Annotated in this window: 79 protein-coding genes and 5 pseudogenes (1 of these 84 running past the window's edge); 39 read left to right on the top strand and 45 right to left on the bottom strand. The window is 73.2% G+C overall.

The features are described 5' to 3' along the window. Positions 1-2051, top strand: partial view of a non-ribosomal peptide synthetase gene (locus GPA10_RS41870; protein WP_343041427.1) — the 3' end only. 14905 nt of this gene lie to the left of the window's left edge; only the last 2051 of its 16956 coding nucleotides appear in the window; its start codon lies off the left edge, out of view; it ends in the stop codon at positions 2049-2051. Next, complete coding sequence (locus GPA10_RS28790) at positions 2048-17755, top strand: amino acid adenylation domain-containing protein (RefSeq protein WP_343041426.1); 15708 nt, start codon at positions 2048-2050, stop codon at positions 17753-17755. Before GPA10_RS41870 ends, GPA10_RS28790 begins: the two co-directional genes overlap by 4 nt. A gap of 92 nt (positions 17756-17847) precedes the next feature. Here the strand turns inward: GPA10_RS28790 and GPA10_RS28785 are convergent, their stop codons facing one another. Next, on the bottom strand, positions 17848-18750 hold the full coding sequence (locus tag GPA10_RS28785; RefSeq protein ID WP_343041425.1) for an ABC transporter substrate-binding protein: 903 nt from the start codon (positions 18748-18750) through the stop codon (positions 17848-17850). Between the two features lie 243 nt (positions 18751-18993). On the opposite strand from GPA10_RS28785, the gene GPA10_RS28780 reads away from it, so the two are divergent. From GPA10_RS28780 to GPA10_RS28770, 3 genes are all read left to right on the top strand, one after another. Then, positions 18994-19797, top strand: a complete 804-nt coding sequence (locus GPA10_RS28780; RefSeq protein WP_157168040.1) for a siderophore-interacting protein — start codon at positions 18994-18996, stop codon at positions 19795-19797. Positions 19798-19929: 132 nt separating this feature from the next. Then, positions 19930-21681, top strand: coding sequence for an ABC transporter ATP-binding protein (locus tag GPA10_RS28775; protein ID WP_157168039.1), 1752 nt, complete (start codon positions 19930-19932; stop codon positions 21679-21681). Next, on the top strand, positions 21674-23449 hold the full coding sequence (locus GPA10_RS28770; RefSeq protein WP_343041424.1) for an ABC transporter ATP-binding protein: 1776 nt from the start codon (positions 21674-21676) through the stop codon (positions 23447-23449). The genes GPA10_RS28775 and GPA10_RS28770 overlap by 8 nt, the downstream gene beginning before the upstream one ends. Before the next feature lie 3 nt (positions 23450-23452). Here the strand turns inward: GPA10_RS28770 and GPA10_RS28765 are convergent, their stop codons facing one another. Beyond that, positions 23453-24892: a purine-cytosine permease family protein gene (locus GPA10_RS28765; protein WP_157168038.1), complete on the bottom strand. Its 1440-nt coding sequence runs from the start codon at positions 24890-24892 to the stop codon at positions 23453-23455. A gap of 67 nt (positions 24893-24959) precedes the next feature. Here GPA10_RS28765 and GPA10_RS28760 point away from each other — a divergent pair, with 67 nt between their 5' ends. The 5 genes and pseudogenes from GPA10_RS28760 to GPA10_RS28740 all read left to right on the top strand — a co-directional run. After that, positions 24960-25655, top strand: coding sequence for a TetR/AcrR family transcriptional regulator (locus GPA10_RS28760; RefSeq protein ID WP_157168037.1), 696 nt, complete (start codon positions 24960-24962; stop codon positions 25653-25655). 427 nt (positions 25656-26082) lie between these two features. Continuing rightward, a complete protein-coding gene (locus GPA10_RS28755; RefSeq protein ID WP_157168036.1) occupies positions 26083-27708 on the top strand; it encodes an amidohydrolase in 1626 nt (541 codons plus the stop codon). Between the two features lie 56 nt (positions 27709-27764). Continuing rightward, entirely contained in the window at positions 27765-28523 is a 759-nt protein-coding gene (locus GPA10_RS28750; protein ID WP_058850933.1) for a class I SAM-dependent methyltransferase, read from the top strand. Positions 28524-28631: 108 nt separating this feature from the next. Continuing rightward, a complete protein-coding gene (locus GPA10_RS28745) occupies positions 28632-28784 on the top strand; it encodes a hypothetical protein (protein WP_157168035.1) in 153 nt (50 codons plus the stop codon). A gap of 386 nt (positions 28785-29170) precedes the next feature. Beyond that, positions 29171-29482: pseudogene (locus tag GPA10_RS28740) on the top strand (response regulator); the annotation flags it as partial. A 369-nt stretch (positions 29483-29851) separates the two neighbouring features. On the opposite strand, the gene GPA10_RS28730 reads toward GPA10_RS28740, so the two are convergent. Continuing rightward, positions 29852-30487 (bottom strand): hypothetical protein, encoded by a 636-nt coding sequence (locus GPA10_RS28730; protein WP_343041422.1) that lies wholly within the window; start codon positions 30485-30487, stop codon positions 29852-29854. A 302-nt stretch (positions 30488-30789) separates the two neighbouring features. On the opposite strand from GPA10_RS28730, the gene GPA10_RS28725 reads away from it, so the two are divergent. From GPA10_RS28725 to GPA10_RS28685, 8 genes are all read left to right on the top strand, one after another. Then, complete coding sequence (locus tag GPA10_RS28725) at positions 30790-31194, top strand: BlaI/MecI/CopY family transcriptional regulator (RefSeq protein ID WP_157168034.1); 405 nt, start codon at positions 30790-30792, stop codon at positions 31192-31194. A 7-nt stretch (positions 31195-31201) separates the two neighbouring features. After that, complete coding sequence (locus GPA10_RS28720) at positions 31202-32407, top strand: M56 family metallopeptidase (protein ID WP_157168033.1); 1206 nt, start codon at positions 31202-31204, stop codon at positions 32405-32407. 397 nt (positions 32408-32804) lie between these two features. Further along, positions 32805-34610, top strand: coding sequence for a serine hydrolase domain-containing protein (locus GPA10_RS28710; protein WP_157168032.1), 1806 nt, complete (start codon positions 32805-32807; stop codon positions 34608-34610). A gap of 8 nt (positions 34611-34618) precedes the next feature. Further along, a complete protein-coding gene (locus GPA10_RS28705) occupies positions 34619-35290 on the top strand; it encodes a response regulator transcription factor (RefSeq protein ID WP_157168031.1) in 672 nt (223 codons plus the stop codon). Next, the gene (locus GPA10_RS28700; RefSeq protein WP_157168030.1) at positions 35287-36456 is read left to right on the top strand and encodes a HAMP domain-containing sensor histidine kinase; all 1170 of its coding nucleotides are present in this window, start codon (positions 35287-35289) and stop codon (positions 36454-36456) included. The genes GPA10_RS28705 and GPA10_RS28700 overlap by 4 nt, the downstream gene beginning before the upstream one ends. A gap of 161 nt (positions 36457-36617) precedes the next feature. After that, complete coding sequence (locus GPA10_RS28695; RefSeq protein ID WP_343041421.1) at positions 36618-37856, top strand: serine/threonine-protein kinase; 1239 nt, start codon at positions 36618-36620, stop codon at positions 37854-37856. A gap of 224 nt (positions 37857-38080) precedes the next feature. Continuing rightward, entirely contained in the window at positions 38081-38332 is a 252-nt protein-coding gene (locus GPA10_RS28690; RefSeq protein ID WP_157168029.1) for a chaplin, read from the top strand. Positions 38333-38512: 180 nt separating this feature from the next. Continuing rightward, on the top strand, positions 38513-38752 hold the full coding sequence (locus GPA10_RS28685; protein WP_058850942.1) for a chaplin: 240 nt from the start codon (positions 38513-38515) through the stop codon (positions 38750-38752). Positions 38753-38861: 109 nt separating this feature from the next. Here the strand turns inward: GPA10_RS28685 and GPA10_RS28680 are convergent, their stop codons facing one another. Further along, the gene (locus tag GPA10_RS28680; protein WP_157168084.1) at positions 38862-39716 is read right to left on the bottom strand and encodes an RNA polymerase sigma-70 factor; all 855 of its coding nucleotides are present in this window, start codon (positions 39714-39716) and stop codon (positions 38862-38864) included. Further along, positions 39713-40291, bottom strand: a complete 579-nt coding sequence (locus tag GPA10_RS28675; RefSeq protein WP_157168028.1) for a carboxymuconolactone decarboxylase family protein — start codon at positions 40289-40291, stop codon at positions 39713-39715. The genes GPA10_RS28680 and GPA10_RS28675 overlap by 4 nt, the downstream gene beginning before the upstream one ends. A gap of 179 nt (positions 40292-40470) precedes the next feature. On the opposite strand from GPA10_RS28675, the gene GPA10_RS28670 reads away from it, so the two are divergent. Together GPA10_RS28670 and GPA10_RS28665 are read left to right on the top strand one after the other, a co-directional pair. Continuing rightward, entirely contained in the window at positions 40471-41028 is a 558-nt protein-coding gene (locus GPA10_RS28670; RefSeq protein WP_058850945.1) for a PadR family transcriptional regulator, read from the top strand. Positions 41029-41089: 61 nt separating this feature from the next. Beyond that, positions 41090-42823, top strand: a complete 1734-nt coding sequence (locus GPA10_RS28665; protein WP_157168027.1) for an acyl-CoA dehydrogenase family protein — start codon at positions 41090-41092, stop codon at positions 42821-42823. A gap of 68 nt (positions 42824-42891) precedes the next feature. Here the strand turns inward: GPA10_RS28665 and GPA10_RS28660 are convergent, their stop codons facing one another. After that, complete coding sequence (locus tag GPA10_RS28660) at positions 42892-43962, bottom strand: S1 family peptidase (protein ID WP_157168026.1); 1071 nt, start codon at positions 43960-43962, stop codon at positions 42892-42894. A 91-nt stretch (positions 43963-44053) separates the two neighbouring features. After that, complete coding sequence (locus GPA10_RS28655; RefSeq protein WP_157168025.1) at positions 44054-44869, bottom strand: dienelactone hydrolase family protein; 816 nt, start codon at positions 44867-44869, stop codon at positions 44054-44056. A 120-nt stretch (positions 44870-44989) separates the two neighbouring features. On the opposite strand from GPA10_RS28655, the gene GPA10_RS28650 reads away from it, so the two are divergent. Beyond that, a complete protein-coding gene (locus tag GPA10_RS28650; protein WP_157168024.1) occupies positions 44990-45979 on the top strand; it encodes a GlxA family transcriptional regulator in 990 nt (329 codons plus the stop codon). 19 nt (positions 45980-45998) lie between these two features. Here the strand turns inward: GPA10_RS28650 and GPA10_RS28645 are convergent, their stop codons facing one another. The 3 genes from GPA10_RS28645 to GPA10_RS28635 form a co-directional block, all read right to left on the bottom strand. After that, positions 45999-46964 carry a GDSL-type esterase/lipase family protein gene (locus tag GPA10_RS28645; protein WP_343041420.1) on the bottom strand — a complete coding sequence of 322 codons (966 nt, stop codon included), beginning with the start codon at positions 46962-46964 and terminating at the stop codon, positions 45999-46001. A 170-nt stretch (positions 46965-47134) separates the two neighbouring features. Further along, a complete protein-coding gene (locus tag GPA10_RS28640; RefSeq protein WP_425505825.1) occupies positions 47135-47830 on the bottom strand; it encodes a ribonuclease H family protein in 696 nt (231 codons plus the stop codon). A 122-nt stretch (positions 47831-47952) separates the two neighbouring features. Continuing rightward, positions 47953-48444 carry a hypothetical protein gene (locus tag GPA10_RS28635; RefSeq protein WP_157168022.1) on the bottom strand — a complete coding sequence of 164 codons (492 nt, stop codon included), beginning with the start codon at positions 48442-48444 and terminating at the stop codon, positions 47953-47955. A gap of 367 nt (positions 48445-48811) precedes the next feature. On the opposite strand from GPA10_RS28635, the gene GPA10_RS28630 reads away from it, so the two are divergent. The 5 genes from GPA10_RS28630 to GPA10_RS28610 all read left to right on the top strand — a co-directional run bounded on the left by GPA10_RS28630 (position 48812) and on the right by GPA10_RS28610 (position 54371). Then, positions 48812-49729 carry a glycoside hydrolase family 19 protein gene (locus GPA10_RS28630; RefSeq protein WP_425505827.1) on the top strand — a complete coding sequence of 306 codons (918 nt, stop codon included), beginning with the start codon at positions 48812-48814 and terminating at the stop codon, positions 49727-49729. Positions 49730-50026: 297 nt separating this feature from the next. Further along, complete coding sequence (locus GPA10_RS28625; protein WP_058845545.1) at positions 50027-50827, top strand: SAM-dependent methyltransferase; 801 nt, start codon at positions 50027-50029, stop codon at positions 50825-50827. Between the two features lie 87 nt (positions 50828-50914). Beyond that, on the top strand, positions 50915-51496 hold the full coding sequence (locus GPA10_RS28620) for a snapalysin family zinc-dependent metalloprotease (protein WP_058845546.1): 582 nt from the start codon (positions 50915-50917) through the stop codon (positions 51494-51496). A 375-nt stretch (positions 51497-51871) separates the two neighbouring features. Continuing rightward, complete coding sequence (locus GPA10_RS28615) at positions 51872-52402, top strand: DoxX family protein (protein WP_058845547.1); 531 nt, start codon at positions 51872-51874, stop codon at positions 52400-52402. A 529-nt stretch (positions 52403-52931) separates the two neighbouring features. Continuing rightward, positions 52932-54371 (top strand): condensation domain-containing protein, encoded by a 1440-nt coding sequence (locus GPA10_RS28610; RefSeq protein ID WP_157168021.1) that lies wholly within the window; start codon positions 52932-52934, stop codon positions 54369-54371. 46 nt (positions 54372-54417) lie between these two features. Here the strand turns inward: GPA10_RS28610 and GPA10_RS28605 are convergent, their stop codons facing one another. The 3 genes from GPA10_RS28605 to GPA10_RS28595 all read right to left on the bottom strand — a co-directional run bounded on the left by GPA10_RS28605 (position 54418) and on the right by GPA10_RS28595 (position 56620). Beyond that, positions 54418-55014 (bottom strand): GNAT family N-acetyltransferase, encoded by a 597-nt coding sequence (locus tag GPA10_RS28605; protein ID WP_157168020.1) that lies wholly within the window; start codon positions 55012-55014, stop codon positions 54418-54420. A 101-nt stretch (positions 55015-55115) separates the two neighbouring features. Next, on the bottom strand, positions 55116-56264 hold the full coding sequence (locus GPA10_RS28600; protein WP_343041419.1) for a baeRF2 domain-containing protein: 1149 nt from the start codon (positions 56262-56264) through the stop codon (positions 55116-55118). A gap of 173 nt (positions 56265-56437) precedes the next feature. After that, positions 56438-56620, bottom strand: a complete 183-nt coding sequence (locus tag GPA10_RS28595; protein WP_198351738.1) for a hypothetical protein — start codon at positions 56618-56620, stop codon at positions 56438-56440. A gap of 328 nt (positions 56621-56948) precedes the next feature. Here GPA10_RS28595 and GPA10_RS28590 point away from each other — a divergent pair, with 328 nt between their 5' ends. Next, positions 56949-57533: a 2'-5' RNA ligase family protein gene (locus GPA10_RS28590; RefSeq protein ID WP_157168019.1), complete on the top strand. Its 585-nt coding sequence runs from the start codon at positions 56949-56951 to the stop codon at positions 57531-57533. A 31-nt stretch (positions 57534-57564) separates the two neighbouring features. Here GPA10_RS28590 and htpG read toward each other — a convergent pair whose 3' ends face one another. Further along, a complete protein-coding gene (gene htpG / locus GPA10_RS28585) occupies positions 57565-59529 on the bottom strand; it encodes a molecular chaperone HtpG (protein WP_157168018.1) in 1965 nt (654 codons plus the stop codon). Between the two features lie 145 nt (positions 59530-59674). After that, complete coding sequence (locus GPA10_RS28580; protein ID WP_198351731.1) at positions 59675-60541, bottom strand: MerR family transcriptional regulator; 867 nt, start codon at positions 60539-60541, stop codon at positions 59675-59677. Positions 60542-60669: 128 nt separating this feature from the next. Between GPA10_RS28580 and GPA10_RS28575 the strand changes: the two genes are divergently transcribed. Then, the gene (locus GPA10_RS28575; RefSeq protein ID WP_157168016.1) at positions 60670-61986 is read left to right on the top strand and encodes a flavin-containing monooxygenase; all 1317 of its coding nucleotides are present in this window, start codon (positions 60670-60672) and stop codon (positions 61984-61986) included. A 69-nt stretch (positions 61987-62055) separates the two neighbouring features. Here GPA10_RS28575 and GPA10_RS28570 read toward each other — a convergent pair whose 3' ends face one another. From GPA10_RS28570 to GPA10_RS28545, 7 genes and pseudogenes are all read right to left on the bottom strand, one after another. After that, on the bottom strand, positions 62056-62409 hold the full coding sequence (locus GPA10_RS28570) for a hypothetical protein (RefSeq protein ID WP_058845554.1): 354 nt from the start codon (positions 62407-62409) through the stop codon (positions 62056-62058). A gap of 35 nt (positions 62410-62444) precedes the next feature. Continuing rightward, a complete protein-coding gene (locus GPA10_RS28565; protein ID WP_058845555.1) occupies positions 62445-62981 on the bottom strand; it encodes a hypothetical protein in 537 nt (178 codons plus the stop codon). A 207-nt stretch (positions 62982-63188) separates the two neighbouring features. Then, complete coding sequence (locus GPA10_RS28560; protein WP_157168015.1) at positions 63189-64289, bottom strand: sensor histidine kinase; 1101 nt, start codon at positions 64287-64289, stop codon at positions 63189-63191. Next, on the bottom strand, positions 64286-65011 hold the full coding sequence (locus GPA10_RS28555; RefSeq protein WP_484600351.1) for a response regulator: 726 nt from the start codon (positions 65009-65011) through the stop codon (positions 64286-64288). The genes GPA10_RS28560 and GPA10_RS28555 overlap by 4 nt, the downstream gene beginning before the upstream one ends. Positions 65012-65070: 59 nt before the next feature. Further along, positions 65071-66603, bottom strand: a pseudogene (locus GPA10_RS42835) (ATP-binding response regulator); the annotation flags it as partial. A 126-nt stretch (positions 66604-66729) separates the two neighbouring features. Beyond that, a pseudogene (locus GPA10_RS43810) lies at positions 66730-68508 on the bottom strand (nSTAND1 domain-containing NTPase); the annotation flags it as partial. A gap of 4 nt (positions 68509-68512) precedes the next feature. Continuing rightward, the gene (locus tag GPA10_RS28545; RefSeq protein ID WP_107450086.1) at positions 68513-68839 is read right to left on the bottom strand and encodes a CU044_2847 family protein; all 327 of its coding nucleotides are present in this window, start codon (positions 68837-68839) and stop codon (positions 68513-68515) included. Between the two features lie 424 nt (positions 68840-69263). Here GPA10_RS28545 and GPA10_RS28540 point away from each other — a divergent pair, with 424 nt between their 5' ends. Continuing rightward, entirely contained in the window at positions 69264-70238 is a 975-nt protein-coding gene (locus tag GPA10_RS28540) for an ABC-2 transporter permease (protein ID WP_343041418.1), read from the top strand. Between the two features lie 124 nt (positions 70239-70362). Continuing rightward, complete coding sequence (locus tag GPA10_RS28535) at positions 70363-71583, top strand: alpha/beta hydrolase (protein WP_157168013.1); 1221 nt, start codon at positions 70363-70365, stop codon at positions 71581-71583. Between the two features lie 22 nt (positions 71584-71605). Here GPA10_RS28535 and GPA10_RS28530 read toward each other — a convergent pair whose 3' ends face one another. The 3 genes from GPA10_RS28530 to GPA10_RS28520 all read right to left on the bottom strand — a co-directional run bounded on the left by GPA10_RS28530 (position 71606) and on the right by GPA10_RS28520 (position 74267). After that, positions 71606-72037, bottom strand: a complete 432-nt coding sequence (locus GPA10_RS28530) for a PPOX class F420-dependent oxidoreductase (RefSeq protein ID WP_157168012.1) — start codon at positions 72035-72037, stop codon at positions 71606-71608. A gap of 60 nt (positions 72038-72097) precedes the next feature. Then, positions 72098-72910: a hypothetical protein gene (locus GPA10_RS28525; RefSeq protein ID WP_157168011.1), complete on the bottom strand. Its 813-nt coding sequence runs from the start codon at positions 72908-72910 to the stop codon at positions 72098-72100. A gap of 823 nt (positions 72911-73733) precedes the next feature. Next, positions 73734-74267, bottom strand: coding sequence for a response regulator (locus tag GPA10_RS28520; protein WP_157168010.1), 534 nt, complete (start codon positions 74265-74267; stop codon positions 73734-73736). A 331-nt stretch (positions 74268-74598) separates the two neighbouring features. Here GPA10_RS28520 and GPA10_RS28515 point away from each other — a divergent pair, with 331 nt between their 5' ends. Further along, positions 74599-75735, top strand: coding sequence for a PQQ-dependent sugar dehydrogenase (locus GPA10_RS28515; RefSeq protein ID WP_343041417.1), 1137 nt, complete (start codon positions 74599-74601; stop codon positions 75733-75735). Between the two features lie 44 nt (positions 75736-75779). On the opposite strand, the gene GPA10_RS28510 is transcribed toward GPA10_RS28515, so the two are convergent. Both GPA10_RS28510 and GPA10_RS28505 read right to left on the bottom strand, forming a co-directional pair. Continuing rightward, positions 75780-76022: a helix-turn-helix domain-containing protein gene (locus GPA10_RS28510; protein ID WP_157168008.1), complete on the bottom strand. Its 243-nt coding sequence runs from the start codon at positions 76020-76022 to the stop codon at positions 75780-75782. After that, positions 76022-76609 carry a DUF2975 domain-containing protein gene (locus GPA10_RS28505; protein WP_343041416.1) on the bottom strand — a complete coding sequence of 196 codons (588 nt, stop codon included), beginning with the start codon at positions 76607-76609 and terminating at the stop codon, positions 76022-76024. Before GPA10_RS28505 ends, GPA10_RS28510 begins: the two co-directional genes overlap by 1 nt. Positions 76610-77013: 404 nt before the next feature. On the opposite strand from GPA10_RS28505, the gene GPA10_RS28500 reads away from it, so the two are divergent. Both GPA10_RS28500 and GPA10_RS28495 read left to right on the top strand, forming a co-directional pair. After that, positions 77014-77757 (top strand): FG-GAP repeat domain-containing protein, encoded by a 744-nt coding sequence (locus GPA10_RS28500; RefSeq protein ID WP_157168007.1) that lies wholly within the window; start codon positions 77014-77016, stop codon positions 77755-77757. An 82-nt stretch (positions 77758-77839) separates the two neighbouring features. Then, entirely contained in the window at positions 77840-78556 is a 717-nt protein-coding gene (locus tag GPA10_RS28495) for a DUF6292 family protein (protein WP_246259953.1), read from the top strand. Between the two features lie 34 nt (positions 78557-78590). Here the strand turns inward: GPA10_RS28495 and GPA10_RS28490 are convergent, their stop codons facing one another. Then, on the bottom strand, positions 78591-79286 hold the full coding sequence (locus GPA10_RS28490) for an SDR family NAD(P)-dependent oxidoreductase (protein WP_157168006.1): 696 nt from the start codon (positions 79284-79286) through the stop codon (positions 78591-78593). A 162-nt stretch (positions 79287-79448) separates the two neighbouring features. Between GPA10_RS28490 and GPA10_RS28485 the strand changes: the two genes are divergently transcribed. Next, positions 79449-80285: a LysR family transcriptional regulator gene (locus tag GPA10_RS28485; RefSeq protein WP_157168078.1), complete on the top strand. Its 837-nt coding sequence runs from the start codon at positions 79449-79451 to the stop codon at positions 80283-80285. On the opposite strand, the gene GPA10_RS28480 is transcribed toward GPA10_RS28485, so the two are convergent. The 8 genes from GPA10_RS28480 to GPA10_RS28445 form a co-directional block, all read right to left on the bottom strand. Beyond that, positions 80265-80954, bottom strand: a complete 690-nt coding sequence (locus GPA10_RS28480; protein WP_157168005.1) for a dihydrofolate reductase family protein — start codon at positions 80952-80954, stop codon at positions 80265-80267. The genes GPA10_RS28485 and GPA10_RS28480 overlap by 21 nt on opposite strands. 216 nt (positions 80955-81170) lie before the next feature. Continuing rightward, positions 81171-82484 (bottom strand): FG-GAP-like repeat-containing protein, encoded by a 1314-nt coding sequence (locus GPA10_RS28475; RefSeq protein WP_157168004.1) that lies wholly within the window; start codon positions 82482-82484, stop codon positions 81171-81173. Positions 82485-82702: 218 nt separating this feature from the next. Further along, positions 82703-82945 (bottom strand): DUF6228 family protein, encoded by a 243-nt coding sequence (locus GPA10_RS28470; RefSeq protein WP_157168003.1) that lies wholly within the window; start codon positions 82943-82945, stop codon positions 82703-82705. Next, a complete protein-coding gene (locus GPA10_RS28465; RefSeq protein WP_343041415.1) occupies positions 82942-84186 on the bottom strand; it encodes an FAD-dependent monooxygenase in 1245 nt (414 codons plus the stop codon). Before GPA10_RS28465 ends, GPA10_RS28470 begins: the two co-directional genes overlap by 4 nt. Continuing rightward, positions 84183-91526 (bottom strand): amino acid adenylation domain-containing protein, encoded by a 7344-nt coding sequence (locus GPA10_RS28460; RefSeq protein WP_157168002.1) that lies wholly within the window; start codon positions 91524-91526, stop codon positions 84183-84185. Before GPA10_RS28460 ends, GPA10_RS28465 begins: the two co-directional genes overlap by 4 nt. Positions 91527-91655: 129 nt before the next feature. Then, complete coding sequence (locus tag GPA10_RS28455) at positions 91656-98207, bottom strand: type I polyketide synthase (RefSeq protein WP_157168076.1); 6552 nt, start codon at positions 98205-98207, stop codon at positions 91656-91658. Positions 98208-98900: 693 nt separating this feature from the next. After that, the gene (locus GPA10_RS28450; protein WP_343041414.1) at positions 98901-99755 is read right to left on the bottom strand and encodes an alpha/beta fold hydrolase; all 855 of its coding nucleotides are present in this window, start codon (positions 99753-99755) and stop codon (positions 98901-98903) included. A gap of 37 nt (positions 99756-99792) precedes the next feature. After that, positions 99793-100959, bottom strand: coding sequence for an MFS transporter (locus tag GPA10_RS28445; RefSeq protein WP_343041413.1), 1167 nt, complete (start codon positions 100957-100959; stop codon positions 99793-99795). Between the two features lie 182 nt (positions 100960-101141). Between GPA10_RS28445 and GPA10_RS28440 the strand changes: the two genes are divergently transcribed. Further along, positions 101142-101714: a TetR-like C-terminal domain-containing protein gene (locus tag GPA10_RS28440; protein ID WP_058846463.1), complete on the top strand. Its 573-nt coding sequence runs from the start codon at positions 101142-101144 to the stop codon at positions 101712-101714. An 81-nt stretch (positions 101715-101795) separates the two neighbouring features. Further along, complete coding sequence (locus tag GPA10_RS28435) at positions 101796-103490, top strand: FG-GAP-like repeat-containing protein (RefSeq protein ID WP_157168000.1); 1695 nt, start codon at positions 101796-101798, stop codon at positions 103488-103490. Positions 103491-103563: 73 nt separating this feature from the next. Here the strand turns inward: GPA10_RS28435 and GPA10_RS28430 are convergent, their stop codons facing one another. The 9 genes from GPA10_RS28430 to GPA10_RS28390 all read right to left on the bottom strand — a co-directional run bounded on the left by GPA10_RS28430 (position 103564) and on the right by GPA10_RS28390 (position 111985). Further along, positions 103564-103830 carry a hypothetical protein gene (locus tag GPA10_RS28430; protein WP_058846465.1) on the bottom strand — a complete coding sequence of 89 codons (267 nt, stop codon included), beginning with the start codon at positions 103828-103830 and terminating at the stop codon, positions 103564-103566. A 109-nt stretch (positions 103831-103939) separates the two neighbouring features. Beyond that, positions 103940-105004 (bottom strand): alpha/beta fold hydrolase, encoded by a 1065-nt coding sequence (locus GPA10_RS28425; protein ID WP_246259951.1) that lies wholly within the window; start codon positions 105002-105004, stop codon positions 103940-103942. A 62-nt stretch (positions 105005-105066) separates the two neighbouring features. After that, on the bottom strand, positions 105067-106512 hold the full coding sequence (locus GPA10_RS28420) for an APC family permease (RefSeq protein ID WP_343041412.1): 1446 nt from the start codon (positions 106510-106512) through the stop codon (positions 105067-105069). Then, positions 106509-108077 carry a GMC family oxidoreductase gene (locus GPA10_RS28415; RefSeq protein WP_058846467.1) on the bottom strand — a complete coding sequence of 523 codons (1569 nt, stop codon included), beginning with the start codon at positions 108075-108077 and terminating at the stop codon, positions 106509-106511. Before GPA10_RS28415 ends, GPA10_RS28420 begins: the two co-directional genes overlap by 4 nt. Before the next feature lie 60 nt (positions 108078-108137). Continuing rightward, the gene (locus GPA10_RS28410) at positions 108138-109604 is read right to left on the bottom strand and encodes an aldehyde dehydrogenase family protein (protein WP_157167999.1); all 1467 of its coding nucleotides are present in this window, start codon (positions 109602-109604) and stop codon (positions 108138-108140) included. Positions 109605-109762: 158 nt separating this feature from the next. Next, positions 109763-109996, bottom strand: coding sequence for a hypothetical protein (locus GPA10_RS28405; protein WP_058846469.1), 234 nt, complete (start codon positions 109994-109996; stop codon positions 109763-109765). A gap of 244 nt (positions 109997-110240) precedes the next feature. After that, positions 110241-110438 (bottom strand): hypothetical protein, encoded by a 198-nt coding sequence (locus tag GPA10_RS28400; RefSeq protein WP_157167998.1) that lies wholly within the window; start codon positions 110436-110438, stop codon positions 110241-110243. Between the two features lie 206 nt (positions 110439-110644). Continuing rightward, a complete protein-coding gene (locus GPA10_RS28395) occupies positions 110645-111028 on the bottom strand; it encodes a darcynin family protein (protein WP_157168073.1) in 384 nt (127 codons plus the stop codon). A gap of 63 nt (positions 111029-111091) precedes the next feature. Further along, complete coding sequence (locus tag GPA10_RS28390) at positions 111092-111985, bottom strand: NAD(P)H-binding protein (protein WP_157167997.1); 894 nt, start codon at positions 111983-111985, stop codon at positions 111092-111094. Positions 111986-112097: 112 nt separating this feature from the next. Here GPA10_RS28390 and GPA10_RS28385 point away from each other — a divergent pair, with 112 nt between their 5' ends. The 3 genes and pseudogenes from GPA10_RS28385 to GPA10_RS42080 form a co-directional block, all read left to right on the top strand. Beyond that, positions 112098-113081 (top strand): LysR family transcriptional regulator, encoded by a 984-nt coding sequence (locus tag GPA10_RS28385; RefSeq protein WP_425505824.1) that lies wholly within the window; start codon positions 112098-112100, stop codon positions 113079-113081. 328 nt (positions 113082-113409) lie between these two features. After that, positions 113410-115022, top strand: a pseudogene (locus GPA10_RS28380) (PP2C family protein-serine/threonine phosphatase). Next, positions 115019-115343: pseudogene (locus tag GPA10_RS42080) on the top strand (hypothetical protein); the annotation flags it as partial. The pseudogenes GPA10_RS28380 and GPA10_RS42080, both read left to right, overlap by 4 nt.

The following is a 115343-nucleotide window of genomic DNA, read 5'->3' as shown; positions in this document are numbered from 1 at the left end:
ACCCGGAGGACGTGGTCCGGTACGCCGCCGGGCTGCTGCCCGCCGCACTCGTACCGGCCGCCGTGGTCGTCCTCGACGCGTTCCCGCTGACGGTCGGCGGCAAGCTGGACCGCTCCGCGCTGCCCGCGCCCCGGCCCGCGGGGGACCCCGCGGGCGCGGACGGCACCCAAGGCGCGGAGCACGCGCCCAGGGACGCGACCGAGCGGATCGTCGCCGACCGGATGGCCGAGCTGCTGCGGGTGCCCGCCGTCGGCCCGCACGACAGCTTCTTCGCCTTGGGCGGGGACAGCATCACGTCGATCCAGCTCGTCGGATCGGTCCGGCGGCACGGCCTGGTGATCACGCCCCGCGAGATCTTCGAGCAGCGCACCCCGGCGGCGCTCGCCGCGGTGGCCCGCAGGGAGGAAGCGGTACCGGCCGTCCACGACGCGGGCCACGGCGAACTGCCGCCGACGCCCGTGATGCGCGCCCTGCGCGAACGCGGCGGCGATCCGCGCGCCTTCCACCAGTCGATCCTGGTGGCCGTCGCACCGGACCTCACCCTGGAGCGGCTGCGGACCGCCGTGGGCCTGCTGGTCGCCCGGCACGCCGTGCTCGCCGCCCGCCTGGAGTCCGGCACGGACGGCGTCATCGGCACGGACGGCGTCACCGGCACGGACCGCATGGACCGCATGGACCGCACGCACCGCACGGACGGCGCGTGGACGGTGCGGGTGCCTCGGACGCCGGCGGAGCGCCCGGCCGACGTGGTCCGCAGGATGCCGGTGTCCGGCGGCGGCACCACCGACCTGGAACGCGCCGTCCGCGCGGCGTCGGAGGCCGCGGTCGTCGAGCTGGACCCCTGGCGGGGCGCCGTGCTGCGCGTGGTCTGGTTCGACCGCGGCCCCGGCAGGCCCGGCAGGCTGCTGATCGTCGCCCACCACCTCGTCGTCGACGCCGTGTCCTGGCGGATCCTGCTGCCCGACCTGGCCGCGCTGTGTGCCGACCCCGACGGCGTCCTGCCGCCGGTGGAGGTGTCGTTCCGTACCTGGGCGCGGGCGCTGAGCGCCGCGGCCGGGGACCGGCGGCACGAACTGCCGTACTGGCGCGAGATCCTCGGCTCCGCAGCGGAAGCGGACACCTCGCCCGCCCCGAAGACGCCCACGCCGGAGACACGAGCCGCGGAGCCGCGAGCCGCGGAGCCGCGAGCCGCGCAGCCGCGAGCCGCCGAGAAGGGGACCCCGAAGACGTCAGGCGTCCCGGGCGGTCCCGTCCGCGACATCGCCTCCACGGTGCCCGCCGCCCTCACGGAGGCCGTCCTGACCGAGGTGCCCGCCGCCTTCCACTGCACGGAGCAGGACGTCCTGCTCGCCGCCCTGACTCTCGCCGTGACCCGGCAGCGGCCCGACCGCACGTCGGCGGTCGTGCTCCTGGAGGGCCACGGCCGCGCCGACGACGTACTGGAGCACGGCGACCTGTCCCGCACCGTCGGCTGGTTCACCAGCCTCCACCCGGTCAGGACGGACCTCGACGGCGCCGACCCGCGGACCGCGGCCGAGGACCCGCAGCAGGCGGGCCGGGTGCTCAAGGCCGTCAAGGAACGCCTGCGGTCCGTACCGGACCAGGGCATCGGCTACGGACAACTCCGCTATCTGGACCCGGTGTCCGGCGCGGAACTCGCGGCGCTGCCCGCACCCCGCGTCGGCTTCAACTACCTGGGCCGCTTCGACGTCGACGACACACCGGAACCCGAGCCGTGGACGCCCGCGCCGGAGTCCGCCGCCGTCTGGCGCGAACCGGCGGCCGTCGGCGCCCAGTGCCCCCTCGACCTGACCGTCACCGCGCTGCGCCGCCCCTCGGGAACGGAGCTCTCGGTGATCTGGCAGCACGCCACGGCGCACCTGGGCGCCGACGAGGTCGCCGACCTCGACCGGTGGTGGCACACCGCCCTGCACACCCTGGTGGCCGCCGCCCGCTCGGACGCCGCCGGGCACACCCCGTCCGACCTCGGCCTGCTGTCCCTGAGCCAGGACGAAATCGATGAGTTCGAAAACGAGTGGAGGACTTCGTGACCGGCGCACCCTCAGGACTGCAGGACATTCTCCCGCTGTCCCCGCTCCAGCAAGGGCTGTACTTCCTGTCGTCGTACGACGAGAGCGCGCTGGACGTGTACACCGTGCAGATCGCCTTCGACCTGGAAGGGCCCCTGGACGCGCCCCGGCTGCGCCGCGCGGCCCGCGCGCTCCTGCGGCGCCACCCCAACCTGATGGCCGCCTTCCGGCAGCGCAAGAACGGCGACCCCGTCACACTGATCCCGCACGACGTGGAACTGCCCTGGCGCGACAGCGACGTGAGCGCGCTGCCCACCGCTGAGGGGGAGCGGCGGGCGCTCCGGATCGCCGACGACGACCGCGCCGAGCGCTTCGACCTGGCGACGCCGCCGCTGATCCGGTTCACCGCGATCCGCCTCGCCGAGCACCGCCACCGGCTCCTGTTCACGCACCACCACCTGCTGCTCGACGGCTGGTCGACCGCGCGCGTCATCCAGGAGCTGTTCACCCTGTACGCGGCGGACGGCGGCCCGCACGACCTGCCGCAGGTCCGCCCGTACCGCGACTACCTCGCCTGGGCCGCCGCCCGCGACACCGCCGCCGACGAGCGCGCCTGGCAGCGGGCCCTGGCCGGACTCGAAGGGCCCACCGTGGTGGCGCCCGCCGGGCTGACCGCGAAGGAACCCGCCACCTTCGACGTGCCCCTGCCCGCGGACCTCGGGGCCGCCCTCACCGCCACCGCACGCCGCCTCGACGTCACCGTCCCGACCGCCGTGCAGACCCTGTGGTCCCTGGTGCTCGCCGAGCTGACGGGGCGGCAGGACATCGTGTCGGGCACCACCGTGTCGGGGCGGCCCGCCGAACTCGGCGGCGTCGAGTCGATGGTCGGCCTGTTCATCAACACCCTGCCCGTACGGGTCGCCCTGCGGCCCGACGAGACCCTGGCCGCGCTCCTGGCCCGGGTGAGCCGCGAGCAGTCGGCGCTGCTCGCCCACCACCACCTGGGACTCGCCCGCGTCCAGCAGCTCGCGGACCTCGGCGGCCCGCTCTTCGACACCCTGTGCGTCTTCGAGAACTACCTCGTCGAGACGGGGGCGGCACAGGCGGACGGCGCCCAGGACGGCCCCGCGGAGTTCGCCGGGCTCAGAGTCACCGCCGTACAGGGCAAGGACGCCACGCACTACCCGCTGACCCTGGTGGCCGCGCCCGCCGCGGACGGCGGTCTCGCCCTGCGGCTCCGCCACCACCCCGACGCCTTCGACACGGCCCGTGTGCGGCGGCTCGCGGACCGCCTCGTGCGGGCCGTCGAGGAGTTCACCGCCGACCCGCACCGCCCGCTCGCCGGAATCGACCTGCTGACCGCCCCGGAGCGCGAACGGGTCCTTGAGACCTTCAACTCCGACGTCACCGACGTCACCGCGCGGACCCTGCCCGAGCTGTTCGAGGAGCGCGCCGCCGCCCACGCGGACCTGACCGCCGTGGCCGACGGCGCCCGCACCCTCACGTACGCGGAGCTGAACGAACGGGCCAACGCCGTCGCCCACCACCTCATCGCCCACGGCGTCGGCCCCGAGGACGTCGTCGGCGTCGCCCTGCCGCGCGGCGCCGACGTGTACGTGGCCCAGCTCGCCGTCGGCAAGGCGGGCGGCGTCTTCGCGCCCCTCGACCCCGCCTACCCCGCCGACCGCCTGACCGCCCTGGTCGCGGACGCCGGTATCCGTACCGTGCTGACCCGCTCCGGCGTCGACACGGCCCCCTGGGCGGGCACCGCGACCGTGCTGCACGTCGACGCGCCGCCCGCCGTGGGGCCCCGGCACAACCCCACCGACACCGACCGCAGGGCACCCCTGCGCCTGGACCACGGCGCCCACCTCATCTACACCTCGGGCTCCACCGGTACCCCCAAGGGCGTCCTGGTGGCGCACCGGCCCCTGGCCGACCTCATCGCCTGGGCGCACGCCTGCTTCGGCACCGGGCCCGGCGACCGCGTCACCCAGTTCGCCTCGCCGAGCTTCGACGTGACCTTCTGCGAACTGGCCAACTCGCTGTTCTCCGGGGCCACCCTCGTCGTGGTGGACGAGGAGCGCAGGGCGGGGGAGCCGCTCGCGGAGTTCCTCGCCGAGGCCGCCCTCACCCTGGCGGTCATCCCGCCGTCCGTCGTCGCCTCGCTGCCGCGCGCCGCCGAACTGCCCGCCGACCTGACGCTGATCGTCGGCACCGAGGCCCTGCCCGGCGAGGTGATCCGCACCTGGGCCGCACGCCACCGCCTCTTCAACGCCTACGGACCCACCGAGGCCGTCGTGAACTCCGCGACCTGGCGGGTCCCGCACGACTGGACCGGCGGACCGGTCCCGATCGGACCGCCGGACGTCAACAAGCGCGCCTACGTCCTGGACGAGGCCCTGCGCCCGGTGGCGCCCGGCACCCTCGGCGAGCTGTACATCGCGGGCACCGGCCTCGCCCGCGGCTACCTCGGCCGCCCCGGGATCACCGCCGACCGGTTCGTCGCCGACCCGTTCGGGCCCGCGGGCACCCGTATGTACCGCACCGGGGACCTGGCGCGCTGGAACGAGACGGGCGAACTGGAGTACGCGGGCCGCACCGACCACCAGCTGAAGATCCGCGGCTTCCGGGTGGAGCCCGGCGAGGTCGAGGCACGCCTCACGGCCCACCCGCGCATCGCGCAGGCCGTGGTCACCGACCTCGCCGACGAACGGGGCGTACGCCGCCTCGTCGCCCACGTCGTGCCCGTGCCCGGCGACACCGGCCCCGGTCACGACGCCCTGCGGGAGTGGACGGGCCGCACCCTGCCCGACCACATGGTGCCCACCGCCCTGATCACCCTGGACGCGCTGCCGCTGACCCGCGCCAACAAGATCGACCGGACCGCCCTGCCCGCCCCCGACCTCGCCCCCGCCGCCGACCGCGTCGCGCCGCGCGACGAGACGGAGAAGGAACTCGCGGCCCTCTTCACCGAGATCCTCGGCGTGCCCGACGCGGGCGCGCACGACAGCTTCTTCGCGCTCGGCGGCGACAGCATCTCCTCCATCCAGCTCGTCGGCGCAGCCAAGCGGCGCGGGATGCTCCTCAGGCCCCGGGACGTCTTCGAGGCACGCACCGTCGAAGCCCTCGCCGTGCGCGTCCGCACCGCCGACCAGCGGGCGTCCGACGCCGTGCGTGCCACCGCCACCGCCACCGGCAGCGCTCCGCTCACCCCGATCCTGCGCTGGCTGGTGGAGCGCGGCGGCCCCCTTGCCGACTACCACCAGTCGACCGTGCTCCACACCCCGCCGGGCACCCGCCTCGCACACCTGGTCGCCGGCCTCGGGCAACTCCTCGACCACCACGACGTGCTGCGCGCCCGGCTCACCGGCGACACCCTGGAGATACCCGACGCCGGCGGCACGGACCCGGCCGCGCTCATCACCCGGGTCGAGGCCGCGGGCGTCACCGACGGCGACCTCACCGGAGTCCTGCGGCCCCTCGCCGAGCGGGTCGCGCAGGAACTCGACGCCTTCGCGGGCGTCATGGTGCGGGCGGTCTGGCTGGACCCCGGGGCCGACCGGGGCGGACTGCTCGCACTGCTCATCCACCACGCCGTCGTCGACGGTGTCTCCTGGCGCATCCTCACCGAGGACCTGGCGGCCGCCTGCGACGCCGCCGTGCGGGGCGGACGCGCCGAACTGCCCGCCGTGGGCACGCCCTGGGCGGCCTGGGCGGCCGGTCTGCGCGACGCGGCGGGCACAGCGGAGCGCACGGCCGGGGCCGAGGACTGGCAGGCGCTGCTCGACGCCCCGAGGACGTCCCTGGCCGCGCCGCTCGACCCGGCCCTCGACACCCTCGGCACCGTGCGCACCGTGGCCGTGCGCCTCGACCCCGACATCACCGGGCCCCTGCTCACCGAGGTGCCCGAGCGCTACCACGCGGGACCCGACGAGGTCCTCCTGACCGCCCTCGCGAGCGCCCTCACGACCTGGCGCGGACGCTCCGGCCCCGTCCTCGTCGACGTCGAGGGCCACGGGCGCGTGGAGGACGCCGTACCGGGCGCCGAACTCTCCCGCACGGTCGGCTGGTTCACCAGCGTCCACCCCGTACGACTCGACCTCACCGGACAGGACGCCCCCGGCACGGGACGCACCGGTACCGCCCTCAAGCGGATCAAGGAGCAGCTCCGCGCGGCGGGCCAGGACGGCATCGGCTACGGCATGCTCCGCCACCTCAACCCGGAAACGGCCCCCCGGCTCGCCGGGGCCGCGGGCGCCGGAGCGGAGATCGGCTACAACTACCTGGGCCGCTTCGCCGCCGCGGGTACCGGCGCCTCCGCCGGGGACGGGCCCGCCCCCTGGAGCCCCGCCCTCGCGGGCTCGCTCGGCGGCGGCGCCGACCCCGCGCTGCCCGCCTCGCACACCCTGATGCTCAACGCCTCCACGGTGGACGGACCCGAAGGGCCCGTCCTCCAGGCCTCGTTCAGCTTCCCCGAGCGGCTGCTCGACGAGAGCGCGGTGCGCACCCTCGCCGACCTGTGGCTCGCGGCGCTGCGCACCCTCACCGCGGACTGCGCCACCACCGGCGGCGGCCACACCCCCTCCGACTTCCCGCTGGTACGCGTCGACCAGCAGGAGATCGAGGCCCTGGAGGCCCGGCACCCGCTGTCCGACCTGCTGCCGCTCTCCCCGCTCCAGGAAGGCCTGTACTTCCTGTCCGGAATCGGAGCGGAAGGCGAGGGGCCCGACGTCTACACCACCCAGACCGTCCTGGAGATCGAGGGCCGCCTCGACGCGGAACGACTGCGCCGGGCCGGGCGGCGGCTCCTCGACCGGCACCCCAACCTGCGGGCGGGCTTCCACGACCGGCCCGACGCGGCCCCCCTGCAAGCGGTACCGGCCGCGGTGGACATCCCGTTCGCGGAGTTCGACCTGCGCGCCGGGGACCCGGAGGCGGCGGGGACGACGCCCGGCCTCCCGGAGCGGGACCGCGCCCGGCAGCTCCTCGCCGAGGAGCGCGGCCGCGGCTTCGACCTCGCGGACCCGCCGCTGATCAGGTTCACCCTCGTACGCCTCGGCGAGGACCGGCAGCTGTTCGCCCTCACCTCGCACCACATCCTGCTCGACGGCTGGTCGGGCCCGCTGCTCGTCCAGGACCTGCTCGCCCTCTACCGCGGCGACCCGGGCCCCGCGCCCCGGCCCTACCGCGACCACCTGCTGTGGCTCGCGGGCCGCGACCGGGCCCGCACCCAGGAGCTGTGGCGCGAGAACCTGGCCGGTCTCGAAGGCCCCACCCTGCTGGTGCCGCACGCCGCCGGGATGCCCGCGGGCGTGCCGGAGCGCGTCGAACTGCCCCTCGACGACGACCTCGTGGCCCAGCTGTACGCCTTCGCGCGCGGCCGGGACGTCACGGTCAACACCGTCCTCCAGGCGGCCTGGGGGCTGCTGCTCGGCTGGCTCACCGGGCGCGACGACGTCGTCTTCGGCATCACCGTGTCCGGCAGGCCCGCCGACCTCGACGGCGCCCAGCGCATGATCGGCCTGTTCATCAACACCGTGCCGACCCGGGTCCGGATGCGCCCCGACCAGCCGCTCGCCGACCTCGTACAGGACCTGGCGGCACAGCAGACCCGCCTCCTGGACCACCAGTACGAGCCCCTCGCCGAACTACAGCGCCTCGCCGGACACCGTGAACTCTTCGACACCCTCGTGCTGTTCGAGAACTTCCCCGTCGACGCGGCTCAGCTGCGCCGCAGCGAGGAGCGGGCCGGACTCGTCGTCACCGGCGCCGAGGGCCACGACGCCACCCACTACCCGCTGGTGCTCGTCGCCCTGCCCGGCTCCGGTGACCGGCTCGCGCTCGCCCTCGACCACCGCCCCGAACTGCTCCCCACCGAGCGGGCCGAGACCATCGGCGGCCATCTGCGGGACGTCCTCGCCCAGCTCGTCACCGCGCCGCACCGGACCACGCGCGCCCTGCACCCCGCCACCGGCGACCCGCGCCGCCTGGACGGACCCACCCGGCAGACCACGGCGCACGGGCTCGCGGGCCGCTTCCTCGACCGGGCCGCGGCCACCCCGGACGCGACCGCCCTCGTCGCCGACGGCGCCGCGTGGAGCTACGCCCGCCTCGCCGCACGCGTCACCACCCTCGCGGCCCGGCTCGCCGTACGCGGAGCGGGCCCCGGCACCCTCGTCGCCGTCGCCCTGCCGCGCCGCGCCGACCTCGTCGCCACCCTCCTCGCGGTCGCCGCGACGGGTGCCGCGTACGTGCCCGTGGACCCCGAGCACCCGGCCGAGCGCATCGCCCACGTCCTCGGCGACGCCCGGCCCCTGCTGTCGGTCGACGAGGACTCCCCGGTCCTCGCGCCCGGCCACGAGCCCTACCCCGACCCGCCGGGCCGCCGCCCGCGACCCGACGACGCCGCCTACGTCATCCACACCTCCGGATCGACCGGCACCCCCAAGGGCGTCGTCATCAGCCACCGCAACCTCGCCAACCTGCTCGACACGATGGCCGACACGCTCGGCAGCGGCCCCGGGGACCGGCTGCTCGCGGTCACCACCGTCAGCTTCGACATCGCCGCCCTGGAGCTGTTCGTCCCCCTGGTCACCGGCGGCACCGTGATCCTCGCCGACCGCGCGCAGGTCCTCGACCCACAGCTGCTCGCCGCCCTCGCCGAGGACACCGGCGCCACCCACCTCCAGGCCACCCCGTCGCTGTGGCGGGGCCTGGTGGAGGCCGCGCCAGGCCTCCTTGACGGCCTCACCGTGCTCAGCGGCGGCGAACCGCTCGCCGCCGACCTCGCCGAGCGGCTCGCCACGGACGGCGCCCGACTCTTCAACCTCTACGGCCCGACGGAGACCACCGTCTGGTCCACGGCCGGCGAACTCCACGCCGAGGGCGGCGCGCCCCACGTGGGGCGCGCCGTGCACAACACCACCGTGCGGGTCCTCGACCCGTGGCTGCGCCCGGTGCCCGCAGGCGCCCCAGGGGAGCTGTACATCGGCGGCACCGGCGTCGCCCGCGGCTACCTGGGCAGGAGCGCCCTCACCGCGAGCCGCTTCGTCGCCGACCCCTACGGCCGCCCCGGGGAGCGGATCTACCGCACCGGCGACGTGGTCCACTGGCGGGCCGACGGCACCCTGCGGGTACGGGGCCGCGTCGACCACCAGCTGAAGGTGCGCGGCCACCGCGTGGAGCCCGGCGAGATCGAAGCCGTGCTGCGCACCTGCCCCGAGGTGGGTGACGCCGTCGTCGTCGGACTGCCCGACCCCACCGGCAGCACCCGCCTGGTGGGGTACGTGACCGGCGAGGGCGCCGCGGCCCCCGAACCCTCCGCGCTGCGCGCCTTCGTGGCCGAACGGCTCCCCGACTACCTGGTGCCGTCCGTCCTGATGGTCCTGCCCGCCCTGCCGCTGACCCCCAACGGGAAGGTCGACCGGGCAGCGCTGCCCGCACCGCAGACGGCCGCGGCCGGCGGCGGCCGCACCCCGCGCGACCCGCGCGAAGCGGTGCTCGCCGAACTCTTCGCCGACGTCCTCGGCCTGGCCCGGGTCGGGGCCGACGACGACTTCTTCGCGCTCGGCGGCCACTCGCTGCTCGCCATGCGCCTCGCCAACCGGCTCCGCTCGGCCCTCGGGACCGACGTGGCGCTGCGCGACGTGTTCGACCACCCCACGCCCGCCGCGCTGGCCGCCGCCGTGCTGCCGCGCGGGGAGCGCAGGGCGCCGCTGCTGCCGCGGGAGCACGCCCCCGGCGAACTCCTGCCGCTGTCCTTCGCGCAGTCCAGGCTCTGGTTCCTGCACCGGCTCGACGGCCCGAGCGCCACGTACAACCTGTTCTTCGTGCTGCGGCTCGGTGGCGCGCTCGACGTGCGGGCCCTGCGCCTGGCCGTGGGCGACCTCGTGGCCCGGCACGCCATCCTGCGCACCGTCTACCCGGACACCGACGGCCTGCCCCACCAGCTCGTCCTCGACGAGGCCGCGGGCCGTGCCGCCGCCGACCCGGGCGAGCCCGTCCCGGTGGCCGACGCCGACCTCGAACGGGCCCTGCACGCGCAGGTCACCGCCGCCGTCGACATCATCGAGGAGATCCCGCTGCGGGTGCGGATCCTGCGCACCGAGCACGACCACGTCCTCGCCGTGATGCTGCATCACATCGCGGGCGACGAATGGACGATGAGGCCGCTGACCGAGGACCTGCGCGCCGCCTACCTCGCCCGTACCACCGGCACGGAGCCCGACTGGCCGCCGCTGGAGGTCAGTTACGCCGACTACGCCGTGTGGCAGCGCGAGTTCCTCGGCGACGCCGACGACCCCGGGAGCCCGGCGGCACGGCAGGCCGCGTACTGGCGCACCGCCCTCGCCGGGTCCCCCGAGGAGCTCGCCCTGCCCTACGACCGGGCCCGGCCCGCCGAGGAGCACCACGACGGCGCCACCGTCACCTTCGCCGTCGACCCGCGCACGCACCGCGCGCTGCGCGCCCTGACGGCCACCACCGGCACCAGTGTCTTCATGGCCGCGCAGGCCTCCCTCGCGGCGCTGCTCGCCGCGCACGGCGCGGGCACCGACCTGCCGATCGGCACGCCCGTCGCGGGCCGCACCGACGCCGCCCTCGACGACCTGGTCGGCTTCTTCGTGAACACCCTGGTCCTGCGCACCGACCTGAGCGGGCGCCCCACGTTCCGGGAACTGCTCGCCCGCGTGCGGGAGATCGACCTCGCCGCGTTCGACCACGCCGACCTGCCCTTCGAGCAGCTCGTGGAACTCATCGCCCCCGAGCGGACCCTGGCCCGCAACCCGCTGTTCCAGGTGATGCTGGTCTTCCAGAACGTCTCCGACGACGAACTGACCCTGCCGGGGCTCGACGTCACCCCGGTGAGCGCCGACCCCGGCGTCGCCAAGCTCGACCTCGCCTTCACCCTGGCCGAACGCCCCGGTGGCGCCGGCATCAACGGCATGCTCATCTACCAGACGAGCCTGTTCGACCGCGAGACGGCGCAGGCACTCGCCGACCGCTACGTCACCCTGCTGGCCGCCCTGGTGGCCGAACCCGATGTGCCCGTGCACCGCGTGCAGGCCCTGACCGCCGACGAACGCGCCCGTGTCCTCGCCGCGGGCACCGGGGCCGAGCACGCCCTGCCGCCCACCACGCTGCCCGCCCTGCTCGCCGAGCGGTACACCCGCACACCGGACGGGCTCGCCCTCGTGGCTGACGAGGAGGATGCAGGGGATGCAGGGGATGAAGGGCAGGGGCATACCCCCGGCGCGGACCCGTTGGAGCTCGACAACGCCGCGTTCGACCGTCGGGTCGGCGTGCTGGCCGCCGTGCTCCGGGAGCGCGGCGTCGCGCCCGAGGTCCGCGTCGCCGTGGCGCTGCCGCGCTCGGCCGACCTGGTCGTGGCCCTGCACGCCGTGCAGCGCGCGGGCGGCGCCTACGTCCCGGTGGACCCCGGCTACCCGGCCGAACGCACCGCGCACATGCTGTCCGACAGCGCGCCCCGCGTGCTCGTGACCACCCGCGCGATCGCCGCCGCCCTCGACGTACCGGACACCGTGGAGCCGCTGCTCCTCGACGACCCCGCCACGCGCGCCGAACTGGCCGCCGCCCGCACCGCCGCCGTCCACCCGGACCTGCGCGGTGAGCACGCCGCGTACGTCATCTACACCTCGGGCTCCACCGGGCGGCCCAAGGGCGCGGTCATCAGCCACCGCGCGCTCGTCAACCGGTTGCGGTGGATGGCGGACACCTACCCGCTCGACGCCTCCGACCGGATTTTGCAGAAGACCCCGGCCGCGTTCGACGTGTCGGTGTGGGAGTTCTTCCTGCCGATGCTGACCGGCGCCCCGCTCGTCGTGCTGCCCGACGGGGCGCACCGCGACCCCGTCCGGGTCGCCGCGACGATCACGCGGCACGGCGTCACCGTCGCGCACTTCGTGCCGTCCATGCTGGCGGCGTTCGCGGCCGAACCGGCCGCCGCCCACTGCACGGGCCTGCGGCTGCTCTTCGCCAGCGGCGAGGCCCTGCCGGCCGCCGTCGCGGGCGCCGTGCTGCGCGCCCTGCCCGGTGTCGCGCTGCACAACCTCTACGGACCCACCGAGGCCACCGTCGACGTCACGGCCTGGCCCGCCGCGCCCACCGGCACCAGCACCGGCGTGCCCATCGGCAGGCCCGTGTGGAACACCGGCGCGCACGTGCTCGACGCCTGGCTGCGGCCCGTGCCCGACGGTGTGACCGGCGAGCTCTACCTCAGCGGCGACCAGCTCGCACGCGGCTACCTCGACCGGCCCGCCCTGACCGCCGAGCGCTTCGTCGCGGACCCGTTCGGCGCCCCCGGGAAGCGCCTGTACCGCACCGGCGACCTGGTGCGGCGCCGCCGCGACCACGCCCTCGTCTTCGTCGGGCGCGCCGACGGGCAGGTCAAACTCCGCGGTCTGCGCGTGGAGCTCGGCGAGATCGAGGCCCTGCTCGGCGAGCAGCCCGAGGTCGCCGCCTGCGCCGTGCTGCTGCGCGACGACCGCGGCGGCAGCCCGCTCCTGACCGGCTACGCGGTACCCGCCGCGGGCGCCGCGCCCGACCCCGACGAGCTGACGGCGCGCCTCGCACGGCGGCTGCCCGACCACATGGTCCCCGGCGCGCTGCTCCTCATCGACCAGCTGCCGCTCACGCCCGGCGGCAAGCTCGACCGGGCCGCGCTGCCCGCCCCCGACCTGGCCGCCCGCGCCAGTGGCGGCGCCCCGCAAGGCATCCGCGAGGCACGCCTGACCGAGCTGTTCGCCGACCTCCTCGCCGTCCCCGAGGCGGGACCCGAGGACAGCTTCTTCGCCCTCGGCGGCGACAGCATCCTCTCCATCCAGCTCGTGGCCCGCGCCCGCAAGGCAGGCCTGCTGCTCACCCCGCGGGACGTCTTCGAGCACAAGACCCCCGCCGCCCTGGCCCGCGCGGCCCGCGCCACCGGGCAGGCCACGGCGCTGCCCGCCGTCCCCGCGACCGGCCGGGTGCCGCTGACGCCCATCATGCGCTGGGCCCTGGACCGCGGCCCCCTCACGGGCCTGCACCAGTACCTGCACGTGATCGCCCCCGCCGAGGCGGACGGCGAGAACCTCACCGCCGCCCTGGACCTCCTCTTCGACCGCCACCCGATGCTGCGGGCCCGGCTCGTGGACACCGGCGACGGACAGCAGGCCCTCGACGTGCCCCCGTACACCGCCGGACACGGCGCCGACGCCCTGCTGCACGCCGACCTCACGGGGGTCGACCCGGCCGACCGGGCCACGGCGATCGCGGGCCACGCGAGCCGCGCCGTCGACGAACTCGACCCGGAGCGGGGCCGGATGGTGCGGGCCGTGTGGTGCGACCTCGGCCCCGACGAGCCCGGACGCCTCCTCCTGATCATCCATCACCTCGTCGTCGACGGCGTCTCCTGGCGCATCCTCACCGCCGACCTGACCGCCGCCCACCGGGCCGTGCTCGACGGCACCGACCCACCCGCGGCGCACCCCTCGACCTCGTTCCGGCAGTGGGCGCTCGGCCTCGCCGACGCCGCCCGGGAGCCCGGCCGCCAGGCCGAGGCGGCCGTGTGGCGGGCCCGCGACGAGGCCCCGGCGCCCGCCCTCGGCCGCAGGCCCCTCGACCCGGCCCTCGACACCCAGGAGACGGTCGCGCACCTGGAGCGCACGCTCCCATCCGACACCACCCACGCCCTGCTCACCGACGTGCCCGCGGCCGTGCACGGCACGGTGCACGACGTGCTCCTCGCCGCCGCCGCCCTGGCCTTCGGCCGCTGGCGCGCGGAGCGCGGGGAGCACGCCTTCGGCCCCGACGTCATCGCCGCCGAGGGCCACGGACGGGAGGAGAGCGTGGTCCCCGGCGCCGAACTGTCCACCACCGTCGGCTGGTTCACGAGCTGGTACCCGGTGGTCCTCGACCCCGGCACACCGCCCGCCGGGGGCAGCGCGGCCCGCGCGGCGCTCATCGCCGTCAAGGAACACCTGCGCCAGGGCCCGGACAACGGCATCGGACACGGCCTGCTGCACCGGTTCACCGACCTCGCGGGCCCGGCCCGTACCCCCGAAGCGGTCTTCAACTACCTCGGCCGTTTCACCGGTGCGAGCGGTACGCAGGAGGGCGACGGCGCGTGGACTCCGGCCCCCGAGACGCTGCCGCCGCTGCGCCCGGCCCGCAATCCGCTGCCCGTGCTCTTCCCCCTGGAGATCATCGCCTCCACCGTGGACGGGCCCGAGGGACCGGCGCTCGCGACCCGCTGGTCGTACGCCACCGGGGTGCTCGCGGAGCACGACGCGCACCGGCTGCTCGACCTGTGGTGCGCCGCCCTCGCGGAACTGGCCGCCGACCGCACCCCGCCCACCCGCACACCGTCCGACTTCCCGCTGGTCCGCCTCGGCCAGGACGCGGTGGACGACATGCAGCGCAGGCTGCCCGACCTCACCGACGTCTGGCCGCTCGCCCCGCTCCAGGAGGGCTTCCACTTCCTCACCCAGCTCGCCGACGACGAGCTCGACGTCTACACCATGCAGCTCACCCTGGATCTCACGGGCGCCGTCGACGCGGCGGCGATGCGGGACGCGGGCGCCGACCTCCTCGCCCGCAACGCCAACCTGCGCACCGCGTTCCTCACCACCGCCGACCGGACGGCCGTGCAGGCCGTCCTCGCCGAGGTGGCGCCGCGGTGGCAGGAGAGCGACCTGCGCGCCCTGCCGCGCGCGGAGCGGCAGGCCGCCCTGCGGGACCTGGCCGACGACGACCGGGCCCGGCCCTTCGACCTGACCGCGCCCCCGCTGCTGCGGATGCGCCTGGTGCGCCTCGCCGACGAGGAGTACGCGCTGGTCGTCACCAACCACCACGCGGTCCTCGACGGCTGGTCGGTGCCGGTGCTCATGCAGGAGTTCTTCCAGCTGTACGGGGCCCGCGCCGGCACCGGGACACCACCGCCCACCCGGCGGCCGTTCCGCGACCACCTGCGGTGGCTCGGCGAACAGGACTCCGCGGCGGCCGTCGACGCGTGGCGGTCCGCCCTCGACGGCGTGGACACCCCGACCCTCCTGACCCCGGCCGACCCGACCCGCACCCCCGTCCTCACCCGCCACGTCCGGCACGAGGCGGACGGCGCCCTGCACGACCTGCTCACCGCCCTGGCCCGGGACGCCGACGTCACCGTGAACACGGTGGTGCAGTTCGCCTGGGGGCTGCTGCTCGCCCGGCACACCGGCCGCGACGACGTCCTGTTCGGCGCCACCGTCTCCGGACGCCCCTCCGAACTGGAGGGCGTGGAGGCCATGACCGGCCTGTTCATCAACACGCTCCCGGTCCGCGTCGACCTGCGCGCGCCGGGCAGCGTGCGCGCCGCCCTCGCCCGGCTCCAGGAGAACCAGTCGCGCCTCACCGCGCACCAGCACCTCGCCCTCGCCGAGGTCCAGCGCATCGCCGGGGTCGGCGCGCTCTTCGACACGCTCCTGGTGTTCGAGAACTATCCCGTCGACGCCGACGGACTGCGCCGCGCGGAGCGCTCCGGCGGACTCACCGTCACCGGCGGGCGCAGCGCCGACGCCACGCACTATCCGCTGACCCTCGCCGTGGTGCCCGGCCGGGGTCTCACCCTCGAATACCGCCCCGACCTCTTCACGGAGGCCGAAGCCGAGGCCCTCATGCGGCGCTACCTGCATCTGCTGCGGGAACTCGGCGCGCGCCCCGACGGCCCGGTGCACCGCATCGACGCCCTCGACGCGGGCGAGCGGGAGCGGGTCCTCGGCCACTGGAGCGGGCGCGAAGCCGGAAGGCGCGGGGCCGGTGGGCGCGGGCGCGAGGACGTGGTTGCGGCCGTTCCGGCGGCTTCGGCCGTTCCGGCGGGTTCGGCGGGTTCGGCGGGTTCAGCGGGTTCGGCGGGGGAGACCCTGCCCGGCCTCCTCGCCGCCCGGATCGCCGCCGACCCGCACGCCCCCGCCGTCGTCCACGGCGCCACACAGCTGACCTTCGCGGAGCTCGGCGAGCGGTCGGCCCGCCTGGCCCACGAACTCATCGCGCGCGGCATCGGCCCCGAGGACGTGGTGGCGCTGCTGCTGCCGCGCACCGAGGAGATGCTGGTCGCCCTGCACGCCGTGCACCTCGCGGGCGCGGCCTATCTGCCGCTCGACCCCGACTATCCGGCGGAGCGCATCGCCTTCATGCTCGGTGACACGGCGCCACGGCTGCTGCTCACCACGGAGGACCTGCGCAAGCGCAGCGCACCGCAGGAGGAGCAGCAGAGGACGGCGGTGGAGTGCGTGGCCCTGGACGACCCGGCGGTGGCCGACGCGCTCGCCGCCCGCCCGCCCGTCCTGCCGGACGACACCGACCGTGTACGCCCGCTGCGGCCCGACCACCCGGCGTACGTCATCTACACCTCCGGTTCCACGGGCACACCCAAGGGCGTGGTCGTCGCCCACCGCGGTCTCGTCAACCTGTTCCACAGCCACCGCGGGGCCCTGTACGAGCCGGTGGTGGAACGGACCGGACGGCGGCGGCTGCACGTGGCGCACGCCTGGTCGTTCTCCTTCGACGCCTCCTGGCAGCCGCAGTTGTGGCTGTACCACGGCCACTGCGTGCACGTGCTCGACGAGGACGCCCTGCGCGACCCCGTGGCCCTGCACGACTACCTCCGCTCGCACGCCGTGGACTTCGTCGAGGTCGCCCCCTCGACGCTCGCGCTCCTGGAGCAGGCCGGGCTCATGGACGGGGACCGCTGCCCCCTGCCCCTGCTCGGCGTCGGCGGCGAGGCCGTCCCGGACGCCCAGTGGGCACGGCTCAAGCGCCTGGCCGGCACCGAGGCGGTCAACCTGTACGGCCCCACCGAGTGCACCGTCGACGCCATGGTCGCCCGGGTGCGGGACAGCGAGAAGCAGGTCGTCGGACACCCCGTCGACGGCGCCCGGGTGCACCTCCTGGACGCGGGCCTCAGGCTGGTGCCGCCGGGCGTGCCGGGGGAGCTGTACGTGGCGGGAGCGGGACTCGCCCGCGGCTACCTCGGGCGGCCCGGACTGACCGCGGAGCGCTTCGTCGCCGACCCGTTCGGCTCCGGGGGCAGGCTCTACCGCACCGGCGACCTCGCCCGCTGGACGCCCGGCGGGGCGGTGGAGTACCTGGGCCGCGCCGACGACCAGGTCAAGATCCGCGGTTTCCGGGTGGAGCTGGGCGAGATCGAGTCGGTGGTGTCCCGCCGTCCGGACGTCGCCCAGGCCGTGGTGGTCGCCCGCGAGGACGGGGGAGTGCGCCGCCTCGTCGGGTACGCGGTGCCGCGCCCCGGAGCGGACCTCGACGCCCGGGAGCTGCGCGCGGGCGTGGCCCGTGAGCTGCCGGACCATCTGGTGCCCGCGGCCTTCGTGGTCCTCGACGCGCTGCCGGTGACCGCCAACGCCAAGCTGGACCGCGACCGGCTCCCGGCGCCGGACTTCGGCGGTGCGGTGCTCGGCCGCGAGCCGGAGGACGAGCGGGAGGAGCTGCTGTGCGCCGCGATGGCGCGGGCCCTCGGCCTGCCCGCGGTCGGGGCCGACGACGACTTCTTCGCCCTCGGCGGGGACAGCATCGTCTCGGTCCAACTGGTGGCCGCGCTGCGCGCCGACGGCTGGCGGCTCTCCCCGCGGCAGGTCTTCCTGCTGCGGACGCCGGCGGCGCTCGCCCGCGAGATCGGGCACGCCGGGGACGAGCCCGCACCGGGCGCGCGGACCGCGGCGGCCGGAAGCTGAGCGGCACGGCGAAGGGCGGCCGTACGGAAGTCCCCGTACGGCCGCCCGGACGGCGGACGGCGGGCGCACACGGCGTGCGCCCACCGGCGCTGTCACAGCTTCTGGAGCATGCCTTCGATCTCGTCCACGGCACCGAGGGCGAAGGTGTAGTTGGGCATCAGGAAGTGCTTGGAGGTGAACGCCCGGCCCGCCTTCACCGCGGGGACCTTCTTCCACAGCTTCTGGTCGAGCAGCTGCTTGGTGGTGGGCGTGGGCTTCCCGTCGAACTGCACGGGGTAGATGAGCGCGGTGCAGTCGTCCAGGACGTCGATCTCCTCGTAGCTGCGGGTCACGAACCCGGCCTCGTCATCGGGGAGGCCCGCGCCGATCTTCAGGCCTACCTCGCGCATCACCGTCACCAGCGGGGTGCCGAGGAAGAACTTGCCGCTCGGGCCGCCGCTGAGGGGTGCCCAGGTGGACGTCGCGATCTGCTTGCGGTACTTGGTCCTGACCTCCTTGAGACGGGTCTCGTACCTCTTCTTGAGCCCGGTGAGTTCGTCCTCGCGGCCGACGGCACGGGCGACCTTCGCGACCTGCTCGTGCCAGAGCGCGCCGCTGGTCCCCCAGTCGAAGAAGGCGACGGGCGCGATGTCGCCCAGCGGCTTGGTCTTGGCCCGGTAGAACTGATCGATGATCAGGTCCGGCTTGAGGGTGGCTATCGCCTGGGAGTTGGGCGTACCGGCGGCCCCGACGGTCTTGACGTCCTTCAGGCGCGCGTAGTCCTTCTCGGGCATCAGCGTCTGCACGGCGGTGCCGTCGGGCACACCCACGGGCACGAGGCCGAGCTCCAGGAGCATCAGCGCCGCGTAGTTGTCCGTGACGACGACGCGCTCGGCCTTCCGGGGCACCTCGACGGTGCCGTCGTCGGTCTTGACGCTGCGCGCGCCGCCGTCGCCCGCTCCCTCACCCTTCTTGTCACTCTTGTCGCCCTTGTTGCTGTCCGACGACTCGCTCACGCCGCATGCGGACAGCCCCAGGAGCGCCGCTGTGCCAGTGAGTCCTCCCAGGATCCGTCTCCGGTCCAGGGATGTGGACATGATGCGTGAACGGGGCATTTCTCGAACTCCTCCGTCGTGCTTGCGGTTTGCTCGTCCCACGCCTGTGACCAGGCCGGGAAAGGTAAGGCTTGCCTAAGTTACTCCTTCCGAGCAAGATCTAGGGCATCGGTCGGGAAGTTCGCTGTGAGGGGTTTTCGAGGAATGAGTGGCGTGTCGGGCGAAGAGCAGCACAACGCAAGCCGCCGACCAGGCAGTCTTCATGTGACACGGGTGCGCGAGGTGTGTCGTGTCACACCTCGTATGGCTCGAATCACCTTCGGCGACGAGGAGTTGACCGGGTTCCTGAGCAACGGCACCGATCAGCACGTGGCGATGTACTTCTACGACCCGGACGTCGAGCTGCCCCGTCCTTTCACCACCGAGAGCGCCAAACGGCTGCTGTCCACGGCCCGTCCGCGGCTGCGCCGCTACACCATCCGCCGGCACCGCCCCGAACGCGGCGAGGTGGACATGGACTTCGTCCTGCACGGCGCCGACCAGCTCGCCTCCGGCTGGGCGCAGCGCGTGCAACCGGGCGACGAGGCCATCTGGTTCGGCCCGAGCCCCGCCTACCCGCTGGCGCCGGGACCCGGGTGGACCGTGCTGCTCGGCGACGAGACCGCGCTCCCCGCGATCGGCGTCCTGCTGGAGGAACTGCCCCCGGGCCACCGCACGGACGTCCTCGTCGAGGTGGCCGACCGCGACGAGGAACAGGACCTCCCCACCCGCGCCGACGCCCGCGTGCGCTGGCTGCACCGCGACGGCAGACCCGCCGGGGACCTGCTGCGCGAGCACGCCCTCGACCTGGACCTGCCGACCGGACGCGGCCGCATCTGGGGCGCCGCCGAACGGGACACCGCACGCGGCCTGCGCCGCCACTTCGTGCACGACCGCGGCGTCGCACGCGCCGACACCCACCTCACGGCCTACTGGACCCGGGGCGAGACCCAGGACAGCGAGGTCTGAGCGCGCGATGCAGCACGCACACCACGGCCGCGGCCGCGCAGGCCGTCCCGGTGGCGAGGGCCGCCACCGACACCCGCAACCACCGACGGAGGTCGACGGAGCCATGCTGGTTCTCTGCACGGGGCGTGCGGCATGACGACGACCCCCACCGCCGCGCCCGCCACGACCTCCACCGCCCCGCCCGCCGCGGCACCTGCCCGCGCCGAACCGCTGCGCCTCCTCGCCGGATGTCTGCGCGGCAGCGCCGTCCTCGTCACCCTGTCGGTGCTCGGTGGCCTCGTCTACCAACTGGCCCTCATCTCCATGCCCTGGCTCATCGAACGTGCCGTGGACCGGGGCATCGTCGGACACGACGACGGGGCGCTGCTGCGCTGGTCGCTCGCGATCGTCCTCGCGGGCGTGGCCGCGGCCGGCGCCGAGATGGTCCTCGGCTGGTTCGCCACTGTGTCCGGGACGCTCCAGGGCAACCGCCTCTACCTCGCCCTCGCCGACCGGATCTCCGCGCTCGACACCCGCGCCCTCGGCCGCTTCGGCGAGGGCGACCTCGGCATGCGCGGCACCCGCGACGTCGACCTCGTACGGATCTGGCTGATGGGCTTCGGGTCCTTCGTGACCGGCCTGATCGGCTTCGTGGTGATGATCGTGGCCATCGTGCGCCTCGACCCGCTGCTCGCCGTGGTCTGCCTCGTCTGTGTGCCGCCCCTGGTGTGGATCAACACCTACTGGTTCCCCAAGCGCTTCGGGAAGGCCAACACGGCCCTCTCCGCCGCCCACGGCAGCCGCGCCGACGCCGTCGAGGAACTGCTCTCCGCCAGCGCCGCCGTCCGCGGCATCGGCGGCGAACCCGAACTGGTACGACGGCACGCCACCCGCAGCGCCGCGGTCAGCGAGCACACGCTGCGCACCGCCCGGATCTCGGCGAACTGGGCCGCGCTCTCCCCGTTCGTGCCCGCCGCCGCCCTCGCCGCGGGCCTCGGCCTCGGCGGCCTCGCCGTGCTGCGCGACAGCATGACGGTGGGCGGCATCGTCGCGTTCGCCGGGTGGATGAGCATGCTGGTCATGTGGGTCGGCGTCCTCACCCTGCGGCTCAGCCAGCTCAGTCAGGCCGTGACGGCCGCCCGCCGGCTCCAGGAGGTCCTGACGATCCCGCCCGCCGGGGCCGCCGACGGCGGCCGGCTGATGCCGCGCCAGGGCACGCTGACCGCCGTGCGGGTGAGTGCCGAGGCCGGCGGCAGGATGGTCCTCGCCCCCGTCTCCCTGACCGCCCGCCCCGGTGAACTCGTCGCCGTCACCGGCCCCATGGCCTCGGGCAAGACCACGCTCCTGCGGATCCTGGCCGGCCTCGCCACCCCCGCGGGCGGCACGGTCCACTTCGCCGGCACCTCCCTCGACGACGTCGCCCCCGACCGGCTGCACGCGCGCATCGCGTTCGTGCCCCAGCGCCCCGTCACCGTCAGCGGCACCATCGCCGACAACCTCCGTCTCGGCGCCGACCTCACCGACGACGACCTTCGCGAAGCCTGCGCGGTGGCCGCCCTCGACGGCTTCCTCGCGGGTCTGCCCGACGGCCTGGAGACCGAGGTGGGCGAACGCGGCAGCACGCTGTCCGGCGGCCAGCTCCAACGCCTCGCCCTGGCCCGCGCGGTGCTGCGCCGCCCCGCGGTCCTCCTCCTCGACGACATCACCTCCGCCGTCGACGCCGCCACGGAACGGACCGTCCTGGAGCGGCTGCGCGCCTGGTCCGAGGGAACGGCCGTGGTGTGCGCCACCCACCGAGAAGCCCTCCTGGAGGCGGCCGACACCGTCGTCACCCTCAAGGAGCCCCCGGCCGCGGCCGCCCCCACGACGCAAGAGACGGAAGAGCAGGTGGCCCACGGTGGCTGAACAGCAGCGGCTGACCGCTACCCCCGACCAGCGCGCCGTACTGCGCCGTGCCTGGCCCCATATGCGCGACCACAAGCGGGGCATCGTCACCGCCCTGGGCTGCAGCGCCGCCGCCACCCTCACGGCGGTCGCCGTACCGGCGGTGATCGGCGCGGGCGTCGACCAGCTCCTGGAGCGCGACCGCGCCGGGCTGATGACCGCCGTGGCCGTCCTCGCCGCGCTCGCGGTGGCCCGCCTCGTCCTCTTCCGGCAGGCGGAGCTGCTCCTGACGACGGTCGGCGAACGCGTCGTACGGCGGCTGCGCGACCTCGCGGTGAAACGGCTGTCCCGCGCCCCCCTGCGCTTCCTGGAGGCGCACCCCTCCGGGGACCTGCTGCGGCGTACGACGACCGAGATCGCGGACCTCGCCAACTTCGTCCGCGGACAGCTGCCCGACGTCCTCACGGTGGCCGGCTATCTGCTCTTCACCACGGTGCTCCTGCTCACCTACTCGCCCCTCCTGACGCTGGTCCTGCTCGTGGTGTTCGTGCCCGCGATCGTCTGTGTGCTGCGCCTGTTCAAGCGGGTCGCGAACCCGGCCTTCGCCGCCGAGGCGGCCGCCGCGGGCACCGTGGCCACCACCTACCGCGAACTGGTGCAGTCCCGGGAGATGCTCCAGACCAGCGGCGGCGTCGGATTCTGGCGGCAGCGCTTCCTCAAGGACAGCGAGCACCGCTACCGCAGCGCACGGCGCAGCCAGCGCTCGCTGTTCGTCATCAGCCTCTCCCGCGTCGTGCAGGGCGTCACCACCGCCGTCCTGCTGCTCGTCGGCGGGTGGCTGGCCGACGAGGGCACGATCAGCGTCGGCGCCGTCGTGGTCTTCGTCCTCGCGACCCGCCAGCTCTTCGACTCCGCGACGCAGGCCTCGAACCTGGTCGGCCAGCTCCAGCTGACACTGGTCGGGCTCGCCCGGCTCCTCGACCTGCTCGACGTGACGTCCGGACGCCCCGGGGCGGACGACGGCGATCCCGCGAACACCGACGAGGCCGACAAGGCCTACGAGGCCGACGAGGTCGGCGAGGCCGACGACGCGAGCACGCACAAGGAGTTCGTCACCGCCGCACGCGGCCCCCTGGAAGTCCACGACGTGCACTACTCGTACGTGACCGCGACCGAGGTCCTGCACGGACTGTCCCTGCGTATCGCACCGGGTGAGCGCATCGGCCTGGTCGGCCCCACCGGAGCGGGCAAGACCACGCTGGCCAAACTCGTCACCGGCCTCTACACCCCCGACTCCGGCAGCGTCAGCTACGACGGCGTCGACCTGCGCGACCTCACACCGCGGGAGCTGCGCACCCGTGTCGTCCTGGTCCCCCAGCGCGTCCACATGATCGACGGAACCGTCCTTGAGAACCTGGGCCTCGTGCCCGGGAACCCGGACGAGGACCGCGTCAGGACCGCCGTCGCGCACCTCGGCCTCACGGACTGGGTGGCCGGTCTCGACGAGGGCCTGCACACCCGGCTCGGCGGGGGCGAGGGCATGCTCTCCGCGGGCGAGCTGCAACTCGTCGGTCTGGTGCGGGCCGCCCTCGTCGACCCGGCCGTCCTGGTCCTCGACGAGGCGACGGCCGACATCGACCCGGAGACGGCGCACCGTCTGGAGGCGGCCATCGACACCCTGCGCGCGGACCGCACCCTCATCGTCATAGCCCACCGGGAGTCCACCATCGCGCGGCTGCCGCGCGTGGTCCGCCTCGACGAGGGGTCGGTGCTGGTCCGCTCCCCGTGAGCGTCAGGCTCCCCTGAGCGCGGTGCGTGCGAGGAGGACGTACAGGCCCGAGGCCACGACGATGCCCGCGGGCAGGGCCAGGTCCATGCCGCCCAGGGCGTGGGCGATCGGCCCGGTGTACAGGGTGTTGACGCACAGGGCGGACACGGCGACACCCCCCGTGAGGGCGAGCGCCCCCGCCATGTTGACCCCGGCCGTGTACCAGAAGGGGCCGGTGGGCGTCTCGTCCATCAGGGCGGGCCCGTCGTAGCGGTTGCGGCGCAGCACGATGTCCGTGGCGTAGACGGCCATGGCGGGTCCGAGCAGGACGACGGTGAGCTGAAGGACGTTGCTGACGGTGTCGAGGAAGTCGGAGACGAGGAGCCCGTAGAGGGTGAGGGAGACGGCGGCGGTCCCGTCGGCGAGCACGCTCAGGGAGCGGCGGATGCGGATGCCGACGGCCTGGAGGGCGAGCCCCGCGCTGTAGGCGGTCAGGGCGTTGATGGCGATCGTGCCGAGGACCAGGGCGAGAAGGAAGACCGGGTCGAACCAGCCCGGCAGGAGCTGCTGGAGCCCCGACTGCGGATCCGTCATGTCGACCGCGGTCGCGGCGCAGGCCCCCAGCGAACAGACGACGACGCTCGGCACGAACCCGCCGAGCGCCGTCCAGCCCATGACCGCCCGCCGCGACGCCGTGCGCGGCAGATAGCGTGCGAAGTCCGCGCTGGTGGTGTATGAGAGCGGCCCGGCACCGATGAGGGTGACCCCGGCCAGCAGCATCGTCCACAACTCGGTGCCGCTCGGCGCGGTGGACGGCGCGTACGAGAAGTCGGTGTGCCGGAACACGCCGACGGCGACGACGGCGAACACGGCGGCGAGGGCCAGCGTGATCGGCAGATACAACTTCATGATCATGCCGTGGCCGTAGACGCCGATGGTGAGCGTGAGCGCGGCGACGACCAGGACCACGACCACCTTGACACCGGTGCTCGCCGTGACACCGGCCTTCTCGACGAGGGAGAAGGCGGCGGTCGCGGCGGCGGCCAGGTTCAGCGCGAAGTAGCAGACGGAGATCATCCAGCCGACGACCGCGTTGTTGACGCGGTTGCCGCGGATTCCGTAGATCGCGCGCGTGATCACTTCGCTGGGCGCGCCCGCCGCCGGGCCGGATACGGCGAGCAGGCCCGTCAGGAGCCAGAACAGGCTGCCCACCACGATCACCGCGAAGGCCTGCGCCAGGGTCAGGCCCATGAGGACGAGGGTGCCGCCGATCACGAGGCTCAGGTAGTTGACGTTCGCCGCCGCCCAGACGGAGAACAACTGCCGCGGGTGGCCGTGGCGTTCCCGCTCCGGGATGTGGTCGATGCCGTGGGCCTCGACGCGCCCCGCCCGGTCCGCGGCGGGCGGCGCCTCCGGGCGGTCCGCGCAGGTGCTCTCGTGCGGGTCGGGAATCGTGGATGCCATGCGGCCCTCCGGATGCTGATATGGCACCTGCTTGCTTATTGGTCGCACACTCAATAGCATTGATTCCATGCCGTCAAGCGTTCCGAACAAACGAATCCGCAAATCTCCAGCGGCCAGACGTGCGGAAATCGTTGCCGCAGCCGCTTCGGTCGCGCTGACCGAGGGACTGGAGTGCATCACCCTGCGGCGCGTCGCCGAGGAGCTCGACGTCCGGCCGGGTCTGATCAGCCACTACTTCCCGGTGGCGGACGACCTCGTGGCCGAGGCCTACGGCACCGCCGCCGCCTCCGAACTGGAGGAACTCCTCCCGGCCGACCGGTCGGGCGCCACGCCCACCCGGCATCTGGCGCGGCTCCTCGCCCGGACGACGGGGGAGGCCTACGACGACATCAGCCGCCTCTGGCTCAACGCCCGCCACCTCAGCCGGTACCGCCCCGCCCTGCGCGCACGCGTCGGCGTCCAGGAGGCCGCCTGGCGCGACCGCATGGAAGCGCTCATCCGGGACGGCGTCGCACAGGGCGAATTCCGCACCGCCGACCCGCTGGTGACGGCCATTCAGATCCTGGTGGTCCTCGACGGCCTCGGCATGCTCGTCAACAGCGCCGCCACGAGCGAGGACCCGCCGGCGGTGCGGCGGCTCCCGGTCACGACGGCGGAGCGTGAACTCGGCCTCGCCCCGGGTACGTTGGGGGCGATGCCGGACGACTCGGCTCCGACGGCCGACTCCGGTGGGGTGGGCGGACCCCGGGGGGCCGCGCGCTGACGCCGACGCGCCCGTCGGCCCTGCGCTTCCGCCGTCCCGGCAGTGCCGGACGCCGCCCCTGCCGATCGGCGACGCGCCGACGGCCGCATGCCGTCCGCGTCCACTGTCCTTGGGGGCTGCTGCCGCGCGGATGTAAGCGATGGCCCACGTCCACTGTCCGCGGGGGCTGCCGCGCGGACGTCTCCGACCGCCTACGTCCACTGTCCTTGGCGACTGCCGCCCGGACGTAACCGACCGCCCACATCCACAGTCCTCGGCAGCCGCCGCCCGGCCGCAACCGACCACCCACGTCCACGGATCAACCCCCGGACCTAGACCCGGGCCCGGCGGCGGCCCACCGGTCCGTCGGGAACCCACTCGGCGGTCCCAATCGCCCCCCGCCCCCCCGCACCCCCCGCACTGAGCCCACCAGAGCCAAGGAGCCCCTATGAGCACCTCCCTCGTCCTGCTTTCGGCCCGGCTGCTCGACCCGGTCACCGGTGAGCTGCTGCCGCAGACCGCGCTCGCCGCGGCCGCCGGGCGCATCACCGCCCTCGGCGACGACGCGGAGATCCGCTCGCTCGCCGACACCTCGACCACGGTCCTCGACCTGGGCGGCGCGGTGGTGACCCCCGGCCTGGTCGACGGCCACATCCACCCCGCCACCGGCGCCGACCTGACGCACGGCCTCGACCTGTCGGGCTGCGCCGACGTGGAGCAGGTGCGGGCGGCACTCGCCCGCGCGGTGCGCGACCTCGCCCCCGGCGCCTGGCTCCAGGGCTGGGGCCTCGACCCCAACGTCTTCGCCGGGGGCCCCGTCGGGATCGCCCCTTTCGACGCCGTCCTCGACGGCGTGCCCGCCCTGCTGCTGCTCTTCGACGCGCACTCCATGCTGGCCAGCAGGCGCGCCCTCGAACTGGCCGGGGTCACTGGTCCGCGCACCTTCGACCAGGCCACCGCGGAGGTCGTGTGCGACGCCGCGGGCCGCCCCACAGGACTGCTCCTCGAAGAGGCCGCCTGCGCGCTCGTGGAGGGCGCCGCCCCGCAGCCCACCCGCGAGGAACGGCTCGAACGGCTCGCCGCCGCCCTGCACACCATGGCAGCCGCGGGCCTCACCGGCGGCCACGCCATGGACGCGAACGGCGACAGCCTCGCCTTCTACGGCGAACTCGACGCGGCCGGAAGGCTGCCGCTGCGGCTGCGAGTGGCCCCCTGGTGCCAGCCCGGCACCGGTGCCGACGGCGTGCGCGCGCTCATCGAGCAGCAGGGCACGGGCGGCAGGCTGTGGCAGACCCGCGGCGTGAAGATCTTCATGGACGGCACCATCGACAACGGCACCGCGTGGCTCGAACACCCCGACTGCCACGGCGAGTCCCGGCATGCGTTCTGGCCCGACCCCGAGGAGTACACCCGTGTCGTCGGCGAACTCCACCGCGCCGGGGTGCCCACCGCGACGCACGCCATCGGTGACGCCGCCGTACGCCACGTACTCGACGCCGTCCAGAAGGCCCAGGCCGAGGACAGCAGGCCGGTGCGGCACCGCGTCGAGCACATCGAGACCGTCCCGGACGACACCCTGCGCCGGTTCGCCGAACTGGGCGTCGTCGCCTCCATGCAGCCGACCCACTGCTGCGACTTCACCCGTGCCGACCACACCGACAACTGGTCGCGCCGCCTCGGCGAGGAGCGGGCCTCCCGGGCCTGGCGCTGCCGCGACCTGCACGACTCCGGTGCCGTCGTCGTCCTCGGCTCCGACTGGCCGATCGCCCCGTCCCCGCCGCTCGGCGTCATGGCGGGAGCCCGCCACCGCCGCCCCAGCCGGGACCTCACCCTCCCGCCGCACGGCCCGCAGCAGGCGCTCACGGCCCTGGAGGCCCTCCAGGGCATGACCGTCAACGCCGCGTACGCGGCGGGCGAGGAGCACGAGGCGGGCCGTATCGCGGTCGGCCACCGCGCCGACCTGACGGCGTTCGGCGGCAACCCGCTGACCACCGAGGCCACGGAACTGCCGGACCTCCCGGTCCTGCTCACCGTCGTCGACGGCGAACCCGTCCACCGGGACACCCGACTGTGACACCGGCACAGCCCCCGTCCGCCTCGCACTGACGCACGCCGCGCGAGGATGGGAGCATGACCTCCCCCTCGCGCGCCCACTCCTTCAACTCGGCCGCCGCCCAGTACGCCGCGAACCGGCCCTCCTATCCGCCCGCCCTGCTGGACGCCGTGGAGGAGATCGGCGGCAGGCCGCTCGCAGGGGCCCGCGCCGCGGACGTCGGCGCGGGCACCGGCATCGCCACGGCCCTGCTGCGGGAGCGCGGCGCACGGGTGCTCGCCGTGGAGCCCGGGGACGCCATGAGCGCCGAGCTGCGCCGCGCGCTGCCCGGCGTGCCCGTGGTGCGGGGCGACGGCAACGCGCTGCCGCTCGCCACGGACTCGCTCGACCTGCTGACGTACGCCCAGTCCTGGCACTGGACCGACACCGACCGCTCCGTGCCCGAGGCGATGCGGGTGCTGCGTCCTGGCGGGGCCCTCGCGCTGTGGTGGAACACGGACGCTGCCGACGCGCCGTGGGCCGTCGCCCAGCGGGAGCGGATCGCGCGGGCGTGCGGGGTGCGGCCCGCGGCGCGCCGCCATCTCGACGACGAGGACGCCGGGCGCCTCGCGGGCCTGGGCGAGCTCCCCTTCACACGGCGCAAACTGTCGTGGAACCGCACCGTCCCGCTCGACACCCACCTCGCCAACGTCACCAGCCACTCGCCCTTCCTCGTCCTGGACGCGGCGCGGACGGCGGAGTTCCTGGCCGAGGAGCGGGCGCTGCTGAGCGAGTTGTTCCCCGAGGGGACGGTGGAGGAGGCGTACGAGGTGGACGTCCTGGTGGTACGGCGTTGACGCCGTCCGTGCGGAGCACCGCGGATCACTACTCCCGGTGGTGTATGCGGCACACCGAGCCCCCTCCTGCCGTGAGGGGGTGAGGACCTTCTCTCAGCGACGGTCCAGGTGGCGCTGCCGCTGCTGCTCGGCGAGGTGGTGCGGACGCGGCGTCAGCCGCTGCGCGAGTACGCGGACCGGGCGGCGCGGGCCTGGGCCGACCGGGAGCGGGAGGCGGCCCGGCGCGTACGGGAGGAACGAGTGGGGGCGGCGTCGCCGTGACGCTGCGGCAGGACGACACGGTGGCCCGGCCGCCCTCGGCGGGGGTCGGGCTCGCGGTCCACCGCATCGTCCAGGAGACGCTGACCAATGTCGTCAAGCACTCCGGCGCCAGGCACGCGACGGTGTCCACGCATCTCGGCGCCGGGCTGCCGACCGTTGGGGTCAGGGACGACGGAACACCGCGGCCGACGACAGCATCACGTACGGACCGTTTCCGGAGGGCGGCTTCCACGTCCGGGCCAGGTTTCCCACGCGGCATCCGGACAGCGACGGCCCGCCAGCGCGACACTCGGACGGGAACAGCCGCGAGGCGGCACCGGAGACGGATCCGGAGACGGATCCGGAGACGGCACCTTCGGGAACGACCACGAGAGCGGAGGCCGGACATGACGGTGCGTGTGGTCCTGGTCGATGACCAGACCGTCGTCCGCGCGGGCTTCCGCGCCCTGCTCGACCTCACCGACTACCTCTTGGTGGTCGCCGAGGCGGCGGACGGGCTGCGGGCGGTGGAGGCGGTGCGCACCACCCGCCCCGACGTCGACCTCATGGACATCCGCATGCCCGGCGTCGACGGCATCGAGGCGACCCGTCGGATCGCGGCCGACCGCGTCCTGGACCTCGTACGCGTCAACATGCTCACCACGTACCGGATCGACGAGTACGTCTTCAAGGCGCTGCGGTACGGCGCCGCGGGCTTCACTCCGCGGGCGCCGTCACCACCGTCGTCGGCGTCCTGCTGCTGCCGTCCCTCGTCGGCCCGCTCCTCGGCGACGCGCAGCGCTGGGTCGCGGGTGTCTGGTGTCTCGCCGACGGCGGCCCTGAGGGGCTGACCCAGACGTCGAACGCGAGCGCGGACACCGGCGGACACCGTGGGGAGCCTGCCCGCGTGGCCGTCGCTGCTGCTGGTCACCGCGTACTCGGCGGCGCTGCTGCTGACGGCCGCGGTCGTGCTGGGCAAGAGGGATGCCTAGCGGAGGGATGCCTGGCGGAGCCGGTCGGCAAGACCGGCCGGGCGGTCGGCCAGTGCGCTCGGTGAGTGCGGTCGGCCGGTCGCGGCAGCCGGGGGTTCAGTCGGCGGAGGGCGGGCCGACGGTGAGGTGTCCGCGCAGATAGGGCAGCAGGCCGCGCTCCAGGAGCGCCTGGTGCCAGGCGGCGCGGGCGTGTTCGGCTTCCGGGTTGCCCACGGCGAGGCGGGGGTCGCCGCGGTGCGACGTGCGCGAGCGCACCGCCGTGACCAGGAGCGCGCCGAGGCCGACGATGGTGCTGGCCGCCGTCACCAGGGCGCTGGTCCACCCTGCGGTGACGAGGGTCGACGCCACGCTGCTCGCCGGTGTGGCGAGCCGGATCCCGTACCCGAACAGCAGGAAGACCGTGGCCGCGACGGCCGAGACGAGTGGCGCGAGCACCCCGAGGGCGGGGAGGAGGGACTCCGCCACCGGGCCGTTCCTGGCCGCCCCGCGGGACGGTGCCGGGGTGCCGGACGCGGGCATCACGGCGGCGCGGGCCCGCAGATAGGCCCGGTACTCGTCCGCCGCCGAGGCGGCTATCGCGTCGGCGTCGGCCAGCGCCCGAGCGCGCAGGGCGGCCACGCCGGGGGTGACCGGGCCGCGGTCCAGGGCGGTGCGGATGTCCGTGACGTCCAGGGCCAGCGTCAGCACCCACTCGAAGTCGGCCCGGTCCTCCGGACGCAGTCGCGTGGTCACCTAGGTCTCCGTCGGTCGCAGTCGTGCCGTCGCGGCTTCGGGCAGCCGCGGCTTCGGGCACTAGAATCTACAGCAATGTAGAACGATCGGAAGGCGGCGCGCGCGGCACCCGGCACCGAACTCGCCCGCGCACGGCAGGACTCGGTCGCAGACGGCGGAACCCGCCCGTCCGTAGCGGAACCCGCCCGCCTGTAGCGGAACCCGCCCGCCCGTGGCGGAACTCGGCCGCGACGGCCCGCGTTCTCCCTGACAGTGGATCAGTACGATGTCGCGCACGGCACGGTCGAAGGGAGCTGAGCTGCATGGTGGACGGCGGAGACGGCCCGCCCGGGGCGCGGCACCGGCGCCGCGGGCAGGGCCAGTTGGAGGCGCTGGTCCTGGCGTCCCTGCGCGAGGCCGACGAGGCCGTGAGCGCGGCCTGGGTGAAGGACCGCCTCGGCGGCGACCTCGCGTACACGACCGTCATCACGATCCTCACCCGGCTGCTCGCCAAGGGCGCGGTGACCCGGGAGCGGGAGGGCCGGTCCTTCGTGTGGACGGCGGCCTCCGACGAGGCGGGCCTCGCGGCCCACAGGATGCGCAAGGTGCTCGACGGCGAGAGCGACAGGGAAGCGGTCCTCGCCCGCTTCGTCACCGCTCTGTCGCGCGACGACGAGCAGGTGCTGCGGGAGTTGCTGCGGGACGCCGAGGCGGACCGGAGAGACTGACGCCGCCATGGGGTTCTTCATCTTCCTGCCGCTCGTCCTGCCGCTGACGGCGTGGCCGGTCGCGCGCCTCGCCGAGCAGCGTCTGCATCCGAACGTCGCCACCCGCCTGCTGACCGGCGTGGCCGTGGTGATGGCGGCGTGCAGCACGCTCTGCCTCGCCCTCCTCATGGTCGTGGGCACGGCCCAGCTCCCCGGCAACCCGCTGCCGGACGGCTGGTCCGACCCGCAGGTGCGCGAGGCCGTGCCGTACGAGGAGATCGCGGGCAAGGCGGCCATACCCGTACTGCTCGTGGTGGCCGCCGGATGTTGGCGCACCCTGGCCCGCCACCGCCGTGTCCGCAGGCAGGCCCACCGGGCGCTGGAGGGGTTGCCCGGTACGGGGGTCGTGGTCCTGGAGGACACGGTCCCGTACGCGTACGCGCTGCCCGGCGGACGGGGGAGCGGCGCGCTGCCCGGCGACCGCGCCGAGCAGCGTCTGGCCAGGCACCGTATCGCCAGGCACCGTGTCGCCAAGCACCATGTCGCCAAGTACGGCGGGGCCAAGAGCCGTACTGCCGCGGGTGGCAGCGTCAAGAACCGTACTGCCGCGGGCGGCGGGGCCAAGAACCGTACTGCCGCGGGCGGCAGCGCCAAGAACCGTACCGCCAGGCGCGGCAGCGCCAAGAACCGCATCGCCGACGCCGCCGCCGCCGAGAACCGCGTCGCTCCCAAGGACCGCATCGTCGTGACCGCGGGCCTGCTGTCCTGCCTCGACGCCCCCGAGCGCCGCGCGCTGTTCGCCCACGAGCGGGCGCACCTCGTGGCGCGGCACCACCGGCACCTGCTCGCCGTGCAGTTGGCGGCCCGCGCCAACCCGTTCCTGCGCCCGCTGCGCACGGCGGTCGCGTACACCGCCGAGCGGTGGGCCGACGAGGAGGCCGCCCACGCGGTCGGCGACCGCCGGGCGGTGGCGCTCGCGATCGGCAAGGCCGCCCTGGTCTCGCAGGGCGCCCCGGCCCCGACCCTCGCGGGCCTCGCCGCCCCGGGCCCGGTTCCCCGCCGCGTGGCGGCACTCCTCGCTCCCGCCCCCGGCCCGCGGAGCTGGCCCTCGCTGTTCACGTCGGTGGGACTCGCCGCGTGGACCGCCGCGGCCGGCACGCTCGCGTCGGCCATGTCGTCGGCGAACTCGACGGTGACGCTGGTGCTCATCCTGCACGCCGCGACGCCTCTGTGAGCGCGCCGCTGCTGGTCGCCCGCTGCCCCTTCGGACCACGTACGGGGGCCAGGAAGCCCGCGGCGATGCCCTGCACCAGCCGCGCCGCGCCGCGACCAGCGGGCCACCGGCCGGAGCCAGTGCTCCCCGGACGCTCACCGCACCGAAGACCGCGACCGCGGTGAGGAAGGCGCGCCGCCGCCCGAACAGATCGGCGGCCCGGCCGCCCAGGAGGAGGAAGCCGCCGTACCCGAGGGCGTACGTCCCGGTTCCCGTACGCCGACGGCAGGCGGACGACCCCGTCCCGTTCCGCCGGGCAGTGACTCCCGGACTCCCAACGAGATCCCTGACCTCCTCCCGCCCTCGCGGCTCGTTTCGTTCACACCTGGTTCGCACCGCTCTCCGTACGGTGCCGCACATGACCAACAAGTACCTGGTGGCGGCAGCCGCGGTGACCGCGGCGGGCATGCTCGCGGCCTGCACCGGAGCGGGACCGGAACCCAAAGCCGCGCACACGTCGGCACGCGCGGCGGCATCGGACGCGGGCGCGGGACGCGCACGGCCCATGTGCGATCCGCGTCTCGACGCGGCGTTCGAGCGGTGGGAGCGGGCCGGTTTCAGCGGCTCCATCGCGGTGACGACCCGGGGCAGGTCCGACTGTGTGGCGGCGTACGGCTCGGCGAACGACGCCACCGGGACACCGAACACGACGGACACCGTGTTCAGCATCGGTTCGATCACGAAGGCCGTCACGGCCGCGACGGTCTTCCGCCTCGCCGAGGACGGCAGGCTGCGGCTCGACGACCGCGCGGGCGAGCTGCTGCCGGGTCTGAAGGGGCCCGTCGCCCGGGTCACGGTGCGGCAACTGCTGCTGCACACCGGCGGCCTGAAGGGGTCGCACGGCGAGGACCACGAGCCGCTCGGCCGCACGGCGGCCCTGCGGGCGATCAGCCGTCTGGAGGTGGCGTTCCGGCCGGGCAGCGGATACGCGTACTCCAACGCCGGCTACACCCTGCTCGCGCTGATCATCGAGAAGGTGTCCGGCACGACGTACCGCGCGTACACGGCGGCGAAGACGCTGCGGCTGCCCGGCGGACGGGTCGCGGGCGGATTCTGGGACGGGGAGCCGGCTCCGTCCGGGCCCCGCGCCACCGGGTACCTGGAGAGCGGGCGGACCGGCGAACGGGGCGGCTTCGCGGGCCCGCACTGGGCGTTGGACGGCAACGGCAGCGTGGCGATGACCGCCGGCGACCTGGCGGCCTGGACCCGGGCGCTGTTCACCGCCCGCCTGGTCTCGGCCGAGTCGGCGAAGGCCATCGGCACGCCGGGTCACGACCTGGGGGAGGGCCGGGCGGAGACTCCCGGCTGGGTGGCCTTCGACGCGTCCGTGTACGGCAAGCCGTTCCTCGCGTCCTCCGGTGGCGGCGGCCAGGTGGGGCACGACGCCGTCGTCCTGTGGATTCCGCAGGACCAGCGGGCGGTCGCGATCATCTCCAACAAGCCGAGGACGACCGCCGAGGACCTCCTGAAGAAGGTGGGTCCCGCGCTGATCGCGGGCAAACCGCTCCCCGTCCCCAGGGCACCGGCGACGGCCCCCGGCCCGGGGGCTGCCGCCGCCGTCGGGAAGTACACGCTGCGCTCCGGCGGTACGTTCGACGTGCGGGCCGCCGGGGGCGGGCTCAAGGTCTCCGCCACGGGCGCGGACGCCGTCGGCGCGCTCTTCCCGCCGAAGCGGGGCGGCGCCGCCGGTGCCACGGCCGCCGACCTCCGCGCGAACGAGCGGCGCGTCCGGGACCTGCTCGACGGCAGGAGCCGGGAGGGCCGCAAGGAACGCGCGGCCCTCGAAGAGGACTTCGGCCCCCTGCGCGGGATCGACGTGGGCGCCACCCTGTTCCACGGGGGAGACATACGCACCTACGTCACCCTCACGGCCAGGAACGGGGCGCGCACCACCGGCTGGTACTCGCTCGACGCGCTGGGCGGCGTCTCCGCGGCCGAAGTCCCCACCGGGCCGCCCACGCTGGCCCTCGTCCCCGCAGGCCGGGACCGGTACCGCCCGGACGATCCCGCGGACACCGGTCCCGAAGTGACCGTCACCTTCCGCGCGGGACACATGAGCGTCACGGGTCCGGGTGGAACGGGACCGGGCGGAACGGGAGCGGGCACGACGGCGGTCGCGGTCCGCGCGGAACGACCGTCGCGGTCCGCGCCGACGGACGGTTGACTGACACCATGCGGATCCTGCTGATCGAGGACGACCCCGACCTCGCCGACGTCCTCGCGCTCGGCCTGCGCAACGAGTCCTACGCGGTCGACCTCGCCACCACCTGTGCCCACGCCGAGGAACTCCTGCGGCTCACCACGTACGACGTCGCCTGCTTCGACCTGGGACTGCCCGACGGCGACGGCCTGGAACTCGTCCGCCGTCTCGCGCGGGATCCGGAGCTGCGCCGGCCACGCCGCTCACTGGTCCTCACCGCGCGCGACGCCGTGGCGGACCGGGTCGCGGGCCTCGACGCCGGGGCCGACGACTACCTGGTCAAGCCGTTCCACTTCGCCGAACTCGTGGCCCGGGTGCGCGCCCTCGGCCGACGCGGCGAGAGCCACGGCTCGACCCTGCACGTCGGCGAACTCACCCTCGACCTCGCGGCACACACGGCCCGGCGCGCCGACACCGAACTCGTCCTGACCGCAAGGGAATTCTCGCTCCTCCGGTACTTCATGCACCACCCGGGCGAGGTCCTGTCCGCCGAGGACCTGCTCGAACACGTCTGGGACGCGCACGCCAACCCCTTCACCACGTCGGTACGGGTCATCCTCAGCCGGCTCCGCAGGAAACTCGGCGAGCCGCCCCTCATCGTGACGATCACCAACGTCGGCTACCAGCTCAAGGGGCGGCCATGAGACGCCTGTGGGGCTCGCTGCGCGTGCGGCTCGCCCTGCTCGGGTTCCTCGCCATCTACGTCCCGGCGCTGCTGCTGTTCGGGGTGGTGCTCGCCACCGACACCGAGACGACGAGGGACGGATCGGCGGGTGCTCCGGCCACCGTGGATGAGCCCCCGGAGAAGGCCAAGGAGCAGCCAGCGGAGCAGCCAACGGAGAAGGCCACTGAGAAGCCAACGAAGAAGCCCCCGGAGAAGCCCACGGAGGAGACCGTCACCGACACCACCACGCACCGGTCCGCCGCCGCGCTCTGGACCGTCCTCGCACTCGGCCCGCTCGCGGGCGGGACCGCCTGGTGGTGGGCGGGCCGCGCGGTGCGCCCCATCGACCGGGTGCGCGCGGTCGCCGACGACATCCAGGGCGCCGACCTCGGCCGCCGCATCGCCCTGCGGCACGGCCCGACCGAGGTGGTCACCCTCGCGGCGAGCTTCGACGGGATGCTCGACCGCCTGCAACAGGCCGCCGAGACCCAGCGGCGCCTCGTCGAGGAGACCAGCCACGAACTGCGCATCCCCTTGGCGGTCCTGGTCACCAACGCCGAGGTGCTCCTCGCGCACCCCGAACCCACCCTCACCGTCTACCGCCAGGGCCTGGAACGCTCCCGGTCGGCGGCCGTACGGCTGCGAGCGGTCCTCGACGAACTCCTGGTCGACGCCCGCGGCCGGGCCCGTACCCTCGATCGGCGCCCCGTCGACCTGATGGCCGTCGCCGGCGCCGTCGTCGAGGACGCCGGCGTGCAGGCGGCGGCCAAGAACACCCGCCTCTCGCTGTCCGGGCCACCGGCCGCCGTCTGCCCGGTCGACGAGCCCACGGTGCGGCGGGCGATCGGCAACCTCGTGGACAACGCCGTCCGGTACGCACCAGGCGGCACCGCGGTGCATGTCTCCGTGGAGGTCACCGGTGCCGAAGCGGCGGTCGCCGTCACCGACCACGGCCCCGGCATCCCCGCCGGGGACCAGGCCCGCGTCTTCCAGCGCTTCTGGCGCGGACGGACCGAGGCCCCCGGCACCGGCCTCGGCCTGGCCATCGCCCGCCAGGTCGCCGCGGCCCACGGCGGCACCCTCACCCTCACCTCGCCCGGTCCCACGGGTGACGGCTGTGTCTTCCGCCTCACGGTCCGCCGCTGAACGCGGGGGCGCGGACGGCCCCGCGTGCTCCGGCGGCGGAAGCGGAAACGCCCCCGAAGGACCTCGAAAACGTGTCCCCCAAGCGCCCATGACGTGCGTTCGTGACGGGGGCGGAGACACCTGACTCCCGCAATGCCGAGATCAGCGGATACGGTGCTGGTGTGGAGATCACAGGGGAGGACACGGCACCGGGAACCGTGCTGCTGGTGACAGCCGCGCCCGCGGGCAGGAGCTGCCTGGTGGACACGGGCAACGTGACCAACGTGCTGGCGGCCGTCGCGCCCGGCGCCTGGACGGGCACCGCGGCGGCGAGCCTGGTCGAACTCGCCGACCCCATAGACCCGCAGACGGTACTGACCCGCGTCAGAGCCGCGGCGGCCACGCCGGGCCCGCTCACCGTCGTGCTCTCCGGGCAGCTCCAGAGAGACCGCCGCCAGCACCACGTCCACCTCGCCCTCGCGAGAACCACCCCGGCGACCGTCCGCTACACCGCCCTGCCCTGGGCCTGGTTCGTCCACGAACTCCAGCAGCGCCGTCCGGGCACGACCACCGTGTACGCGGACCTGGTGGCCGACGCCGAGACCTGGCAGCACCTGCACACCGCGCCCCTGGAACTGGGCCGGGGCACGCACACGTACGGCCTGATCGCCGCCCCGCCGAAACCGCGCCAGACCGTGCAGCCGGCCTACACCCTCGCGCTGGCGCAGATCCTGCGCAGCGGTCTGCGCCTCGCCCCCGAGCGGCTCCACCAGGAGGCGTTGCAGCAGGTCGACACCAGCGGCGCCCTGGTCATCGGCCCCGCGCGTGCGCTCGACACCGCCGGGTACGCACCGCACCCCGCGGCCCCCGCGGTGGGCGCCGCGACCCGCGCCGCCGTCCCCGACACCGTCGTTCCCGGCCGGGCTGCCCCCGACACAGCCGTACCGGGCCCCGCCGTTCCGGGCCCCGTCGTCCCGGCGCAGGCGCCGCCCGGACGCGATCCGCACGCCGAGGTGTTCGCCGCGGCGAGCGCGGGACGGCACACCGAGGCGGCCGGTCTGGCCGCGGCCCACGAACAGGAAGCGCTGCGCGCTCATGGCCCGGCGTCGCCGCAGGCCGTCCACTGGATCGAGGTGCAGGCCGAACTGGCCCGCCAGGCCGAGGACCCGGCGCGCGCCAGCCAGCTGTGGATGCGCTCCGCCGTGCTGCGCCTGACATCCGGCCAGAGCCCCGAACACCCCGACGTGACGGCCGCGGTCGACCGGGCGCACCACTGCTGGCACCACGTCACCGACCCGCGTACGGTGCACGACCTGGGCGCGGAACTCGCGGCCCTGCGGTCGCAGGTCACCGGCAAGAACGGGGCCCGGGAGGACGTGCGGCGCCGCCTCGCGAGGATCGCCCCGGCGCCCAGCGGCTGACCGTCCCGGCAGTCGGGGACCGAACCGCCCGGGCACCCGGCGGCCGACCGCGCCGCGGCGGCGCCTGAGACGCCGTCAGCGAGGTTTCCTCCAAGGCTCTTTGAGCCCCTGGGGCCACCTGTACGAGGGGGAGCGGTAGGCCAAACAGATCATGTTCCGTTTCCCCGGTGCGGTCTCGCGGTGAGCCTCGGGCGTACGCCTTTTCCCGATCTGGAGGCAAGCCCATGCGTAAGCACACGATCCTCGCCGCCGCCGCCCTCGCGGCCGTCACCGTCGTCGGCGGCGCCGGCGCGGCCGTGGCGAGCCCCGGCCCGGACGGCGCCACAGCGGCCGCCAAGGTGTCGAACTCCCCAGGAGTCCTGAGCGGCAACGCGATCCAGGTCCCCATCGACCTCGGCGTCAACCTCTGCGGAAACAGCGTCGACGTGCTCGCTGTGCTCAATCCCGCTGCCGGCAACAAGTGCAAGAACCACTGACGGCAACCGGGCGAGAAAGCGTGTCCAAGTGCTGGTCAGAGCGTTGATCAGCCCAGGTGCCCGGCTCGGTCGCTCCGGGTGGGCGATGCCGTGTGCGGCTCGCCGGGCGCCCTCCACTCGAAACTCGTACAGCTAGTGCGACTGGTGCAACCAGTGCACATCACGCAAGGAGAACAAGGCATGTCCGCAATGAAGAAGATGGCCGCTGTGGCACTGGGCACCGGTGCCCTCGTCCTGGGCGCGGCGGGCCTCGCGACCGCCGACGCCGGTGCCTCCGGCGCCGCCCAGAACTCTCCCGGCGTGATCTCGGGCAACGTCATCCAGGTCCCGGTCCACGTCCCGGTCAACGTGTGCGGCAACAGCATCGACATCATCGGCCTGCTCAACCCGGCCTTCGGCAACACCTGCGTCAACGACTGACCGGATACGGCTCCCTGTAGGAGACCGCCGGTACGGCACGCTTCCGGGCGGGCGATCGCGACCGCCCGCCCGGAACACCCGCCGCCGCACCGAACGGCGTGCTGTCGGCCTACCGGACCAGTTCGGCCGGTTCGGCGAGGCGCGTCAGCTTGTGCGGGTTCGCCACCGCGTGGATCCGGGTGACCTTCCCGCTCTCCACCACGAGGCTCACCGTGGCCACCCGGCCGTCGACTTCGACGCGGCCCGCGGGCGCGCCGTTGAGCCACACCACCGAGACCGCCCGGCCCGGACGGGCGAGCAGCCGTGCCACGCTCGCCGCGCCGCGGACCGGTGCCGCCGCGGCGGCCGCGATCCCGCCGCCGTCGGCGATCATGACGACGTCCGGCGCCATGACGTCGAGGAGCGCCTGCAACTCCCCGGTGTGCAGCGCGGCGAGGAACCGCTCCACCACGGCCTGTTGCTCCGACCGGCTCACCCGCACCCGAGGCCGCCGTGCCGCCACGTGGGCGCGGGCCCGCCGCCCGATCTGCCGCACCGCCGAGGCCGACTTGCCGACCGCCTCGGCGATCTCGCCGTACGGCAGCTCGAACACCTCACGGAGCACGAACACCGCGCGTTCCGTCGGCCCCAGCGTCTCCAGGACGGTCAGCATCGCGATCGAGACGCTCTCCGCGAGCTCGACGTCATCGGCGACGTCCGGGGCCGTCAGGAGCGGCTCGGGGAGCCACTCGCCGACGTAGTCCTCGCGGCTGCGCGACAGCGACCGCAGCCGGTTGAGCGACTGCCGCGTGACGGTGCGGACCAGATAGGCCCGCGGGTCCCGCACCTCGGCACGGTCGGCGGCGGCCCACCGCAGCCAGGACTCCTGGAGCACGTCCTCCGCGTCGGCCGCCGAGCCGAGCATCTCGTAGGCGACCGTGAACAGCAGGCTGCGGTGGGCGACGAAGGGGTCGCCGCCGGTCATGCCGTCGACGCCGCGGCGGTGTCGGCGGGGCGGGCCGCGAGGGGGATCTCGCACGCGTCGGAGTACCCCTGCGAGGCGATTCCCTGTGCCGAGTTGCACCGTGCTGCGAAGTTGGCGAAGCCGATGTACACGGTGAGTTCGACCATCGCCGCCGGGCCGAGCCGGTCGAGCAGCCCGGCATGCAGCTCGTCGGTGACCGTCGTCGGGGTGTCCGTCATGGCCTCGGCGTACGCGAGCACGTCACGCTCCAGCTCCGTGAACACGTCCGACTGCCGCCAGCGCGGCACCTGGCTGGCCTTGGCCGGGTCGAGGTGCTGGTTCAGTGCCTGGAAGTAGTTGATGTCGAGGCACCAACCGCAGCCGACGTAGGCGGCGACCGCCATGTGTGCGAACGTCTTCAAGTCCGCGGGCGCCGCGTCCCACGAGCCCAGCTCGGCCGCGAACTCCTGATTGGCGCGCGCGAGCCCCGGGTGGTGCCACAGCACCTCGACGGGCTCGGGCACCGAACCGAACTGCTCCAACATGTTGTCGCGGAGCTCCGCGGGAAGCTCGGCCTTCGGAATGCGCAGCGTCATGATTTCTCCAGGTACGTAGGTTCGGCCGGGTGTCCCGTCCGTTCACCATGAAGACACCGCCCACGCCGCGCGTGTGACATCGGCGGAGGGGAATCCACGCGGGGCTCTCCCGGGTGAGCCGCGTCTCACCTGCACGGCGCCGCTTGTCTATGCAACTCGTTGCATAGAAGGATTCGGGCATGGCGCTCGAGCACGCGATCCTCGTCTCCCTCCTTGAGCAGCCGGGTTCCGGCTATGAGCTGGCCCGGCGGTTCGACCGGTCCATCGGCTACTTCTGGGCCGCCACCCACCAGCAGATCTACCGCGTTCTCAAGCGCATGGAGAGCGACGGCCTGATCGGTTCCCGCGCCGTGGCGCAGCAGGACCGGCCGGACAAGAAGGAGTACTCCGTCGGACCTCTCGGCCGGGCCGCGCTGTCCGCTTGGCTGCACGAGCCCATCGAGCCCGAGAGCGTCCGGCACGAGCTCGCCGTGAAGATCCGCGGCGCGGCCTTCGACGATCCGGCCGCACTCGTCCAGGAGGTGCAGCGGCACCGCCGGGCCCACGCCGACCGGCTCGCGCACTACCTGGCCGGTGAGCTGCGCGACTTCACCGGACCCGAGGCACCCGCGCCGCTCGACGCCGGACAGGAGCTCCAGCACGTCGTGCTGCGCGGCGGCATCGCGTACGAACGCATGACGCTCGCCTGGCTCGACGACGTGATCGCCACGCTCCGGCGGCTCGGCCCCGAACGCTGACGCCCCACACCCCCCGCCTCCCTCACCCCCGCCCCCCTCCGAGCCGGAAAGGCGACCCGCCATGGCCGACCCGCTGCTGTTCCACCCCACCACCTACGACCCGGCGCACTTCGACCCCGAGACCCGCAGGCTGCTGCGCGCGACCGTGGACTGGTTCGAGGCGCGCGGCAAGCGCAAGCTGATCGAGGACTACCGCTCGCGGGCCTGGCTCGCGGACTTCCTCGCGTTCTCCGCCGAGCAGGGCCTGTTCGCGACCTTCCTCACCCCGGCGGCCGAGGCCGGCGCCGAAGGGGGCGCGGACAAGCGCTGGGACACCGCCCGCATCGCCGCCCTCAACGAGATCCTCGGCTTCTACGGACTCGACTACTGGTACGCCTGGCAGGTCACGATCCTCGGACTCGGCCCGGTCTGGCAGAGCGACAACGCCGCCGCCCGCGCCCGCGCCGCCGAGCTCCTCGCCCAGGGCGAGGTGTTCGCCTTCGGTCTCTCCGAGAAGACCCACGGCGCCGACATCTACTCCACCGACATGCTCCTGGAGCCGGACAGCGACGGCGCCGGCGGCTTCCGGGCCACCGGCTCCAAGTACTACATCGGCAACGGCAACGCCGCCGGGCTCGTCTCCGTCTTCGGCCGCCGCACCGACGTCGAGGGCACCGACGGCTATGTCTTCTTCGCCGCCGACAGCGGCCACGAGGCGTACCGCCTGGTCAAGAACGTCGTCGACTCGTCGAAGTACGTCAGTGAGTTCCGCCTGGAGAACTGTCCCGTGCGCGCCGACGACGTCCTGCACACCGGCCGCGCCGCCTTCGACGCCGCCCTCAACACCGTCAACGTCGGCAAGTTCAACCTCTGCACCGCCTCGATCGGCATCTGCGAGCACGCGATGTACGAGGCCGTCACCCACGCCCACCACCGCGTCCTCTACGGCCGCCCCGTCACCGCGTTCCCGCACGTGCGCCGGGAGCTGACCGACGCCTATGTGCGGCTCGTCGGGATGAAGCTGTTCAGCGACCGCGCCGTGGACTACTTCCGCTCGGCGGGCCCCGACGACCGCCGCTACCTCCTCTTCAACCCGATGACGAAGATGAAGGTGACCACGGAGGGCGAGAAGGTCATCGACCTGCTGTGGGACGTCATCGCGGCCAAGGGCTTCGAGAAGGACACCTACTTCGCCCAGGCCGCCACCGAGATCCGCGGCCTGCCCAAGCTGGAGGGCACGGTCCACGTCAACCTCGCTTTGATCCTCAAGTTCATGGGCAACCACCTCCTGAACCCGGCCGGGTACGCGCCCGTGCCCACCCGCCTCGACGCGGCCGACGACGCCTTCCTCTTCCGGCAGGGACCCGCCCGCGGGCTCGGCTCCGTCCGCTTCCACGACTGGCGTGCCGCCTTCGACGCGTACGCCGGGGTCGCCAACGTCGCGCGTCTGCGCGAGCAGGCCGACGCCCTGTGCGCGTTCGTCACCACGGCCGCCCCGGACGAGAAGCAGAGCCGCGACCTGGACCTGCTCCTGGCCGTCGGGCAGCTCTTCGCCCTGGTCGTGCACGGCCAGCTGATCCTGGAGCAGGCCCGCCTGACGGACCTCGACGAGGACGTGCTCGACGAGCTGTTCGCCGTCCTCGTACGGGACTTCTCCGCACACGCCGTCGAGCTGCACGGCAAGGACTCCGCCACCGCGGACCAGCAGAGCTGGGCCCTCGGCGCGGTCCGGCGCCCGGTCGTCGACGAGGCCCGCTCGGCCCGCGTCTGGGAGCGCGTGGAGGCGCTGGCCGGGTCGTACGAGATGGCTCCCTGACGCGCGTCCTCGCGCAGGCCGGCCGGTCGCCGCACCCCGGCGGTGCGCCGACCGGCCGGCCTGCGGGGTCAGTACACGCTCACGCCGTACGCGGACAGGGCCTCGCGCACCGGCTGGTGGATCGCGGAGCCGTTGGTGCCCGTGCAGCCGGAGCTGCCGGAGTGGATGCCGAGCGCGACCGTGCCCGCGAAGTGGGCGCCGCCGCTGTCGCCGCCCGCGGAGCAGGCGGTGGTGCGGACCATGCCGTACACGGGTCCGTCACCGTAGTTGACGGTGACGTTGACGGCGGTCACGGAGCCGCTCGTCACCTTGGTGGTGGAGCCGCTCTTCTTGATCGCCTGGCCCACGACGGCGTCGGCGGCGGAGGAGATCTCCTGGTGGCCGCCGTTGTACAGGTTGACGTTGCCCGCGGGCGACGAACCGTTGGTGTAGCGGACGAGGCCGTAGTCGTTGGTGGGGAAGCTGGTCCCCTCGCGCACGCCGACGGCCGCACCACCGGACGTGGCGGACCAGTTGGCGCCGAGGTTGGTGCAGTGCCCGGCCGTCACGAAGTACTTGGTGGAGCCCTTGGCGACGTTGAAGGCGGCCGAGCAGCGCGACCCACCGCCGTAGATGGCGTCACCGCCCGCCACCTCACGCTCGAAGACGCCGGGCACGCGGCTGACGCGTACCGCGCCGTCGAGCGAGTCGGCGACGCGGCGCAGCCGGGCGAGGTCGCGGGCCGACACCGACCGGTCGGCCTGCACGGCTATCTGGTTGGTGCGCGGGTCGACGCCCCAGGACGTGCCGGTGATCTTCGCGCGGGACTCGAGGGTGTCCATGGCTGCGGCGAGCTGGGCGGCGCCGCGGGTAACCCGCCGGGGCGTCGCACCGGCGGCGCGGACGCGCTCGGCGGCGGACGCGCTGGTGACGGTGACGACCAGCTCGCCGGACCTGCGGTCGAGGTAGGTACCGGCGCTGTCGTCGCCCAACTGCCGCTCGACCCGCGCGTTGAGGGCGTTGGGGGAGTCGGCGGCCGTGGGGGCGGGAGCGGGCTCGCCCTGCGCGGCGGCGGGGACGGCGCCGAGCGCACCGAGAACGAGAGTTCCGGTGACGAGGAGGGCGGAAAGGGCCGGACGCGCACAGAAGGTGCGTCTCATGTGGGGGGCTCCTTCGACGGTGACGTGATGTGGGACGTACCGCGGTACGCGGGGGACGTACCGAGCAAGGAAAGTGGCATGCCCGCGACAATCACGCAAGGGTCTCGGTCAGGAAGGCGACGATCTCGTCGCGGGCCCGCGCGGTGGGATGGCCGTCCTGTTCGACGAGATGCGCCGTGACGACGCTGTGGGCGCAGCCGACGACGTCGCGGAAGAAGGGCGGCGGGTCGGTGCGCGCCGTCCCGGCCGACAGGACGCGGCCGTCGAACGCGTCGCCGAGCAGCGCCCGGTAGGCCGCGAACCGCTGTCCCGTGCACCAGGTGTCGTCGTCGAAGCGGTAGGCGAGCACCTTCAGCCCGTCGCGCGCGACACGCGCGGCCACGGCCGCGGCGTCCTCGGCGCCGATCTCCAGACCGGCGGGGTCGTCGAGGGGCAGGGACGGATGGTTGACCACGGGGGCGACGACGGCGGGCTCCAGCGTCATGGTCAGGGCGAAGTTGCCGGTGAAGCAGAGCCCGACCGCGCCGACGCCGGGGCCGCCGCACTCGGTGTGCGCCAGGCGGGCGAGGCCGCGCAGCCAGGAAGCGACGGGGCTCGTGCCGCCCCCGGCGAACGCGCGGAACTCGGCGCTGACACAGGCGCGCCGGAGGACCCGCTCGCCCGCGTCGGCGCTCGGATACGCGCCGTCGACGCCGAACAGGGACGGCAGATAGACGGTGAGCCCCGCGTCGCGCAGCCACCGCCCGAACCGGGCGACGTCGGGGCTGATCCCCGGCATCTCGGGCATGAGGACGACGGCGGGGCCCGTCCCGGTGACGTACACGGTCTTGGCGACGCCGTCGATGTCGACGACCCTGCGGACGAAGTCGTCCAAGGGGTCGTCCCGCAGATCTCTCGTGGTGGTCATGGGCGAGAGGATGTCGGCCCGGCGGTGCCCTCGTTGAGGGGCGGCATCGCCATGCAAGGCGGTAATATCGCCACTCCTGCCGTCACCCTTGTCGCCACCCTTCTCCGGGCGGGGAGCCGTATGAGTCCGCTGCGCGTCAGTGTCCTTGCCTATCCCGGGTGCTTCGCGTCGGAGGTGTTCGGCGTGCCCGACCTGCTCACCATGGCCACGCACGTGACCGCGGCGCGGGGCTTGCCGCAGTCCTCGTACGAGGTGTCGGTCGTCTCGCCCCGCCGACGGGTGGTCGCGTCCGGCGGCTCGCGCGTCGACGTCCGCGCGGTCCGTCCCGCCGATGTGCTGATCGTGCCGGGCTTCGCACTCTCCCCGGCGTGCGACCTGGACGTGGAGCTCGCCGCGCTGGCGCCGGAGCGCGCCGTGATCCGCGCGCAGGCCGCCGCGGGGGCCGCCGTCGTGTCGATCTGTGTCGGCGCGTTCCTCGTGGCGGAGGCCGGGCTGCTCGCCGGGCGCAGGGCCACGACGTCCTGGCTGTTCGCGGACCGGCTCGCCCGCCGGTACGCCGACGTGCGGGTGCGCAGCGAGAGCCTGGTCGTGACCGACGGCGGCGTGACGACCACGGCGGCGTTCAGCGCGATGTACGACTTCGCCCTGCGCCTCATCCGCGAGCACGACGGCCCCGGCGTCGCCCGCAGCACCGCGCGCGTCGCGCTCGTGGACGACGCGCGCTCCACCCAGGCGCCCTACGTCGACATGCGGCTGCTGCCCACGGTGGGCAGGGGGTTCTCCCACGGCGTGCAGCGGTGGCTCGACCAGCACCTCCAGGCGCGCTACGACCTGCCCGGCCTCGCCCGGACGTTCCGGGTGAGCACGAGAACCCTGCTGCGGCGCTTCGGGGACGAGACGGGTGAGACGCCGCTCGCCTATCTGCAGGGCGCGCGGGTGCGGCGGGCCAGGCTGCTCCTCGAGACGACCGACCGGACCGTCGCGAGCATCGCCGCGGACGTCGGGTACCGCGACGCCGGGACGTTCAGCGGCATCTTCGCCAGACACACGGGCCGGCGGCCGCGCGAGTACCGTGCGGCCTTCCGGCCCGCCCGGGACCGGGACGCCTGACCGCGCCGGGACGCCGGGCTCAGCCGATGAGGGCGTCGATGTGCACCGACAGGGCCTTGTGTCCTTCGGGGGAGGGGTGCAGTCCGTCGACGAGCAGGTCGGGGCGGTCGCGCAGCGGCTCCCACAGGTCGACGTGGTCGACGAAGCGGTCGGCGCACCACGTCCGCACGCGCTCGCGCAGCGCGAGGGCCCGGTCCCGGGTGAAGCGCAGGCCTTCGTAGTCGCCGGTTCGGGTTTCGTCGATCCACGCCGGGCCCACGACGACGAGCCGTGCGTTGTGGTGCCGGGCCGCGGCGGCGAGACGGTCGAGGCTGTCCGTGACATCTGCGGCACCCGTCGCGGGGGTGGTGGCCCCGGCGGTGACGGGCAGCGCGGAGTCGTTGATTCCGGCGGCGACCAGGACGGTGTCCGGCAGCCGCGGGCCGAGGAGCGGGGGCAGCTGCTCGGCGACGTCGCGCAAGGTGCTCCCGGGGACGGCCAGGTTGAAGACCCGGTGTCCGGGCTCGTCGGCGGCGATGTGGGCGGCGGCCAGATGCCCCGCCCAGCCGCCCTGCGGATCGCACCGCCCGTAGGCGATGCTGTCGCCCGCGACCACGATGCGCGCCGCCGAGCGCAGCGGCCTGGCGTCCAGGTAGGCCCAGGCGCTCTCCCCGGACGACAGGAGCACGCGGCGCCGGACGTAGTCGTCGACCTCGTAGGCGTCGGCCGCCGCGAGATCCCGGTCGGTCAGGCGCAGCACGGAGCCCGCCACTTCGGCGCCGATCCTGCGCTCCAGGGTGAGATGGACGTCGAGGCCGCTGGTGGCGATCACGGAGGGGTCGGTGATCGGCAAGGGCCTGGTCGTGTATCCGGTGAGGGATGCCGTGGCGCTGGGTACGGCTCCGCCGAAGAGCGCGTGCTGGACCGGGGCGTCCAGGAGCGTGCCGAAGGAGAACAAGGCGTGGGGGCGGGACTCGGTCACGGGGTGCGCTGCGGCCTTTCTCACAGAAACGATCAAGGCCAGCTTAGCGGGCGGGGGCGGTCATGGGAGTGCGGGGCGCTCGGCCGCGGGGGCGTCGGGGCGCCGGGGCTTCCGGCTCCCGGCGGCGGGGGCTCCCGGCCGCCGGGACGTTTGGCTGCTGAGGCCACAGACACAGCACCGGCGCCGCCGTCCACTTACGCGCTCGCGCACTCCGGATGGCCCCAGCCCTGGGCGTTCTTCGCGATCTTGTCACCGGCGGCATAGGTGCGCCCGCAGCCGCCGCACGTGCCTCTGAACTTCGCGGAGATCGTCCGGGAGCCGGACCGGGCGCGGCCCGAGCCGGAGCGTGCGGCGGGGCGGCTCTGCCGCGCGGCGCCGGAGCGTGTCGCCGTCTGGGCGGGGACGTCGGGCACGCCGCTCGCGCCGTGGGCCGTGCCGTCCGGCTCCTGGGACTGTGCCGCCTGGCTCGCGGCGTGGTCGGCGATCGCGTTCAGGGGGTCGCCGTCGACCTGGTGGGCAGGGACGTAGACGAATTCGACGGTGCGGCCCTGGAGCCGTTCGTCGATCGCCTCGACGAGCTCCCGGTTGGCCACGGGCTTGCCGGAGGCCGTCTTCCACCCCTTCCGCTTCCACCCGGGCAGCCACTCGGTGACCGCCTTCATCGCGTACTGCGAGTCCATGCGCACCTGGACCGGCACACCCGGCTCGACGGCGTCGAGGAGTTCGTGGAGCGCGGTGAGCTCGGCCACGTTGTTCGTGGCCACTCCGAGAGGGCCGGCTTCCCAGCGCACGGGAACGCCGTCGGTGTCGGCAAGGACCCAGGCCCAGGCCGCCGGGCCCGGGTTGCCCTTGGAGGCTCCGTCACATGCGGCGATCAACTGCTTCGTCATGTCCTCGATCATGCCAGGCTGCCGGAGGCGGTCGCTCCGGCGGCATGGGGAGAGCCCGGGGCGGTCGTCCCGGCGGCATGCGGGGAGCCCGAGGGGGCGCCCCGGTGTCCCCAGTGCCGCCGCTAACCCTCCGCGCTCGCGGAACCGCCGCGCCGTCGACCCGTGGCGCGGCGGGGCGCGGCGCGCCAGAGGGCGAGCGCGCCGACGAGCAGGCCGCCGCCGATGGCCGCCCACACGGCGGGGTTCTCCTCGACCCACATGCGGTGGCCGCGCGGGATGCCGATGGAGCCGAAGAGCCGGCCGTTGCGCCCGGGAACCAGACAGGCGAGGGCGAGGAAGGAGACGCAGCCGAGGGCGGACGAGACGACCAGGCGCACCGGCTGCCGATGCCTCAGCGCGGACGCGGCCAGCGCCCAGCCGCAGAGGACGCCGCTGCCGCAGAGGGCCCCGAACGCGTAGCCCGCCCCCGGTCCGAGCCCGGCCGCCCAGCGCCACAACGGGTCGCCCGCGTAGGCGGAGGCGATTCCGGCGAGCACGACGAGCCACGCCAGCTTCACCACGTGGCGCTCGGAGAGGTCGGCCATGCGCTTGGACGAACTGGCTGTGCGGGACATTGCCCCGACAGTACGCGGCCGAGTGCGACAGCCGGTGGCCGGGGTCGCGCCCGCTGCGGCCCGGCTCGGGGCGACCTCCCAGTGTGCGTGCACGGCACCGCAGTTGAACCCGGAATCAGCAAACTGGTCTATACCCTTGACTGGTATAGACCAAGAGGGTTGACTGCGCGCAATCCAACTCGCCCCACGTGGCTCGCCGCCGCACCGAGGAGTGAAGAGATTGAACGAGCGCAAGCACGCCCGTCCGATGTACTCCCCACGCCACGACGTCCACCGCGCGTCCGCGTCATCCGCCGCGGAGACGACGCGTCCCGCAGAGGGGACGACGCGCCCCGCAGCACAGCGAATTCGCCGAGGCGTCGCACGCCTGCGGCCCTTGTTCTCCTCAGCCGCCCTCGCCGGGGTCGCGGCGCTGCTCTTCGCCGCCGTCCCCGCGGCGCCCGCCGGTGCCGCGACCGCCGGCACTGACAAGGCCGCGGCACCGGCCTGCGCGACGGCCTGGAACTCCGGCTCCGTCTACACCAAGGACGCCACCGTGTCCCACGGCAACCACAACTGGCAGGCCAAGTGGTGGACCAAGGGTGAGACTCCCGGCTCCACCGGCCAGTGGGGCGTCTGGGCCGACAAGGGCGAGTGCGGCACCGGGGGAGGCAACCCCGACCCCTCGGGCTTCGTGGTGAGCAAGGCCCAGTTCGAGCAGATGTTCCCGAACAGGCAGCCCTTCTACACCTATGAGGGCCTGGTCGACGCGCTGAAGGCCTACCCGGGCTTCACCAAGACCGGCACCGACGAGGTGCGCAAGCGCGAGGCCGCAGCTTTCCTGGCCAACGTCAGCCACGAGACGGGCGGACTCGTCCACGTCGTGGAGCAGAACCAGGCCAACTACCCGCACTACTGCGACAAGAACCAGCCGTACGGCTGTCCTGCCGGTAACGCCGCGTACTACGGCCGCGGTCCGATCCAGCTCAGCTGGAACTTCAACTACAAGGCCGCCGGCGAGGCGCTCGGCATCGACCTCCTGAACAACCCCTGGCTGGTGGAGCGCGATCCGTCCGTGGCCTGGCAGACCGGCCTCTGGTACTGGAACACCCAGAAGGGCCCGGGCACGGTGACGGGCCACCAGGCGATCGTCGACGGCCACGGTTTCGGCGAGTCGATCCGCAGCATCAACGGCACCCTGGAGTGCAACGGCGGCAACCCGGCGCAGGTGCAGAGCCGCATCGACCGCTTCCAGCAGTTCGTGAAGGTCCTCGGCACCACTCCGGGCGACAGGCTGAGCTGCTGACGTCCCGCATGAGCTGACCAGGAGATGACGGGGGCGGCCGGGCCCGGGGAAGACCCCCGGGCCCGGCCGACCGTCGTCCCCCGCCCCGACGCCCGGTCCACCGCACCCGCATCCGCACCCGCGTTCACGTCCGCGCACCCGCGGCAACCGACGCATCCCTGACAACTCATGGCCGTGGGGCAGCTGTTCGAGCACTGGTCCATCGCTGTACCGTCTGGCACGACCGCACCGCCCGGCACGTCCGCATGACGGACACATGGTCGGTGAACCGTCGGTGGCGAGGAATGGAGCGACGCCGTGACCAGCCCCCTGGACCGGGTCGACACGTCGAAGGCGCACTCCGCGAGGGTGTACGACTACATCCTGGGCGGCAAGGACCACTACCCGGTCGACGTCGAGGCGGGCGACGCCATGTGCAGGCACTGGCCCTCGCTCCCCGTGCACATGCTGGAGAACCGGCGGTTCATGCACCGCGCAGGGCGCTTCCTCGCCCGGGAGAAGGGCATCCGGCAGTTCCTCGACATCGGCACCGGCCTGCCCACCGCCCCCAATCTGCACGAGGTGGTGCAGGAGGTGGCACCGGAGTCACGCGTGGTGTACGTGGACAACGACCCCATCGTCCTCACCCACGCCCGCGCCCTCCTGCAGGGCACACCCCAGGGCGCGACCGCCTATGTGGACGCCGACATGCACGACCCCGAAGCCATCCTGAACAGCCCCGAGTTCGAGGCGCTCCTCGACGTGGGCGAGCCGGTGGGCCTGATGATCATCGGTGTCCTGCACTTCATCCTGCCGCCCGACGACCGGCGTCTCGTCCGGCGCCTCCTCGACCCCCTGCCCGCGGGCAGCCATCTCGCGATGACGATCGGCACCGCGGACTTCGCCCCCGAGGAAGTCGGACGGGTCGCGCAGGAGTACGCGCGGCAGAACATGCCGATGGCGCTGCGCGACCTGCCGTCCACGACTTCCTTCTTCGACGGACTGGAGATCGTCGAGCCCGGCGTCACCCAGGTCCACAGATGGCGGCCCGGCGCGGCCCAGCGCCGGGTGGCCGACCGGGACATCGCCATGTACGGGGCGGTGGCGCGCAAGCCCTGACACCGCAGCCCGCCCCGAAGGATCGATCCCTCCCCGCACTCTCGGCCCCGTTCGGAGCCGAGACCCCCCACAAGTGAAGGGACAGCAATGGTGCACTACATACGGCTGGGAATAGCCAGCACCGCCGTAGCGGTCGCCCTGACCGCGGCACCCGCGGCGAACGCCGTGTCATCGCCGCAGCAGGCCGTGGAGAAGAAGGCCTCCGCGGTCGTGACACTCCGCTACGACGACAGCCGGGCGGCCGGCTGGGAGTCCGCGATCGCGGCCGGTGTCGCGTCGTGGAACAACAACGTCGACAACGTCAAACTCGTCGAGGCCGCACCCGGCACCCGCGCCGAGATCCAGATCGTGGCGACCAGCGGCTGGCCGCAGGCCACCCTCGGCCCGGTCCGTCCGGGCGGCCAGGGCCGTGTCGAACTCGGCAGCCAGGCGGTCACCCAGGGGCACGACAAGACCCGCATCGCCGCCCACGAGATCGGTCACAACCTGGGCCTGCCCGACACCAAGCCGGGTCCGTGCTCCCAGCTGATGTCGGGTTCGAGCGCCGGCACCAGCTGCAAGAACGCGGTGCCGAACGCGGCCGAGCAGGCCCGCGTCGAGCGCGCCTACGCGAACGGCGTCGTATCGCGCACGCCCGCCGCCGGCCGCATGCTGGTCGACGCGCGCTGACCGGCCGAGCTACCACTGAGCGACGGTGCCTGACCGCGACGTGCGGTCAGGCACCCGCGCGCCCGTCCGCGCGACGTGCGGTCAGGCACCCGCGCGCCCGTCCGCTCCCGCCGCGACGCGCACCCGTCGCCATCCCGACATCTCTCGGGCTGCTCTCCTCGGTCCTCCGGCCCCGCGGCCGCCCATCGAGACGCCGTGAGCCGGAAAACCGCGACGGACCCACGCTGTGATTCAGTTCACATACGGAATTCCGTGACGTGATCGCGAGCCGTCCCGCGAGCGGTGCTGAGCCGGTGGGGTGGCCCGCTCCCGTCGAGGCGTCCGGGTGGCCTACGGTGCCGTGTTTCGGCGCGGAGCAGGGGGAACACGGGCCGTATGCCGATTCTCAGGAAATTCGCCCGGCCGATGCTGGCATCCGTGTTCGTCACCAGCGGCGTCAATCATCTGCGGGCACCGGAGCACGTCGCGCCCGTCGCCGAGTCCGTCGCGGTGCCGCTGGCCAAACGGGTGCCCGGGCTGCCCGAGGATCCCGCGGAGCTGGTGCGGATCAACGCGGTGGTGCAGGTGGGAGCCGGGCTGCTGCTGTCCATCGGCCGCTTCCCGCGCCTGTCGGCGCTGGCCCTCGCGGGGTCGCTGGTGCCGACGACGCTGGCCGGGCACGCGTGGTGGCAGGAGAAGGACGAGGAGAAGCGGGCCGCGCAGCGCATCCACTTCATGAAGAACCTCTCCCTCTTCGGCGGCCTGCTCATCGCGGCGGCCGACACCCACGGCAAGCCGTCCCTGGCCTACCGCACCCGCCACGCCGCCCGCGACGCGAGCCGCGCCACCCGCCACCGGGCCCACGAGTCCGCCACCGCGGTCCGCACGACGGCCGCTTCGGTGCGCGACCACCTCCCCACCGCCTGACCGCCCCGCACGACGACGCGCCCCGCGTCGCTCCGCCGTCACGGCGTCGAGCGATGCCGGGGCGCTTCTCCATGTCCGCCGATTCGCCCGGACGAGGGCAACCTCGCTGAGGTGTTCTACGCCGTCCCCTGCGCCGCGGCCTACGCCAATGGAAGCACCCGGGGCGGCGCGCGTCGGTGCCGCCCGCCCGGCCCGGAGGGGCGGCCCGAATGGCCGGGACGGAACGCCGCGGGAGCGTTCCGGTGTGCGAATGCCGCGTTCGGGGGCGGCGGGAGCAGCGGGGCTGGCGAGAAAGCGGCGGTTTCGTGGCAGGTCCGGACCGCAGTCGCTACGGTGTGCGCAGCCCGATGCGAAGCGATGGCCGCAATCCATCTTGACATGTCTGCGTCATGCATCTTACGCGGCTGCGGGGGAGCAGTAACTCACCAGTAGGTGCCTGCCGTTCACATGTGGCGTTGCTCGCCCCTGTTCGGCTCGTTCAGCTGATCAGGGGAACCCCCGGAAGACGAACGGAGACGTCGCTGTGCACATGACCGACATCCAGCGTTGCGAGGTGCGGCCCGGCCTGCTCGTCGAGTGGACACTCCACCCGGCGACCGTGGCGGCCGCGGCCGACCTGCCCGACGACTCCCGACCACCCGCGTATCTGCAGGAGTCGCACATCAGGACCGCTCGATCGGTGCGCGAGGACGGCCAGTTCGTGCCCACGTGGCTGGGAACCGCGTTCGACGTCCCCGGCGCCGTCGACCTCGACGTGCTGCAACAGGCCCTGCGCGGCTGGACGCTGCGCCACGAGACGCTCCGCAGCGGCTTCCGCTGGGCCGACGAGGACATCCGCCGGTTCACGCTCGGGGCCGAGGCGGTGTCCCTTCAGCGCGAGGTGATCGGCGACTTCACCGACGCGGCCGCGCTCGTCCAGTACCTCCAGGACCGCTTCGACGTCGCGGCGGACGCGCTGACCTGGCCGAACTTCATCTACGCCGCGGTCGTGCGGGACGACTGCACCAGCGTGTACATGGCCTTCGACCACAGCAACGTCGACTCGTACTCGATCCAGCGCATCCCCGCCGAGATCCACGAGCTGTACGCGGCGGGCATGGAGGGCCGTGGCGTCGAGCGGGCCCCGGTCAGCAGCTACATCGACTTCTGCGAGATCGAGCGGGAGAGCGCCGACCAGATCGACGACACGCACGCCACCATCTCCCGCTGGCGGGAGTTCATCCAGCGGTGCGACGGCAGGCTGCCGCCGTTCCCCGTGGACCTCGGCCTGGAGCCCGGCGGAAAGCTTCCTCCGCAGAAGCTCATGCAGGAGAAGCTCGTGGACGCCGACGCCGCCGCCGCGTTCGAGGCCTACTGCCGCCCCTACGGCGGCAGCATGACCGGCATCCTCGCCGCCACGAGCCTCATCGTCCACGAGATCGGCGGGCAGCCCGTCTACCGCACGGTCGTGCCCTTCCACACCCGGGCGAAGTCGCAGTGGCAGGACTCCGTGGGCTGGTACGTCGGCGGCGCGCCCATCGAGATCCCCACGGCGCAGTCGCCCGACTTCCCGAGCGTCATGGAGATGGTGCGCGCCGCGCTGCGGGCCAACAGGCCACTGGCGCGCATGCCCATCGCCCGCGTCCTGCGTCTGCTCGGCTCGGACTTCCACCCGACCTCGCCGGACCTGTACTCGATCGTCTCCTACGTCGACGCCCGCGGCATCGTGGGATCCGAGCGCTGGGCCGATCTGAAGGCGTACGGCTTGATCAGGGTGTCGTACGGCGACCAGGTGTGCGTATGGGTCAACAGGCTGCACTCGGGCCTGCAACTCGGGAGCCGCTACCCGGACACCGACGTCGCGTACAAGAACATGCGGCTGTACGTCGAACAGCTGCGGGAGACCATCTTGTCGGTGGCGCGGTCCGGCACCCTGAAGCTGCCGGCGCAGTCGTCCGCCCCGAGGATGCCGGCGCCGTCGTCCGTCTGAGGCTCCGCCGAGGCCCGTGGCGCCCCGCCCACGGGGCGCCGTCGGCTCAGAGGTCCTTGCGGAAGCTCAGCCGGTCCAGGCCCGGCCCGTCGTAGTCGGGCTGGACCGGCTTGCCGTCGAACTCCTTCGGACCCGGCTCGGTGACGAACCCCATCCGGGTGTGAAACGCGTACGAGCCGGTGTTCTGCGGGGAGGTGATCGCCCGCACCACCGAGCGTCCGTGCGCCCTGCTGTAGGCGAAGAAGCGCTCGTACAGCGCCGCGCCGAGCCCCCGGCCGCGCTCGGCGGGGTCGATGCCGACGAAGTGGATGTAGCTCTCGTCCGGCTTCGACGGGGACAGGAACCCGATCAGGAAGGCGACGATCCGCTCGGCCCGCCCCGTGTGGCCGTCGGCAGGCGGCGCGTCGGACGTCACGAGGAAGCTGCTGGCGCCGAAGTGCTGGAACATCAGGCGCGGCAGCAGGAGCGCCCGCTGCCTGGCCCCCTCCGCGCCGCCGAGGCCGCCCCACCAGGAGTCGACGACCGCGAGCACCGGCAGGTGGTCGGCGGGGCCGGGGCGCCGGAGCCGGAGGTGCCGCCAGGGCGCGGGCAGCGGAGCCTCCACCCCGGGGCCCCCGGGGGCGACCGTGTTCTCGTACGCCATGCGCGCATCCCTCCACGAAGTCTCACGTGTCACGCACGGCCACACTATCCGCCCCGCCGGAGGTCAATGCCGGGGGCATGGGCCCCCGGCGGCGTGCACCCTCACGCGGCGACGGGTTCGTTGGTCCAGCGCAGCAGCGCGCCGAGGCCGCCCACCGGCACGTCGTCCGACGAGTCCTGCTCGTCCGTCGGCGGCACGAACAGCACGTCGGCCGCCGTGGCGGCGGCCGCCCGCAGCAGGGCGTCGTCGGCCCGTACGGAGAGGGGTTCGGCCGCGCCCAGGGCCTGGGCGTCCGTCCGGCGCGCGGCCACCTGGTCGGGCTCGTCGCTCACCCACGTCTCACGGCCGAGTTCCGCACCGTCCGGCCGGATGAGGAGCGTTTCGATGCGGTGCTCCCGCGCGGCCTCCACCAGGGCGGGGACGCCCTCCACCGCCTCGGCCGGCTTTCCGGTGCCCACGCGTACGGCACGGAACCGGTCGAGGGCCTCGTCGACGTGGTCACGTGTGAACCGCCGGCAGGCCTCCGCGATGGCCTCCTCCAGGGCGGGGGACGCCGACCCGGCGGCGCGCCCGCCGTGCTCGGTCTCCACCGTCACCTTCCGCACGGGGTCGGGGAGCTTCTGATGGACGGCGGGCCGCTCGCGCGGGTCACCGACCAGGACGACCAGGTCCGCCCCCGACTCCTCGTACGCCGAACTCAACGCGTCGGCGATCTCGCCCGCGTTGTGCTCCCACGTGTTCTCGACCTTGAGCTGGAAGCGCCGCTCCGACCAGTCGGCCGACGCCGTCCGGTGCACGGGCCACTGCCTGCCCTCGACCTGCCCGGCGTCCTGCGGCCCCGCCGCCCCGCGGAGCTCGAAGTCGGCACCGGTCCGGTCGATGTAGGCCACCAGACAGGCCGGGTCCTGGCCGCACAGCTCCACCAGCGGAGCCAGACGCGGCAGCGGGGCCCAGGAGACGATCTGCCGCTGCGGAGGCCGGGACAGGCGGTGGCTGAGCACCACTTCCCCCTGGGAGGCGAAGACCACCCGGCCCGCGGGGTCCTCGGCGGGCCTGATCCCGCTCAGGGCGTCGCGCACCGCCGCCACGGTCGCCGCGTCGGCGCCCTGCTCCTCCAGCGCGCGGCAGGCTTCCGCCACGGCCAGTTCGCGCCGTTTGGCGCCGGCCTCGTCGTTCTGCGACGGCTCGACATAGACGGTGGCCCAGGGGCCGGGACGGTGGACAAGGGGTTCCAGAAATGTCAGCTGCACGATTCCTCCTCAAATTCCCGATCTGCGGGCACGGGGCACGGGTGCCCGGTGAGACGTGAGAAACACGTGTTCTGGCAGGTGAGTGTGCGAGGACGACCAGGTGGTGGCGGGTGAGTGCATCCGGCCGCCCCGGGTATCCGGGGCACGCCCTCAGCGAGAACCGGGGCACGCCCTCAGCGGGAAATCGAGGGCACGCCCTGCGACCTGGTGTGGAACGCGGCTGACGCGGTGTTGCCGGCGGCCTTGCGGCCCGTCTTGATGTCGGCGAGACCCACACCGCCGTTCCGGACGCCGCAGCGCGGGCTCTTCACCGTCACGCTGATGCCCGATGCGCCGACGCCTTCCAGCGCCTTCATCGCTCTGTGGATGGGCTCGGTGTCGCACCGTGAGGCCGCGGCCGTCGACGCCGTCGCGGCAGGGGCCGCCAATGAGGCGGTGAACGCCAGGACCACGGCAGCACTCGTCCTTCGCACAAGTTCTCCTTCACCGTACTGATGCGTGCACGGATCAGTCGGTTCCGCCGCAGTCCGCTTTCGTTCGTCTTCGGTCGTCTTCGTGCGAGGAAGTGCGGCGGCTTCCGCGTAGTTTTTCGCCTGTTCTGGCCAGGTGCTTGCGGCGCCTGTCCAGAGATTCCACGCCCTAGCCCGCGCGAACACTGGGGAAGGGGTTACGTAGAGTCGCCGCATGTCCGACGACACACCCCTGATACGAAGCCTGCGCGCGGCAGTCGAGGCGGCCCCGGCTCCGGACGAGGGCGGATGGCCGGACACCTCCGGGGACACGGCGCTCACCATCAAGCTCCCTGCGGCCGACCCCCTGGTCCGGGCCGGGTTCCCCGCCCATGTGACCGTGCTCTACCCCTTCCTGCACGAGAGCCGGATCGACGACGCGGTCCGGCGGGAGCTCACGGCCCTGTTCGGCGGCCACGACGCCTTCACCCTCACGCTCGCCGCGTTCGGCCGCTATCCCGGCGTGCTGTACCTGGACCCGTGGCCGCACGACCCGGTCGAGGCCCTGCAGAAGGACCTCGCGCTGCGCTGGCCCGACGCGCTGCCCTACCGGGGGATCTTCGGCGCCGGACTCGCCCCCCATGTGACGGTCGCGAACAGTGAGGGACCCGCCACCCAGGACGCCGCGTACGACGCGTTGGAGGCCGAGCTCGCCCCGATGCTGCCGCTGACCTGCCCCGTGGACGCCGTCCACCTCATCGGCTGGGACGGTACGCGGTGGCAGGACCGGTCCGCGTACCGCCTGCGCCGAGCGGAGTGACTACGCGGCCCGGCCCCACCGGGTCACTCGGTCACAACGTACGTTCGATGCGGTCGGCCATCAGCTTGACGAAGCGCGCCGGGTCGTTCGGAGCGCCGCCCTCGGCCAGCAGAGCCATGTCGTAGAGGAGTTCGGCGGTCTCCGTGAGGACATCGTCCCCAGGACGCTCGCCGTGTGCCTGGTTGAGCCCGCCGACCAGGGCGTGGGACGGGTTGAGTTCGAGGATGCGCTTGGTGTGCGGCAGGGACTGGCCCATGGCGCGGTACATGCTCTCCAGGGCCGGTGTCACATCATGGGTGTCCGAGACCAGGCAGGCGGGGGACACCGTGAGGCGCGAGGACAGGCGCACCTCCTTGACGTTCTCCTTCAGGTGCTCGCTCATCCAGGTCAACAGGCCCGCGAACTGCTCCTGGTGCTGCTTGCGCTCCTTCTCCGCCTCCTGCTTCTCCTCCTCCGTACCGAGGTCGACCTCGCCCTTGGCGACGGAGCGCAGCTGCTTGCCGTCGTACGCGGGCACGGAGTCCACCCACACCTCGTCGACGGGGTCGGTGAGCAGCAGCACCTCGATGCCCTTGGCCCGGAACGTCTCCATGTGCGGGGAGTTCTCCAGGGCCTGACGTGACTCGCCGGTGAGGTAGAAGATGTGCTCCTGCCCCTCAGGCATGCGCTCCACGTACTGGCGCAGCGTGGTGGGCGCCTCCTCGTCGTGCGTGGTGGCGAAGGACGACACCTCCAGGAGGGCGTCGCGGTTCTCGTAGTCGCCGATGAGCCCTTCCTTGACGACGGCGCCGAACTCCCGCCAGAAGGTGGCGTACCGCTCCGGGGCCTTGGTGCGCAGGTCCTTGACGGTGGCGAGCACCTTCTTGGCCAGGCGCCGGTTCATCAGCTGGATCTGCCGGTCCTGCTGGAGCATCTCGCGGGACACGTTGAGGGAGAGGTCCTGGGCGTCCACGACACCCTTGACGAAACGGAGGTACGACGGCATCAGCGCGTCGCAGTCCTCCATGATGAAGACCCGCTTCACATACAGCTGCACGCCGCGCTTGTAGCCCTGGTTGAACAGGTCGTGCGGTGCGTGGGAGGGCAGGAACAGCAGCGCCTGGTACTCGAAGGTGCCCTCGGCCTGGAGCCTGATGGTCTCCAGCGGGTCCTGCCAGTCGTGGCTGATGTGCTTGTACAGCTCGTGGTATTCCTCGTCGGTGACCTCGTCGCGCGAGCGCGCCCACAGGGCCTTCATCGAGTTGAGGGTTTCGGGGGCCGGGGGAGCGGCGTCGGTGTTCTCGGCGCCCTCGGTGCCCTCACCGCCGCTGCCGTCGGCACCCGCGTCGGTACGGGGCTCGGGGGCCATGCGCACGGGCCAGGTGATGAAGTCCGAGTACCGCTTGACGATCTCCCTGATCTTCCAGGGCTCGGCGTAGTCGTAGAGCCGGTCCTCGGTGTCCTCCGGCTTGAGGTGCAGGGTGACCGCGGTGCCCTGCGGCGCGTCGTCGACCGTGTCGACGGTGTACGTGCCCTCGCCGGTGGAGGCCCAGCGGGTGCCCTGGCTCTCGCCCGCACGCCGGGTCACCAGCGTGACCTCGTCGGCGACCATGAAACTGGCGTAGAAGCCGACGCCGAACTGGCCGATGAGCCCCTCGGCGGCGGACGCGTCCTCGGCCTCCTTGAGTTCCTTCAGGAACTGCGCGGTACCGGAGTTGGCGATCGTCCCGATGAGGGCGACCACCTCGTCGCGCGACATGCCGATGCCGTTGTCGCGCACGGTCAGCGTACGGGCCGACTTGTCGGCCTCGATGTCGATGTGCAGGTCGGAGATGTCCGCGTCGAGCGAGCTGTCGCGGAGGGCGGCGAGCCTGATCTTGTCCAGTGCGTCGGAGGCATTGGAGATGAGCTCGCGGAGGAAGACGTCCTTGTTCGAGTAGATCGAGTGGATCATCAAGTGCAGAAGCTGGCGGGCTTCCACCTGAAACTCGAACGTCTCGGTCGTCTCAGTCGACATAGTCCGTGAATCCTTCTCAGATCACCAAGGGCGGCCACTGTTGGGAGAAACTCTAGATGAGCCGGTCGGGCGACGGGGGTGGGAGACCCACAAGAACCCGGCGTCCGTGCCGTGCTGTGCCGTACCGGGGCGGGGCGGGGCGCGGTCAGGCCCGGCCGGCGCGGTGGCGGCGGCGGTACGCGCGCTGCCGGCAGGCGCGTGAGCAGTAGGTGCGGGGGCGTCCGCGCGGGGCCTGCGGCACCGGGCCGCGGCAATCGGGACAGGGCGCCTGGGTTCCGTCACGCGAGGGATGGGGACCCCCGCGCGGGTTTTCGTCACGCGCGGGACGCTCGTCGAGGTTTTCGTCACGCACGAGGCTCCCGTGCGGGTTTTCGTCACGCACGGAACCCTCGCCCAGGTTTTCGTCACGCACGAGGCTCCCGTGCGGGTTTTCGTCACGCACGGAACCCTCGCCCAGGTTTTCGTCACGCGCGTGGCTCCCGCGTGGGTCCTCGTCACGCGCGGAACGCCCGCCCCGGATCTCGTCGTGGTCCGGCGCGCGCCCCTCCCGCCGTCGTCCGTCGCCCCGGGCCGCGCGGGCGGCGGTGACGAGATCGGGGTCGTGCACGCGTCCGCGGGGAGTGTGCGCGGACAACTCGCCCTCCAGGAGCCGGCACTCGGCGATGTCGTCGTCCTCGCACAGCAGCAGATGGCGCAGATACTCGCGGGCCGCCTCCAACTGCCCGATCTGCCGTTCGAGGAGCGTCAGATGGTCGCAGACGACGCGTTGCCAGGCACTGTGCTCGGCCGTCCCCGAGGTGACGGCGGCCGCCCGGTCGAGCGGCATCCTGCCCACTACACAACACAGGTAGGCGGCGCCGATGCGGCGCAGGTCCGCGTCGCCGTACAGCCGCTTCCCGCCGTCGCGGGCGGGCGGCACGAGCACACCCCGACTCTCCCACCACCGGACCGTGGACGGCGCGAGGCCGAACAGGGCCGCGGCGTCGCCGATGAGTACCGAACGTCGCGTCACGACGTCAGTTGACATCAAGACGACTTCACCGTGCAAGGTCTCAGTAAGGCAAACCTTACTAACTGGCTCCGATGGCTGTTGTTCGTGCTGAAACACGGCCCGGTGCCGCCCGGCAGAGAGGGTGGGTCATGGCAGCAGCCGCAGCCGTCGAGTACACCGAGACGGTCGTGATCGGAGCAGGACAGCAGGGGTGCGGCGTGGCCGCGGCCCTGCAAGAACTAGGCCGGCGGTGCGTCGTCCTGGAGCGGGGGGAGATCGGGCAGTCCTGGGCGAACGAGCGGTGGGACAGCCTCCTGGTGGGGAGCGGCAACCGGTCGGTCCGCTTCCCGGGCTGGGACTACGACGGCGACGACCCCGACGGCTGCATGTCGGGCCTGGAGCTCGCGCACCGTCTGCGCCGCTATGCCAAGGACAGGGCCCTGCCGGTGCGAGAGCACACCGTCGTCCGTGAGGTCGAGTGCCCCGAGGACGCGGATGACCGCGACGATGTGCGGTTCAGGACGCATCTGTCCACGGGGGAGGTCATCGGGTCCCGCAACCTCGTGGCTGCGGTGGGCGGTTACGCGGCGCCGCGGACACCGGCCCTGGCCGCGGACATCGCCCCGACCGTCCATCAGAGGCATTCACGCGACTACCGCAATCCCGGCTCCCTGCCGGACGGGGCTGTCCTGGTGGTGGGCGCGGGCATCAGCGGTCAGCAGATCGCCGACGAACTCGTCGACGCCGGGCGGCAGGTGTATCTGTCGGTCGGCAGGCACCGCGCCTGGCCGCGTCGCTATCGCGGCCGGAGCCTGCACGAATGGATGTTCGCGTTGTCGCTGTACGAGGACTTCGTGACGGGCAACCCCGGGGGCGGCTCCGGCGCGACGACCCTGCCAGGGCTGCCGGTGACCGCCGTGCAGGACAAGAGCGACGACCTGAACCTCGGCACGCTCGCCGGGAAGGGCGTGGTCCTCGTCGGTTCCGTGCGCGCGGCACGACAGCACGTCCTCGTACTGGAGGACAATGTCGTGAGCGTCGCGAAGGCGGCCTCCCGGTCGTTCCGCCACGTCATCGACAAGATCGACGACGGCATCCGGCGGCGGGGCTTCGTGGCGCCGGAGGAGCGGCCCGTCCCTGACGTCCCCATGGACCGCGTGACGGCGTTCGGGGACCGCCTGGACCTGGCGCGCCACGGCATCACGACGGTCGTCTGGTGCACCGGGTTCGGCCCGGACTACCGCATCCTGCCGGACCGGGTCCTGGACAACACCGGCGCACCCCTGCAGGAGCTAGGCATCCTCGGCGTGCTTCCCGGCCTGTACTACGCGGGGCTCCCGGACGGTGAGTCGCTCGCCCCCTCCGCCATCGCGGCCAGTGTCGAGAACGGGCGGTTCATCGCCCGCCAGATCCACGTCGACCACGTCATGCGATCCGGTACGCCGGCGTCGGTCATCACCCCGTAGGCACCGCCCGTAGGTACCGGGGAACCGACGCTGTCCGGCCGACCGGACGAATCCGGTCGGCCGGACGGCTCAGCGCGCCAGGTGCTTGATCTTCTCGAACGGGTAGCCGGCCACGGCCACCACGAGCAGTCCGTACGCCGCCACGACGAGCAGCCCGGCGGTGCCGATGGACCGGTCGCCGTCGGCGATCAGGACGCTGCCGATCGGCACCAGCGGCGCGAGGCTGAGGATCGCCGCCCCGGTGCACCAGTGCGCGACGAGGTCATTGGCCCTCGCCCGCAGCGCGGGGTCCCGCTTGACCTCGTCCGGCACGTCGTAGCCGATGCTCCGGTCGCAGACCTTGCCGCGGTGGCCGACGCGGGCGGCCAGCAGGGTGACCACCGCGAGGAGGACGAAGCAGCAGCCGATGAAGACGTAAGCCATGTGTGTGCGGGACCCCGGATACCTGTTGTCGTGCGCTAGCGGATGTACTTGATGATGAAGGCCGCCACCATGGCGACGGCCTTGTTCTTGACCCAGTTCGGCAGGAACTTCCAGACCACGCCGCCGATCTCGCCGCCCAGGCAGCCGATGATGGCGTTCTTGACGTAGGTGCCCTTGCCGGAGAACTTGCCGTCGGCGACGTCGCTGAGCACCGAGGTGGGGATGCTGGCGACGGCGCCCTTGGCGCACCAGGCCGCGGCGCCGATGGCCACGGCGGCGATCGGGAAGGCCCGCGGGCGGATCTCGCCGTCGGCACCGGCCTCGTTCATGGCGCGGGTCAGCTCCGCCATCGCCTCGGGGCCCATGCCGTCCTCGATGAAGCGCCGCTGCTCCGCGGTCAGCTCCGGCATCTCCTCGGCGGCCGACGCCACCGACTTCGCGGCGCGGGACTCGGCGGCGTGGGCGGCCAGGGCCGGGGCGGCGCCCGCGAACAGGGCACTGGCGGTGAGCGCGGCCACGCCCACCAGGGAGGCACGGCGGAAAGCGGGGTGGCGCTGCTGTGTCGTCTTCACTTGGGTCTCCCCCTGCCGCACCGTCGGTACGGGCGGCGTCGTCACGGTCGTCACGGCGGGCGGGATGTGCTCCGCCGTCGGCGGGCGACGCCTGGTCGTGGGCGTCGCGGCCGGGAACCATGCTGGCCGCGCCACCCCTCTCGCCGTAACCGTCATCCGGCCCCCTCCGGGTGGAGGGTCCCGGGCACCCCCGACGCGGTCCGGGGCTCACCGCGGCAGCACAGCGCGCACCGCGAAGCCGCCCTCCGGCGTCGGCCGCGTGGCGACGCTGCCGCCCACCAGGGCCACGCGCTCGTGCAGTCCGGCCAGGCCGTGCCCCCCGGCCGGCAGGCCGGGCGCGGGCCGGTCGGCGCGCGGCGGCCCGTTGCTGACCTCGACGACGAGGGAGCGCTGCCCCTCCGGCGCCAGGACGGAGACCCGCACCGGCGCCCCCGGGGCGTGCTTGCGCACGTTGTTGAGGGACTCCTGGACGACGCGGAACGCGCACGCCTCCAGGGCGGGGTCCCAGTCGGGTCCCGGTGCCACGGCGATGTGCACGCTGACGTCGAGCAGGCTCTCGGCGGTCAGCCCGTGCAGGTCGGCGAGGCGGGTCCGGCCGACGGCGGCCGCCGCCGCGGCGTCCGCGCCGCGCAGGACGCCGACCATGTCACGCAGCTCCTCCAGGGCCCGCACACTGTGCTCGCGCACCACCTCGATGTCCGCCCGCCGCCCGCCGTCGGGCTCGGTGGCGCTGAGCACCCCGGACTGCACGGCGATGATGCCGACGTGGTGCGAGACGGTGTCGTGCATGTCGCGGGCCAGGCGGGCACGCTCACGGGCCACCGCCCGCTGGGCCTCGGACCGCCGCTCCCGCTCCTGGGAGGCGGCCAGGTCCGCGAGCCGGTCCCCGAGTTCGTCGCGGGTGGCGAGGAGCCGGCCGAGCACGATCGGGCCGAGACTCAGGAGCCCCGCGCCCTCGATCATGGTGAGGACCTCGGGCCGGGAGTGGTCGAGGAGCGCGGCCGGGGGCCAGGGGACGAGGGCGGCGGCGAACAGCAGCGCCCCGCAGCCCGCGATAGCCCGGTGCGACGCACGGCAGGCCACCACGAACATGGCGAGCATGGCGGGCAGCCACAGGAATTCGGTGACGGTGGCGGGCAGCGTCGCCGCGACCGTGGCCAGCGGGAAGCGGCGGCGCAGGGGGAGGGCGAGCAGCGCGACCGAGCAGACGGCGAGACCGAGGGGGTCGAAGGACCTGGCGACGGTCAGCAGCTCGGCGCAGGCGAGCAGCGCCACCCCGCGTTCGGCGGTGCGGCGGTCGAACCTCATCGGCCCGCGCTGTCCCCGGCGAGCGGGTCCGCGGGGACCAGGCCGAGGCGGTGGGCGTGCACGGCGGCCTGCACACGGTTGCTGACGCCGAGCTTCACCAGGAGGGCACTCACGTGGTCCTTGACGGTGGTGGTGCCGATGAACAGGCGCCGGCCGATCGCCGCGTTGGAGTGGCCGTCGGCGAGCAGGGCCAGCACGTCCCGCTCGCGGGCGGTCAGCTCGGGGGCGGGGGAGTCCGGCAGGGGCGGGACCGCTCCCGGGCCCCGGGCACCGGCGCCCGCGTAGTGACGCACGACCGTGCGCGCGAGACGCGGAGCGAGCACGCTGTTGCCCCGGGCCAACTCCTTGATCGCGTATTCGAGCTGCGCCGGCGGTGTGTCCTTGAGCAGGAAGCCCGCGGCGCCGCCGCGCAGGGCCGCGGACAGGTGTTCCTCGGCGTCGAAGGTGGTGAGGAGGGCGACGGCGGGCGGCGCGGGCAGCCCCCGCAGATCGGCGAGGACCGTCAGGCCGTCCCGGTCCGGCATCCGCAGGTCGAGCAGGACCACGTCGGGGCGGTGCAGCAGCGCCTGGTCCGCGGCCGCCGCCCCCGAACAGCCCGCGACGGGATCGACCCCCTCGAAGGTCCCCAGAATGCGCCGCAGTCCCTCCCGGACCAGGTTCTCGTCGTCCACCACCATCACCCGCACGGCTGATCGCTGCACCTGCTCGGCCCCCTTGCTCACGTACAAGAAACCCCAGCATAACGGTATGTTTTTACGCGGATTTTAGGGTGGTGACCGCGTCAGGCGTCCTTCGGCATCCCGGTCCAGTGCATGACGCGCGCCAGCAGGTGGTCCGGATCGACCGGTTTCGTGACGTACTCCGAGGCTCCGGCGGACATCGCCTTCTCCCGGTCGCCCTTCAGCGCCTTCGCGGTGAGGGCGATGATCGGCAGGTGCGCGTACTGCGGCAGCCTGCGGATCGCCGACATGGTCGCGTAGCCGTCCATCTCCGGAATCATGATCTCCATGAGGACGATCGCGACGTTCCTGTGCCTGCCGAGGAGCTCGACGCAGTCCTGGCCGTTCTCCGCGTACAGCACCCCGAGGCCGTGCCGCTCCAGGCTCATCGTCAGGGCGAAGACGGTGCGCACGTCGTCGTCGACGATCAGCACCTTCTCCCCGGCGAAGCGGGCCGGCGCGGGCCGCTCCGCCGTGGTCCCCGCGGCGAGCACGGGAGCGAGGTCCGGCGCCCCGTCGAACGGTGGCGCCGACGCGTGCGACGGCAGCTCGAGCGAGTGCACCGGCAGGTACAGCGTGAACGTGGAGCCGCGTGTCGGCTCGCTCACCGCGTGGATCTCGCCCCCGAGCACCCGCGCGACCTCCCGGCTGATCGCGAGCCCGAGCCCCGTACCGCCGTACTTGCGGCTGGTCGTGCCGTCCAGCTGCTGGAACGCCTCGAAGATCACCCGCATCTTCCCGGCAGGGATGCCGATGCCGCTGTCCGACACCGAGAACGCGATCAGACCGTCCTGCGGTGAGTGCAGCGAACCCGCCTCCCAGAGCTGCTCCCGGATCGCGTCGGGCACCTCGGCGCCGCCGGGCTCCACGGAGAGCCGCACCATCCCCGCGTCGGTGAACTTCACCGCGTTGGACAGGAGGTTGCGCAGCACCTGCAGCACACGGCTCTCGTCGGTGTACAGCGTGGCGGGCAGCTCCGGCGACAGGCGCACGGAGAAGTCGAGCCCCTTCTCCTCGGTCAGCGGCCGGAACGTGGCCTCCACGTAGTCCACGAGCTGGACGAGGGCGATCCGGGTCGCGCTGACGTCCATCTTGCCCGCCTCGACCCGCGACAGATCGAGGATGTCGCTGATGAGCTGGAGCAGGTCCGAGCCCGCTCCGTGGATCGTCTCGGCGAACTCCACCTGCCGGGGCGTGAGGTTGCCCTCGCCGTTGTCGGCGAGGAGCTTGGCGAGGATCAGCAGCGAGTTGAGGGGCGAACGCAGCTCGTACGACATGTTCCCGAGGAACTCGGACTTGTAGCGCATCGACATCGCGAGCTGCTCGGCGCGCTCCTCCAGGACCTGCCGGGCCTCCTCGATCTCGCTGTTCTTGATCTCGATGTCGCGGTTCTGCCGCGCGAGCAGCTCCGCCTTGTGCTCCAGCTCGGTGTTGGACGCCTGCAACGCCCGCTGCGAGGCCTCCAGCTCGGCCGAACGCTGCTGGAGCTGCGCGGTCAGCTCCTGGGACGCGCTGAGCATCTGCTCCGTGCGCTGCTGCGCGGTGATCTCGTCGCGGCTGAACTCGATGAGGTCGGCGACGGCTCCGGGGATGTCGGCCGCGCGCTCGCCCAGCCAGCGGTCGGCCTCCGCGAGACGCGTCGCGGACAGCAGGTCCGCCTCCGTCGCCCGCTCCTCGACCACGGCGAGCCACTGCTGGAAGTCGGCGTCCTCCTCCACCCAGGCGGCGAGCCGCGCCCACTCCCGGATCAGCGCCTCGTGGGCGATCTCCGCGGTGTCGGGCCCGCCGCTGCCGAGGACCACGAGGCGCTGCTCGGGATCGGCGAGGAGCTGCGCGATGTACCAGTCCTTGCCGAGGTGCGCGCGGTGCACGGTGACGCGGACGGCGCTCGTGGCGCCGCCGCGGGCGCGGACCATGGACAGCAGGACCCGGCGGATCCGCGGCTCGTCCAGGTGCTGCGCCAGCAGGCGGTAGGCCTTCTCCGCGTGCTGGTTCAGCGCCCCCGAGACACCGCCGAGGCTCTGATAGCTGTCGAAGCTGAGGCGCCGGTCGTGCTGGAGCGCCCACAGCTCCGTCAGGGTGAACTCCAGGAGGGGCAGGCTGCCCGCGGCCCTGCTCGCCTCGGCGGCGATGGCCTCGGCCAGGCCGGGCGTGAAGGTGACCCCGGCGACCGACGCCGGTTCGACGATCACCCGGATGAGGGCCGCCTCGTCCAGCGGGGACACGTTCAGCTGCCGGTCCTGGAGACGGGGCCCGATGTCCGGCAGTTCGAGCAGGTCGGGCAGGAAGTCGGCCCGCAGGGTCGCCACCAGCCGGACCCCGGGGTCCTGTGCGGCGTCCGCGGGCGGGAGCAGCCGCTCCAGGAACTCCAGCTGCTGCGCCCGGTCGGCGCTGCCGCTCAGGACCTCCTCGAACTGGTCGGCGATCAGTGCGATCCGGCGTCCCGTGAGCAGCCGCAGCCGCGAGGCGACCGTCCAGAACCCCTCCTCCCGCAGGGCGCGCGCCCGGTGCTCCAGCTCCTCAAGGCTGGGCGTCCGCCGCGGGTGCTCCAGTTCGAGCAGGGCGCGGGCCACGGCGTCGAAGGGCGACATCCCCGGCCGGAACGAGGCGACCGCCCACCCCTCCGTCGCGAGTTCGGGTTGCAGGCCCGCGGCCACGAGCGAGGACTTGCCCACTCCCGAGGGCCCCGTCACCATCACGAGCGGCTGCGTCCGCACCATCGTCCGCAGCCGTTCCACCTCGCGCTCCCGCCCGACGAACACACCCGCCAGGGCGTCCTCGGCGCTGAACGCCTGCAGTCCCCGGTAGGGGCACGGCGGCAGCACACCCCGCCCCAGGGCCTCGGGCCAGGCGGCGGAGACCTCCGACAGCGGCACGGCGTACGCGTCGTGGGCGGCGCCCTCCCGGCTCGCGAGGGCGAGCATCCCGACGACGGCGTCACCCCACCGGTCCGTGATGATGACCGGCGATCCGCTGTACCCGGGCTGGGCCCGCAGCGCGGACTCGCTCTCCGCGTCCAACTGCACGAGCCCGCCGCCGACCGCGCCCCGCAGCACACAGGTGCTCCAGGCGCCGCTCGCCTTCCGCGGCGGATTGCCGGGATAGCCGAACGCCTTCACCCGTGTGTCGCCGGCCAGGCCCGTACGGGCGTCGATGAGCCGGGCCGCCCCCGCGCTGACGGGCAGCGTGTCACCACCGACGAGTACGAGTCCCGCCACGTCCCTGCCCGGTGCGCCGTCCGCCGGCGGCGGGTCCCACGAACCGATGCGGCAGTGCCGCAGCGGTGCCCCCTCCGCGTCGCCGAGCAGCACGAACTCGACCTGCACCCGGGCGTCGCCCGGCGGCTGCTCCGCACAGCCCTTCTGCCGCCCGAGGGCCACATTGACCACATGGGCGCAGGTCACGATCTCCTTGTCGCCGACGACGAAGCCGACGCCGACCGGCGCCCCCGTCGCCGTGTCGCGGACCTTGACGACGAAACCCTCGCGCTGCGCTCCCATCGGGTCAGGGGCGGTTCCACGTCAGTCGGACGGAGAAGTTCACTTCGGCCGTCCCCTTGGCGATGATCACACCCGTCTCGCCGCCCATCTTCAGGCCGAACTCCAGCTCCGCGGTGTCGGGCCCCAGCTCGCGCAGGGTCTCGGCCACCCTGGACAGCGTCGGTCGCACCTGGTCGAGTGCCTCGTCGAGCGACACCCGTGCCCGCGCTGCCACTCCGCCCCCGGCCGCCAGATCGAGGTCACCGGCGCTAGGGTCGACATCGACGTCGACCTCGAACACGGCGGCCTCCTCCGTGCCGTCACCGAGCCTCATGGTCAACTGCTGTGGCACGACTCATCCCCCCACCCAGGGCCGCACGCCCGAACGACGACTTACCGACGCCGTCCATCCTCGGGGACCGTGCCCGCGCCCCGCAGCCACATGCGGGGATCCACCGCCCCGACGCAAGAATCACCTGGTCACGGGCGCCTGCCCCGCCGGTTCCCGCAGCCGGATGATCTAGCGTTGCGTCATGTCTGACATTCCCGAAAGTTCCCGCTCGTCGGACGGGGCCCACCCGCAGCCTCCGCGAGGAGAGCAGCCTCCGTACGAAGAACAGCCCTCGCAAGGACAGCAGCCTCCGCACGGGAAGCAGCCTCCGTACGAAGAACGGCCCTCGCACGGCGAGCGGCCTCCGCACGGAGAACACGCCCGGAAGCCCGGCTGGCCGCAGCGGTGGGAGGCCTTCAAGGACTCCCCGTTCCTGCCTGCCACCGTGCTGCTGTTCATCCTGGCCGCGGCCGCCGGGCTCTTCGCGGGCTCCTACACGTACGCGATGGCCAACCCCACCCCGCGCCAGGTGCCGACAGCGGTCGTCGGAGCGGAGCAGGGCACCCGGGGCGAGGCCTTCCTGAGCGGCATGGAGAAGGCACTCGACGCCTCGGTGGAGGTCCACCGCTACGACACGGTGGACGCCGCCCGCGAGGCGGTGGAGCAGCAGAAGGTCTTCGCGATCCTCGACGCCCGCCAGGGCGGGCGCGTCCACTTCGACGTCTCCGCCGCCTCCGGGGCATCGGTGGCCGAACTGCTCGCCAAGACCGCGGCGAAGGTGGGGCAGACCATGAAGGTCCCGGTGACCGTCACCGACCTCAACCCCCTGCAACCGGGAGACCCGCGCGGCCTGGCCATCTTCTACATCTCCCTGGCCGCGGTCATCATCGGCTTCGTCGGCGCCATCCAGCTCAGCGTGCACGCCCGCGGACTCAATCCCGCCGAGCGCATCGGATTCACCCTTGCCTACGCGCTGCTCGGCGCCTTCGCCATCGCCGCCGTGGTCGACTGGTGGCTCGGCGCCCTGGATCTGCCGTTCGTCCAGTCCTGGCTCGTCCTCGCGCTGACCATGTTCACCTCCGGCATGGTCTTCACCATGTTCAACACCCTGGTCGGGAGGTGGTCGATGATCCCGACCTGGGGCCTGATGGTGCTCCTCGGCAACCCGTCGTCGGGCGGCGCCGTGTCCTGGCCGCTGCTGCCCTCCGCGCTCGGACACATCGGCCGCTGGCTGCCCCCGGGAGCCTCGGTCAACGCCCAGCACACGGCCGTGTACTTCAACGGCCACCAGCACCTCTTCCCGTACCTCGTGCTCGCGGGCTGGGCCCTCGTCGCAAGCACGGTGTTCTGGATGTGGCGCCACCGCCACCCGGGCGGACGGGAGATCCGTCGGAGCGGCCCGGCCCACGCGGCGACCTGACGGACCGGCACAGCGGCCCGGGAGCACGGCGCGGCGGCCCCCGGCGCGGCGGTCTGCCCGACCGGCATAGGGTCATGCGGCAGGCACCGCACGCACATCCGAGCCATCGAGGAGAAGACAGCACATGACTGACGAGCCGTCGGGAAAGCTTCCGCGCCGGTCCATACTTCGCGCGTCGGTGTGGGGGGCGACCGCTGTGGCCGCCGGTGCCACCGCGGGGCTCGGAGCCACCCGGGCCGCTGCTTCCCCCGCGGGTGCCCCCGCCACACCCGCCGAAGACCCCGTGGCACTGCCCGCGCCCACAGGACCGTACGCGGTCGGCACCCGGACCTGTCACCTCGTCGACGACCGCCGCGACGACCCGTTCGCGCCCACCACGACACCGCGCGAACTGATGGTCCAGGTCTGGTACGCCACCGCGGCGCCCCGCGGTGAGCGCGCCCGCTACCTCACGCCCGGCCTCGAACCGGTCGTCGAGCAGCGCTTCGAACTGCCCCCGGGCTCACTGGCACGGGTGCGCACCGGCGCCTGGTGGAACGCCCCCGTGCACCCGCGGCTGCGGGACGCGCCCGTCGTGTTCTTCGGCCCCGGCCGGCAGGACCCCGCCGCCACCGGTACGACCTTCGCCCAGGACCTCGCGAGCCACGGCTACGTCGTCATCGCGGTGAACCACACCTACGACGGCCCGGCCGAGCTCCCCGACGGACGCGTCATCCCGCAGAACCCGGCCACCGGTGACCAGGCGGTGCTGCGCAAGTACTCCGACGTGCGCGCCGCGGACCTGAGCTTCGTGCTCGACGTCCTCACGGGCAAGCGGGCGGCGCGGCTGCCCGCCGACGTCGTGCGGTCGGTACGGCGCGGCGGCGCCGGAGTGTTCGGTCACTCCCTCGGCGGTTCCGCCGCCGCCGAAGCGCTGCGCACCGACTCCCGGTTCACCGCGGGCGCGTGCCTGGACGGCGCCCTGCAGACGGACGCCGTCCAGAGCGGCCTCGGGCAGCCCTTCCTGCTGTTCACCGAGCCCATGGAACTGCCGACGTGGACCGACTTCATGGCCCACCACACGGCGTGGGGACGCCGCATGGTCCTGGCAGGCGCGCGGCACTACAGCTTCAACGACCTGGCCACCCTCGGCGTCGAGCTGAAGCTCGACGAAGTGTGGACCGCGGAGCGCTTCGCCAGGTTCTTCGGCACGGCCGAGGGACGGCGCGCGCACGCGGTCACCGGTGACTACGTGCGCGCCTTCTTCGACAGCCGGCTGCGTGGCCGCACCACGGCGTCACCGTCGCTCGACACCGCGGACGCCGCTTACCCCGAGATCACGATCGGGTGGCGGTCCGGGAACTGAACCCCCGCACCACCGTGGTGAGTCAGCGGACCTTGCCGCCGTACACGTGGGTGACCGCCATCGTCATGAGGACCCTGCGGTCGGAGACCATCACCGCGCGGTACTCGTCCCAGTCGGGGTGCTCCCCGGCGGCGGCACGGTAATAGCGCACCAGGGCCTCGACCTCGGGGCCGTGCGGGTCGCTGCCGGGGCCGGTGAGTGTCGCCGTGCCCTCGGCCGTGGCCCAGGCCCAGCCGTCGGACCTGGTGACTTCGAGGGTGGCCCGCGGGTCACGACGGAGATTCACCGTCTTGGCCCGCCCTTCGGTCATCGACACCTGGATGACATCGGCTCCCCGGTCGTAGAAGGGGGTGACGGGGGAGAGCTGGGGGCGCCCGTCCGCCTTGATCGTCGCGAGCACACCGAGCCGGCTCTCGGCGAGCAGGGCGCGTGGGTCGAAGGGTGTGTCAGTCATGTCTGAAGCCAATGCTCGATGGACGCCCCCTATTCCGTACGTGTCACCCTCGGGAGGACATCACTGGCTCGGCTCGGCCTTGGTCTGGGCCTGGGCCTTGGGCTTGTCGGCCTTGTCAGTCTTGTCCTGGGCGGCGGGGGCGTCGTCGGGCGCCGTGTAGAAGACCGACGTGCCCTGCTTGCTGCGCTGGGCGCGGTTCTTGGCGACCAGGTTCTCGAGCGTGGTGCGCACGACGGTGGTCTTGATGCCGCGCTCGGGGTGCGCCTTGCCGAGGTCGGTGGCGACTTCGGCAGCGGAGCGCGGCTCGGACTGCGCGGCGAGGTGGCCGCGCACGAGGTCCACGAGAGTGGTCTCGGCGGGCTTGGCGGCGGTGGGCTTGGCGGCGGTGGCCTTGGCCGGGGCGGACTTGGCCGGGGCGGACTTGGCCGCGGTGGCCTTGGTGGCGGTCGCCTTGGCGGTCGTGGCCTTCGTGGATGCCGACTTGGCAGGCGCCGACTTGGTGGTCGCGGTCTTGGCGGGAGCGGTCCTGCCCGCCTGCTTCTTGGCCGCCGGGCGCCGCGTCGAGCCGGTCTTCTTGGCCGCGGACTGCTGCTTGGCCTTGCCGGACGAGGCGGAGCCCTTGCTGCGGGGAGCGGGAACCACCGCGTCCTTCGTCGCCTGGCCCGACTCGGCGGGCGCGGACGGGGTGTCCAGCGCCTGACCGATGTTGGTGAGCACCGTGTGGTCGTGCAGCAGAGCGGTCAGCTGCTCCTGAAGAGTGTCGATCTCCGCACGGATACGTTCCTGCTCCTTGACGTTGCGTTCGAGGTCGCTGGTGACCTGCGCGGCGTACTGCGATGCCAGTGCCGTGGCGGTGGTCGTGGAATCAGTCATAAGGTCGGCCCTTTCTCGGTTCTTCGGCCTTGGCAGCGGACAGTGGGAACGCCCGCGACGCACCACATGCGTGTTTCGATCAGCTGGTACGTGTGGCTGAGAATAGCCCTTGCTCAACAACCTGGCGTACCGATTGCCCGTATGAGGTGGCCCCGGCCAGGCGGTGAGCAACTGCGGCTGCACCCATTGAAGTACCTACCTTGGCACAGGTGAGTGATGTGGGGGAGTCGGCGGAGACCGCCGAGCACACAATTTCCGGCCGTGGATTGACCGTGGAGATGTCTCTCCGCGTCACCTGTCAGCTCGACGCGGTGCCCCGCAGCACGCTGCGGCTCTGCCGTCGGAGCCGATAGTGCTCGTCGAGGAGCCGATGGTTCTCCTCGACCAGCGCAAGACTGGTCCGGAGCCTCTCACCGGCCGTGACACGGGCGTTCGCCGCACGTACCCACAGGTGATGCCACCGCACTTCGTCATTCACAGGCACCGGCTCACTGCACCGCACGGCGTCATATCGGTATCGGAACAAGGCACTTGGACCCCCTGCGCGAAGTGGGAAGAGGCGGCGTGGAACCCGGCGGGAAGGAACGGTCGATTGGATCCGAGGAGCACTCACGAGAGTGAACTTCCGCTCTCTTCCCTTCGGGTGCAGCCATAGGTGAAAGGCCGAAGGAGTGAGACGGGGAGTGAGTATGTCCCACGGCGAACGCGCCACGAACGCACTGCGAACCCGCCTCGATCTCACAGAGACGTCATAAAAGACCTTCACAGAAAGCGTTCCGCCCGCACGGAAGACCTTCACATCGAACCTGCCCGTCGAACCGACTCAACCACCCGGCTGCGGGCCGGTGCCGGCGGTGCCGGGGTGGCGGGCGTGGACATAGAGCTCGGCGAGCGTGCGGACATGGGTGCGCAGCGACCACGGGTCGATGGGCTTGAGCAGAAATCCGCCCACGCCGAGCCGGTAGGCCCGCTCGGCCACGGCGTCGTCACGCCCGACACCGGTGACCAGGACCACGGGCAGCAGCCGGGTGTGCTCCAGGCGGCGCAGATACGTCACGGTCTCCAAGCCGTCCATGCCGGGCAGCAGCAGGTCCATCACCACCACCGCGATCTTCTCGCGCAATACGCAGCGCAGCGCCTGTTCGCCGCTGCCGGCCCGGAACATCCGCCGTCCCAGCGGCGCCAGGGCCTGTTCCAGGGCGAAGAGGTTGTCCTCGTGGTCGTCGACGAGCAGCAGACCGTACTCCTCGGCGGCGCCCGATCCGGTGGCTCTGGGTGGGGACTCGGGGCGCGTCGCCGGTAACACCCGCGCGGTGGGCGGGTCGGCGGGCCAGGCGACATTCAGCGGTTCACTCATGGAACCCCTCGGACTCGATGGTCACTGCGGCCGCCTGCCTGACCGTGCGCGTTCAGTCTATCCGTCACCGTCACGCCACGACAGTGTGGCCGGGACATGCGGGCAGCAAATGACGGTCGGCGGCCGAAAGTGTCGGTGTGCGCCGTTCGTGCCCGGCAGTTGGTTGAAGTCATGGTCTATACCAGGCACGCATGTCCCAGTATTCTCATCCGCAGCCAGTAGCACACCATCCCCCCCACCCAGGTTGCGTGCCGGCGCGGACGACACCCCCTCCACCTCTGTCCCGAGCAGCCGGGTGACCTTTCCCTTCGCCGCCTCCAGGAGGATCACGGTGAACGTTCGCACCAGAAGCTCGGCGATCGTAGGCGCGCTCTGCCTGACTGCCTCCCTCGCCCTGACCACGGCATCGGCCGACGAGTCCCCCGCCCCGCGAGACACCCCCAAGGTCCAGCTCAAGAAGGTGGCCACGGCCAAGAACCCGATCGCGGGCGCCGCCGGTCCCGGCGGCACCGTGTGGGTCGCCGAACGCGCGGGCACCGTCAGGGTGTTGAGCGCGCGCGGACTCAGTGAGCCGGTCCTCGACATCTCCGCCGAGACCACCACCGACGGCGAGCGCGGCCTGCTGGGCATCGCGTTCGACAAGAAGTTCGCGCACCTGTACATCTCGTTCACGAACCTCGAAGGCACCAGCACCATCGACGAGTTCGCCGTGCGGCACGGAAAGATCCGGACGGAGACCCGCCGTACGGTGCTCACGCAGACGCAGCCGTACTCGAACCACAACGGCGGCGACATCAAGTTCGGCCCCGACGGCTACCTCTACATCGCGTTCGGCGACGGCGGCGCGGGCGGCGACCCGCACGGCAACGGGCAGAACCTCGACACGCTGCTCGGCAAGCTGGTCCGGATCGACCCGCGGGGCGGCAAGCCGTACGCGATCCCGAAGGACAACCCGTTCGTCGGCGACGCGAAGGCGAAGGGCGAGATCTGGTCGTACGGGCTGCGCAATCCCTGGCGGTTCTCCTTCGACGCGGGCACCGGTGACCTGTTGATCGGTGACGTCGGCCAGAGTGCCTGGGAGGAGATCGACTGGGCGTCGGCCAAGAGCAAGGGCGGCGAGAACTACGGCTGGTCCCGGATGGAGGGCAACCATCCCTTCCGGGACGCCACCGAGCCCGAGAACCATGTGCCGCCGGTGTTCGAGTACGACCGCAACGGCCTGGGCTGCTCGGTGACCGGTGGATACGTCTACCGCGGCAAGGCCATCCCGGCCCTCAGGGGCCAGTACGTGTACAGCGACTACTGCGACGGCACCGTCCGGGCGCTGAAGCTGAAGAACGGCAAGGTGACGGGCGTCAGCGACCTCCAGGTCAGCGGCGGCGAGGTCATCTCGTTCATCCAGGGATCCAGGAACGAGCTGTACGTCCTCGACATCGGCGGCAGCGTCTACCGCATCGATCCGGCGTGACGCCCGTCGGCTGATACCGCTCACCGCCCCGCCGGACCGGCCTGTCAGGCCGGCTCGGTGGGGTCGGTGGGCTCGTGGGTGATCAGGTCTCCCGGCTGGCACCGCAGGACGTCGCAGATCCTCGACAGCGTGGAGAACCGGATGGCCCTGGCCCGCCCGTTCTTGAGCACGGACAGGTTGACCACGGTGATGCCCACCTGCTCGGACAGCTCGGTGAGCGTCATACCGCGCTCCGCGAGGACCCGGTCGAGGTGGATCCGGATCGAGTGTGGCTCCTCCTCCGGCATCAGATGGTCCCTTCGAGGTCCTCTCGCATGCGCACGCCCTCGCGCATGATCTTCCCCATGATCACCGCGGCGAGACCGGCCAGGATGAGCACCTGCGGTCCGGTGACCGTCGGCCCGGAGCCCACCACGGGCGCCATGCTGTCGACGAGCCAGGAGTGCGACCAGCCCACGACGAGACCGGCCAGCGGGGTGCCCGCGGTGACGAACCAGCCGAGCACCGTGAGCCGCTGGGAGACCGCGTCGGTGAACGGGCCCTTCAGCAGGACGGTGTCGAGCAGCCGGGAGAACAGCAGCAGGGCGAGGCACGCGAAGAGCAGCCAGGGCAGTTCGCCCCCGAGGTCGGCCGCCCGCTGCCCCACCGAGGGAGCGTCCTGGCACAGCCGCGCGGCGCTGCTCGACGCCTTAACGCCCTCGGCGACCGGCAGGCTGTCGGGGGCCAGAGAGGCGTTCGCCCAGAAGCCCGTCTGCGCGCAGATCGCCCCGTCGTCGAGCATGCGTATGACCCCCTTGCCGACGAACGCAAGCCCGCAGACCATCGCCAGTGCAAAGGTGATCGAGGCGAGGACCTTCGTGAGTCGTGTGTTCACCGCGTGCCTTCCTATCGTTTTTCGATATGCTGGAGCGTAGGGCAACGTATCGATAATCGACAAGTCCCGGCCGGTCGGCGCGGCTGTCTCGACCGGTGCCCGACAGTCCGCTCGCGGGTGTCGCGTGCCTCCCGGGGCGCCTCACGGGCGCTTTCGCGGCTCGGGCGCGTTCCACCCGGCCGTTCCAGGCTTCTTATGTTCCCGCAGGTCAAGGAGCGTTCTCGCGTTCCAGCGTCCCGAACTGTCCGGCTTTCGTGGCGGCTGGGACGGGTCCCGCCGCAGGGTGGAGTCGTGCTCGTCCGAAAGATCCCCACGCCCCGCACCGAGAACGTCACTTCGTGCGGCGCGGCGAGAGGGCCGGACCTGGAGCACGACCGGGCAGCAAAGAAACGAGGAGTTCGCAGATGCTTCGCAAGCGTTCACGTCTGATGGCCGCGCCGGTCGCGGCCGTCGCCCTGACCCTGACCGTCGCCGGATACCAGGCCAACGCGTCCGGCTCGTCGGACGCGACCGGCGGGCACCGGTCCGGCAAGGCCGCCGCGGCCGCCCCGTGTCTGGCCGGCGCCACCACGCTGATCGGCGACCTCGACGGCGACGGCCGCCCGGACAAGATCTCGAACCCCGGGCACACCGGGCTCAGTACGACCGTCCAGTGGGGGACCGCGAGCGGCTCGTTCGGCGCCAAGACTTCCGTCAGCAAGCTGATCGGCAAGAGGACCGGTGAGGTCGCGACCGCCGCGGTCGCCGACTTCCAGAAGGACGGCACCCTCGACATCGTCGTCAACATCGTCGAGCCGTCCGGCGGGGACGACCCCAACAAGGCCCGCGTCGCGCAGTACCGCCCCGGCCCCCTGAAGCGCTCGAACCTGAGCTCCGCCCACGCCCGCCACTCCGACATCGGCGACCACGGCGAGGCCAAGCAGCTCCGTGTCGCCAACTACGGCAACGACGCGTACCCGGACCTCGCGATCCTCAACAACGACGGTGACGGCGTCTGGGAGCGGTCCGTGCGCCTGACGAAGCCGGGCAGCGGACCCGGCGAGTACAGCTACGAGCAGCAGCAGAGGTACGGCGCGAGCGGCACCCCCGCCGAGCCGCCGTCGATGCCCACCAGCGGGTGGAAGCACTTCTACAAGCCCTGCTCCTGATGACGACCGGGCGCCGCCGGAGGACCGGCGGCGCCCGGCGCGGCCCACGCGCCGCGTCCCCCACACCGACCAGGAGCAACAGATGATGATCTGCGCCGAACGCCGCAAGCGCACCAGGAACATCGACGAGCCGGCCTCCGCCACGGGCGCGGGCACCGGCCCCTGCCGTGCCGACAGGACCCGGGACGGTGCTGCCCCAGGAGTGGCCGAGCTGCTCGACGAGGATCCGGAGGTGACACTCGCGACGGTGCAGGAGCTCGTCGGCCTCTCCCACGACGCGGCCGCCCGAGCCCTGACGCGGCTGCGCGGCGAGCGCATCGCCGACCTGCTGCAGAGGGAACCGACCCTGAGCCCCCACGAGGCGGCCACGCGTCTCGGCTACCCGGTGGCGGCGCGGCGCACGGCCCTGGTCTGCGCCGCGGTCGAGATGCGCACCCGACGGATCAGGCCCTATCTGCGGCGCGTCGCCGACATCCTGGTCGACGCCGGTCTCGCCGACGAGCAGGACATCCACGTACAGCACCTGGACGGCGACGCGCTCGCCGCGGCGGTCCTCCTGAACGGGTCCGGCACGCCCGCCCTGGTCTGGGACGAGCGCTACGGATGGCGGACGGCCGTCTGCCGGCGGGATCCGATCGGCACGGGGACCGGCGCCCCGCCGACGGGCGACGGCATCCGCTACCTCAGCGAGGACCGGCGGCCCGACCCCGCCGAGCTGCTTGCGGCGCTGACCGACCGCCGGCGCGGGTCCCGGCGGCCCAAGACGTTCCACCGGGCCTCGGCGGGCAGGTTCGGCTGAGCGGCGGCCGCCGGTCCCTCCTGGGGGCCGGTGCCTACCAGGCCACGACCTGTCCCTCGTGGTCCACGAAGTGCAGACCGCGCTTCCCCCGGTGGCGCTCGATGGTCTCCGCGACACCGGGGACGCTCTCCTCCACCGCGAGGTCGGCCTCGAAGCCGCCGAGTTCCGTGCGCACCCAGCCCGGGTCCAGGAGCAGATAGGTCCGGGTGTCCTCGGCGCGGGCGGCGGCGTAGCAGCGCATCAGCTGGTTGAGGGCGGACTTGCTCGCCCGGTAGAGGTCCTGGCCGCCCTCGGTGTTCAACGAGATGCTGCCCTGGTCCGAGGACATGACACCGACGGTCCCCGCCGGGTCGACCAGCGGCAGGAGGGTGTGGACGACACGCATCGGGCTGAGGGCGTTGGTCACCATGACGTCGGTGAACATGACCGTCGGGACCTCGCCGATCGGGACGTCCCCGCGGGTGATGGCGGCGTTGACGAAGAGCAGGTCGAGGGTGCGCGACGCCAACCGGTCGCGCAGGGCCGAGATCTGCTCGGGCTCGGTCATCTCCAGCGACTCGACGGTCAGCCGGCCCGCCGAGGCGTCGGCCAGGTCGTGCAGGCCGGTGCGCCGGCTGCCGCGCACCGTGCCGATCACGTCCCAGCCGCGGCGCAGGAACTCGCCGGCGAGGCCGAGGCCGATGGTCCTGGAGGCGCCGACGACGAGGGCGGTCCCGTGGTGGTCGGTCATGTCGTTCCTCTCGTGGGTCGAGCACCCTGGTCGATTCATGGGACGAGCACCCTTGACCGAGTGTTCGAGTCGGGTGCTCTCGATCGACAGCCAAGTCTCCGGGCGCCCCCGACCGGGCGTCCAATACTCTTCCGATCACATTGATACCGTCGAGGCATGGATCTGGACCTGGATCTGCGGAAGCTCCGCTACTTCGTCGCGGTGGCCGAGCACCGGCACTTCGGCCGGGCGGCACAGACGCTGTTCATCGCGCAGCCGGTCCTCAGCCGGCAGATCCGCGCGTTCGAGCAGGAGCTGGGGTGCCGGCTGTTCGAGCGGACCACGCGCAGCGTCGAACTGACCCCGGCGGGGCAGCGGTTGTACGAGGAGGCGCGGAGCATCACCACGGTGGTGACCGCGGCCCTGCGGCGCGTGCACGAGGCGGAGCGCGGCGAGCAGCGCCTCGTCGTCGCCTTCTCGCCGGGCCTGCACGTGTCGGAAGCGATCCGGGTGTACGCGGCGGAGCACCCGGAGGTCGAGATCGATGTCTTCCCGCTGCGCTGGTGGGAGCAGGACGCGCCGCTGCGCGACGGCCGCGCGCACGTCGGCTTCCTGCGGCGTCCCTTCGAGGACTCGGGGCTGCGTACCGTTCCCGTCGGCCACGAGACGAAGGTGGCGTGCCTGCCCGTGTCGCATCCGCTCGCGGGCCGGCACGCCCTCACGTCGGCCGATCTCGACGGTGAGGAGATCCTCGACGTCAGGACGCGGCGGACGTCGTCGCTCGACGAGAAGTTCGAGCTCATCGCCGCCGGGCAGGGCCTGGCACTCGTCCCTCTCAGCGTCGCGGGCTCCTACTCCCGCTCCGACCTCGTCCATCTTCCCGTCACCGACGCCCTGCCCGTCGAGACCTGCCTGGCGGTGCCGGAGAACGCCTGCGCGGGCCCCGTACGGGACTTCCTGGACGTCGCCGCCTCGACGCTGCGCCGGGACGCGCGGCCGTCAGGACCGGTCGGTGCCTGACTCCGCTTCCCCGGCCGCCCGGATCGGCCGGTAGCGCACGTTCACCACGGCCGCGGGGTCCGCCCCGCCGCGGAGGCCGAGGCGGACGGGGGCCCCGCCCGGGTTGTCGAACAGGCGGATCCCGTCGCCCAGCAGCACCGGCGCGATGTGCAGGTCGATCTCGTCGATCAGCCCCCGTTCGAGGAGCTGCCGTCCGATGGTGGGAGACAGGACCTCCAGGTTCTTGCCGCCGGCCGCCCGCAGCGCGATCCGGGCCGCCTCGGCCACGTCGCAGTTCAGGAAGGTCACGTCGCCGACGGCCTCCGCGTCCTCCGGGTGGCTGGTCAGGACGAACACCGGGCCCTGCCAGTCGCCTCCGTAGAGGTTGCCGGGGTCGGGGAAGGCGTCCCAGCCGTCCCGGCCGCCCAGCACGGCGCCGGTCGATCCGGTGTACTCCTCGACGAGTCCGGGCCGGAACGAGAACCCCGACAGCCAGTCCATCGAGTGGTCGGGGCCCGCCACGAAGCCGTCGAGCGACATCGTGAAGTGCCAGAGCACCTTTCCTGAGGCGGTCTGCCGTTCCGTGTCCGACGGGGACGAGCCGGGGACGGCCGGAGGGACGGCCGCAGGGGCGGCCGCGTGGGGGTCCGCGGAGGTGGTGCCGCTGTGCGGGGTCTGGCCGTTGGGCATGATCGGTCTCTTCCTTCTGCCGGTGTCCGTGGGTCTTCCTGCCGGTGTCCGTGGAACTTCCGGAGTCCGTGGGTCTTCCGGTGTCCGTGGGTCTTCCGGAGTCCGTGGGCATGAGACCGATCACGGCCGCGAAACTCATCGCGGATCGCGCGGGGGCCGGCGACGAGGCCCTCGCACGGCGAGCCGAGCGCCGCGGCCCCGGACGAGAAGCCACCCTCAGATGTCACCCATCGGTGTCCCGCCGTCGAAACGCCCGCCCAGGTTCGTACGGCCGCCGACCGCGCCCTCGACGCTCTGGACCACGAGATCGGCCTTCACATCACCCAGCACATCGGCGAAGTGCAGCCGCCCCTGCCCCGGCATGCCCAGGAAGTTGGACCAGTTGCTGCTCCACACGGTGCCGCCGTCGAAGTGGTTGCCCTTGTTGGTGCGGACGCTGACTTCGCCGTTGGTGCCGTGCACGACCATGTCGGCTCTGGCGTCGCCGGTCATGTCGGCGAAGTAGAGCCGTCCTTGTCCGGGGTGGCCGAGGAAGTTGGACCAGTTGTTGCTCCAGGGAGTGCCGCCGTCGAAGTGGTTGCCCTTGTTGGTGCGGATGCTCACTTCGCCGTCGGTGCCGTGGACGACCATGTCGGCCTTGCCGTCGCCGGTCACGTCGGCGAAGTACAGCCGCCCCTGGCCCGGCCTGCCGAGGTAGTTGGACCAGCTCCTGCTCCACACGGTGCCGCCGTCGAAGTGGTTGCCCAGGTTGGTGCGGACGCTGACTTCGCCGTCGGTGCCGTGGACGACCATGTCGGCCTTGCCGTCGCCGGTCACGTCGGCGAAGTACAGCCGCCCCTGGCCCGGCCTGCCGAGGTAGTTGGACCAGCCCTTGCTCCACGCCGCACCGCTGTCGAAACGACCGCCCAGGTTCCGCCGGACGGACACGACGCCCTCGGTCCCCAGGACGACCAGGTCGCCCTTGCGGTCACCATCGACGTCGGCGACCGACACCACCGGACCCTGCGGGCTCTCCACCGGATCGTTGCCGGTCTGGGGCTGACGCTGACGGAAGGCCGTGCCCGTCCGGCCGTGGCAGTCGGTGAGCCCGAGCGGAGCGCCATGGATGTGCGAAGCCCCCACGACCTCGACGCACTGGGCCGGTGTGCCGGCCGACGGCTGGATCCACGCGAACGTGCCCCGGTCCTCGAAGCGGAAGTCCGCTGCCTCCTGTCCGCCGCACTCGGCCTGCCGCGCCCGCACGGTCCCGGAGACACTCCCGAGCTCCAGGCACAGGCCGCTGAGCGCGTTCACCAGGTTCACCGCCCCGCCACCCGACGAGGCGGGCCGCAGCGTCCACGTGGCGCCTCCCTGCCCGGCGCACTCGGCCTGGACGACCGGGGCGCCAGGAAGCTGCGACGAGCCCTCGACCGCCACGCACTTGCCGCTGTGCACCGCGATGACGTTGATGCCGGAGGGCGCGGCAGCCACCGCCCGCCCCGCCGGCACAGCCGCCACCCCGGCCAGACCCACCACCGACGCGGCCAGCACCGCCCACGCTCTCCCGTACCGCCGTAACGGCCCGCACACCACCATGAAGCACCTCCGAGGCCCACCCGTACCGGCCCCGCCCCCGCTGGGCCGGGCCGGGGGAATTGAAGCACCCGTGCCCATGGCCGGCGCCCCGCCTCCGCACGGCCTCAAGTCCCCCTCCGGCACGCCGAAAGCCCCCGCTCGGCCCGCGTGACGCGCCGAGCCGTAGCGCGCCCCTAGGTGAGATGTACATGACCACCCGCACGGTGCTCGGCCGCGAGCGTCAGGTCGTACGACAGCGAGTGCCAGGTACGTTGCCCCTCCCAGCCGCGGAAGTCCTCGGCGAGCGAGCCGATGAAGCCGTCGAGACGGTCGCCGTCCCAGGTCCGCGCAGTGGTTCCGACACTGCTCCGGGAAGACCCGCGGTGCGGGGTCCCGGAACAACTGCCCTCGGAACCCCGCACCGCGAAGTCGCTCACAGTCGCGCGGGAGGCTCCGCGCTCCGGGCGGCGAAGTCGGGCGACGTGTACGTCATCGCCTTCTCGAAGGGGCGCATCAGCAAGGGCGTCGGCGCGTAGCGCATCAAGGTGTTGCGCAGGGCCGTCATAAGGGGGCGGTCCTCCTGTTCGCTCCTGCTCAGGGAGTACGAGTTGTCGACCAGCCACTTGGTGCGGGCGCGGCGGGCCTGTTCGTAGGCGCGCAGGCCCGCTGCCGGGTCAAAGGCCGCGGCGCAGCTGTGGGCCAGGACCACGGCGTCCTCGATGGCCGTGCTGCCGCCCTGGGCGAGGGCGGTCAGCATGGGGTGGGCGGCGTCCCCGAGGAGGGTCACCCGGCCCTCGCCCCAGCGTTCCAGGAACGGCCGGTCCTGTGCGGGGACGGCGTGGACGGCCTCCTCGGGGGTGGCCCTGATCACCTCGCCGATCACCTCCGCCCAGCCGTCGAAGGCACGGGCCACGTCCTGTCTGCCGCCCTTCCAGGTACGGGCCGACTCGGGGGACATGTTGCGCGTGCCCCACCAGTAGGCGTGCCCCTGGCCGATGTCGTGGAGTCCGAAGCGCTGCCCGCGGCCCCAGTAGTGGCCGTTGAAGCCCGGCGTGAGGCGCGGGTGCCGGAAGGGGGTGACGGCGAGCCAGCACAAGTAGCCCGCCTCCCGGAGCTGTTCCGGGCCCGCCAGTTGCGCGCGCACGGCCGAGTGGATGCCGTCGGCGCCGACGAGCAGGTCGGCGCGGGCCTCCTCGCCGTCCTCGAAGCGGACGCGTACGCCGTCCGGTTCGAGCTCGTAGCCCGTGACGGCCGAGCCCAGGTGGATCGGGCAGTCACCGGCCGCGTCGAGGAGGGCCGACTGGAGTGCGCTGCGGGAGACGCACACGCTCGGGGCGCCGAGGCGCGCGGAGAGGTCCCGGTAGGGCATCTTCCTGATGAGGCCGCCCGTGCTGGTCATCAGCTCCGCGGTCTCGATGACGCGGCCGCGCTCCGCCAGACCCAGGTCGATGCCGAGGGTGGCGAGGGCCGTGAGGGAGTTGCTCATGACGGACAGGGCCGTGCCCGCCGGGCGCAGCGCGGCAGCCCGCTCGTGGACCGTCACCTCGACCCCGACGCGGCGCAGCGTGACCGCGGCCGCGAGACCGCCGATCCCCGCACCTGCGACGATCGCCGTCCTGCCGCGCGCGCCACCCGGGGTGCCGTTCGCTTCGTCCGCGCCGCTCATGTTCGTGGTCACCGCTCTCCTCGGGGTCCGTGTCCGGTGTTCGGCGGGGTCGCCGGCACCAGTCGGGTGATCTGTTCCGCCACGTACTTCACGTACGGCTCCTCCACGACCTGGAGATGGTCACCGGGGACGTCGACGACCTCGATGGCCCCGGTCGTCCTGGTGCGCCAGCCGTTGGTGGGGTCGCCGTGCAGCGAGCCCGCTCCCTCGTGCAGGGGCTTGAGCACGTCGGGCAGGGCGCCCTGGGCGTGCAGCAGGACGAGGTCCTGGTCGTCGACCTCGCCGCTCTCGTTCATCAGCGCCTCGTAGTTGGCGCGGAACACGTCGTAGAGACGGCGCACCGCGTCGTGGGAGTCGCCGGGCGGCAGGATCCCGTTGCGCTCGGCGATCTCGGCCGCGCGCCGGAACACCTCCTCCTCGGAGCCGATCTCGCGGGAGAGTTCCTCGACGCGGATCTCGCTGCCCCCGTCGGCCCACAGCAGCTCCCAGAAGAAGAAGTGGAACAGGGAGGTGTCGGTGACGTTCCGGGGCGCGTCCGGGCTGAGCGCCACCGTGTCGAGGAGGATCGGGGGCAGCACCTCCTGCCCCGCCCGGCGCAGCAGCCGCGTCATCTCGAAGGCGACGAAGCCGCCGAACGACCAGCCGCCGATGACGTACGGACCGTCGGGCCGCACCCGCCGGACGGCCTCGACGTACGCGGCGGCCATCTCCGGGATCGAACGGTGCGGCTCGGTGTCCGGATCGAACCCCGCCGCCTGGATCCCGTAGAACGGCTGGTCGGCGGGGAGGTGACGGGCCAGCGTCAGATAGCAGAGGACATTGCCGCCCAGCGGGTGGACGAAGAAGACCGGCGGCCGTCCGCCGTCCCTGCGGAAGGGCACGAGGACGTCGCGGGAGTCGGGCGCGGCGGCCGCCGGGCGCAGGCGCTCCGCGATGGCGGCGGGGGTGGGGGCCGCGACGAGGGCGGACAGCGGCAGGCGGACGCCGAGGCGCTGCTCGACAAGCATGACCAGGTGCATCGCGGTGATCGAGGTGCCGCCGAGTTCGAAGAGGTTGTCGTGCACGCCCGGTGCGGGGACGCCGAGGAGTTCCGCGAACACTTCCACCAGTGTCCGCTCGTACGGGTCCCGGGCCGCGACGCCCGTGCGGGGGGACGCCGTCGTCAGTTCCGTCCGGCGCAGCGCGGCGTCGTCGCGCTTGCCGCTGGGCGTCAGCGGCATCCCGGGCAGCCACTGGATGTGGGAGGGCACCAGGTGCTCCGGCAGGGCCGCCCGCAGCCGGTCCCTCAGCGCCCCGAGGTCGGCCGGGGTGCCGTCGCCCACGAGGAACGCGGCGAGGAAGGAGTCGGTGCCGCGCCGCCGGTCCACCACCGCGACCTCGCGGACGCCGGTGGAGGGGGCCGCGAGGCGGGCGACGGCCAGTTCCACCTCGGCGGGCTCGACACGGAAGCCCCGTATCTTGACCTGGCTGTCGGCGCGCCCCGCGTACACGATGTCACCGCCCGGCAGGCGGTAGCCGAGGTCACCGGTGCGGTACAGGCGCCGCCCGCCGCCCGCCGGATGGGGGACGAACCGCTCCGCGGTCAGTTCGGGCGCTCCCGTGTAGCCGTCGGCCAGGCAGCTCCCTCCGAGGTGGATCTCCCCCTTGACGCCGTCCGGCACCGGCCGCATCCCCGCGTCGAGCACGTGGACCTCCGCACCGTCGACGGGGGTGCCGACCGGCGGCAGCGGTGGGAAGGCCGCCGGGTCGCCGCTCATGGTGAAGCTGGTGACGACGTGCGTCTCGGTCGGGCCGTACTGGTTCTCCAGGACCACGCCCGGCAGCAGGGCGCACAGCCGCCGGATCTCCTCACTCACCCGCAGCTGCTCGCCCGAGGAGACCAGGGTCCGCAGCCGCCGGGGCACCGGACCCAGCGCGCACGCGGCCTCGGCGAACTGCTGGAGGGCGACGTAGGGCAGGAAGATCCGCTCGACGCCGTGCCGGTCGATCAGGCGCAGCAGGGCGGGCATGTCGCGGCGTTCGGCCTCGGTGGCGAGGACGAGGGTGCCGCCGGAGCAGAGCGTGGAGAAGGTCTCCTGGAACGAGACGTCGAAGCTGAGCGGCGCGTAGCTCACCGTGGTGCCGCCGACGGCCCCGCTGGGCCTGCGGTTCTGCCAGGCCACCAGCGCGGCGAGGGAGCGGTGGGGCATCACCACGCCCTTGGGGCGGCCGGTGGAGCCGGAGGTGAACAGGATGTAGGCGGTGCTGTCCGGGTCCGGGCCGGGGGCCTCCGCTCGCTCCGCTGTCTCCGCTCCGGCGGTCTCGCGGTCGTCCTGCGCCAACAGGTCCTCCGCGAGCGCGACTTCCGCCGGGCCGCCGACCAGCGGGGCGTGGTCGCGGTGGGCCACCACGAGGACCGGCCGCGCCTGATCCAGCATCGAGGCGATCCGCTCCGCCGGATAGCCGGTGTCCAGCGGCACACAGGCGGCGCCCGCCCTGGCGACCGCGAGGATCACCGCCACCGTCTCCGGGGCCCGGTCCATGGCGATGCCGACACGGGCCCCCGGACCGGCGCCGAGGCCGAGCAGCCGCCCGGCGATCCGCTCCGCCGCCCGGTCGAGCTCCCGGTAGGTCCACCGCCGGGTCCCCTGCACGAGGGCGACCGCGTCCGGTGTGCGGGCGGCCTGCCGCGCGAAGAGCCGTACGACGTCCGCGGGCGCCTCCGGCGCGGCGGCGACGCGTACCGCGGGCGGCGCGGCGAGCGGACCCGTGGTGGCGAGGAAGCCGAGGTCGGCGGGCTCCTCCGGGCGGTCGAGGAGGCGGGTGAGGATCGCGGTGTAGGCGCGGCCCACCAGTTCGGCCTGCTCGGCGGTGAAGGTGCGGCCGTCACCGTCGATCCGCAGCCACAGACCACCGTCGCCCGGGTCGGTGACGGCGTTGACGAGGAGCTGGAAGTCGGTCTCCTCGAAGGTGCGCAGCGACAGCAGGGCGACGGACGGGTGGTCGAGGACAGGGGCGAGGATGTGGAAGTTGACGTAGTTGAACGCGGTCCGCACGACGGGACCCCGCGGGGAGTCCTCCTGGATGGCGCTGAGCGGATAGCGCCGGTGCGGATGGCTGCGCCGCTCCTCGCGGTGGGCCTCGCGGACCACGGCGAGCCAGGTGCCTGCGGTGTCGTTCATCCGGACGGGGATGGTGTTGACGAAGAGCCCGGCGGTGCGGTCGCCGTCGGCGCGCTCGGGGCGGCCGTGGGTGAGCAGGCCCGTGGTCAGGTCGTGCTGTCCGGAGAACAGCCGCAGTGTCAGGCAGTGCGCGGCGAACAGCACGGACTTCACCGGGACGGCGTGGGCGCGCGAGAACGCGCGGAGGCGGTGTTCGACTCCGTCCGGCAGGGCGGCCCTGTGGGTGACGAAGCCCGCGGGACCCGTCACCGGCGCGGCGGACCGGAAGCCGTCGAGCTGCGCCCCGCGCGCGCCGTCGAGGCGTTCCTTCCAGTGACGCCGGTCGTCCGGCGACTCCAGCGCGGCGCGTTCGGCGCGGACGTGGTGGGCGGGTGAGGGCGGTACGTCGGTGGGCGCGGGGTCCGTGTTCTCGCCCAGGCCGCGCAGATGTCCGTCGAGGAGTTCGCGCAGCAGGCTCGCGACGCTGCCGCCGTCGAGGAGGGCGTGGTGGAAGCCGAGGACCAGCTCCACGGTGTCCGCACGGACGTGGACGCGGAAGTGGCACAGCGGAGCCGCCGACAAGTCGTAGCAGAGGTGGCGCTGTTGCTCGATGTACGCGTCGACGGCGGCGTCCGCGTCCGCCCGCGGCATGCCGCGCTGGTCGACGACGGTGAGGCCGCCGGTCACCTGCCGGTGGACGACCTGGAGGGGTTCGGCGTGCCCGCCGAGGTCGAGGGAGGAACGCAGCGCGGGGTGGCGGGCGACGAGCTGGTCGAACGCCGACCTGAAGGAGTCCTCGGCCCAGGGCAGCCGGAAGGAGTAGTGGAAGACGTCGTGGTAGACGGCGGACCCTTCCTGGGCGTCGCTGTGGTAGATCAGCCCGAGCTGGAGGCGGGTCAGGGGGAACGCGTCCTCGACGTTCCCCGACCGCAGCAGCGAGTCCCGTATCTCCTCCGGCACCAGGGCGAACGGCGCCAGGTCGGGGGCCGGTTCGCGCGGCCCGCCGGTGCAGTGGACGGCCAGGGCGGCCACGGTCGGGTGCTGGACGAGGTCGTTCGGGGCGAAGTGGACGCCGAGCCGCGCGGCCCTGGCCTGGATCCGGATGGTCAGGAGCGAGTCGCCGCCGAGCGCGTAGTAGTCGTCGTGGATCCCGACCTCGCGCTGCCCGAGGACCTCGGACCACACGGAGACGAGCGTCGCCTCGGTGGCGTCGCGGGGCGGGGCGGACGGCCCCCCGGAGGCGCCGTGCGCGATGTCGGGGGCGGGCAGGGCACGCCGGTCGGTCTTGCCGTTGGGGGTGAGCGGGATGTGGTCGACGCGCACCAGGTACGCCGGGATCATGAAGTCCGGCAGACCGCGGGCGAGATGGGCGCGCAGCGCGGCGTCGTCGACGGGCTCGTCGGCGAGGTAGTAGCCGACCAGCCGGGTGCCGAGCGCCGACGTCGTACTGTCGACGACGGCGCCGCGCACACCGGGGGCGGTGGACAGGTGGTGCTCCACCTCGCCGAGCTCGATGCGGTTGCCCCGGATCTTGACCTGTCCGTCGATCCGGCCGAGGTACTCGATCGTGCCGTCGGCGAGCACGCGGGCGAGGTCGCCGGTGCGGTAGAGACGCCCGCCGGGGACCGACGGACGCGCGGTGAACTTCTCCCGCGTCAGCTCGGGGCGGTTCAGATAGCCGCGGGCCACTCCGACGCCCGCGACACACAGCTCGCCGGGCACTCCGAACGGCTGCGGCTCGTCCTCGTGCGCACCGAGTACGTACAGGTCGGTGTTGTCGATCGGCCGGCCGATGGGCACCCTCCGTACGGGCCGACCGGGGTCGGCGGGGCAGTCGTACCAGGAGACGTCGACGGTGGCCTCGGTCGGACCGTAGAGGTTCACCAGCTTCGGCGCGGGCCGCTCGGCGCCGTCGGCACCGAAGATCCGGTTGAACCGGTCGACGTGCGCCGGGGGCAGGGCCTCGCCGCTGCAGAAGACGTACCGCAGCGAACGGACCTCGGCGCGTGCCTGCGGGGATTCCTCCAGGAGATCGAGGAACGGGCCGAGCATCGAGGGGACGAAGTGCGCGACGGTCACCCCGTGTCCGGCGACGGTGCGGGCCAGTGCCGCAGGGTCCTTCTCCGCGCCGACCGGCGCGGGCGCGACCGCGGCGCCCTCGACGGCCCACCAGAACAGCTCCCACACCGACACGTCGAACGCGATCGGCGTCTTGTGCAGGATCACGTCGTCCGCGCCGATGGGGTAGGCGCGCTGCATCCACGCCAGGCGGTTGACCACGGACCGGTGCTCGACCATGACGCCCTTGGGCGTGCCCGTCGAGCCGGAGGTGTAGATGACGTAGGCGAGGTCGCGGGAGGTGGCGCAGGATTCCGGTGGGACGGCGGCCGGGGCGTGCGGCGCCTCCTCGGAGCGCAGCAACTCGTCGACGCGCAGCACCTCGGCGGGGCCCATGCCGTCCACGACCGGTGAGCCGGGCCCCACCAGGACGGCCTCGGCACGGCTGTCCCGGAGCACGAAAGCGATCCGGGCGGGCGGGTGGCCCGGGTCGACCGGCACATAGGCGGCACCGGCCTTGAGCACCCCCAGGACGGCCACCGGCGTCAGCGGGCCGCGCTCCAGGAGGACCGCGACCCGGTCGTCCGCGCCGACGCCGGCGGCCCGCAGGGCGTGGGCGACCCGGTCGGCCGCGGCGTCCAGCGCGCCGAAGGTCAGCGAGCCGACGCCGGACGCACCGCCACCGGGCCCGCCGGACGTGGTGCCCGCGAGCACCGCCCGGCGGTCCGGAGTGCGCGCGGCCTGCTCCTCGAACAGGCTGTGCAGGGTGCGCAGTTCCGGGTGGGACACCCGGGGGCCGCGCGCGGCGGCCTCCAGCTTGCGGCGCTCGGCGGCGCCCAGCATGGGCAGGGACCCGATCGGCCGGTCGGGCTCCTCGACCGCGCCCCGGATCAGGGCCGTGACGTGGTCGGCGAGCGCCCGGACGGGGAAGTCCTCGTCGCAGACGTCACGCGCGTGGACGAGGGTGATCCGTACGTCGTCGGTGCCCCGGGTGTGCAGGACGTGGACGGCGACGGCGTCCTGCGCGTGGGCGGGGGCCGCGCCCCTGGTCTCGCGGGTGAGTCCGGCGACGGTGGGACCGGGCGGCATCGGCAGATAGGACAGCGTCACGTCGAAGAGCCGGGGCGCGCCGCCGCTGTCGCGCGGCAGCGCCCGGAGCACGTCGCCGAGCGCCAGGCGTTCGTGGCGCCGCAGATCCTCGCTGCCGCTCTCGACGGCCGCACCGAGCCGGCGCATCGTCACCGACCCGTCGGTCGGCAGCCGCAGGGGAAGGATGTTGGCGAAGTGGCCGACGGTCGCGAGCTCCTCGCCGGACCTGCGGTTGAGCATGGGGATGCCGATCACCACCTCGCGGGCCCGGTGGACGCGCCCGAGGTACGTGGCGAACGCGGCGGCGACGACGGGGAACACCAGCCGTTCCTGCTCGCGCAGGCGCCGGACGAGGGAGCTGTCGACGGTGAACGAGTACCGCCCCGTCGCGGGGCCGTCGGCCGCGGGGCCGGTGGCCCGCGTGAAGAGGGCGGGTTCGACGTCGCCGAGCGCCCGGCGGTGGAAGTCCTGGTCCTGCCGGAACTGGGGCGACGCGGTGTACCGGGCCTCCTCGGCGACGAAGTCCGCGTACGAGGGCGCGGTCCCGGCGAGGGGTTCGGCGCCCGCCTTGACCCGTGCGTAGTCCTCGAAGACCTGCTCGGTGAAGTGGAAGATGCCGTAGCCGTCGGTGACGATGTGGTGGGCGCGCACGACCAGATGGACGGCGCCGGGCCCCTCCCTGAGCAGCCTGATGTCGAACATCCGGCTGCGGCGCAGCGGGAACGGCCGGGCCAGCGCCCGCTCGACCCACTGCGCGCAGGCGGCGCGCGGGTCGGCCTCGTCGCTGAGATCCGCGAGGGTGACCAGCGCGTTGTCGGGGGCGGCGCCGACTTCGGGATCCTGCCACTGGTACGGGACGTCGTCGTCGGCGTCGAAGGACAGCGAGAACGCGTCGTGGCGCCGTACCGCGCGGGCCAGGGACGCCCGCAGGGCGGGGACGTCGATCCTTCCGGTGAGGCGTTCGTGCACCACGCAGTTGAACTGCGGATGGCTCTCGTCGAGGGCGCTCGCGGCCCAGATGTCGCGCTGATAGGCGGTCAGGGGCAGGCGTGTGGGATGGGACATGTCTTCTCCTGGAGGGGCCTGGTGGCCGTGGTGGCAGCCGTGGTGTCGGTGACGCCGCAGCGGCGGTGGCGGACACCCGCCCCGGGCCGCGCGCGGACGTGCCGCCGCAGGACCGGGGCGGGCCGAGGGTCAGCTCGCGGGCGCCGGTGCCGCCGTCAGCTCGCCGACGAGGGCCCCGGACAGGGCCCGTACGGTGCCGTGGGTCCACAGCAGGGTCGGGGAGATCGCGGTGCCGAACGCGGCCTCCAGACGGTTGCGCAGCTCCAGGCTCATCAGTGAGTCGAGGCCGAGCGCCTTGAACGGCGTTTCCATACCGACGCGTTCCGGCGGGAGCCGCAGCACGCGCCCGGCGAGCTCGCGCACCGCCGCCTCGCCGACGCCTGCTCTGGCGTCCGGGTCCGCGGCGAGCAGGCGTGCGCGCAGACCGCTGCCGGGCGCCGCCGCGGCACCGCCGCCGACCGCCGCGCGCAGCGACTGCCAGCTCGGCAGCGCGGCGGTGTCGGGGTAGGCGTCGAACCACCGCTCCAGGTCGAGCGGCAGATATCCGACGACCGGTTCGTCGTGTTCGAGCATCCGGGCGAGCGCGGACCAGGCCTCGTGGGCGGGGAAGCCGCCCATGCCGCGCTCCGTGAGGCGGGCACCGCGCCGCTCGTCCGCCGCCGCGAGCCCGATGTCGCTGAACGGCCCCCACTGCACGCTCAGGGCGGGAAGACCCCGGGCGCGGCGGGACTCGGCCAGGGCGTCGAGGTAGGCGTTGGCGGCGGCGTACGCGGCCTGTCCCACGTTGCCGACGAGGGCGGCGGCGGAGGAGAACAGCACGAACAGGTCGAGCGGGTCGTCCGCGGTCAGCGCGTCCAGGTTGCGGGCGCCCACCGCCTTGGGCGCCACGACACCGGCGGTCCCGGACGGCGTCAGGGTGTCGATCGTGGCGTCGGCGAGGACACCCGCCGCGTGGAAGACACCCCGCAGCGGCGGCATCTCCCGCCGTACGCGCTCCAGCGCCGCGCCCAGGGCCCGCTCGTCGCCGACGTCGCACCGCAGCACCTCGACCCGTGTCCCGGCCGACCGCAGCTCCGCCAGCTGCCGCTCGGCCTCCGGGGCGGCGGCGGACCGGCCCAGGAGCGCGAGCGCGCCGGCGCCCCGGCCGGCCAGGAACCGGGCCAGCGAGAGACCGAGCGCTCCGAGGCCTCCGGTGACCAGATACGTGCCGTCGGCCCGCAGCCGGCCGTCCGGCAGCGGTACGGGTGCCACCGCCGCGACGCTCCCCGGGTCGACGAGGGCGAACTTGCCGATGTGCTCGCCGCGGGACATCTCGCGCAGCGCCGTCGCGGCCTCCGTGAACGGGTGGGTGCGCACGGGCAGCGGCGTCAGCCTGCCCGCGGTCACGTGCTCCCAGACGTCGGCGAACATCCGCGCGAACCGGCGCGGCCTGCGCTCCATCAGCCCCGCCAGGTCGACGGCGGCGAAGCTGACGCCCTTGCGGAAGGCGTCGAGGGACAGGCGGCGACCGCCGTGGATGTCCTTCTTGCCCAGTTCGACGAAGCGCCCGTCCTCGGCGAGCACGTCCAGACCGGCCTCGATGGCCGCCCCGGTCAGGGAGTTGAGGACGACGTCCACGCCACGGCCGCCGGTGGCGGCGCGTACCGCGGCCACCCAGCCGAGGTCCCGCGAGTCGAACACGTCGATGACGCCGAGGCTCCGGAGACGGCGGCGCTTGGCCTCGCTCCCGGCGGTGGCGACGACCCGGGCGCCGAGGAGCCGCGCGACCTGGACGGCGGCGAGCCCGACGCCCCCGGCGGCCGAGTGGATCAGCACCGTCTCGTCCCGTTCCAGGCGGGCGAGTTCGGCGAGCCCGTACCACGCGGTGGCCATGGCCAGCGGCAGGGCGGCGGCGTCCGCGTCCCCGAGCCCCGCCGGAACCGGCAGGGCGTGCTCGGCGCGTACCGTCACATGGCTGGCGAGGGAGCCGAACGCACACGCCACCACCCGGTCCCCCAACCGGTGTCCTGTCACGCCGGGACCGACGGTGACGACCCGGCCCGCGCACTCCCCGCCGAGCAGCCGGGCGCCGCCCGCCGGGTCCGGGTAGGTGCCGAGCGCCTTCATCACGTCGATGAAGTTCAGCGCGGCCGCGCTGACCTCGACCTCGATCTCCCCGGGGCCGGGCGGGACGCCTGCCGACGGCAACGACGTCACTCCTTCCCACAGGCCCGGCCGCGTGGAGGCGATCCGGAACGGCAGCCGCGCCGGGCGCAGCGGCGGGCGGCGGGTGCTCCGCGACTCCCCGTCCCCGAAGCCGGCGGCGTCCCCGGAGGCGGCGTCACCGAGGGCGCCGACGTGGGTGAGCCGTGCGGCCAGGCGCTTGCCCCCGCGCAGGGCGACCTGGTCCTCGCGGTCCGCGCCGAGGACCTCCGCGGCGCAGGCCGCGGCCCAGCCCTCGTCGGCGGGGTCCACGTCGACGACGCGCGGCTCCAACTCGCCGTGCTCGCGCCGCAGGACCCGGGCGTAGCCCCAGTAGAGGGCCGCCCCGGGGTCGGGCCGGTCACCGGTGGCGGCCGCCTGGGCCAGGGGTGTGACCACGGCGAGGCGCGGCGCGTCGGCCTCGTCCGCGCAGGCGCGGACGAGGCCGGTGAGCGCGTCGAGTCCCTGCCGCTGCGCCGTCAGGCCCGCGGCGGCCGGGGGCGCGACGAAGACGACGCCTGCGGCTCCGGTCAGACCACTTGGTGCCGGTGCCGGTGCCGGTGCTGATGCTGACGCCGTCGAGGGCGAGGGCGAGGGCGGGGTTGCTGATGCGGGTGCGGGTGCGCCGGTCTGCTTCGGCTTCGGCGCGGGGACGCGGGTCACCTCGGCGCCCGAGGCCGCGAGGGCGTCGGCGAGGGACTCCGCGAGGCCGCCCGGGTCGCCGCAGACGGCCCACCGGCCGCGACCGGCGGGCGCGTCGGGGGCGCGGTCCGCCCCGGTCACGTCCGTCCACCGCATCTGGTGCAGCCGCGCCGCGTCCACCGCTCCGTCCCCGGCGTTCCCGGCAAGCGGCGCGAGGCGCAGCCCCTCCACGGCGAGGACCAGGCGGCGCTCGCCGTCGAAGACACGTACGTCCACGGTGTCGTCCGGATGCCGCACGGCATGGGACCACACCCGGTCGACCGGCGCCGCGTCGGGCCGCTCGGGCACCCGGATCCGGCGTACGGCGACGGGCACGAGGGCGGTGTCCGCCACGGCCGCGGTGTCCGAGGCACCGGAAGTGCCCGCGGTGCCCACTGCGTCTCCCGCGTCTCCGGAGCCGCCCTGCCCGAACACCGCGAGCGAGACCTGGAGGGCCCCGTCCCACAGTGCCGGATGCAGCAGATGCCGTCGCGCCCCGGGCAGCAGCGCGCCGTCGAGCACCGCCTCGCCCACCGCCTCACGCCGCCCGGGACCCCGGTCGGACTCGTGCGCGGACTCGTACGCGGAACCGTGGTCGGGCCCCTGGTACAGGGACCGCAGGCAGCGGAACGCGGGACCGTAGCCGAGCCCCCGGCGCGCGCACGCCTCGTAGAACGGTCCGGGCTCCTCGGCCCGCGCCGCGTCGAGCCACGCGGGAAAGCCGGGCACGTCCTCGGCGACGCCCCGGTAGTCGGCGCGTGCCGTGGCGTGCTCGGTCCAGGCGTCGCCGCCCTCCGGCAGCGACAGGAGGCGGAAGCTGCCGCCCTCGCCGATGTCGTCGCGCCACTCGACAGCGAGCTGCTCGGGGCCCTCGCCGAACGCGACCGCCGCGCTGAGCGTGATGTCGTGCAGCGCGCGCGGCAGGGAACCGGTCCTGGCCCGCGCGGTGTTCAGGGCGAGCGCCAGGGTGGCGGTGCCCGGCAGCACGGCGGTGCCGTGCACGCGGTGGTCGGCGAGCCACGGCAGGTCGCCCACCGCGATGTCCGTGGTGCCGTGCCACACGTCCCGCTCGCCGGGGGAGGGGGCGAGGGCGACGTCGAGCCCCTGGACCGCGCCGGACCGGGACGGCGCCGTGCCGTCGGGCAGCCAGTGGCGCTCCGGCCGCAGCGGATGGGCGGGCAGCGGTACGGGGGAGCACCGGGGCAGGCCGCCGAAGGGTTCGAGGCCCGCCGCGTAGCCGCGTGCCAGCGCGCGGGCGAACGCGTCGGGGCCGCCCTCGCCCCGGCGCAGCGTGGCGAGGGCCGCCGCGGGCCTGCCGTGTTCCGCGACGAGTTGCTCGACGGCCGGGGTCAGGACCGGATGGGGGCTGATCTCCACGAGGTGGCTGACATCGTTGCCGAGGCACCGGGTGACGGAGTCCGCGAACAGCACGGAGCCGCACAGGTTCTCCACCCAGTAGGCGGCGTCCATGGCGCCGCCGTCGAGGAGTTCCCCGCGCACGGTCGAGAACAGTTCGAGCGTGCCGGGGCCGGGAGCGGCGGGCGCGAGCGCGGTCATGAGGTCCTCGCGCAGATCGGCCATCTGCGGGCTGTGCGAGGCGTAGTCGACCTGGACGAGCCTGCAGTACGTCCCGTCCGCCTCCATGGTGTCCTTGAGCGCGAGAACGGCGTCGGTGTCCCCGGACAGGACACAGGACGTCGGCCCGTTGTGCGCCGCGAGCGCGACCCTGCCCCCGAGGGGCGCGACCGCGGCCAGGGCGGCGTCGCGGTCGAGGTCCACGGCCAGCATCCGGCCGCGTCCGCAGGTCCGGCGGACGATCGCGCTGCGCCGTGCCACGACGAGCGCGCCGTCCTCGTACGACAGGATCCCGGCGAGCGTGGCGGCGGCGATCTCGCCCTGGCTGTGGCCGACGACCACGTCGGGGGTGACACCGGAGGCCCGCCACAGCTCCGCGAGCCCCAGGGACATCGCCCACAGGACGGGCTGGACGGCGTCGACCCGCTCCAGCCACGCGTCGCCGGACTTGCCCGTGAAGACGTCCAGCGGGTCCCAGGCCAGATGCGGGCGCAGCGCCTCGACGCAGCGGTCGACGACATCGGCGAACAACGGGCTGTCCCGGTACAGGTCCTGGCCCATGCCGCTCCACTGGGAGCCCTGCCCGGGGAAGACGAACGCGGTGCGTCCCCGGGCGACGGCCGTTCCCGTCACCACGTTCCTGTCCCCGGCGTCCCCGGCGTCCTCGGGGCGCTCGGACACCTCGGTGAGAGCCCGGGACAGCGCGTCGGGGGTGGTCGCGAGCAGCGCAGCTCGCACCGGGAGGTGGCCGCGGCGCCAGGCCAGGGTCCCTGCCAGCTCCTCGACGTCCTTCTCGGTCCGCGGTGCGTGCTCCCGCAGTTGGGCGGCGCGCTCGGCGAGTACCGAGGGCGACTGCGCGGACAGCGGGACGAGGACGGGCAGGCCGGTGGGCGGGCGGTGGCCGTCCCCCGCGGGCGGGGCGGCGGTCGGCGCGGCGACCTCGGTGCCGGCGGGGCGGGCCGGCTCCGGGGGAGCGGCCACGACGGCGTGGGCGTTGGTGCCGCCCCAGCCGAAGGAGCTGACGCCGAGCCGGACGGGCCCGGTCCGGGGCAGCTCGAGCGGCTCGCGCAGCACCCGTACGTTCAGGTCGTCGAAGGGGATGCCGGGGTTCAGCGTCTCGGCGTGCAGGCTCGGTGGCACGACCCGGTGCCGCAGGGCGAGGAGCACCTTGAAGAGGCCGCCCATGCCCGCGGCGGCCTCCAGATGCCCGACGTTGGTCTTGACCGAACCGATCGGCAGGGGGCCGCTCGTGCGGTGCCTGCCCACGGCCCGGCCGATCGCGGTGGCCTCGGCGGGGTCGCCGCGTCCGGTGCCCGTTCCATGGGCCTCTATGTAGGAGACGGAGTCCGCGGGGACGGCGCCGGGGCCGTCGCCGTAGACGTCGCGCAGGAGTTCCTCCTGGGCGTGGGTGTCGGGTGTGACGAGGCTGTCGCCCCCGCCGTCGTTGTTCACCGCCGTGCGCAGGACGACTCCGTGGATGCGGTCGCCGTCCGCGAGGGCGCGGTCCAGGGTCTTGAGGCAGACGGCGGCCACGCCCTCGGCACGGACGAAGCCGTTGGCGGAGGCGGCGAACGCGGAACAGCGGCCGTCGGGCGACAGGGCGCCGAAGTGGGTGAGCCCGACGGACGTGTCGGGCGTGAGTATCAGGTTGGCCGCGCCGACGACCGCGGCGCCGATCTCGCCCTGGCGCAGCGCCTGCACGGCCAGGTGCAGGGCGACGAGGGAGGAGGAGCAGCCGGATTCGACCGTGAGACTCGGGCCGCGCAGCCGCAGGAAGTAGCTGATCCGGGAGGCGAGCACGTCGAGGGCGCCACCGACGATGCCGTGCTGGCTGGGCGCGGTTCCGCGTTCCTTGCGCAGGAGTTCGTAGTCGTGCCACGACGCCCCGACGTAGACACCGGTACGGGAGCCCGCGAGGTCGGCGGGGCGCTGTCCGGCGTCCTCCACGGCACGCCAGGCCGTTTCCAGCAGTAATCGCTGCTGGGGGTCCATGTCGGCCGCCTCCCTCGGGGAGATCCCGAAGAAGCCCGCGTCGAACTGGTCGACGCCGTCGAGGAAACCGCCGACGGCCTGCACGTCCTTGCCGGGGTCCAGCACGCGTCCGGTGTCCCAGCGGTCTGCGGGCACAGGCCGGACGGACTCCCCGCGTTCCATCATGAGCGTCCATAGACTCTCGGCGTCGGGCGCACCGGCAAATCGCCCCGACATTCCGACGACAGCAATGGCATTTGTATTATCGGGCATAGATATATTCTTGTCCTTTTCCTGTTGTCCCACCGGTGGCAAGATATGCGGAGTGTAATACAAGACCGCGATTCGGTGTATGGGAAGAGGGTCTTCGTTTTCCCGGTCGGACCGGTGCGGGAAGGGCTCCCGTGAGGCGCCCGGAAAGCCGCTGTGGCGGCTGGAAACGGAAAGTGTCGCTCCGCACTCGGCGAACCGGTGTCGCCGCGCCTGTTTGTCGGGACCGGTGCCGGTTAATAGCGGCGACGGTGTCCTCGGCCTGGAGCGAACGGACGGAGAACGGGCTGAGGAAGGCTGGAGAACGGGCACCGAATGGGCAGCGGAGAGGCGACGTACGGGCAACGAACGGGCAGCGAATGGCCGGCCCGGATCGGCCGTGCGGACTTCGCGGTGCCGGGCGTTCTCTGTGCGTCCGCAATCGGGTTCCGCGATCCCCTACGGTAATTGCGGGAGGCGCAAGCGAATCCGACTCGCCCGTTCCGTTTGCTCTCCGCCCCCGCCCGTTCTGTACGCGTCCCTGTCCGTGCCGTACGTGCACCGCTCGGCCCGCGAACACGGGATACCGCATTCCGGCGAATCCGTTCCGGGCGCGGCGCTCGAGTATTACCGGAGGCCGGGTCCCGCGACGGTGGGGGAGACGCGGCGAAGGCGCGGGCCGCGGGGCATCCCGCGGCTCGCGCCTTCGCCCGGCATTCAGCTGTTCACGCTCTCCAGGACACTCGTCAGGAGCTTCGCCGTGCCCTCCGGGGCCTCCACCGGGAAGTGATGGGTGCCCAGGTCGACGCGTACGAGGTCGAAGCGGTCCCGGTAGCGGTCGATCGCTTCCTGCGTCAGAAGGTCACCTACCGCGAACACGGTGACCGGCTGCTTCGTCTCGCGCAGCGCCGTGTCCATGTCCCAGCGCACGAGCCCCTCCATGGCGCGCAGACCGGCGGGCTGCCGTACCGCGACCATCTTCGTGAAGTAAGCGTCCTTCAGGGCCGGGTCCGTGCCTTTCGGCGACCCTCCTTCCACCAGGCCCCGCACACCCGCGGCGAAGTCCTCACGGAACGCGCGGAGGAACGCCTCGGCCTGCTCGTCGCTCATCGCGGGGAACAGGGACAGATAGTGCAGGGCGTCGAGCGCGACCACGTGCGAGACGGTGTCGGGGAGCAGCCGGCCGACCTCCACCGCGACCGCCCCGCCGAGGGAGTGTCCGGCCACCACGGCCGTGTCCACCGACTCGGCTTCCAGGACGGCGGCCACGTCGCGGGCGAACTCCTCCATGGTCCACACGTCCCGGGTCGACCGCGACTCGCCGTGTTCGGCGAGGTCGATCGCGAGGACGCGGTGGGTGTCCGGCAGATGGTCGGTCACCGCGTCGAAGTCGCCGCGGTCGCACCCCCAGCCGTGGACGAGCGCGAGGGCGGGGCCGTCGGCGGGGCCGCCGGCCGTGTACCGGATGGTGGTGTGGTCCTGTCGCCGCACTTCACGGTGCGTCCTGATCCTGCCCTTGCTGCCGGAACTGCTCGCGCTGCTCGCGGCGTTCGTAGTGCGCGTGGTGGTCACGATGTCTCCTTGGTTTCGTCGGAGGAGGGGACGGGTCTCAGCGGCACGGGGTCAGGGCGGCGCGGCGCTCGGTCCGTAGCTGGTTCAGGCGCAGGGCGAGGGCGGAGAAGGTGATCACCACGATCGCGAGCGCGTAGATCTCGGTGGCGGTCCGCAGCCCCAGGGCGGTGACGGCGATTCCGCCGAGCACGGCGGGAACGCTGTTGCCGAGGTAGTTGATGACGTTCGCCAGGGCGAAGACCGCGCTGCGCTCGTGCGGCTCGGCGACCCTGGCGAAGGTGCCGAACGTCGCGAGGACGGATGCGCCGAAGCCGAGGCCGGCGACCACGGTGCCGGCCGCGGCGAGCCGGACGAGGTCCTCGCGCACGCCGGTGAGCGACATCAGGGTGCCGAGCCCGAGCAGCGCGGACGAGGGGGCGAGCAGCCGGGTCGCGGGACGGGAGCGGAGCAGCAGGACCGCGAGCGCTCCGGTGCCCGCGAGGAGCGTCACGACGACGCCGCCGACCAGGTGGTTGTGCAGGCCAAGCAGCCCGGCGGCGACGGACGGGCCGAGGGAGAGATACATCCCGGCGAGCGCCCAGGTGGCGATCATCGCCGGTACCACCGGGAGGATGTCGGCGCGCAGGTGCGCGGGCATCGCGACCCGCGGGCGCAGCGAGGCGACCGCTCCCGGCCGGCGGAGCGAGGTCTCCGGCAGGAGGGCGACGGCCAGGGCCGCGGGCGCCATGGCGCCGAGCAGCAGCGCGTAGACGAGCCGGGTCGGGGCGGGCCCGAACTCGACCAGGACGCCGCTGCCGAGCGCGCCGAGCGCGAGTCCGGTCAGAGGCGCCACCGAGGTGACCACTCCCGCCCGTCCGCGCGACGGTTCGAGGTCGACGAGCGTCGCGCTCAGGGCGGTCGTGGCCGCGCCGGTCGCGATGCCCTGCAGCACCCGGGCGGCGGACAGGACGTACACGTTCCCTGCGCAGAGGAACAGGGCGAGCGCGACCACCTCCAGGGCGATCGCCGCGGCGAGCACCGGCCGTCGGCCGAGATGGTCCGAGAGGGCTCCGACGACGAGGAGGGAGCCCAGCAGGCCGAGGACGTAGAGGGCGAAGACGACGGTGAGCACCCACGCGGTGAACCGCCACTGCTGCTGGTAGATCACGTAGAGCGGGGACGGGGCGCTGGAAGCGGCGAGGAAGAGGACGAGGATCGCGGCCACGGAGGGAAAGGCGCCCTTCCGCGGCGCGCCGTGCGGAGCGCCGGCACCGGAGGGCGGTGCGACGGGGGAGGAGTCAACAGGCATACAAGCCTCGCAGTGATCGTTGCGTTAGCGGTCCGAAGGTAACATAAACGCAGCGATCGCTGCGGTAAAAAAGCAGTGATCAGTGCAATAATGGGCGCATGCCTGCTCCGACAACTCCTCCGCCCCAGACCGGCAGCCGGCCCGGCGGGCGGTCCGCCCGAGTCCGTGCCGCCGTCCACCGGGCCGTTCGGGAACTGGTCGCCGACGAGGCCGGGGAACCGATGACGATCCCGGCCGTGGCGGCCCGCGCGGGCGTGCACGCCACCACGGTCTACCGCCGCTGGGGCTCCGTCGGCGAACTCCTTGCCGACGTCACGACCAGCCGCTTCACCGGCGAGATCGTGGTACCGGACACCGGCAGCGTGCGCGGGGACCTGGAGCGCTACGCGTCCGACCTCGCCAAGGACCTCGGCGACCCGGACACCCTCGCCCTGGTGCGCGCCACCATCGGTACGGGCGGGGAACAGGGCGCCGCCGCCTGCCGCGGCGAGCGCCGGCGACAGCTCGAAGCCATCCTCGAACGGGCGCGGGCCCGGGGCGAACAGGCGCCGTCCCTCGAACACACCACGGACGCCGTGCTCGCCCCCCTCTACTACCGCGCCGTCTTCACCGACTTCCCCCTCACTCCCGAGTGGACCGGCTCCCTCGTGTCCCGCCTGCTCCCGGACTGACGCGTCAGCCGCGCGTCAGCGACGGGTGCCAGGGTCGGCCGTCGCTGTGCAGCCGGAGCGGGGAACAGGGGGCGGGTCGTCATGAGTGTCGGTCGTCGAAGAGCACGGGCGGCGGGGGCCGGGCGCTCGTCCGGGCGCGGAACGCCGTGGCGCTGGTGCGCCGCTCTGGTCCTCGGGGTGCTGCCGGTGCTCGCCGCGGTCCTGACGCCGCCCGCGCCGGCCGCGGTACCCGCACCGGCCGCCCCGGCCGCGCGCGGCGTCCCGGCACCCGGCCCGCGCGGCGCGGACACACCGGTCAACATCCTCAACGCCGGCAGCGGCAAGTGCGTGGAGGTCGCCGACTCCTCCTCGGCCGACGGCGCGCCCGTCCAGCAGGGCGACTGCGCGGGGCAGCCCGGCGCGCGCTGGCTGGTCCGGTCCTCGTCGGCGGGCGGCGGCGCGGTCCTGCTCGTCAACGCGCACAGCGGCAAGTGCCTGGCGGTGGAGACGCGGACGGCGCCCGGCAGGCCCGCGGGCCCACGTGTCGAGCAGTGGGGCTGCGCGGACCATCCCGGGGTGAACTTCCTTCTGGACAGCCGGGAGGAGCACGCGTGGATCCGGACCACGCTGTCGTCGCTGACGGCACCCTGCCTGGAGGTCGAGAACGCCACCACCCGCAGCGGCGCCCCGATCGTCCTGGCCCCCTGCGAGGAGCAGAAGGGCATCGCCTTCCGGCAACGCCCGGACCGTACCGGCAACGAGATCCGGCAGGACGACCTGAGCGCGCTGTACGGGTACGACGACGGAGCCGTGACGCTCTTCAGGTTCCCGGCGAACCCGTCCGGCGGCTTCGAGGTGCCCGGCACCCCGTACGTCTCGCCCACCGGTACCTGGAACTTCCGGGAGAGCGGCCTCACCACCGGTGACTTCAACGGCGACGGCCTCCGCGACGCGGCCCTGTTCAAGGGCGCCGCGGACGGTTCGGCCGCGCTGCTCACCCTCCTCGGCACGAAGGGCGGCGGATACGCGGCGCCCGTGAAGACGTGGGAGCGCCCGCCGGGCAACTGGTGGGGCAGCCAGACGAAGCTGACGGCCGGTGACTACGACGGCGACGGCCGCGACGAACTGGCCGCGTTCTACGGCTACACCGACGGCTCGGTGTCCCTGTGGCGCTTCGAGACCACCGCGCAGGGCGGCTTCCTGACCCCGACCGTCCAGTGGAGCGCCCCGAAGGGCACCTGGCACTTCGACGAGAGCCACTTCGTCTCGGGCGACTACAACGCCGACGGACGCCAGGACATCCCGCTCTTCAAGGGCACCCGGGACGGCTCGGTGACCTTCTCCACCCTGCTGGGCACGGACGGCAGCGGCTTCTCGGCCCCGCACACCTCCTGGTCACGGCCGCCGGGCAACTGGTGGGGCCACGAGGCGCGGCTGACGGCCGGTGACTACGACGGCGACGGGCGCGACGAGGTGGTCGCGTTCTACGGCTACGGCGACGGCTCGGTGTCCCTGTGGCGCTTCGCGGCGGACGCCCAGGGCGGTTTCGAGGTCCCGGCCGTGGTCTGGAGGGCCCCTCCGGGCACCTGGACCTTCCGGCACAGCCACATCACCTCCGGCGACTACGACGCCGACGGACGCCAGGACATCGGTCTCTTCAAGGGCGAGAACAACGGCGTCGCGGCCCTGCTCACGCTCCACGGCAAGGCCGAGGGCGGCCTCGGCAACCCGATGAGGTCCTGGGAGCGGCCGCCGGGTTCCTGGTACGGCGACCACGTGGAACTGCCCGGAACCTGACACGGCGCCGACGACTGCGCCCGCGGCCGGAGGTCCGGCGGCGGGCGCCTCGCGCCGACGTCCGCGGGGGACGTCAGACGCGGTAGATGTACAAGTCGTACTGCTGGGACGCGTTCAGCGAGCAGGTGTAGTTGGACGCGCCGGCGTTCTGCACGGCCCACTGCCCCGCATGGTGACAGTTGGACAGGTCCGCGTACGTACCCCAGGGGATCCATGCCGTGGCTCCGGCGGCGCCGGTCTGTGCGGTACCGGCCGCCTGGGCCGCCGGAGCGGCCATCAGACCGACACCGGCAACGGTGGCGGCCACAGCCGCGCCGGCGAACATCTTGCGCAAGTGCATGACGTCGAGCCCTCCCTCGTTTTCGGTCAGGTCTAGACCATCCCACACCGCAAGGGGGTTGGCTACGGTGCGTCCGCGACGGCCCACACCGGCCTTCGGCGGACCGGGCTCACCCGCGGAGGAAGCCGAGGATCTCGTCCCGTACGGCCCGGGTGTTCTCCTCGGCCAGCCAGTGCCCCGACTTCGGGATCTCGGCGGAGCGGGTGAGGTCGGTGAACCCGGGTCGCAGGGTGGGCAGGGTGGCGGCGAGCGAGCCGGTCGCCGTGAGCAGGAGCGTGCGGGCCCGCACCGGGCGGGCGGCGGCGTTGTCGCGCTCGTCCTGGTCCAGGCTCCGGTAGAGCTCGAACCCGTTGTGCAGCACGCGCGGGTCGCTGTACGTGCGGACGTATTCGTCGGTCTCCTCGCGGGTGAAGGGCGAGGAGGTCCTTGTGCCTCCGAACGCCGCACCCCCGAAGGCGACTTGGGGGTAGAACCCGGTCAGGTACTCCCGTACGTCGCCGGGGCTGTCGACGAGTTGCTCGGGGATCCTCTTCTGGCTGTTGAACGCCATGTGCCAGGAGAAGGAGCGGTACCGCGCGGCGGGGAGCCCGCGTCCCGGGAGCGGGTAGTCCATGTGGACATAGGACTTGACCCGGTCGGGGAACTGCGAGGCGTACTGGAACCCGACTCCGGCGCCCAGATCGTGTGCGACCAGGTCGAACGAGTCGAGCCCGATGCGGTCGCGCAGACCGTCGACGTAGCGCGCGAGCGTCTTCTTGTCGAAGCTCCTGGGGCTGCCCTGGCTGTCGCCGAGGCCCGGGAGGTCGAGCGCGTAGACGGTGTAGTGCTCGGCGAGGGACGGCATGAGTTCGCGCCACTCGTACCAGGACTGCGGCCAGCCGTGCAGCAGCACCAGGGCGGGCCCGCGCCCACCGGTGACATAGTGCATGCGCACGCCGCGGACCTCGGCGAACTTGTGCGTGAACGTCTTGTTGAACTCCGTGTCGTGCCGGGTGGCGGCATCGTGGGCGGCCGAGGAGGAGGCGGCGGTGGCGGAGGCCGTGGCCGGGGGTGTGGCCGCGGCGTCCGGCGCGCCCCACTCGATCGCACCGCCCGCGCAGAGCGCCAGGACGAGCACGCCGGTTCCGATCAGGCGGGACGGGACCCTGCCCCCGGGGCCGTGTGTCTGTGTCATGGCCCGACGGTGGCACTGGCCATGACGAACTCGCGAATTTTCTTGCGGTACCGCAAAAGAGCCTAGTCGGGTACGGCGCTCCCCGAGGGGGCGTCACCGCGTCCGTAGTGGTGGGTGGTGAACATGTACACCAGGCCCGCGACCACCACGACGCCACCGCTGAGCAGCACGATCCAGTTGTCGTACCAGGCGGCCTCAGGCGTGCGGGGCCAGGCGATGTTGACGACGGCGAAGATCCCGTAGGCGAGCGCCCCGACGTTGACCAGGAGGCCCCAGCGGCCGAGCCGGTACTCGCCGCTCGGCTTCCAGCCCTTGAGGCGGGCCCGCAGCGCCGCGAGGACGACCATCTGGAAGGCGCCGTAGATGCCGAGGATCGCAAAGGACACGATCTTGGTGAGGGCGTCCGTGGAGATCAGTGAACCGACCGCGATCAGCGCGGGCACGACCGCCGCGACGAGCAGGGCGTACGGAGGCACCGCGCGCGCCGCCGAGAACGTCCGCAGCAGCCGGTGCCCGATGATCATCTCGTCGCGGGCGTAGGAGTAGATCAACCGCCCGGCCGCCGCTTGGAGGCTGATGGTGCAGGACAGGAAGGAGATGAGGACCACGGCCATCACGGTCCGCGCGCCCGCCTCGCCGAGGGCGTCGAAAAGGACCCGGACCACCGGGTCGGAGTCCTCCCCCGAGATCACCGCCCGGTAGTCGACGACGGCGAGGAGCAGCGTCAGACACGTGAACGTCGCCGCCGCCCCGCCGACGTAGATGGTGCGCCGCATCGCCTTGGGGATGACCTTGCCGGGATGCTTGACCTCCTCGGCGACGTCCCCGCAGGCCTCGAAGCCGTAGTACTGGTAGAAGCCGATGATGGCCGCGCCGAGGAAGACCGGCAGATAGGACCCGTCACCCGCCGCGCCGAAGTCGTCGAAGAGGACGCCGAGGCCGTGGAAGCGGTGCGTGGTCAGCAGGATGACACCCACGACGAGCGCGCCGAGCAGCTCCGCGCTGAAGCCGATCAGCGCCGCTGTCGACAAGGCCTTCGTGCCCGCGTAGTTGATGAGCACCGCGATGACGATGAGCGCGACCGTGCACAGGACGGTGGTGTGCACGGTGGGGCGGAAGCCGAGCAGGATCGCGATGTAGGGGCCCGCGCCGTACGCGACGCTGGTGATGGTGACGAGCAGCGCCCACATGTAGACCCATCCGGTCATCCACGCCCAGCGCTTGCCCCACAGCCGCCGCGCCCAGGGATAGACGCCGCCCGCTACCGGGTACTGCGCGACGACCTCGCCGAAGACGAGGGCGACGAGGAACTGCCCGCAGCCCGCCATGACGAACGCCCAGATCATCGGCGGGCCGCCGTCGGCGAGCGCCGTGCCGAAGAGGGTGTAGGTGCTCACCACCGGGGAGAGGTAGGTGAACCCGAGGGCGAAGTTCGCCCAGGGGCCCATGTCCTTGCGGAACTCCGACTTCTTCTCGCCGGCGCCGGCGCCCCCGCCGGGGGCGGTCACCGGTCGGCCGCTTCCGTGCCGAGCGGTGCGGGCGCGGGCCGTGCGGTGATGAGGTCCGCCGCGCGTTCTGCGGCGAGCAGCACGGTGACCATCGGGTTGATGGTCGGCATGGTGGGGAACACGGACGCGTCCACGATGCGAAGACCGTCGTGCCCGCGCAGCCGCAACTGCGGATCGACCACCGCGAGAGGGTCGTCCTCGGCACCCATCCGGCAGGTCCCAGCCGGGTGGTAGACGGTGTGCGCGGCCCGGCGCCCGTACTCCGAGAGATCGGCGTCGGACCGGACGTCCGGGCCCGGCGCCACCTCGCGCAGCAGCCAGTCGCTGAGCGGCGCGGTGGCCGCCACCTCGCGGGCGATCCGCAGACCGTCGACGATCGTACGTTCGTCGTAGCCCTCGGGGTCGGTGAAGTAGCGGAAGTCCAGGGCGGGTTTGACGGCCGGGTCCGCGCTGCGCAGCCACATGCGGCCCACCGAGCGGGCGCGCGGCACATTGGGGGTCATACAGACGCCGTGCTCGGGAACGGGATAGCCGAGGCGTTCGGTGTTGGTCGTGAACGGCACCTGGTAGAAGTGGAACATCAGGTCCGGGCGCGGGCCGCCCGCCGCGTCGCGGCGCAGGAAGAGACCGGCGTCGGAGTCCATCGCCGAGTTGGGCGGCAGCGGTCCGCGGGTCTCCCACACCATCACCGACTCGGGGTGGTCGAGGAGGTTCTCCCCGACCCCCGGCATGTCCGCGCCGACCTCGATGCCCAGGTCGCGCAGCTGGTCCGCGGGCCCGATGCCGGAGAGCAGGAGCAGCCGCGGCGTGTCGATGGCCCCGGCGCACAGCAGCACCTCCGCCTCGGCCTCCAGCGTCGACACCGAGCCGTCGGGGTTGCGCACCTGCACACGTGTGAAGCGGCCCTCGGCGTCACGCAACAGCCGGTACGCCCAGGTCTCCAGACGCAGCGTCAGGTTCGGCCGGTCCATGACGGGGTGCAGATACGCGACCGAGGCGGAGGAACGGTTGTTGGTGGCCGGGTCGTAGGCGAGGGAGAAGAACCCGGCGCCGTCGGTGAACGGACGCGCGTTGAAGTCCTCGACGACCGGGACGCCGAGCCCGGTGCTCGCCGCCGTGACGAAGTCCTGCGCGACGGCGTTGCGGTCGGCCGCGCCGACGGGCACGATCGTGTTCCGCAGGCGCGACCGGTACGGCAGGATCGTCTCCGGCCCCCAGCCGTCGCAGCCGCCGCGCACCCACTCCTCCAGGTCCTGCGGGAACGGCAGGAAGCTGATCAGGGTGTTGTGCGAGGAGCAGCCGCCGAGCACCCGCGCGCGGGAGTGCAGGATGTGGGAGTTGCCGCGCGCCTGCTCCTCGGTGGTGTATCCGTAGTCGAACTCGGAGCCGAGCAGATTGATCCAGTTGCGGAGTTTCAGGATGCGCTCGTCACCGACATCGCTCGGCCCGCCCTCCACCACGCACACCCGGCACGCGGGGTCCTCGCTGAGCCGCGCGGCCAGTACGGACCCCGCCGTACCGCCGCCGATGATCAGGTAGTCGTAGGTCGTCGTCTCGTCGTCCATGCTGTCGCCCTCGCCTCGCACCCGGTCCTGTCGGCCCTCGCCGTGTCGGCCCTCGTCCTGTCAGCCCTTGAACCAGCCGCCGGGGGCCGGCCGCAGGTTCTGGTAGATGTGCTTGGCCTCCTGGTACTCGCGCAGACCGGTGGGCCCGAGCTCCCGGCCGAAGCCGGAGCGCCCGAAGCCGCCCCACTCCGCCTGCGGCACATAGGGGTGGAAGTCGTTGATCCAGACGGTGCCGTGCCGCAGCCGCGCGGCGACCCGCTGGGCGCGGCTCGCGTCGCTCGTCCACAGCCCGCCCGCGAGGCCGTACCGGGTGTCGTTGGCGAGTTCCACGGCCTCGTCCTCGGAGCGGAAGCGTTCCACCGTGACCACGGGGCCGAACACCTCCTCCTGCACGATCCGCATGGAGCGGTCGCAGTCGGCGTAGACGGTGGGCAGCAGGAAGAAGCCGCGCGACAGCTCGGGATCGTCCGGGCGCCGCCCTCCGCACACGAGGCGGGCGCCCTCCTCGCGGGCGATCTCCAGATAGCCCTCGACCTTCTCCCGGTGCTCCGCCGAACTGAGCGGGCCGCTCTCGGTTCGCGGGTCGAGTCCGCTGCCGAGCCGGATCGTGCCCGCGCGGGCGGCGAGCCGCTCCACGAACCGGTCGTGCAGCGAGTCCTCCACGAGGAGCCGGGAACCGGCCGAGCAGACCTGCCCCGAGTGCAGGAACGACGCCTCCAGGGCGTGGTCCACGGCGGTCTCGAAGTCGCAGTCGGCGAACACCACGTTGGGGTTCTTGCCGCCGAGTTCGAGGGCGAGGTTCTTCACCCCCGGGGCGCACGCCTCCATGATCCTGCGGCCGGTGGCGAGACCGCCGGTGAAGGAGACCAGGTCCACCTCGGCGTGCGCGGACGTGGCCGCGCCCACGGTGGACCCGGGGCCGAGCACCAGGTTCGCGACCCCCGCCGGAGCACCCGCCTCCGCGATCAGCCGGATCATGTGGATCGTCGAGAGCGGCGTGGTCTCGCTCGGCTTGAGCACGAAGGTGTTGCCCGCCGCGAGCGCCGGTGCGACCTTCCAGGAGGCCTGGAGCAGCGGGTAGTTCCACGGCGCGATCAGCGCACACACACCGACGGGGTGATGAGTGACCCGGCTCAGCACGTCGGGCCCGACGTCCACGACCCGGCCGCCGTCCTTGTCGGCGATCTCACCGAAGTAGCGGAACGCGTTCGACACGTCCTCGACGTCGATCCGGGCCTCGGCGAGCGTCTTGCCCGTGTCGAGCGTCTCGACGTGGGCGATCTCCTCCTGGTCCCGCAGCAGGAACCGGCTCACATCGAGCAGCACGTCCGCCCGTTCCCGGGTGGGCGCGTCCGACCAGTCACCGCGGTCGAAGGCGCGCCGGGCGGCCCGTACGGCGAGGTCCACGTCCGCCTCGTCGGCGTCGTCGACCTGCTGGACCACGGACGCGTCGAACGGGTTGACCACATCCCGCCGCGCACCGTGGACGGCCCCGGTCCACTCGCCGTCGACGAACAGTTCCGGCATCGCGCGCTCCCTCGCTCTCGTACGTGTCCGTGCCGAGGTCGCCCCCGAACGGCACCTCCCGGGGCAGGGACCCTTGCGCCGGCCCTGCCCCGGGAGGGGACTTCGTGTCCACGCCCGCCTCGGGCGTGGGGTGTTGACTGCTCCGCCGAACGCGGTCGTCAGCGCTTGTCGGCGTAGCGGCCGGTGCCCTCGTTGTCGTGGGCGTCGAGCGTCGACCAGACGATGCCGAGCTGGCCGCCGACGCTGTCGTAGGTGCGCTTGATGCCCTCGTGGTCGTAGCCCTCGACGGGCGGGTTGTGGCGGTCGTGGTCGTCGGCGACGGCCGCGCCGGCCCCGATACCCAGGACAGACACGGTGAGAGCGGCGGCGAGGATGGTGGAACGAACACGCATGAGGATATTCCTCCTGGAATATGCAGCTACTGTCGCTCTATCACCTGCCGCGACGGCCCGGCCGCGTAACGGGACAGCGCGCGCTCTCCACTCGAACAGACGCAGACGACAGCTCGATGGGCGGATGCCGCCCGGGACCGGGCCGCCCGCCCGTACGGGAGGAAAGGGAAACGGCCCCTCGGGGGAGGGGCCGTTTCCCTGAGGGCCCGTCAGTGCACGGGAGCCCTCGCTCCGACAGGAGCCGTCAGAGGTGGTAGTCGTTCGCCACGATGGACGCGCCCTGGCCGGACCCGTTGCTGCCGAGCTGGCCGTAGTGCGAGTGGGCCGGGTCGTCCAGGTCCACGGGGGCGGACATCGGGGTGGCGGCGGAGGCGGCGGTGGCGCCGCCGAGGATGGCGACACAGGCGAGGGCCGCGGCCGCGGTCAGCGTGCGAATACGCATGAAATTTCTCCCAGGTGGAGTGAGTGCAGCTGTTCTCCACCGATTCCACCCCGGCTTCGGGCACTCCGCATCCACGGCTACTCCGACGGTGCGACCGCTGCTCCGACGGTGGGGCGGCCGCCCCACCGGTGCGGCGGGGGCGCTGCCTGAGTCACCGTCATCGAACGTGGGCGCGTTCGGGGTGCCGGAGTTCCTCGACACCCCGGTCAGGTGGTGAGGGTGGCGACGGCCTCGGTGCCGTAGGTGCGGGCGTAGCCGTTCTCGGTGCCGACGAGAAGGTCGACGACCGTGAAGTAGCGGTCCCAGAACGGGGTTTCGCGCAGCGCGTCGACGAGGAGCTGGTAGACGTGGTGGTCGTCGGCCTCCCACACCCAGACGTCGGTGACGCGCGTCGAGTAGAACTCCGTGTCGTAGAAGCGCGACCGGACCCCGGTGGTCCTGGCCTCGACGGCCGGGACGACCTCGGTGGAGAAGGCGCGCACCCGCTCCTCGGGAGTCATGGCGAGCCACTCGGGCGTGGTCTTGACGAGCATGAAGGCGGTGACCGGCGGCGCGGCTTCCTGAGCGTCGGCCGGAGCGGTTTCCTGCATGGGCATGGTCTTCCCCTGTCGGTGCGGTGAAGGGTGGTGCGGACGGCGGCTCGCAGGGCCGCCTCAGCCGAGTACGGCGGGCTTGAGGACCTCGGCGCACCACTGCTCGAAGGTGGTGGGGGTGGCGGTGTCCGGGGTGCGGGCGACCCCCGCGTCCAGGCCCCGGTCCTTGGCCTGCTTCATCTCGACGATGCCGTCGACGAACTCCTCGTTCAGGCCGTGGCCGACGAGGGTGGCGCGCAGCTCGGCGAAGGGCCGGCGTTCGTAGCGCACGGGGCGGCCGAGCTGCTCGGACATGACGCGGGCCATGTCGTCGGGGGACAGGTCCTGCGGACCGAGGACGGGGACGCTGCCGTTGCCGCTCCAGGAGCGGTCGAGGAGCAGACCGGCGGCCACCGCGGCGATGTCGGCGACGGAGACGAAGGGTGCCTTGCGGTCGGCCTCCACGACGTCGACGAAGACACCCTTCTCGCGGATCGATCCGGCCTCCTCCAGGAGGTTCTCGTAGAAGGAGGGGTTGGCCAGGGCCCGGTAGGCGACACCGGTGTCCGCGATGACGTCGTCCATGGCCAGCGAGGCGGTGACGAGCCCGGCGCTGCGGGCGAGCGGCGTTCCGCGGCCGAGGGCGGAGACCCCGACGACATGGCCGACACCGTGGGCGGCGAGCGCCTTCGCGGCGGGGCGGGTGAAGGTGGAGTAGGCGTCCGCCGGGGTCTTGGCGGAGTCCGGCGGGACGAGCCAGAACACGGCGTCCGCGCCCTCGAAGGCACGGTCGACGACCTCCGTGTCGCCGTGCGATCCGACGACCACCTCGACGCGGTCGCGTACGGAGTCGGGGAGCCGGGCGGGGTCCCGCACGACCACCCGCAGGTCCTCGCCGCGGGCGGGGGCGGACTCCAGGAGCAGGGGCAGCAGCCGCCTGCCGATGTTTCCGGTGGGAGCAGTAATGACGATCATGAAAACCTCGTAGGTCGTGCCGTTTCGGTACGCCCTCATCCTGCGGAGACCCGAGGTGTTGCCACAATGGGAACTTGAGCACGCAATCATTGCCTGAAATGGAATAACCACGGTGAGCAGCCCGAACAGCGTGAACAACCCCCAGCCCGTCGAGGCTCCGGCCATCGATGCCAACCTCGCCGTCGCCCTCGACGCCCTGCTGGCCGAGCAGAGCGTCACCCGCGCCGCCGCCCGCCTGCACACCTCACCGGCCGCCATGAGCCGCACCCTCGCCAGGCTCCGCCGCCTCCTCCAGGACCCCCTTCTCGTCCGTGCCGGGCAGGCCATGGTGCCCACACCGCGCGCCCAGGCCCTGCGCGAGGAGGCCGCCACCGTGGTGCGCCGCCTCGGAGCGCTGCTCGCCCCCGGCACCGACATCGACCCCGCCACGCTGCGCAGCACCTTCACCCTCCAGGCCGCCGACGTCGTCGGTGCGGCCCTGGCGCCCGGACTGCTCCGCCTGGCCCGGCGGGAGGCGCCCGGGGTCTCGCTGCGGTTCAGGGCCGAGGACCTGGAGGCCGGACCGGCCCTGCGCGACGGCCGCATCGACCTGGAAGTCGGTGCGATCGACCACGCCGACCCCGAGACCCGGGTCGAGGCACTGGCCACCCTCTCCATGACGGCGGCCGTCCGCCCCGGCCACCCCCTCACCGAGGGGACCCTGACCCCGGAACGGCTCGCCGCCGCCGAACACGTCGCGGTCAGCCGCCGCGGACGGTTCGCCGGACCTCTGGACGCGGCCCTGGCCGAGCTGGGGCTCGACCGCCGCGTCACCGTCGTCCTGCCCAGCCACCTGGCGGCGATGACGCTGGCCGCCCGCACCGACGCCGTCTGCCTGGTCCCCGTCTCGCCTCCCGGAGCCTCCCCCTCGCCCCTCACCGAAGCCGCCACCACCCTCGGCCTGCACGTCCTCGACATGCCCTTGTCCCTGCCGCCCCTGACCCTCGGCATGGCCTGGCACCCCCGCCACGCGGCGGACGGAGCCCACCACTGGCTCCGCGACGCCGTCCGCAGGACGCTGCGCCACGCACCCGCTGGAGAGTGTCGCCCGCACTGACTGCTCAGTCGTCACGCAGCCACGGAAGAGTGCGAAATCGAAGGCCGTGGAAAAGTGCGAAATCGAGGGCCGTGGAAGAGTGCGAAGTCGAATGCCGTCACGCCGGGTGACGTGTGAACGGGGTGTGAGACTTCCCTCGGTTTTGTGGCAGGGGAAGAGGGCATGTCTCTAGGGTTCGGGAGAAAACGCGCGCCACATCCGTTCTGCCCGAGGGTTCGGCGGGTTCGGTGGTTGCACGACGCGCACAGCTTGCGGGACCGTGTCCGAAGATCGGTTCTCTGCTGTCTTCGCTGAGTGAGGTGTGGGTCCACGCGTAGGGGCCCGTTACATGACTTCTTCCCCGGCCAGGCCCCGTACCGGAGCCGTGAGCGCGGTGAGCGCCGCGTCCGCCCCGTACCCGGTGGTGGTCACGGAGACGGACGGCCGTGTCGTGGAACTCAACGACGCGGCCGCCGCCCTCCTGCCCGCTGCCCGGACCGGACGGGCGGCGGCCCCCGCCTGGCTCGCGGACGCCGCCCGCACACGCCCGGCAACGGTGAGCGGCGCGGTGGGGGACCGGGTGTTCTCGGCGCACCCGTCGGCTCTTGCGGACGGCCGCACGGCGTGGTGGCTGGTGGAGGAGACCGCCTACCACGCGGTGATGGACGAACTCGAGGCCGAGCGCGGACGCACCCGGTTCCTCACCGAGGCCTCCAGCGCCCTGCTGGCCTCGCTCAACCTGGACCGGTGCATGGAGGTCACCGCGCGCCTGGCCACCGAGCACCTGGCCGACGCGGCCCTCGTCATCGCGCCCACCGCGGCGAGGAGGCTGCCGATGGTGGTCTGCGACCAGCAGGGCGACGTCACGCGCCGCGAGGCCTTCGAGGAACCCGACACCGTACCGGGACTGGCCGAAGCACTGCGGGGCTTCCCGCCGGTGCCCTCCCGGTGGATAGACCCCGCCACGGCCCCGGACTGGCTGCTGCCCTCGGGGTTCGGCGAGGTCGGATCGCTGGCGATCACACCGCTCCCGGGACACGGCGTACCCGCCGGGGCCCTGATCCTGCTGCGCCGGGCCCAGCACGCCGCCTTCACCGAGGCCGAGGAGTCACTGGCCGGCCTCTTCGCCGCGCGGGCCGGCGCGGCCATGTCGGCGGCCCGGCTGTACGCGGAGCAGAACACCATCTCCGACACCCTCATGCGTGAACTCCTTCCGCCCACCCTGCGGCAGGTGGAAGGGGTGGAGTTCGCGGGCGGGTACCGCGCCAGCGCGGACACCGAACGCGTCGGCGGCGACTTCTACGACGTCCACCCGCCCGGTGAGGACCACCCCGAGACGCTCGCCGTCCTCGGGGACGTGGCGGGCAAGGGTCTGGAAGCCGCGGTGCTCACCGGCAAGATCCGCAACACCCTGCACGCACTGCTGCCGATGGCCGACGACCACGCCAAAATGCTGCGCCTGCTGAACAACGCCATGCGCGGCAGCCACCACACGCGCTTCGCGACGCTCGTGCTGGCCTCCGTCCGCCGCGTGGAGCGCACCGTGGTGGTACGGCTGACGTGCGCAGGGCACCCCGCCCCGCTCATCGTGCGCCGGGACGGCACCGTCGAGGAGGCCGACACCCACGGCTCCCTGCTCGGCGTCCTGCCCGCCGTCGCCTCCCGGACCACGGAGGTACGGCTCGCGCCAGGGGAAACGTGTCTGCTGTTCACCGACGGCGTCACGGAGGCCAAGGGCGGCCCGCTCGGCGACACCATGTTCGGCGAGCGGCGCCTCAAGCGCGCCGCGGCCGAATGCGCGGGCATGCCGGCCGAGGCCGTCGTCGAGCGCGTCCAGATGGTCACCTCCCAGTGGATCGGCGACGGACACCACGACGACATCGCCGTCATGGCCGTCACCGCGCCCCGCGACCCGCATCGGACGTCGTGAACGGGGCGACCCGGGGCAGGTGTACGGCATGAACAGACGCATCACGGAGGGCGCGGACGCCCGCGGCGACGCCCTTGACGACACCGGCGCGGTGCCGGGGCTTCCCGTCACCGGGGCTGAGACGGCGACGGGGCGTCGCGGCGCCGGGGCCGACGGGGCCTCCGGCGGACGCGCCGACGTGATCGACGCGGGCCTGGGCCGCCGTGCCGTTGAGGCTGACGGCGTGTCGGGCGCTCGCGCCGACGGGGCGCCGGTTCGTCGTGCCGCCGGGAGCGATGGGGCGTCTGGTCGTGGTGCCGCTTCGGCAGGCGGGGTATCGGGTCCTCGTGTCGGCGGGGCTGAGGAGGGGCCGG

It is taken from the genome of Streptomyces typhae, assembly GCF_009755605.1.
Classification (GTDB): domain Bacteria; phylum Actinomycetota; class Actinomycetes; order Streptomycetales; family Streptomycetaceae; genus Streptomyces; species Streptomyces typhae.
Note: the sequence above shows the minus strand (reverse complement) of the source record. Positions and strands in the feature narration are given on the sequence as shown.

Excerpts from the sequence above, each read along its gene's own strand:
- GPA10_RS28780 (WP_157168040.1), top strand. The coding sequence starts at position 18,994 with ATGAGTGGCGTGTCGGGCGAAGAGCAGCACAACGCAAGCCGCCGACCA.
- GPA10_RS28775 (WP_157168039.1), top strand. The coding sequence starts at position 19,930 with ATGACGACGACCCCCACCGCCGCGCCCGCCACGACCTCCACCGCCCCG.
- GPA10_RS28765 (WP_157168038.1), bottom strand. The coding sequence starts at position 24,892 with ATGGCATCCACGATTCCCGACCCGCACGAGAGCACCTGCGCGGACCGC.
- GPA10_RS28760 (WP_157168037.1), top strand. The coding sequence starts at position 24,960 with ATGCCGTCAAGCGTTCCGAACAAACGAATCCGCAAATCTCCAGCGGCC.
- GPA10_RS28755 (WP_157168036.1), top strand. The coding sequence starts at position 26,083 with ATGAGCACCTCCCTCGTCCTGCTTTCGGCCCGGCTGCTCGACCCGGTC.
- GPA10_RS28750 (WP_058850933.1), top strand. The coding sequence starts at position 27,765 with ATGACCTCCCCCTCGCGCGCCCACTCCTTCAACTCGGCCGCCGCCCAG.
- GPA10_RS28725 (WP_157168034.1), top strand. The coding sequence starts at position 30,790 with ATGGTGGACGGCGGAGACGGCCCGCCCGGGGCGCGGCACCGGCGCCGC.
- GPA10_RS28720 (WP_157168033.1), top strand. The coding sequence starts at position 31,202 with ATGGGGTTCTTCATCTTCCTGCCGCTCGTCCTGCCGCTGACGGCGTGG.
- GPA10_RS28710 (WP_157168032.1), top strand. The coding sequence starts at position 32,805 with ATGACCAACAAGTACCTGGTGGCGGCAGCCGCGGTGACCGCGGCGGGC.
- GPA10_RS28705 (WP_157168031.1), top strand. The coding sequence starts at position 34,619 with ATGCGGATCCTGCTGATCGAGGACGACCCCGACCTCGCCGACGTCCTC.
- GPA10_RS28700 (WP_157168030.1), top strand. The coding sequence starts at position 35,287 with ATGAGACGCCTGTGGGGCTCGCTGCGCGTGCGGCTCGCCCTGCTCGGG.
- GPA10_RS28690 (WP_157168029.1), top strand. The coding sequence starts at position 38,081 with ATGCGTAAGCACACGATCCTCGCCGCCGCCGCCCTCGCGGCCGTCACC.
- GPA10_RS28685 (WP_058850942.1), top strand. The coding sequence starts at position 38,513 with ATGTCCGCAATGAAGAAGATGGCCGCTGTGGCACTGGGCACCGGTGCC.
- GPA10_RS28680 (WP_157168084.1), bottom strand. The coding sequence starts at position 39,716 with ATGACCGGCGGCGACCCCTTCGTCGCCCACCGCAGCCTGCTGTTCACG.
- GPA10_RS28675 (WP_157168028.1), bottom strand. The coding sequence starts at position 40,291 with ATGACGCTGCGCATTCCGAAGGCCGAGCTTCCCGCGGAGCTCCGCGAC.
- GPA10_RS28670 (WP_058850945.1), top strand. The coding sequence starts at position 40,471 with ATGGCGCTCGAGCACGCGATCCTCGTCTCCCTCCTTGAGCAGCCGGGT.
- GPA10_RS28665 (WP_157168027.1), top strand. The coding sequence starts at position 41,090 with ATGGCCGACCCGCTGCTGTTCCACCCCACCACCTACGACCCGGCGCAC.
- GPA10_RS28660 (WP_157168026.1), bottom strand. The coding sequence starts at position 43,962 with ATGAGACGCACCTTCTGTGCGCGTCCGGCCCTTTCCGCCCTCCTCGTC.
- GPA10_RS28655 (WP_157168025.1), bottom strand. The coding sequence starts at position 44,869 with ATGACCACCACGAGAGATCTGCGGGACGACCCCTTGGACGACTTCGTC.
- GPA10_RS28650 (WP_157168024.1), top strand. The coding sequence starts at position 44,990 with ATGAGTCCGCTGCGCGTCAGTGTCCTTGCCTATCCCGGGTGCTTCGCG.
- GPA10_RS28640 (WP_425505825.1), bottom strand. The coding sequence starts at position 47,830 with ATGACGAAGCAGTTGATCGCCGCATGTGACGGAGCCTCCAAGGGCAAC.
- GPA10_RS28635 (WP_157168022.1), bottom strand. The coding sequence starts at position 48,444 with ATGTCCCGCACAGCCAGTTCGTCCAAGCGCATGGCCGACCTCTCCGAG.
- GPA10_RS28620 (WP_058845546.1), top strand. The coding sequence starts at position 50,915 with ATGGTGCACTACATACGGCTGGGAATAGCCAGCACCGCCGTAGCGGTC.
- GPA10_RS28615 (WP_058845547.1), top strand. The coding sequence starts at position 51,872 with ATGCCGATTCTCAGGAAATTCGCCCGGCCGATGCTGGCATCCGTGTTC.
- GPA10_RS28610 (WP_157168021.1), top strand. The coding sequence starts at position 52,932 with ATGACCGACATCCAGCGTTGCGAGGTGCGGCCCGGCCTGCTCGTCGAG.
- GPA10_RS28605 (WP_157168020.1), bottom strand. The coding sequence starts at position 55,014 with ATGGCGTACGAGAACACGGTCGCCCCCGGGGGCCCCGGGGTGGAGGCT.
- GPA10_RS28595 (WP_198351738.1), bottom strand. The coding sequence starts at position 56,620 with ATGAAGGCGCTGGAAGGCGTCGGCGCATCGGGCATCAGCGTGACGGTG.
- GPA10_RS28590 (WP_157168019.1), top strand. The coding sequence starts at position 56,949 with ATGTCCGACGACACACCCCTGATACGAAGCCTGCGCGCGGCAGTCGAG.
- htpG (WP_157168018.1), bottom strand. The coding sequence starts at position 59,529 with ATGTCGACTGAGACGACCGAGACGTTCGAGTTTCAGGTGGAAGCCCGC.
- GPA10_RS28575 (WP_157168016.1), top strand. The coding sequence starts at position 60,670 with ATGGCAGCAGCCGCAGCCGTCGAGTACACCGAGACGGTCGTGATCGGA.
- GPA10_RS28570 (WP_058845554.1), bottom strand. The coding sequence starts at position 62,409 with ATGGCTTACGTCTTCATCGGCTGCTGCTTCGTCCTCCTCGCGGTGGTC.
- GPA10_RS28560 (WP_157168015.1), bottom strand. The coding sequence starts at position 64,289 with ATGAGGTTCGACCGCCGCACCGCCGAACGCGGGGTGGCGCTGCTCGCC.
- GPA10_RS28535 (WP_157168013.1), top strand. The coding sequence starts at position 70,363 with ATGACTGACGAGCCGTCGGGAAAGCTTCCGCGCCGGTCCATACTTCGC.
- GPA10_RS28530 (WP_157168012.1), bottom strand. The coding sequence starts at position 72,037 with ATGACTGACACACCCTTCGACCCACGCGCCCTGCTCGCCGAGAGCCGG.
- GPA10_RS28525 (WP_157168011.1), bottom strand. The coding sequence starts at position 72,910 with ATGACTGATTCCACGACCACCGCCACGGCACTGGCATCGCAGTACGCC.
- GPA10_RS28520 (WP_157168010.1), bottom strand. The coding sequence starts at position 74,267 with ATGAGTGAACCGCTGAATGTCGCCTGGCCCGCCGACCCGCCCACCGCG.
- GPA10_RS28510 (WP_157168008.1), bottom strand. The coding sequence starts at position 76,022 with ATGCCGGAGGAGGAGCCACACTCGATCCGGATCCACCTCGACCGGGTC.
- GPA10_RS28500 (WP_157168007.1), top strand. The coding sequence starts at position 77,014 with ATGCTTCGCAAGCGTTCACGTCTGATGGCCGCGCCGGTCGCGGCCGTC.
- GPA10_RS28495 (WP_246259953.1), top strand. The coding sequence starts at position 77,840 with ATGATGATCTGCGCCGAACGCCGCAAGCGCACCAGGAACATCGACGAG.
- GPA10_RS28490 (WP_157168006.1), bottom strand. The coding sequence starts at position 79,286 with ATGACCGACCACCACGGGACCGCCCTCGTCGTCGGCGCCTCCAGGACC.
- GPA10_RS28480 (WP_157168005.1), bottom strand. The coding sequence starts at position 80,954 with ATGCCCAACGGCCAGACCCCGCACAGCGGCACCACCTCCGCGGACCCC.
- GPA10_RS28460 (WP_157168002.1), bottom strand. The coding sequence starts at position 91,526 with ATGTCCCATCCCACACGCCTGCCCCTGACCGCCTATCAGCGCGACATC.
- GPA10_RS28455 (WP_157168076.1), bottom strand. The coding sequence starts at position 98,207 with ATGCCCGATAATACAAATGCCATTGCTGTCGTCGGAATGTCGGGGCGA.
- GPA10_RS28440 (WP_058846463.1), top strand. The coding sequence starts at position 101,142 with ATGCCTGCTCCGACAACTCCTCCGCCCCAGACCGGCAGCCGGCCCGGC.
- GPA10_RS28435 (WP_157168000.1), top strand. The coding sequence starts at position 101,796 with ATGAGTGTCGGTCGTCGAAGAGCACGGGCGGCGGGGGCCGGGCGCTCG.
- GPA10_RS28430 (WP_058846465.1), bottom strand. The coding sequence starts at position 103,830 with ATGCACTTGCGCAAGATGTTCGCCGGCGCGGCTGTGGCCGCCACCGTT.
- GPA10_RS28425 (WP_246259951.1), bottom strand. The coding sequence starts at position 105,004 with ATGACACAGACACACGGCCCCGGGGGCAGGGTCCCGTCCCGCCTGATC.
- GPA10_RS28415 (WP_058846467.1), bottom strand. The coding sequence starts at position 108,077 with ATGGACGACGAGACGACGACCTACGACTACCTGATCATCGGCGGCGGT.
- GPA10_RS28410 (WP_157167999.1), bottom strand. The coding sequence starts at position 109,604 with ATGCCGGAACTGTTCGTCGACGGCGAGTGGACCGGGGCCGTCCACGGT.
- GPA10_RS28405 (WP_058846469.1), bottom strand. The coding sequence starts at position 109,996 with ATGCGTGTTCGTTCCACCATCCTCGCCGCCGCTCTCACCGTGTCTGTC.
- GPA10_RS28400 (WP_157167998.1), bottom strand. The coding sequence starts at position 110,438 with ATGCGTATTCGCACGCTGACCGCGGCCGCGGCCCTCGCCTGTGTCGCC.
- GPA10_RS28395 (WP_157168073.1), bottom strand. The coding sequence starts at position 111,028 with ATGCAGGAAACCGCTCCGGCCGACGCTCAGGAAGCCGCGCCGCCGGTC.
- GPA10_RS28390 (WP_157167997.1), bottom strand. The coding sequence starts at position 111,985 with ATGATCGTCATTACTGCTCCCACCGGAAACATCGGCAGGCGGCTGCTG.